Raw genomic sequence first — 115,343 nt, forward strand, 5'->3', positions numbered from 1 at the left:
GACGCAGGATTTTCATGAGCAGGCAGTGTGGATTGGTGCGGGTGAGCATGTGCTGACATTAGTAGATGAGGCAGGGCATCAGCAGGAGCAATTATTTACTGTGCTGAGTGAGGATGACGAGTGATTGTGAAACTAAAGCTATCGTCTTAAAGTGGTAAAAAATTAACTAAATCAAATAGGTAATGCACTAACTAGCTATGCTTTTATCAGGTTTTCCAATTTGGCACACACTGCGTGCCAAATTGCTTAAGTAGTATTGCGAGGTCTTTATTGAAGCAGGGTGAGTGACTTAGACATAAATCAGAACTCGTATCGGAATGTCTCTTCTTCCTGACCACGCATTACGCTAATCGATAACTGATCAGCACTAATAAAGTTATACAACGCCTGCTGCACCGTTGATGGATCATTTAGGCGTACGCCATTCAGCTCAGTCACCACATCACCAGGGCGGAATCCCACCTGATATAACAAGCGCAGGCGGTTAGTTAAATGCAGCCGGAAGCCCTTCACCTGTCCATCCATAATCAATGGCTCGGGCGCGGTAAACTGGGCCAGTAACGACACATCATTCATCACATCCTCACGCAGCTTTTGTAAATCCTGCTGGCCTAAATTCTGGCCACGCTTGCGAGGATCAGATGAGGCATTTGAATTAACCTGAAATGACGACTGACCCGCATTAATACTGGCCGATTCCGCTGAGGTTGATCGGGCCTCTTGGGCCATTTCAGTGGTTTCGCCATCCACTAAATAAATCTCTTGTCGAACGCCACGATTATCAATCACCACTTTATCCACAAAGATTTCCACAACGTTTACGCCGTCAGTAATCGAGTCGCCTTCGGAGTACATGCCTTGCTCGCCGCCAGTTTGTGAGATCACGGCAATGGCTTTGTTTTTGCTATCGCTAATGGGCGCAGAACTTTTAGCTAACAGCGCAATGGAGCGGTCGGGTGCTGGTTTTGCTTTTGGCTCTGGCTCAAATAATGATGAGGAGCCAAACAAAGCATCCAGATCGGAGCTGATTTTAGCCACGATGGTTTTTTCAATGGCTTTGGTGGTATCGACTAAAGTTGCTTTGTAGTTACTTTCAGCGGCCCCATCGGAGCGCTTTTTAGCCCACAAACCATGCAAACTTAAAGCCACGGGTGGCAATGCAGGTTTTGCCGGAGGAGGTGGTGCTTGGCGTACGACCGGTGCTGCAATGGCACGGCGCTTCACTTCACCAAATAAATGCGTGCTAGCAATCATTTGCCCAAAGTTTTGCGGTGCCTGAAATTGAGTTTGGCTCATGGCTTGCGGAATCGGGCTGGCAGCCACATCTTGCGGCGGCGCTAAACCCATCCAAAGCAACTTCGCTAAGGACGCCGACAATGCCATAACCAGCAACGGGGTAATAAAACCCGGTAGGCGCTGGATCAATGTAGGATTGTGGTTACTCATAGCGGTGGCAAACTCTGGAAAAATATTATTGTTATGATCATTCGACTAATTGTCGGGTATCTGCACAGATGCTATCAGCAGATTTAGCGAAGCGCCAAAATTTCCGACCTGTGCGATAGTATCTGCGACCAAACCAAGCTTTATAAATCGCCCCAGCGTTGTTGGAGCGAAGCCAGCCCTGCAATCACTGCCGTTTCAGCGCGTAAAATGCGCGGCCCAAACGTAATGGTTTGCACCGATTGCGCCTGCATTAACGCCACTTCATCATCATGAAAACCACCCTCTGGCCCCACTAATAATGATAGCGCTTGAGCATCTGGCATATCCAATCCCGCTAAGGACTGCGTGGCTTCCGGTAGCATGGCTAAGCGTAAAGTATCGTCTTCACTTTGCAGATAATCGGCAAAGCTTATCACTGGTAAGAGATCAGGTACTTTGGTGCGGCCCGACTGCTCACACGCACTATTAATCACGCCTTGCCAGTGCAGCATTTTCTTCTCAGCACGGCTGGCTTTGAGGTTTAGCACGCTGCGCATCGCTACTACCGGCTGAATCCGCGTAATCCCCATTTCCACCGCTTTTTGCACGGCAAAGTCGAATTTATCCGGCTTAATCAGCGCTAATACTAAAGTAATGGCCAGTGGCGATTCGCGATCAACCGGATCAAACGCCGTGATTTCAATGGTCGAGTCCCGCTTATTCACTTCAGTGAAGTGCGCATGGTATTCGCCCCCCTGACCATTAAAGACGATCAGTTGATCACTCACTTTACTGCGCAACACTTGCACGGCATGGCGATGTAGAGCATCCGGCAACGCCAGTGTTTGTGGCGCGTCTAAAGGCTGATCAAGGTAATAGCGTGGGATTCGCACAGCGGCATCTCCGGAGCGGTAATTCAGGGAGCTTTATAATAATGGGCTTAACCGCTGCGCGCTATTAAATCTCAGGGCTTTCGCAATAAGCTAATCAGCGATAAGGTCATGCGTGCCGTCGCGCCCCACAAAACATAACCGTTATACGGCTCAAAAAAGATCACCGGAAATCGCGACTCCCCAATCGTACGCTCCTGCACCCGATGATTCGCAGGGTCTGCCAGCCAACGCAGCGGAATGGTAAATGCCGCTGCGACTTCGGCGACTTCCAGCGTCAGCTGATACGGCCATGGCAGGGTGCCAACCACTGGAGTGATCTGGTAATTGCTAATGCTATGGTGATGGTTTAGCTCGCCCAGCACTTCCACATCATCCGGATTCACGCCAATTTCTTCGTGGGTTTCACGTAAGGCGGTCATTTCCAGGGAAGTATCGGTTTCTTCATAGCGGCCACCGGCAAATGCCACCTGACCACTGTGCCGATCGTTTTCACGTTCGCTGCGCTTAATAAATAATAAATGCCATTCATCCGCTTCCCGTACAAAGGGAACCAATACCGCCGCTTGCTTATTCGGGGCACTGCCGCCGGGTAGGTCATACGTGGTATTTAAAGGTCGTTGTAAACGCGCGCGAATGTCGTGTTCTGTAATCGTTGCAAGTTCGTTCAATGCACTGCCTCTTGTTGTTTTGTATAAGGGCCACATCCATAATCATAACCTGTTTAATTTTAGCAAACCAATGGGTATAACATGCATATTGATAATGCATCCGGGCCGCGCGCATACGGACAGGGTGACCACAGTTTTCAAACCGCCGGTGGTGAAGCAGGGATTCGCCATCTCGTGACTGAGTTCTACCATCAAATGGCGACCTTACCAGAGGCGCAGCATATCCGCAGTTTGCACCCCGAAGATCAGGAAGAGTCGATCGATAAGCTCGCCTGCTTTCTAACCGGCTGGATGGGCGGGCCGCCGCGCTACGATGAGAAGTACGGACGCATTAGCATTCCGGGGGCGCATTACCACATTGATATCGGGATTGCCGAGCGCGATGCTTGGCTGCTGTGTATGGAAAAGGCGTTGGAATTGGAAGCGGAATACCCACAAGATTTTCGGGAGTATTTAATGAAACAACTGAGTTTTCCCGCGAATTTGTGCCGTAATCGCGATTAAAATGGCTAAGTGGCTAAGTGGCTAAGTGGCTAAGTGGCTAAGTGGCTAAGTGGCTAAGTGGCTAAGTGGCTAAGTGGCTAAGTGGCTAAGTGGCTAAGTGGCTAAGTGGCTAAGTAGCTAAATGGCTAAATGGCTAAATGGCTAAATGGCTAAGTGGCTAAGTGGCTAAGTGGCTAAGTGGCTAAATGGCTAAGCGAGTGATGGGTTGGCAGTTTGAGTGTGACTGCCAACCCGCTATTCAAATTAATGCACCTTAACCGGCACCACCACCACTTTACGGCTGCGCAGTAAGGTATAAATACCGCCGCCAATAATAATGGCACTGCCCAATAAGGTCATAAAGTCTGGTCGCTCTGAAAACACCAAAGCACCCACAACCAAGGCAAACACTAAGCGCGTATAACGAAATGGCGTTACCACGGAGACTTCGCCAGTGCGCATCGCCACCGTCAGCGAATAATAAGCCAGCGTCCCAAATATCGTGGCACCGACAATCTGAGCGGCTGATAAGGCACTCGGAATCACGCCACCACCGGTATACAGCAGCATCACCAAGCCAGTCGGGACCATAATAAAGAAGCCATACACGCCCAGTTGCATATTAGATAATGCAGGCGGTGCTGCGCGGGTGGCCAGATCACGGCCAGCAAAGCCCAACATACCGATCAAGGCTAATAATGAGGAGGCTTCAAAGCCTTCCAAGCCGGGTCGAATAATCATTAACACGCCGATAAAGCCGATCATAATTGCCATCCAGCGACGCCAGCCGACTTTCTCACCGAAGAAAATTGCCGCACCCATGACTACTACTAAAGGTGTCGCTTGCAAAATTGCTGAGGCACTGGAGATGGGTGTTAGCGCAAGAGCCAGTGTAAAAAACACCCGTCCTGTCACTTCGCAAATCACGCGCAGTAAAATCGGTTTAGAGAGAATCGCCGGATGTATCACGCGCTCTTTACGTCGCCAAGTGAGCAGGATAAAAGCACACATACCGCCAAAGCCGAACAGGGCTAATATTTCCCCGACGGGTATTTGTGCTGCAGCGGATTTGATAAACATATCTTCCAGCGCAAACGCGGCCATCGCGATGACCATGTAGAGACTTCCCCGCGTATTATCCAAAGCCTGGCTCCTGTGTGATTGAGTGCCCAATTGAGCGCCGAGTGTAGCACGCGTTAAGGCTTTGACAACCTCACTAGAGCCTTTGAATCATTAAAGTTCGAGGCGCAGCTGGCTCTCAAAAAATTGTGGCTCGCCAGTGATTGGATCAGTAAACTCCAAGGTCTTAGCCAGCAGCTGCAAGGGCGCAGAATAATCCTCGCCTTTATTGGCTAATAATTCAGGATAAAACGGGTCATTTAATATCGGGCAGCCAAGCGCAGTCATGTGAATGCGCAGCTGATGTTGCTTGCCGGTGACTGGTTTTAGCCGATAGCGCGCTAAGTCGCCTTTGACTTCAACTCTATCCACCAGCGTTTCGGCATTTGGCTCACCGGGCGCTTCCTTTTGCAGGAAAAATGGCTCACTTGGCACAATATTGCTGCGATAAATAAAGGGATACTCTCGCTCAATATTCGGCGCAATCGCCTCGTAAGTTTTACGCACTTCCCGATTTTGAAACAGGTTTTGATAAGCACCACGAAAATCAGCATCGCAGCTAAATAACATCACGCCCGCCGTTTCGCGATCCAGCCGGTGAATCGGGCTAATGGCCTCAATCTGAAACCGGTGTTTCAAACGGCTAAGTAAGCTCTCTTTTACAAATCGACCAATCGGTGTGACCGGAATAAAGTGCGGCTTATCGACCACGATTAGATGGTCGTTTTTAAATAAAATGGTTTCCTGAAACGGAATGCGTGGCTCATCCGGAATTTCGCGGTAATAAAACAAAAAACTGGCTTCGGGATAAGGCGTGTCCGCTGCATATGGCGTGCCGTGTTGATCGACCATGCCCCCGAGCGCTAAACGTTCACGTAAAATGTCTTCAGGAATAAACGGAAAACGTTCCAACAGAAAATCCAGCACCGTATCCCAGTGGCCATAAAACTCGCCGGGCTGCTTTAAGCTGCCGCACTTTGGCAACCAAACCCGGCTGGAAGACACGCCATCGCGCATCGGTAGTGGCGAGGCTGGCTTTTGTTTAGATGGTTTTTTTTCGCGTTTGGTATTGATAGTCATGAACCGCTGAAGCTGAGTAAGGGATGAGTCAAGATCGAGGCGTGATTATAACGGGGCAGCGTGTGCGAAGGGAAAATATCCTTAGCGGGATTATTGGCCGCGTCATATTGAGTGTAAAATCCAAACGCCGCTCAGTAGATAAAGCGCGGCGTAATAAAACCCAACAGGATAATCAGTAGGGGACAAATACAGTGCGCTAAACGGCTGGCCTTACCCTGAAAACGCGTTATTATGGCCCGCTCTACTTAATTGATTACGGGGTTAATATGTCTGAACAAATCGTTTTTCTGGATGCATCCACCATTGGCCCCGGCGTTGTTGTTGGCCGACCGGCGTTTGACCACCAATGGCAGGAATACGAGCGTACCGAACCTGAGCAAGTGGTAGCGCGTTTAGCCGGTGCCAGCATCGCAATCAGCAATAAAGTCGCCATTACCCCGGCGATGTTAGAACAACTGCCAGACTTAAAACTGATCGCCGTGGCAGCCACTGGCTACAATATTGTCGACTTAGAGGCCTGCAACGCGCATGGCGTAACCGTCTGCAATATCCGTGGCTATGCGGTTAATACCGTACCGGAGCACACCTTTTCACTGATTCTGGCACTGCGCCGCAATCTGGTGGAATACCGCGAACAAGTGCTGGATGGCGAATGGGTGCGCTCTAATCAGTTCTGCTTTTTTAATCGTCCGATTCGTGATCTGGCTGGATCAAACCTCGGCATTATCGGCGCAGGCGCATTGGGGCAGTCGGTTGGGCGCATTGGCTTAGCCTTTGGCATGAACGTGATGTATCTCAATCAACACATTCGCACAGCGCCTGATCATGGCCAGCTGGTTTCGCTGGAAGAAATGCGTGCACAGGCTGATGTACTCACGCTGCACTGCCCGTTAACGGCTGAAACGCACAATATTATCGATGCTGAATTTTTGCAGGGTATGAAAGACTCTGCGATTGTGGTGAATACCGGTCGCGGCGGTTTGATTGATGAAACAGCACTGGCCGAAGCCTTGAAAGCAGGCGTGATTGCCGGTGCCGGTTTGGATGTGACTGAGGTCGAGCCCGCCGCGATGGATTCGGCCATGATGCAAGTGGCGGATTTACCCAATGTGATCGTTACCCCGCACGTGGCTTGGGCCAGTGTCGGCGGCATGCAAACGCTGGTCGATCAACTCATCGTCAACCTTGAAGCGTTTGCACGCGGCGAGCCTAAAAACGTATTAGGTCGGGATTAAAAAGATATGGTGAATACCCTTGGTGCTGGTCAAATTAATGGTCGCACTCACGGTATTGCCATTGTACTGAGCCTTTAGCTGATACTGGCCCGCCGGAATCCGGAATAAATAACTCTGGGTATTGGCGGCAGTATCAATCAGCTTGCCGCTCATATCCTGAATCAAAAAATCAGCCTTAATAGGGCGGCGTGTCTGCCGCTCGGAGGCTGAAATTCGCAAGCTACCAAACGCCTCGCCAACCGGCGGAGTGCTCGGAGTTGTTGGTGGCGTAGGTGTGGGCGTCGGAGTCGGTGTGCTACCGCCCGAACCTTCTTCTGGAATCAGGAAAATATGATGAATACCCTGCGTTGCGGTCAGCAGGATTTCATTACTCACACTATTGCTGCCAACAATCGCACTTACCTGATAAGGCGCAGCGGGAATGCGGAATAAATGCGAGCTGGTATTACCGGCGGTATCCACGATTTTACCCGCCAGATCCTGCACCAGAAAATCAGCATTCACCGGACGACGCGTTCGCTTATCCGAGGCTGATAAACGCAAACTACCCAAACCACCAACCGGCGGTGTAGGAGGCGTTGGTGGAGTCGGTGTACTGCCGCTGCCACTCGCCGAAATCAGAAAAATATGGTGAATGCCTTTAGTCTGCGTCAGCTCGATCGTATCTGTTTTGGTAGTTCCCGCAGCGGTGGCGCTTACCCGATAGGTACCGACCGGAATCGAGAATTGCTGGCTAGAGATATTATTCGCCGTGGCAATCGTTTCGCCACTTAAGCTCTGAATTTTAAAATTGGCTTTCAGTGGGCGTCGGCTTGGGGTTTCAGAAGCGGATAAACGCAAACTGCCCTTAACCGTCGTGCCACCACCGGGAGGCGGTGCTGTTCCGCCACCGCTACCGGAGCCGCCCGAACCACTGCCGCCTGATCCGCCACCTTGAGTCGGCGTACCATCTTTAAAATCAACCAACATGGCATCGTAATAAGGTACTGCCTGCAACTTTTGTGCTTTCACGTTTTTGATAAATGCATCAAAAATATCTTTTTTCACTGAGCCATTAAGCAACTCTTGGGTATGCACAAAAATGGTAGACGACAAGCCCGCGCTATTGCGCTCGCTGGTGTAATCAAAAGCGCGCTGCACCGAATTCATGACGACAACCGGTGTATCCAGTCGGTTGCCGGTGCTGGGAGACCAGGCGCTACCAATGCCGCGCGCATATTTGATTCCGGGATATGAAATGCCTGGCTCCGGCCCTGCGCCCGAGCCGTGATATGACAGGGTCAACGGCTTGCTCCCTGTCACATCCACAATGATTTGGCTGATGATATTGTAGACTTTCGTTTGTTCACTTTGGCTATTGCCAGAGGACAACGGATGCACCCCAAGCGTTACCAAATGGGGCGCTAATCCATAAATCAACGAGGCATTGGTGCGGTCAAATTCGTAGTTATTACTGGGGCTGGTGGCTTGCATAAACACCGTAACGGGAATGCCGTTATCCACCAAAAACTTCACCACTTCATACGTGCCGCTGATGGTATTGCTGCCCGCGTGAATGTGGTCGATGGTAAACGAAACGCGGTCGAGTACCGGAGGATTAGCCGAAGCCTGATACTGAGTTTGGATAGTCGACAGGGTATACGCCGCCATAATTCACCTCGATGTAAGCTGGTCTGTTACGAGTAAAGCAGGCCTTCGGGTGCGTCTTGGCACAGGCGCTACTGACACTTATTCGACAATCAACAGCGCTTAAGGGGGAAGCTATTGACTGATTCTGGTAGTCATTGTGCCTTAATTTTAGTGAGGAATCGCGCTAAATGCTGTGGTTTTTGATGAGTATTTTTTTATCTGGGGAATAAGTGGGCGCTTTTGAAAGGTTGGCTGGCACTAGGAAAATTAAGTGCTTTTACAAAGTGATATGATTTGTTGATCGGTCTTAGTGGGAGGTAATAGTGATGTCTAGTCTTGTGGTAAGAGATATTAGCGATGAAGTCGTACAGGCGCTGGAGGACCATGCTCGACGCTTGGGTGTTAGTGCGGAGGTTGCTCACAGGCAGATTCTGGAGCAGGCACTTACTTCGCCAAACAAGAAAAGCTTTATTGAGATATTAAAAGCTATGCCAGATGTTGGTGAAGACAGTGATTTTAGGCGAGTTTAGAAATGGTAGCATGAACTTCAAAATTCATTGTTAGTGCTATAAAAAAGATACCACTGTATCTATTTTTAGTTTTTGAGTGCTATATTAGATATAATAGTATCTATTTGGATGTGGTATGACATTGCTCTCCTTACATTCCTCTGCCGATGTTCAGCAATTACTTGCTGATGCCATTCACCGCAAACGCAAAAAACTAAAGCTGTCCCGCGATGCCTTGGCTGAGCGTAGTACGGTGCCTGCTTCCACCATCAAAAAGTTTGAAACTACGGGCCAGATTTCATTGCGTCAGTTTTTACTGTTATGGCAGTCGGTTGACCGTTTGGATAAATTGCTTGAATTGACCAAAGAGCCCGTTAAAACGCCGCTAACCATTGAGGATGTTTTAAAGTCATGAAAGCCTCATTTAAGCCAGTGCAAACCTTGCAGGTGTATCGCCGTTTGAGTGATGGGCAGCAGGCGCTGGTCGGGCGATTAGCGCAAGATCAGCAGGGTACTTATTTCCAGTATGATGAGGCTTACCTTAGCCGCTACCACAGCCTTTCTCCGTTTAATCTGTCATTCAACCATGAGCTGAGTTTAGCGCCCAAGCGACCCCATCAAGGCTTGCAGGGTGTATTTGGCGATTCCTTGCCGGATGGTTGGGGGTTGCTGCTAATGGATCGCCTGTTTCGCCAGCATGGTTTGTTATTAAACCAAGTCACAGCAATGGATCGCTTGGCTTTCACGGGAAGCCGTGCAATGGGGGCATTGGCGTATCAGCCTGCCGTCGAGCTTGGGGATGGCGAAGCGCACTCTGTATCGTTGTGTGAGTTAGGCGAGCAAGCGACACAGATTTTTGATGGTGAAGCCTCTGAGGTACTTGAGCTATTGGCAGCAGCCGGAAGTTCTGGCGGCGCACGGCCTAAGGCGCTGATTTATCGCGATGTAAAACAAGGCGATAGGGTTTCGACCGAAGCGCGTGAGGGGTTAGAGCCTTGGCTAATTAAGTTTACTTCAGAGCACCTAATGTTGGGCCATGAGGAAAGCGTGTGCGAGGCCGCCTATTTGGTCATGGCAAAGCAGGCAGGTTTGACCGTCCCTGATTGGGAGTTAATACAGGCACCTGAGCAGATGAAAGCGACTGCATGGTTAGCGATGCGCCGTTTTGATTGTACGGGAGATGACTATCAGGGGCGCTATCACATGCATTCTCTATGTGGTTTGTTAGATGCCGATTTTCGGCAACCATCGATGGATTACGAAGACCTGATTAAGGCGAGTCAGGTTTTATGCCAGAGTGCAGCGGTGGGTAAGGTGCAGTTTAAGCGAGCGATGTTTAATCTGTTTTCTTTAAATCAGGATGATCATACGAAGAACTGGGCATTTCTAATGGATGACTTTGGCCAGTGGTCGCCAACGCCTTTTTACGATGTGACATTCAGTCCAAACCCTCACAATCACCACATGACATCGTACGGTGGCTATGGAAGTCAGCCGCCATTGAAGACTATGCAGGCAATGGCTAATCAGGCAGCTTATAAGAACTGGAAGGAAGCGCAGAAAGATATAGAGCAAGTGGTAAGTGCGTTAGCCAATTGGGCAGAAGTTGCCAAGGGGTTAGCGATTAGTAAGGCCAATATTGATCTGATACAAAGCCAGTTAGATAGGGTTTATCAGGAGAATAAGGCATTGCTGAACACCTGAGTTTAGTGTGATAACTATTGTAGTTGATGTCAGTATTTTGAATATATACCCTTTAATTTATCCCGTTTCGAGGCAAATATTATGGCTAGTAGTGCCCAAGAGAGCAGCGCCAACCCGCATAACATCGAACTCAAACCCATCCTAGCCATGTGGTCTGGCCCGCGTAACCTATCGACCGCGATGATGAGAGCTTGGGAAAACCGCCCAGACACCGAAGTCTGGGATGAGCCTTTCTACGCCGCCTACCTACAGCGAACAGGCTTAGATCATCCCATGGGCGCAGAGATCATCGCGCACCACGAAGCAGATGTGGACAAGGTCATCGAGCTTTGCACAACGCCCGCTGCCAGTGGATTTTTCTACCAAAAACACATGACGCATCACATGTTGCCGGAGTATCCGCTGGATTGGTTGGCAGAGTTGTCGCATTGCTTTTTACTGCGCGATCCGCGTGAGGTGTTGTTGTCTTACTCGCAAAAGCGCGAAGACGTGACGTTGGATGATATCGGTGTGCCGCAGCAGTTACGCTTATACGAATGGGTGTTGGCTAACCTGGAACAAAAGCCGTTGGTGATTGATGCGCGTGATTTTTTGCAGCAGCCACAAGCGTATTTAGAAGCCTTGTGTGCGCATGTGGGCATTCCGTTTTATCCGGAAATGCTTAGCTGGCCAGCCGGTCGACGCGATAGTGATGGGGTCTGGTCAGAGCATTGGTATGACTCGGTCTGGAAGTCAACCGGCTTTGGAACGTGGCAAGCGCGGACTGGTGAGCTGGATGCGGCCTTATTGCCAATTTATCGCGAAGCGGATGAGATTTATCAGGCGATGCGGGAACAGCGTTTGCGTATTGATTAAGTGTTTGTTGCTTAATAAAAACAGCGCTATCGGAATGACGCGCTATTAATCGCGGCGCTCAATGCGCTAATGGTTTCCCGCCTGCTATTGAGAGCAAGCGGGAGCCAAAGTCTCAGCTTACGGCCTAGCCGGTCCTACATTTAAATCCTGTTCAATATCTTTAATCAGCATATCCATCGCGCTTTCAGTGGCTTGCTTGAGTAGTTCAGGCTGGCTAATCAGCAGTTGGGTCACGTTAATGCCGACCTGCCCACCAATATCAATATTCGCAGTCGCTTTATAGGCGCGCTTGTACGGTGCACTTTCTGGCGTGGCTTTCAGCAGGGTATTGGCGACTGCGGTGACATATTGGTGATTTGGCCCCAGCGTGTATTTGCTGGCAATGCTCAGTACTTTTGGCTCACGCAGTGGCGGTTTTGGGAAGGCATTGACCGGCATGGCTGTTGCATTCACGCGGATATCCGAATCAAAGCTTGGGCCTTGTAAGCCTTTTAATTTAGCAGCAAATATTTTTTTGGTATCGTAATTGCCTAGTGCCGTTAGGATCGGTGCAAAAGCAACGGTTCTTCTGGAGTTGATGGTGGCATCGACGCCCGCGCTAACCGCTAAGCCCAGCAATCCACCGGTTGCGCCAGCGGTGCGGCTGCTGTCATATATTTCGTGAGTTAGTTTATCGGTGGAGACTAAATCAACCACCGAGACTTTATTGGCTTTCAGCGTATCGCGATTGAGTGAGGCTGGGTTTGAGGAGCAGCCAGCAGCAAATAGCAGGGTAAAAATCAGTGCGAGTGAATACTTCATAGTGTGAAAAGCCCTTTGATTCTGTTTAATTATTAAGGGCTTAGTGTAGCAGTGAAGTGATTTCGTTTAATAATAGGCCTAAAAACTCACAGCTGAGCACATCACTAGTCCCACTCGACGTTAAAATGGGTGACCACATCTGAGATTTGCTCAGGCGTTAGCAAGTTGACGTCATAGCCTTTGAGTAGCATCGAGAGCTTGGCGGTTTCCTCCAGCTCTTCAATCGCATACACAGCGGCTTCAATGTCCTTTCCCGCGACTACTGGCCCATGAGCTGCCAGCATCACTGCGGAGCGCTTACCTGCCAAGCCACGCACCGCATCGCCCATTGCAGGGTCACCGGGGCGAAAGTAGGGCAGCAATTTCACTTTTCCCAAGCGCATAATCGAATAGGCCGTTAGCGGTGGCAAAAAGTTATCGGGGTCGACATCGGGCAATAAGGAGCGCGCAACCGAGTGACAGGAGTGCAGATGTACCACCGCGCCTGCCGTGGAGCGAGTCTCGTAAAAGGCGGAGTGTAAATTGATTTCTTTAGTGGGTGGCAGGCCTGAGAGCTGATTACCGTCGATATCAAAGCGACTCAAGGTGGCAGGGTCGAGCAGGCCAAAACAGGAGCCGGTTGGCGAGACTAGTAAGCCGCCATCCTCAGTACGCGCTGAAATATTGCCAGAGCTGCCGCCGGTTAGTCCACGATCAAACATGGATTTAGCCAGCAAGCACAGTTGTTCCCGAAGTCGGTTTTCTGCACTCATGCGGCACCTTGTTCCAGTTGGCTTATGGCTTTCTCAAAAAAGTCGGGCGCGCCGAAATTGCCTGATTTTAGGGCAATCACAAAGTCATCACCCGCCCGCATACACGGTACGCCGGGGTCAATTTCCGGGCCAATTTCAGTGGCGTTAATATCCAATGCTTCCACTACTGCGCCTGAGGTTTCGCCACCAGCAACGATCAAGCGATTAAAGCCATTGGCGCGTAGGCATTTTGCGGTTTCGGCAAACAGATTTTCAATGGCTGTTGCAGAGGCTTCGCGGCCAAATTGCTCCTGAATGTTTTTAACCGTTTGTGGGTTAGCAGAGCTATAAACCAGTGGCGTGTCGGGTTGGTTTTGCATCCATTGGCAAATGCTTTCAGCGGTGATCGTGCCATCCATAATGCCTTGAACATTCACTTCAAGCGTGGGGTGGTATTTCCCAAAAATTTCGAGTTGTTCGCGAGTGGCGCGCGAGCAGGAGCCAGAAATAATCGCGCAGCGGCCTTTTTCACCTTGCCAATGTCCGGCATTTTGGCCAATTAAACCTTGCTGGCGGAAGTTCTCTGGCAAGCCAAGCGCAACGCCCGAGCCACCAGTAATTAGTGGTAAGTCGGCAGCGGCTGCGCCAATCGTCATTAAGTCTTCATCGCGAATCGCATCCACCACAATCAAGCTGCGGCTGGTTTCACTTTGTTTGAGTAATGCCTCCTTAGTCGCCGGTGCGCCTTGTAACACAATCGATTCCGGTACATGGCCGACGCTGTGCTTAGTTTGTGGCGCGAGCCAGCGGCGAATGTCCGGATCGGTCATTGGCGTGAGTGGGTGGTTTTGCATGCCGCACTCATTGAGCAGGGTATCATTTACAAACAAATGCCCTTGATACAGCGTGCGCCCGGCACCGGGAAAGGCGGGGCAAACAATCACGCAATCGGTGCCGATGGCTTCGGCGAGTGCATCGATTACGGGGCCGATATTGCCTTCGGGTGTGGAGTCAAAGGTGGAGCAGTACTTGAAGAAAAACTGTCGGCAGCCTTGGGCTTTTAGCCAATCCAGTGCCGCCAGTGCTTGCTCTACCGCTTGTGCAACGGGGATAGATCGGGACTTTAGCGCAATTACGCCAGCTTCAACATCGGGCGTGGCATTGGTGCTTGGTACACCCGTGTATTGCACCGTGCGCATGCCTTGCTTCGCTAGCGTATTTGCCAGATCCGAAGAGCCTGTAAAGTCGTCTCCAATACATCCCAGTAACATGATTTCTCTCCGTTAGTTCAGCCCGCTGTTAACGGGCTATAATTGTGTAAGGTTATGTTTTTTCAGTATTTCAACCAGTAAATTACCGGCTTTTTCGCGATGAATACGGTGAATACGGCGTGCAGTATCCGCATCTTTATTCTCGATAGCTGCCACTACATTGGCATGATCTTCATTAGACTTTAGCGGCATTGGGCGCAGTGATAAGGTCATCATGCGTACCCGATGCGATTGATCAATGTAGCGGTCAACCAGTTGAATCAGTCGCGAGTTGCCACACATGGCGACCAACAAGCGGTGAAACTTTTCATCCGAATTGGCCCAGGCTTTTAAGTCTTTATCCGCCAGGGCTTGTTCCATTTGTTCCACACTTTCGCGAAGCTCAGCGATCACTTCGGGTGGGTGATCTAACTGCGCTGCTTGCCAGGCCGCCATGGATTCCAGCGCGGTGAGTACCGCGTAGATTTCCATCATGTCTTTTACGGAAATGCGTTTTACAATCATGCCGTGACGAGCGCGGATTTCGACCAGTCCTTCAGACTCCAGTCGCATCATCGCTTCACGGGCCGGGGTACGGCTAATGTCCAGCAACTCAGCCAGTTCGCTTTCCATAATTTGATAGCCCGGGGGGAGCTCGTTCTCCAAAATGCGGCGCTTTAGTTCAACGTAAGCTTTGTCGGTTAAGGACAGTTTGGTCTTCTTACGTGGGGTTTTTTTAGTTGCCGCGGTCATAGTTCTTTATCCTTTTAGGCGGTTATTCAATCTGGGGTCTGATACAGGCACTCGTTTTGTCGGACACATACGCTGCATCAGCGATCATTATATTAGCAATATAGTCGCTTGCGGTGTTCATCAGTTGTGCGCCGCTCACAAAATGTTCAACAACATGCTGTTGTAACCGATAAACGCAATCGCCACCAAAGTCTTGATCTTGCCACTTATAGGGGATTTTTTGTTCATCATTTTCACCGTGTCGGCGAAATGACAGCTCGGCATCGCCATTCAAAAACAGGCAGCCGTGCTCCCCTTCGATTTGCATTTCGCCCATCGTAAGCCGACGATTTTTAGCCTTGTGATCACTCAGACGATTACCGTCGAAAATACCACGCGCACCGTTTTCAAATTTGAAAATGATCAGACCGGCATCTTCTCCTTTGATGACGGGGTTAATACGTCGCAAGTCCGCATAAGTGGATTCAACTTCTCCGAATAAATATCGAAATACATCAATAAGATGGACTGCAGTCTCATTCACTAAGAAGCGCTCCATTTGCTGAAAGTAGGGCTGTCGCTCAAGGTACGCTTCCGGCCCTTGGCCATCGCCCGGGCGCAGTGCAAAGCGTATTTGATACAACTCACCCAGCAGTCCTTCGTTCAATACTTCGCGTATTTTGGTATACCACGGTTGGAAGCGAAAATTCTCATGAATAATCACCGTGGCATTACGCGCTTCAATCTGATCAACCAGCGCTTTGGCATCAGCTAATGAGGGCGTAAATGGCTTCTGGCAAATCACTGGAATATTACGTTCAATACAAGCCATCACATAAGCCACATGAGTGACGGGCGGCGTAATGATATCCACCAGATCAGGCTTCACCGTATCCAGCATCAACTCAAAGTCCTGAAAGGTATCAGCGACATCGTATTGCTCGGCCAGCTCCTTGGCACTTTGCGGGTCGCGATTGCAGATTGCCACCAACTCAACCTCTGGCAAGCGTGCCCAGGCCGCATATTGAAAGCGACTGAAATAGCCGGTGCCAACGGTGGCTAAGCGAATCGGCGCGTTCATGAGTTGGCCTCAGTTTGCTCAGTACTAAGGCGCTGCGGGCCAGCAAAATTCCAATGTGTTGGCGGGTGGCCGGCATACGGTGATTCAAATTGATAAATCGACTCATCCAGCAAACAGCCGAGATACGCGGTGCGTAAATCGTCACCGCCAAATGCCAAACTGGAGATGTTTTTCAGGTACTTACTTTTAGCATTATCCAAGTGCGGACGGCCCATAGTGTGCGCCTGAAACGCGTCTTCCACCCAGCTTAAATGCTCAGGATCGCAGTCTTCAATCATCATGGTTTGCTCGCCATCGGGCGCAATGCGAATCACGCGATTACTCACGATGGAGGTAATCCAAATACCGCCTTCAGTATCGAAGGTTAAGCCATCCGGATACGTGCCAAGCCCAAATTCAGCAACCGTGGTTTTGTTCGAGAGATTGCCATTTTCCTCAATATCAAAACTTACTAGCTTGCGGGCAAAAGTCTCATTTACATACAAGCGCTTACCATCCGGATGCACCACGCATTCATTGGTATAGCCTAAGTTATCAGCAACGATTCTGGCCTTGCCCTGATCGACTAATACAACAAAGCCATCCGCGATATTTGGGCGATAGGCATCGCTGCGGGGCGTGGTGCGTGTGCTTACTGTAATCCAAACCCGACCTTGCGCATCTAAATGCACATAATTGGTTGGCGGCAGTGGAATGCCTTCGACCTCAAGGCAAAAGGGCGTGGTTTGGCCATCTTCAGTAATGCGGTAAACGCCACCGTCTTCCGCACCCAAGTGAGTGACGAGTACCGAGCCATCGGGCATCAGGCAAATGCCGTTAGGCTTTAGCTCTAAATCATCCTGCTTGGCCAGTAAATACCACTGCGAACCATCCGGCTCGATAACGCCGATGCCACCGCGCCAATCGGCGGTGTACAGGCGGCCATTCGCCGTCGCCAGCACACACTCGGGGCGATTAAGTTGAGTACCTAGTTTACTGATTGTGTCGAGTTCGATCATGTCTGAGAGTCCAGATTAACTAAATGGTAGTCCAGTATTAGCGAAATGCTTCAACCAGTGTCATTGAGATTGCCGGAATATACGTTACCAACATCAGTGCAAAAATGGCGGCTAAGTACAGCGGAGCCATCGCTCGGGCAATCGTCAGCACGCCGACACCGGATATTCTGGAGGCCACATATAAAGTAGCGCCAACCGGTGGGGTGAATAATCCCACAGCCACGTTGCAGGTCATAATTATGCCTAAATGCACAGGGTCGACGCCGAAAGTCATCGCTGTCGGAATAAACAATGGTGCGGTTAGCAAAATGGCAGGAACCGGATCTAATACCAGTCCTAATAACAGTAATACCAAGTTTACTAATAGTAGAAATGTGAACGGGCTGCTGGAAATGCTGTTGATGAATTCGGCCAGTATTTGAGGCAACTGCTCTAACGTGATTAACCAGCCGAGTACCGTTGTCGCGCCGATCACCACCATAACAATGGCGCTGGTGACAAACGAATCAATAATCAGCTTTGGCATATCGCGCAATGAGAAATCACGGTACAGCACCACGGTCACAAAGAAGCCATACACCACGGCAACGGCCGCCGCTTCTGTTGGCGTAACAAAGCCACCGAAAATACCGCCCAAAATAATCACCGGCATTAATAATGCGGGGAATGAGCGAACAAAGGCACGCCATAAAGCTTTGCGGCTGGTGCGTCGACCACCGGGATCACAGCTGGTGGTTTTACCCACGTAATAACACACGGCCATAAATAACATGCCAAAAATCAGCCCTGGTACAACACCGGCTAAAAACAGATCAGCAACCGACACATTCCCTACAAAGCCATAAATCAGCAACGGAATGGAAGGCGGGATGATGATACCAATGGTGCCGGCTGCGGCGACTAAGCCACCGGCAAAGGCTTTGGAATAACCTTGCTTGGCCATATTTGGCACCATGACCGAACCAATCGCGGCCGAGTCAGCAATGGCAGAGCCTGAGATGCCACCAAATAACATGGATGCGCCAACGACCACAAAGCCTAATCCACCGGGTAAAAAGCCAAAAGCTTCCTTAGCAAATTCGATAATCCGTTGACCCACGCCGCCACGGCCCATCAGCTCACCGGCGAAGATAAATAGGGGAATCGCGATAAAATGGTTTGGCTCGACGCCACTTATAAAATTCAGGTAAACCGCTTGCAGCGAATAGCCTAAATCGAACACAAAAATAGGCAGGATTGCAGTGATGAGAATCGCCCACACCAGCGGAATACTCAGCATAATGGTGCACAGAAACACCAGACAAATAAACAGTAAAATCATTGCGCGACCTCCGTTGTCTGGGCGTCTGTAATTACACCGCGACGGATATCCAGCAACGCATTATAAGTGTGGAAAATTAAGGTGAGTAACATGCCCGTCGGCATTGCGGCATACAGCACGCCAACCGGCCAATAGAGCACAGTAGTTTTCTGCGCCCAAGTATGAAATGAGATGCCATAGCCGTAGTAAATCAGGCTACAGAGCAAGAGGGCGACCACCACATTGATGGCGATCTCCAGATAATACTGAGCGACTTTAGGGAGTGCGTGTTGCACGATTTCCAGTACGCGCATATTCGCACCACGTGCTGTGGCTGCCGCACAGCCTAAAAAGGTGAGCCACAATAGCAAAAAGGCAGTGGCCTCCAGCGACCAAGCCAGATCAAAACCGGCGGCTCCCCGCAGTACGGCATTTGAAAAGATCAGCAGTAACACACTGGTTCCACCGAGTACTAAAAAGGTGTCGATTGCCACACTGAGATACTTTAGCGGGCTTGGGTAATGACTTCGGTAATCCACAAAACGCTCCTTAAACCAACAACATGGGGTACCTGACACTCAGGCACCCCGACTGAGCTATTTATTTAGCTGGCATCTTTTCACGGATTGCAGCGGCGTCGGACAGCACTTTGTCGACTTCCTCAGCGCCATACACATCTTTAGCCTTGGCATAGACTGATTGCACTGCATCGCGGAACGGACCAATTTTTGGCGTGGTGACAGTGGCACCGGCTTTTTCCATGGCTTCGATTTGCTCGTTAACTGAGCTGCGTACCAGATCACGGCTAAAGCTTGCGGCTTCTTTGGCGGCTTCTAATACCGCGGCTTTATCGTCATCCGAAAAGGCCTGCCATGTTTTTTCCGAAATGGTTAGTGGCAGCGGGCTGTACACATGACGAGTCAGCGTAACGTAGGGTGCAACTTCATAAAAGCGCAGGGATTTTATGGTATCGACCGGATTTTCCTGACCGTTGACCACGCCTTGCTGGATTGACAAGTAAACGTCGGTAATTGGCATAACGACGGTTTGAAAGCCAATCGCTTCCATGGTCCAGCGGATCATGTCATTGGGGTAAACCCGCATTTTTTTGCCTTTAGCATCTTCCGGAGAGTTCAGCGGCATGTTAGTCGTGAAGCTACGGAAACCGGCTTCCCACGTGGATAACACACGAAAGCCTTTTTCTGGCAGTTTGGCGAATTCGCCTTTTAACCAGTCAGAGTTGTCGTAAAACTCCCAACCTTGCTCATAGGTATCCACCAAAAATGGCATGGCGGTGAGGTTGATGCTGGGTAGGTGGGTGGCGTAGCTGCCGGTGGCCGATACGGTGAAATCAACGCCACCTAACTGTAATTGTTCAATGGCTTTAGGGTCGTTAGCCAGCTGGCCAGAGGGGTAAATGCGGAGTTTGTAACGGCCTTCGGTATTTTTAGCGATGGCTTTGGCGAACACTTCAGCCGCGGCCTGACGGGAGCCACCAGGGTTATCGGTGTGACTAAAGCGAAGAATTTTTTCAGCATGTGCGCTGCTTGCGATGAGTAAGGTCGAGCCCAGCACCAGCGATGCCATTACGGACATGCGGCGTGCATTAGAAAAACAATTGAACATGATTTATCTCCTCAGATAGCTGCTTCGTGATCACTGTTTGCATCACTAGAAATCTAATAACGGCATGCATGTGATGTGTTATTTGATAGTGCAACAATATATACTTTATTGGATGTGTCAATGTATTTTTTAAAGTATACATTGACAGAGTGCCGAAATCGCTGCTTAATAAAAAGCAATTCGGGCCAATGCTAAAACGGCCTGAAGGGTGAGAGAGTGCGGTTAAATACTAAGAGGCAGGAAATTAAAGATGAGTGATTCGAGCTTTCAGATTGCTGTAATCAAAGGCGACGGAATTGGTATCGATGTGACAGAGGCAACCTTGGCAGTTATCGATTCTGCTCAACAGTCCATCGGTGGTTTTAGCTTGGCGCTAAACTATATCAGTGCTGGCGCAGGCTATTACCAAGAGACCGGAAACGATATCCAACCCGGTGGTGAAGAAGCGGCAGGGGAGGCCGATGCCATCTTGCTGGGAGCGATTGGTTTACCCTCGGTACGTTATACCGATGGCACCGAAATATCCCCCCATTTGCGCTTGCGGGACCGCTTCCAATTGTATGCGGGCATTCGTCCGGTGCGTGCTTATCCTAATGCGCCGCAACGCTTAGCCGACCCTCGTGCTAAAGATATCGACATGATCATTTTGCGCGAATCCACCGAAGGTTTGTTTTATACCGCAGCGGTACATAATCGCTGCCCGGTTGAAACTAATGATGAAGTGCAGGATGTGATGCGCATCACCCGTAAAACCACTGAAAAGCTGCATGACTTCGCCTTTAAGTTAGCTCAAAAACGTAAGCGCCGAGGCTTTGCAGGCAAAGTCACCTGCGTGGATAAAGCCAATGTTTTCAAATCGATGGCATTTTTCAGACAAATATTTGATGAGCGCTGCGTTAACTACCCCGATATCGAAAAAGGCTATAACTATGTCGATGCGCAGGCTTTAGATTTCATTCGTTACCCTTGGGCCTTTGATGTGCTGGTGATGGAGAATATCTTTGGGGATATTTTATCGGATTTAGCTGGTGGTTTAGTCGGCGGTATGGGCATGGCAGCCTGTGGTGAAATTGGTGATCATCATGGCTTATTTCAACCCGCACACGGCAGCGCTCCTGACATTATGGGGCAGGATAAAGCCAATCCTTTGGCGGCGATTTTAAGTGGCGCGTTAATGCTGGATTATCTGGCGGATAAGTCAGGTAATGAGGCGCTGGCCAATGCGGCAACGATGATTGAGGATGCGGTATATCAAGGCTTTGAAGCGAATGAAATTCGCCCAATGGAATTTGGTGGTGATATGGGAACCAAAGCCGTTACCCAAGCCGTGATTAATCGTATTCAAGCAATGAAAACAGCCTAAGCCTGCTGCCAGAGGAGAAAAATTATGTTTATGGTATTAGTTGATTTTGTGATTCAGCCGGATAAGGCGGATCAGTTTTATAAGGTAGTGTTAGAGCAGGCGAAAAACTCGCTGGATGAAGAGCCGGATTGCCATTTTTTCGAGGTGACTCGTTCACCCGGCAAGCCGGAATCGTTTGTTTTAAGCGAAGTGTATACCAGCTCAGAGGCCTTTGACCGCCACTTAAAAACGCAGCACTTTCTGACGTTTGATGCGCTGGTAAGTGACTGGGTGCAGGAGAAATCCGTCCGCACCCTTGCATAGCGTTTGTCCTGCTGCTTGACCTGGGGGTACTTATTGCACGGCTTAGGTCGTGCTTTTTTGTGCGGTTAAATCAGGCTAAACGCTTTTAATAAAAATAATCCCAGCGTAATGGCGACCACGGCAGCCAGTGAGGTACTGGCAATAATCGCTGCACCTAAATGATAATTACCACCGATTGCTCGCAGCATTGGATAGCCTGCCGCCGCACTGGGCGCTGAAGACATCAGATACAAAACGCCAAGTGACTCACCGCGTAGTCCCGCTAATATTCCACCGATCGTAATCAACGCCGGTACCGCAATGAGCTTGGCCAAGGTGGCCCAGTACAGATTGACGGATACCCGAAAATCCCGCCAGCGAATCGAAGCACCGATACAGAGTAAGGCCAGTGGCATACTCATGCGGCCAATGTAGCCGGTGGTATCCAGCACAAATTTAGGTGGGGTAATGGATAGCAGCGAGATCGAAACCGCAATCACAATCGCGATGATAATGGGGTTGCTGGCAATCCGGCGCAGCGTGAGGCCGAGTGATAAATTAGCGCCTTCTTTCACCTGATTGCGGGTGAGGGTGATCAGTGATAACACGTTATACAAGATGGTCACAAAGGCCAGATACACCGAGGCCACGGCAATCACGCCATCGCCAAAGGCATTGATACAAAAGGCGAGCCCGACAATCCCCATATTGCTGCGAAATGAGCCTTGTACAAAGGCGCTGCGGTCGACCTTATCCAGTCTCGGGGCAATCACATATTCCAAAATCAGGAAGGCTAGCAGGGTCAGTAATAAGCCGCATAACACCAGTGCAATCGGTGGGTGCTCAAAATTAACCTGCGCTAAGCTAACGAACAATAAGCAGGGTAGCGTGATTTTAAACACCAGATCAGAGCCGATTTGGGCAAACTCATTATTGATGACGCCAATGCGTTTTAGAAAAATACCGAGGCAAATAACTAAAAAAGTGGGTGCTGTAACTTCGAGGGCGAAGGCCAGATTGGAGAACATGTGGGGTCTCATTAGGTGCCCGAAGCAGTGGGTTTGCTTCGGGCTGGATGGGGATTATTGTGGGGCGATCAGTGGCTTAGCGTGAAGCCCAGATATTGATATCCATGTTTTTGGCATGTTGATCAATGCTGTTTAGCTCTTCCTGATTGAAGCTGAGATTGTTACGTGCGGCGACGCTGTCTTCCAGCTGTTTCACGCTGCTGGCACCGATCAGTGCAGAGGTGACGCGTTGATCACGCAGCACCCAAGCAATGGCCATTTGCGCTAGCGATTGGTCGCGTTGCTTCGCCATATCATTGAGTGCACGCACGTTTTTCAGCGTTTTATCATTGATGAAATCATCTTTAAAACTGCTGGCATGCGTCACGCGGGAGTGCTCTGGAATGCCGTTTAGGTATTTATTCGTCAGCAAGCCTTGGGCCAGTGGCGAGAAAGCGATACAGCCCATTTTCTCATCTTCAATGGCTTGCAGCAGGCCATCTTCAATCCAGCGGTTAAACATGGAATAAGATGGCTGATGAATCAGGCAAGGTGTACCTAAGTCGCGCAGAATTTTAGCCGCTTTGCGGGTTTGCTCTGGCGGGTAGGAGGAGATGCCGACATACAGCGCTTTGCCTTGTCTCACGGCGTGATCCAATGCACCCATAGTTTCTTCCAGTGGCGTGTTAGGGTCGTAGCGATGCGAGTAGAAGATGTCGACGTAATCTAAGCCCATGCGCTTGAGGCTTTGGTCCAAACTGGCGAGCAGGTATTTGCGTGAACCCCATTCGCCATACGGGCCGGGCCACATGTTATAGCCAGCTTTACTGGAGATGATCAGTTCATCGCGATAAGGAAGAAAATCCGCTTTTAGCAGCTTGCCGAAGTGCTCTTCAGAAGAGCCAGGCGGAGGGCCGTAGTTGTTGGCCAAATCAAAATGCGTAACTCCAAGGTCGAATGCCCGACGGAGGATTGCTTGTTGATTATCCAGTGAAAACGTAGCGCCGAAGTTGTGCCAAAGTCCCAGTGAGATCAGTGGGAGCTTTAGGCCACTCTTGCCACAGCGGCGGTATTGACCCTTTTCGTAACGGTCGTCAGCAGCTAAATAGGGCATCATTCTCTCCTTTTTGATTGATGCCCTGAATGGTGACACTTGCTTGGGGTTGCTGCAAGCTGGGAGTGTATGGCTCTTTCATAAAATCCGTATTTTACCTATAATCCATATTCTATGTATATCAGAGTGGAGACGGCCATGAAAACGATATCAAGTACTCAAGCCCAAAAGAGCTTTGGTGAGTTGGTCACCAGTGCGATTAAGGAGCCTATTTCGATTACCAAGCACACCAAGGAAGTGTTTGTCATTGTGCCCTCAGATGAGTATCACAAGATGAAAAGGGCTTATGAAAGCTTATCCAGTAAGCTATTTGTTTCTGAAGAGGGGATTGCGCAGTCCTATATTGGCTCAGTAAAAGGGGTATTTTCTTCATCGGCAGAAGTTGATCAGTTTATTGCTCAAGAGCGTGAAGCATGGGGCTGAGAGAGGCGATATCCGGTAAGCGTGTATACGTCGATACCAATATTCTGATCTATCTTTTTGAAGGGTTCGCAGAGTATTTACCGCTGATGCAGCAGTTAGCTCAATGTGTTGATAGCAAAGAGATAAGCTTGTTAACTGGCGAGATCACATTGGCCGAGTTGATGGTGATGCCATTTAAAAATAATGATACGAATGCTATTAATCTCTATACCAAGGCACTTAATGATAGAAAGTTTATAACGCTTATTCCCACCACGCAGAAAATTTACATTAAAACAGCCTTTTTACGCGCAACCTTGAGCGGAATGAAGACGCCAGATTCGATTCATGTAGCTTCGGCGGTAGAAGGCAAGGCGGATGTGTTTATCACTAACGATCAAGGGATAAAGACCCCGAAAGGGCTTGAGAAATTGATGTTAAGTGATTTTTTGTAGGGCTTAGTGAAGGCTGGGAGCGGAGGAAAAACAGTGGTGAAAATGAGTACCAAGTCAAACCTGATAGTTGCGTATTTAATTTCTGCAACTATCAGGTCAGATAGGTGTAACTAGGTTTTAGTAAACCGAAACAGTCACCTTAGCCGAGTTGGTACGGCCAATGATGTCGGTAATCACATACCAAAAACTATCCGTTCCTTTATAGCCAGCTCTTGGCGTGTAGGTTAATTGGTTATTCGCATTGCTTATGGTGCCGCCATTGACCGAATACTCATTCACATCTGAAACCCACAGCCCTGTGCCGGTATCATTCCCCATTGCGTTAAAGGTGACTGAGCTGCCCGCTGCGACGGAGACACTATCCGTATAAGCAACTGGGTAAGCGGATGTGCCGGTCACATTAATATTCACACTGCTGCTATTTACGCGGCCTAATGAATCCTGGAATACATACCAAAGCTTGTCTTCGCCTGAGAAGTCTTGCTTTGGCGTATATGAGATCCGATTATTGGAAATAGCGACTCTACCGCCTTTTAATGACCAAGGATTGGAGCTGGTTATTGTTAAACCTGAACCGGAGTCATTTGCCAGCACATCAATGGTTAGCGGGCTATTTAACGCGGTACTAACGGTGTCTGGGTTACCCACAGGATAAGCGCTGCCTGAAACAGTAATATTGACTACGCCGAAGTTACGACGCCCTTGTGAGTCGCGGAACACATACCAAAGTCGGTCATTACCAGTGAAGCCAGTCTTTGGTTGGTAGTTAATTTTATTGTTTGAGATGGTTACCGAACCACCGCTTTCTGACCAATCATTCGTGCTGCTAAGCACTAAGCCAGAGCCCGTATCATTGGCTAATACATCGATGCTAATGGCACTATTTAGCGTGGTCGATGCGAAATCCGGATTTCCTACGGGGTACGCGCTGCTACCATCAATCGTGGCGTTAAAGGCGATGATACCGTAGTCCTGCGAACCATCACCACGGTCGATCGCGTTGTAGCCAACCTGCCAGTAACGTGAAGGCTCATTCGCATCGCGGGCAATGATGCGGTAGAAGTAATTACCGGAAGCGTAGTTCCAAGGCACCGTCACACTGGTTCCTGAAATGCCGCTTTGGTTAAAGACGATTGAGTTCGACTCAAAACCAACCGAGGTTGAGATTTGGATATCGTAGTTAATGCTTTGGTTATACAGCGAATCCGAGCTGGACCAGCTGAACTTGTAGCTTTGGTCGGCATTGGCAACCGGGTCATAGAGCGAGAATGGCATTGGATCGGCAATATGCTCGATGAACTGGTTGTAGTTTTGCTCAACCTTATCCGCCAGACTGGAGAAAATATTGTTATAAGCTGCGATTTTCTCAGGGTTAGTACCACCTAAATACAGCTTGTCGATATCTGGACTGGCCGAGATCATCGGGAACACAAAGTTGTAATAAGAGTCCGCTTTTTGTTGAAGCTTCGCGCGGGTTAGATACTTATTTTTAACTTCCATTACGGCTTCTTTTAACAAATCCAGATTGCCGGGTTGTCTTAAGAATTGCTGATGTAATTCCTGTCCCCACCAGTTGGCATGCGACTGTGTCCAGCGTGGCAGGTCGGTGCGCGTGGTGTAATTAGTATCAAAGAGAGAGCCTAAAGACAGATCATAATCCCAAGGGACAAAGTAGAATTTCTCAGTGCCTTTTGGGTTGTAGAGATAGAAGTTATGGAAGTTGGTATCGTAATTGTCGGTTAGCAGATTAATGGCAAACCAAGTTAAATAATTGTCTTTATTAAAGTATTTATTAAAGACCTGCGAGTCAAAATCCAGCGATGGATTATTGACCGCTTGGATCATATTCACAAACTCACGATGATCATCGCCACGCTTGATTTCCATCAGCTTTTCAAAGGCGGCTTCATCAATCGGTTCGCCGGCTGCATCCAGTGCAAATCCCGGATCATCTTTGAAGAAAAAGTTCTCGGCTTTATATACACCGGAGTCATCATCCCAACCTCGACGGACTAAGTATTCCTTACCGAAATACTCAACATGCGTGTAGAGGCCATAGTCATCGACAGAGCCTTGGTCTTCAACGCTGAAATTCACAAACTGCGTGCGCATACTGGGCAAGTTTGGAATGTCGATAAACAAGTCATAGCTTAGTTTGTTACGAATACGGCTAAAGTCCCAAAAGCTTTTAACCAACTGAATACGGCGTTCCCCACGCCATAGCGCATCGCTGCTATCCAGTTTCACGCGGAAGGATTTTTGTGGCGCACCACGGCTGGTCGCGCCGCGTTGGCGTAATTCTGCGTTAGAAACTAAGCCATCATCTGGAAAGTCATCCGCTGTCATGTGGACTTTGATTTCTGGTTGGAAGTCATCGCTGCCATCAATGTCATTGAGCACGTCGTTGAGTGTACAGCCATCATTCACTCCTGGACCGCAAGCGCCTGAACCGATGACTGTCTTAACTCGCATATTCAGTAAAGAAGGGTAGGAGGTATCGTAGGTGTTAGCAGGCTCAATGAGGTCGCCGGTAGTGGTTGAAGACAGCACATCCGCCATGGCATGGGTGGCGGGGAATAAGCAGGCGGTGAGCAGTATCATTCGGAATGGGGTATGGCTTTTGAACATAGGGTCGTCTTCCTTGGCAAACGTTGGAGTACTAAGTACCTATAGTTCGTGCTGCGTAACAAATCTTGGGCCACAAGACTGGGGGGGAGGTTTTAGAGACTAACGGGGCGCTGAGGTGGAATCAGCCTATCCATTCGTCAAACGGTAGGAAAAACACTGAGCATTCGTGACAAACTATTAATAATCAGCCTTGAGGTATCTCCCCATGCTCTTGGCCATAATAAAAAGACGAGTGTTGCCATGAAATATTTCCCATTTAAACCCACCTATTTTTTAATCTGTTCAATGGTTGCTGTTGGCTTTTCCAGCGCTCAGGCAAAGACAGCGGCTTTGGCTGAGTTGGAAGAAACCGGCTTTTACGGGCGCGTTCATGCTTGGAATAATAAGCCAGCCACTGCCCATAAGCTGGCGTTGACCGTACCGAAAGATGCACCAATTATTATTTCCGATTACCACAGCCGAGTCGGCGCAAATGGGCTGCGGCGTACACTTCAGCATAACGGTGTGGATATTTTTCAGGAGATTGGTACGCCTATTATTGCAGCGGCATATGGCAAAGTCGTGAAAGCCAAGAACGATAAGTGCTGGGGGCCAACGGTGTTAATCAGCCATGGTCGTACGGCTGAAGGTAAACCGCTTTATGCACTTTATGGCCATATGAGAAACCTTAAAGTCGTACCCGGCCAGCTTGTAAAGCGGGGCGAGCAAATTGCTGAAATGGGTGAGGATATTATGAATGGCTGTGGCGCCGGCTTTCATCATCTGCATTTTCAAATATCTCATGTTCCTTACAAAATTCCGTTCGGGTGGGGCTGGGCTAACTTCGTGACTGATGGAAAAGAAGCGCCTAATCCTCACGAGTTTTGGGCAGATGGGCCGGGGAAAATTACTTGTTTCAACGAAGGTGAGCACTATAAACCATCTGCTTTGACTTACCCTTTGCCCTGCCGCACTAATGAACAAAAATCTTCACCCACAACGCTCGCACAACTTTGGTCTGAAGACGAGGCAGAGCCTCACTGATTAAGATAACTTCACAAAAGGTTGATTTTAATCAATTGAATTGCACAAATTCCCCCACATAGTTAATGACATATCAGAACCTATTTAGGGGAAACCTATGAGAATGGACAAATTAACCAGCAAATTTCAGCTGGCACTACAAGATGCGCAATCGCTCGCATTGCGCCATGATCATCAGCAAATGGAGCCGGTTCATGTCATGGTCGCATTGCTCGACCAAGATGGCGGCTCAGCACGTGGATTATTGAGTAAAGCAGGCGTTAACTTAAACGCATTACGGTCACAGTTGGGCGAAGAGGTGGATAATCTACCTGTCGTGACTGGTGGCGATGCGGGAGATGTACATGTCTCCAATGACTTAAATCGCTTATTGAATGTAACCGATAAGTTAGCTCAAAAACGTGATGATCAATATATTTCTACCGAGATTTTTATTCTGGCGGCCGCTGAAGAGAAGGGCAAGCTTGGAATAATCCTCAAAGCCAATGGCGCAACTAAAGCGATTCTTGAAAAAGCGATCGATGATGTGCGCGGTGGTCAGAATGTGAATGATCCCAATGCTGAAGATCAACGTGAAGCTTTAGAAAAATATACCACTGACTTAACCGAACGTGCCGAGCAGGGAAAAATTGACCCAATTATCGGCCGTGATGCGGAAATTCGCCGTGCGGTGCAGATTCTGCAGCGTCGTACTAAGAATAATCCGGTCATTATCGGTGAGCCAGGTGTGGGTAAAACCGCGATTGCTGAAGGCTTAGCACAGCGCATCGTGAATGGAGAAGTGCCAGAAGGCGTGAAGGGCAAGCGCTTGTTATCACTGGATTTGGCATCACTATTAGCTGGTGCAAAATTCCGCGGTGACTTTGAAGAGCGCTTAAAAGCAGTGTTGAATGACATCGCAAAATCCGACGGTAATGTGATTCTGTTTATTGATGAATTACACACACTAGTGGGTGCTGGTGCGGCCGAAGGCGCTATGGATGCGGGCAATATGTTAAAACCTGCGCTAGCGCGTGGTGAGCTGCATTGTATCGGTGCGACAACGCTGGATGAGTATCGCAAATACATTGAAAAAGATGCGGCACTTGAGCGACGCTTCCAGAAAATTCAGGTCAATGAGCCAACAGTAGAAGATACGGTTGCGATTCTGCGTGGACTGAAAGAGCGTTACGAAGTGCATCATGGTGTGGATATTACCGATCCGGCAATTGTCGCGGCGGCAACCCTATCGCACCGCTATATTACGGATCGCCAGCTGCCGGATAAGGCAATTGACTTGGTGGATGAGGCTGCATCGCGCATTCGTTTGGAAATTGACTCCAAGCCAGAGTCGATGGATAAACTTGATCGCAGACTGATCAAGCTGAAGATCGAGCGTGAGTCGTTAAAATCTGAAAACGATGATGCGTCTAAAAAACGTTTAGCGGACTTGGAAGAGCAAATCGAGCTATTAGAGCGTGAATACTCTGATTTAGAAGAAATCTGGAATGCTGAAAAAGCGGCTGTACAAGGCACGCAGCATATCAAAGAAGAGTTAGATCAGATTCGTATCGAGATGGAGACAGCGCGTCGTGCAGGTGATTTACAGCGCATGTCTGAGCTGCAGTATGGCCGCATTCCTGAGCTTGAAAAGCAGCTGATTGATGCCTCACAGGCTGAAGAGTCTGGCGAGCCAAACAAGCTGTTGCGTAATAAAGTTACAGAGAATGAAATTGCGGATGTGGTTTCTAGTTGGACGGGTATCCCGGTTTCCAAAATGATGGAAGGCGAGCGCGACAAGCTGATGCAGATGGAAGAGCTGCTGCGTAAGCGCGTGATTGGTCAGCGTGAAGCGATTACTGCGGTATCGAATGCGATTCGTCGTTCGCGGGCAGGCTTGTCTGATCCGAACCGTCCAATGGGCTCGTTTATGTTCCTCGGCCCAACTGGTGTCGGTAAGACTGAGTTGTCCAAAGCCTTGGCTGGATTCTTATTCGATGACGATGACGCGATGGTACGTATCGATATGTCTGAATTTATGGAAAAGCACGCGGTTTCACGACTGGTCGGTGCGCCTCCTGGATATGTTGGTTATGAAGAAGGTGGTTATCTGACCGAAGCGGTTCGCCGTAAGCCTTACTCGGTGATTTTGCTGGATGAGGTAGAGAAAGCGCATCCTGATGTCTTCAATATTCTGTTACAGGTATTGGATGATGGACGCTTGACGGATGGTCAGGGCCGCACGGTTGATTTCACCAATTCGGTGATTATCATGACCTCTAACCTTGGGTCCGATGTGATTCAAACGCTGAATGGTGAAGAGAATTACGACGCCATGAAAGAGGCGGTAATGGAGATTTTAGGGCAGCATTTCCGTCCTGAGTTTATTAACCGTGTTGATGATGCGGTGGTGTTTCATCCACTGGATCAGGCTGAGATCCGTCAGATTGCTGAGATTCAGTTGGGTACCTTGGTCAAGCGTTTGGCTGAGCGTGACATGACCATTAGCTTCTCTGATGAGGCGATGGATCTGATTGCGGAGGCTGGGTTTGACTCTGTGTACGGTGCGCGTCCATTGAAGCGTGCGATTCAACAGTCTGTTGAAAATCCGCTCGCGAATAAGATTTTGTCTGGTGCCTTTATGGGCGGGGATGAGATTAAGGTTCACGTGCTGGAAGATCAGCTAGTGTTTGATAAGTAATACTTGATGGCGCTTTGCTAGGCCATCCTAAACAAAAGCCGCCGCACTGATATTCAGTGTGGCGGCTTTTTTGTTAAAAGACCTTTGTATTTTAGCGTGAAACTTGTGAAAACAACCTTGTCTTTTAGCAAATTAAGGCAAAAGTAAGCCTGTGTATAGAGATCAATTTACTCCACCTTTGGCTCAGGTGACTTAATAGCCGCACTAATAGCCTTTTCCATTTTCTCAAAGACAGCCGCAAATTCCGACGCAACTAAATACCTTGGTGTTTCCATATCCGAAAGCGATTCACTCAGGCCTAAGCTACCCCACTCATGGAAAGACTGAGGCATGTAGAAGTTATTAAAGACCTTTCCATCTTCCTCAAGCCATACTTTATAAAGGTGTTTGGTGATCGCAGCCATGCCTTCCAGCTCAATAGCCTCTTTAAATAACGCAAGCTTTTCAGCCTTTAACTCAGGATGACGATCAAAGTATTTTTGTTGATCTCTACCCAAGTTTGTCAGTGCCAAATTATGACCACCCTCATAAGCAACTAATTGAATTCGCTCATCAATATCGTTGATTTCCTTGTTCTGGGCAATCAGTTCTTTTCTTACGGCTTCTACGCCTCTTGGGTTGTTAGGGTCTTTAATAACATCGATAACCGCTTGCGCCGTTTTAGCGTTAAGCACGCCCTTTGCTACGTCATGGCAAGGCCCAAATTTGTGAGGGCTTATCACCTTATCATCATGGTTTAGGTTGCCAAAACAGGCATAAAAATAGGCCGAGGTCGCAACGGCATCAATTCTTTTGATGGATTCAGTCTTGGCGGCATGGCTAAGCATGATCTTGGTTAAAACAGGGTTGTTTTGCTTGGTTGCCAAGGTGACGATGAGGTTTTTCTCATCCATCCCTGACTCAAGCCAGATCTTAGCAACACGGTCTAATCTGTCTACATAAGCCATCTGCGCCATAAACTTGTAGGCTCTATCCAGATTCTTTAATACGTAAACCTCTGAGTTCTTTTGGAAGTCAAAACCAAATCTTTCAGCAACTCGTTTATCCCAGCCTTTTTTAAACTCGGTGAATAAGTCTTTCTGAAGATCTCTGATTGCATCACCGGTGTAGTGATAAACCAGGTCAGGGCTGTGAAGCTCACTCTTATGCTCTTTAATATAGGTAAACCGATCAACAAAGACATCTTTAAAGTCCCCGTTTCTATCGTCTACCTGTATTTTCAACTTCCCTTTAGCCGCTCCTGTATAGCCTAACCAGTAAGCGCTCATATAAGGAATTTTTAAAGCAAGCTTGTCGAAGAAGTTACCTTTTTTGTATTGGATGTCAGCAATGAATTGGTTGTTGCCAGTGTATTCATTATCAACGAGCTTATTGCAGTTAAAATCTTCGATATCGATTGTGTAAAACTGGCTAAGCTTAGCCATAGTCGGCCCATGTGGGCGAAGTCTCAGTTGGCTATCTGAGGTAGCTTCGGGCTTAGTGAGTTCACCCATGCTAAGGCCTGTGTTCGTTAGCTTAAGCCCATCAACCAACGTGCTTAGATTTGAGCGACTCGCACACCATTTTAAATCCTCAAACTCGTCAGTGACTTCTTTTTTGAACTTGTAAAAGTAGTCTAAGTAACCCGCTCTCATATTGCGGTATGAGACCACTTCATCATCCGATGTTTTTAGGTAATCCTCGAAGCGATCAAAAAACTGAGAAACGTACTGTTCCTGCCGGTGATTAGCCAGTCCTATAAAGTATTTCTGGCTAGCAAATGCACCATTCCACACCTCATTACTAAGCTCTAAAAACACCTTAGAGTCTTTATTCAGTGACTCATTAAAGTAGTTAGCCATATCGGTGACGTAATACTCGGTCGCATTGTGAGGCACATTTATCCAAACATTGGACTGGGTAACATTGGCAAGCTCAACAATGACTTCATACGGTAAACCTCTCCATTTTTCTTCAGGTTTTATGTATGAGTTGCCCCAGAACTGATCGTGCAGTTTTGCCCGGTCGGTTGAGTTTCTGGCGTACTTCATCAAGCAGTTTCCGTAGTCCTCATTCGGATTTACATAGTTCCAGTTAAACTCCAGCGATTTTTTTCTTAAGCTAATGAGTTGTTCTTTTATCGGTGCTAGTGCTTTTTCACTTTCCCGGATGCGGTAATCAAACGTCATCAGGTTTAAATACTGATTGTCAGAGAGAAGGTCATGAATGATTGACTCAATCGACTCTATTTCTTGTTCAGTATAAAAAATCTCATTATCTTCATTTTTAAATTCTTTAAACGACTTGAGGATAGCGTCTGTATCAATCAGCTCAGCCCTGATTAACTCAGGTTCCAGCGCTTTTAACATGCCCAACAGTGTTATGTTGGTGGTATGCCTTAAATACGTTGCCTCTAGCGCTTCCTGGGGAAGAGAGTAAACATTTCTGGCTTTAACATAAGTGGTCACACACTCAAAAGGGGACTTAGGTGATGACAAGGTCATATTCATCACTCTGAGGGTGGAAAATGGTTTGATGTACTTTAAATAGTCAGGATTAAAGACGATCTTGCCTGCCAGCACGTCCTCATGGTTTACGGTCGGCAGTATTAAGTGAAAATTCTTTAAGTGGGTATCGCTGTTTGCGGTAAACGTGAGCTTGATGCCTTCCTTGGATGGTGCTTCTGGTATCGCAATATCCAAGCAGCTTTTAGCGGAGGCATACTTTTCCGGACACGATACGATTTCAGCGAAGCCCTCAACCTTAAGATCAACATCGCCATCAAAATACACAGGATAAATGCCTTCAGGCACATCGCCAACTTTGGCTGACTCCAAGCCCGTTGTGTAAACAAAGCTGCCACGCTTGAGAAGCACCGTTTTATCATTATTGACTGTGACGCCAAATTCACTAAAGCGGTTATACCTTGTTTGCGCGAAGCGATTAACCAAGCCTCTGATTTTAAAATTATCTAAGGTTTGATAATCCTTAGGATCAAACGACTCTCTTTCTGTTTGATCGTCTTCAAGTGCTCGGCTGATGGTATAAATATTGTCTGCTTGAGGGGTTGCGTATTCATCAATAAAAACGCTGTTGACGATGGGATCTTCAGAGTTGAAGTTAACGGATGCTACACCCTTGGTCTCTAAAGACTCTTGTACTCTCTCAAAGATGCTCTCATCAAAGGGCCTAAATGACTTGGCTAAGTCCCCCATGATTTGTGCATGCGTCACGATATCAACTTGTGACTGTGGCTCGTTGAGGTTAATTCCCATTGAAATGGGTATGTGTTTTTTGCTGGTACTCTCAGGCGGATTAGCACTAACAGACAACACCCCAAAAAAACTTAAGCTAATAATTGTTATAAAGCGCATTAAAATATCCTTGGGTTAAGTCTTATTGTTCGCGAGTATTTGAGGCAACTTGCATGTTCTAAGAGCATATCGGATTGTGCTTTAATTGCAACTGTCCATAAGAGAGGGGCATTAGCGGTACTTGAGTTTGGGGCATAAAAAAACGCCCTTTGCCGGGGGAAGCAAAGAGCGCTGGGGGGGGTGAGATTGTCGATGATCTTATTTTTATTATTAGTAGATCGATCTTCTCGGGGCTTGCTGGTAAATTTTATTATTCTGTTATAATTTTTGTTTTGTTGTTGATAAGTAATATGCAGATCGCGTGCCAACTCTGGTTAAAATTATTTAAGTAACTGATAAGTATTGAATTTTATTGTTTTCAAGTGTTTTGGAAATAAGCTTTGTCACTTTCAGAAAGTGTCAGCATACGACGCAATAGTTACATTTCTGTCACTTATCAACGATTACGACCCATCAAAACAAAAAAGCCGCCATCTGAATTAATTAGTGGCGGCTTTTTATTACGCTTAAATCAAAGACTAGGTGTTTAAGCGCTTCTGACGCATCCCATCCCGAATCAGCGCTTTGAGCAAACTAATGCCCATTAGTATCATAATGAATGAGAATGGAATCGCGCCGATAATCATGGCGGATTTAATCGCGCCTAAACCACCGGCTAATAACAAGGCCGCAATCACGGCGGTCAATGCCGATCCCCAGATTATGATGTGCTTAGGACCTGTTGCTTCTGTTTGCGCACCACCGGCATTAATGGTGTTAACTACTAGCACGGCAGAGTCGGCAGAAGTCACTAAGTAGGTTAACAGCAGTATAACGATCATCACCGACATAACGGTTGCCAGCGTGGGTGACAGCATAATGTTGATTACTTCATACAGTTGGTAAGTCAGGTTAGAGCCGAAAATCTTTCCCGCTGCCTCGCCACTGAGCTCTAAATCAACCGCGGTGCCTCCAACAAAGGTAAACCACATAAAGCACATCAGCGAAGGGGCTGCGATTGCGCCCAGAACAAACTCGCGAATGGTTCTATTTTTAGAGATGCGCGCCAGAAAGATACCAACGAAAGGTGCGAAGGCAATCCACCAAGCCCAATAGAATACCGTCCAGCCTGTTTGCCATGCACCGAGCTCTGTGGATGGCTTCCAAACAGTGAAGGTCATCGCAGGGAGGTGAACGATGTAGGAGAAGATGCCTTTACCCAGTAATTCGAATGCCAGCATGGTTGAGCCGAAGATCAGGAAGAATCCCAACAGTGAGAATGACAACACCATATTGATATTGCTCAGCCATTTAATGCCTTTACCCAACGCCTGACAATGCCGAGAGTGTGGATAGCAACATAACCACCACTAAACAGACTAGCAAGGCGGCGGTGGTAGGCTCTGGCGTGTCGCCAGTGGTCATTAACCAGCTTGCGCCAGTGATATTGTGCAGGCCAGAAGCAAAGGTGCTAAGCCCTAATCCAATAGTCTGAGCGACACCAAGAATCGTGGCAATTACTGCTGCAATATCAATGATATGGCCAAGAGGGCCTTCCAGTGAACGGCCAAATATTGGGGTTAGGCCTGAACGTATAGTTAGAGGCAAGCCGCGTGAGTAACTAAAGAATGCCAGCGAGATACCAATCAGCGCATAGCAAGCCCATGGGCCAAATCCCCAGTGTAGGAAAGTGTAGCGATAAACCGAATCCAAAGCCGCTTCCGACTTAGGCGCGATAATGCCATCAATCGCCGCCAAGCTGCCTGCTGCAACTTGATCGTTATACATGGCGAATACATCAGCGCCTTCTGGAACAGCAATATTACTACCGGCAAACGCCGCCATAATGGCTTGCTTGCTCATAATAATGTCGGGGTTGCTGCCTAAGTGCCAGATGGGCTCAGCGGCTGCGTAACCTAGCATGCCGATACCGATACCCGCCCCAAACATCATAGAAAACCATGAGAAATTCGAGAACTCCGGTACGCCATCTGCAGTGCCTAATTTGATCCGCCCAAAAGATGGAACAACTGCCAGTATCAGGCAAACGCTCATGAAAAAGGCGATGGTGTATAGGTAGTAGGTGTTGAGGTTTTGGAAGGACCAGTTTTGGATTTCTAGTAAGATTTTCCCGACTCGCTCCGGAGAGGCGACAGCCCAAATAACGATGAGTGCGACGATGAGTTTGGATATTAGCGCGATGGTTTGGTTAAAGCCTTTATAGAAACCGCTATCCTGCGTTTCTATATTCAGCTCCTTGACGGGCGGTGAAATGGACACATTGCTTCTCCTTTGTGATTGATCGGGTGTGGCGTAGGTGATGACTTTAAAACTGTCGGCACAGCGAGGCTGAGACCCAAAAATGCTCAGCACGGGGACTGCGTGTTTACTCGTTTAAGTGTTGGGGCGTGGTGGCTAAGAAAGCCGGTGGATTAGTACTCCACCACCAAGCTTTCAGTAACGACAGAGCAGCAAGAAAGGACATAGCCCATATCGATTTCCTGCTCTGAGATGCCCCCATTGTGGTCCATCTCGCAACTGCCGGACTTGATCTTCACACGGCAAGCGCCGCAAATACCGACTCCGCAGGCTTTGGGGATATTGATGCCGGCTTCGGTGGCCGCTTCATTGAGGTTGGTACCAATAGCAATATTGGCTGACTTACCGGAGTCGCTAAAGCTGACTTTCACTTCTTCTTTCGGTAGCTGCTCTTCAATTTCAGCGGCGTCAGCATGCTTTTTAGCAAGGGCTACATCTTTGACTGGCGTCGCGCCGAATGACTCTTCGTGGTAGCGCTGCATATCAAAGCCAGCATCTTCCAGCATGCTTTTCACCGCTGTCATATACGGCTGAGGACCGCAGCAAAAGATCTCACGTTCCTGAAAATCGGGTGCGATCAAGCTCATCATGCGCAGGTTTAAATAGCCACGATAACCATTCCAGCTTTGCCCCACCTCTTGGCGCTCGCAAATCATGTGAAACTGAAAGTTATCAATGCGGCTAGACATGTAGTCCAGCTCTTTGGCGTAGATAATATCTCTGGGGGTGCGGGCGCTGTGCGCAAAAATAACGTCCACCTCTTCCGAGTCAGTATCAAACCACCAGCGCGCCATCGACATGACCGGGGTAATACCCACGCCACCAGACAGTAACAAGACTTTCGGCGAGGGGAAGTCGATGCCGTTAAAGTTGCCCACTGGCCCGTGAACCGCTAACTGCATACCGGGCTTCATATTGTCGTGCAGCCAGTTTGAAACCAGACCACCGGGAATACGTTTGACGGTAATCGAGATGCTGTAGGGAATAGAAGGCGAGCTGGAGATGGTGTAGGAGCGCATGACGCGCTTGCCTTCGATTTCCAGTTCTAGGGTGACAAATTGGCCCGGTTTGAAAAAGAACAATACCGGTTGATTCATGCCGAAGCTAAACGTAGTGACGTCGTGTGTTTCGGCAATGACTCTGGCGCAGCGTAACAAATGGCGACCATTAGACCAGGTTTGGATGGTCAAAGGATTCATGAAATCGGAAGTATTAAAGTCGCTCATCGCGCTACCTATCCTCTGTTGCAGTTGACTCGCTATGGCTTAAATACTAGCGATAGCGAGGCTATTACCACAACCAACTTTTTTTTCACGAAAAGCATAACTCTAGGTTATTGGTAATTGTGAAGGATCGCTTGATTAGGTCACGGTCGCTGGCGAAGTGACTCGGGTGAGTTCCTGATCAATCTCATTTAAAAACCAGACTTTGAAGCAGGTAAACGCCTCATCATCCTGCTTGCTATCGGCAAAGGTGAGGTAGTGTAATTTCTCACGATACAGGGCTTCAGCATTCCCAACGCGTACCAGTAGGCCTTGTTTAATGAGCGGAGTAATCAACTGACTCCAACCCAGACTTACCCCCTGATGGTTTAGGGCCATTTGAATCAACATACTGTATTCATTGGAATTAAACAGGTGACGACTACTGTTACGGCGAAGCTCCATACCTTGGTGATTAAACCAAACGCCCCAATCCACATGCTCTGCAATCTGCGAGCGGCCATAGGCGCTGAGGTCTAATAGGTTGGTTTCACCTAAACCTTCCAGCGTTACCAGTTGTGGATTCTCTTTTAGGAATTTTGGCGAACACACCGGAAAAATCAGATCATAAAATAAGGGAATGGAATGATAGCCCCTGCGCGACTCGCAATGCTTGTTAATGAAAATATCCGGACGCACGCCAGGTTCCATATGCAAGAAGTTATGAGTCGTGAGTACATTGACATGAATGTGCGGATTGGCCGAGAAAAAGTCAGGTAAGCGCGGGGTTAACCACAGCGCGGAAAAGGCTGGCGAGCAGCAAATCGTTAACTCTTGCTTATCTTGGTCATTGTTTTGAATGCGTTGGGCGGCTTGCGCGATATTCACAAAAGAAAGGTGCGCCGCATCATAAAAAATAACGCCCGCTTCCGTAAGCTCAACTGAGCGACCCGCACGTTTAAACAAGGGAACGCCGAGAGAGGCTTCTAACTCCCTGATTTGACGACTAATTGCGGCCTGTGTTACGCAGAGCGATTCCGCTGCGCGCGTAAAATTCTGATATTTAGCCGCAGCCACAAATGACCTGACAGCCCGTAAAGAGGGCATGCGGAGCAGGATTTGATCGGAGTTCATGTGTTTAACCATAACATCAGGTATTCAATTCTCTTGAAAAAAAGTCGCTTTGCCATCGGTGAGGTGATCAATACACTCAAAGGTAGAGAAAGGCAGTCTGCTGATTGCAAGCGCGCCTCCCATCTAGTCTAGCATCAAGGAGTCACTGAATGACAAGCAAACAAACAATGCTGGAATTGATTCAGCAGCGAGTACCGAAACATGCGCTGACGCGGGACCTGTATCGGGATGATGAAGTCTACCGTCAGGATCTGGAGCATATTTGGCATAAGGAATGGATTTTCGCGGGCCATACCGTCGAGATTGAAAAGGCCGGTGAATACATCACCTTGCAAGTCGGTGACTATCCGGTCGTGATTATTCGGGGTGATGATGGCGAAGTCCGCGCCTTTCATAATGCCTGTCGCCATCGTGGCTCTCGGGTGTGCTCTCAGCCTAAAGGTAAAACCGCCAAGTTAGTCTGCCCTTATCACAGCTGGACCTTTGCATTAGATGGCAAGCTGTTATTTGCCGGCAATATGAACCCAGACTTTAAAACCGAAGATTATCCGCTGATGCCTGTGCATTGCGAAATCGTGAATACCTATATTTATGTGTGTGTGGCTAAAGAAGCGCCAGACTTTGAAGCCTTCCGTGCTGATTTAAGCCCTTTTGTGACGCCACATAATCTCGAAAACTGCAAAGTCGCCTTTGAGTCGAACTTGCTGGAGCGCGGCAACTGGAAGTTGGTCTTTGAGAATAACCGTGAGTGTTATCACTGCGAAGCTAATCACCCAGAGCTAATGAACTCCTTTGTTGATAATGCCTCAGTGGGTGGCCTTGGTGGCGATGATGACCCTGAGCTGATTGAGTACTGGGATAAGTGCGAAGCTGCTGGTTTGCCTAGCCGTCTAATTATGGATGAGCACGGTCAGTACCGTATCACCCGTATTCCATTATCCGATAACGCCATTAGCTACACCATGGATGGCAAGCCTGCGGTTAAAGCTCGCTTGGATGATACCGATGTGGAAGACATTGGCGTGCTGCTGTACTTCAACTACCCCTCGACCTGGAATCACTTTTTAGGTGATCACGCGCTGAGCTTCCGCGTATTGCCAGTGAGCTCTGGCCAAACATTGGTAACCACCAAATGGTTGGTGCCAAAGGATGCCGTTGAGGGTGTGGACTACGATTTAAAACACATGACTGAAGTGTGGACGGCGACCAATGAGCAAGATCGTCAATTGGTTGAAGAGACGTTCCGTGGCGTGAGTTCGCCATCTTACATACCGGGGCCATTCTCGGAGATTTCAGAAAGTGGTGTGTGTCAGTTTGTTGATTGGTATTGCGCAATCATGAAGAGAAAATTAAACAGCTCGGAGCCAGCATGAAATTTGAAGGAATCTACACGCCCGTTGTGACGCCGCACTTTGACGATCACAGCATCAATGAAAAGGAGCTGGAAGCCGTCATTGAGTTACTGATTAAAAGTGGCGTGAACGGCTTGATTGTATCCGGAACCACCGGTGAGTATTACGCGCAATCTCAAGCAGAACGCATGCACCTGATGCAGTTATTCAAAAGCATTATTGGTGATCGCGTACCACTGATTGTGGGGACTGGCGCTATTCGCACTGAAGAGTCGATTGAGTATGCAGAAGCCGCTGCCAAATTAGGCGCAGATGCGATTTTGGTGGCGACACCACCGTATGCGGTTCCAACGGATCGTGAAAATGCGTTACATGCGCTGGCGATTGACCGTGCAGCAAACTTACCGATCATGCTTTACAACTACCCCGGACGCATGGGCGTCACCATGGGTGAAGAGTATCTGGATCGCGTTGGGCGCTCACAAAATTTCTGCGCGATTAAAGAAAGCTCGGGTGATATTAACCGCCTGCACTTGCTGGCACGCAACTATCCACACATTCAACTGGGCTGTGGAATGGATGATCAGGCATTGGAATTCTTTGCTTGGGGAGCCTCCAGCTGGGTGTGTGCAGGATCTAACTTTGCACCAGAAGCCCATATTCAGTTGTATCAGGCTTGTCGGGTTGAAAATGACTTTGAAAAAGGCCGTCGCATTATGTCAGCAATGATGCCATTGATGGCGGTATTGGAGCAGGGCGGCAAGTTTATTCAGTGCATTAAACACGGTTTAAGCACGCGCGGCATTCAGGGCGGACCACCGCGTAAGCCTTTGCAGTCATTGAATAAAGATGAAAAGCGAACACTTGAACAAGTCATTCGGGTAATGAACACAACATTGGCAAAAATCGCGGAGGAATCATAATGTCTGAATTATTAAGCCATGAGGAATATCAGGCAATCGCCGCGGAAATCAACTTTCCAAATAGTGCCTTTATTGATGGCAAGTTTCGCCCTGCAGCCTCGGGTAATACCTTTGCAACGATCAATCCGGCAACGGGTGAGACGCTTACCCATATCGCGTCCTGCAATGCCGATGATGTGAACTTCGCCGTTGAAAAAGCGCGCGAAGCCTTTGAGCAAGGTCACTGGAGCAGGCTGCACCCGACTGAGCGCAAAGAAACATTAATCCAGCTGGCTAAGTTGATTAAGCGCAACAGTCATGAGCTTGCGGTGTTGGAGAGTCTGGATTCCGGTAAGCCAATCAGCGATTGTGCGGCGGTGGATATTCCAGAGACGATTCACACCTTGCTTTGGCACGCCGAAGCAATTGATAAAATTTATGACCAAACCGCACCCGCAGGTGAGGATGCGATTGCCATGATCGTGCGTGAGCCGGTCGGTGTTGTGGGCGCGGTATTACCGTGGAACTTCCCGCTACTGATGATGGCTTGGAAAATTGCACCGGCACTGGCAGCGGGTAACTCCGTCATCGTAAAACCGGCTGAGCAAACGAGCCTGACGGCTTTGCGACTGGCTGAGTTGGCGATGGATGCTGGTTTGCCACGTGGCGTGCTGAATGTATTGCCTGGTATGGGCCCCGATGTGGGTGAGCCGTTAGGGCTGCATCCGGATGTTGATATGGTGTCGTTTACCGGCTCCACTGAAACCGGCCGCCGTTTCTTGCGCTACTCCGCGGACTCTAATCTGAAAAAGATTGTATTGGAGTGTGGCGGTAAGAACCCTGCGGTTGTGTTGGACGATGCGGAAGAGCTGGATTTAGTGGCTGCACATATCGTCAATGCAGCTTTCTGGAATATGGGTGAGAACTGTTCAGCCAGCTCACGACTGATTGTGCAGGAAGGGATCAAGCCTGCACTGATGGAGAAGATTATCGATAATTTACGGGATTGGCGTACGGGTGATCCTTTAAATCCGGTGAATAATCTCGGTGCTTTAATTGATCAAAACCACTTCAACAAAGTGTGCAGCTATTTGAGTGCGGAAAGCCTTAGCGATGCGACAGTGTTAGTTGGTGGCGAGTCGCAAGATGGCTGTTATGTGTTGCCGACAATTGTTGATGGGGTCGCGGCTGACAGTAAGCTTGCTCAGGAGGAGATCTTCGGGCCAGTGCTGTCAGTAATTACAGTGAAGACGGTCGAGGAAGCCATTGCGGTGGCTAACGACACTCCTTATGGCCTTGCAGCTAGTCTGTTCAGTGCCAATGGCAAGCGAGCATTGCGGGCGGCTCGGGCAATTCGCGCGGGCACAGTGACGATTAACTGCTATGGCGAAGGCGATATTACCACGCCGTTTGGTGGTTATAAGCAGTCAGGCTTTGGCGGGCGTGATAACTCGATTCATGCACATGACCAATATACCGAGCTGAAAACAATCTGGATTGATTTATCCGATCGTTCCCAAGAAGAGGCTGTCGACTAACGTGATCAAGGTGCGCAAAATGCCTCCTGATGTGGGGGCGACTGGCTGGAATGCCATTTTACCCTCACGCGATGCGTATCCTTCACTGGAAGGCAAGCATGAGGCTGATTATCTAATCATTGGTGCAGGCTTTGCGGGTTTAGCGGCAGCGCGTCGTCTGACTCAGTTGGAGCCTACGGCGCGCATCATTGTGCTAGAGGGGCGTAAGCTGGCAGAAGGCCCAGCGGGCCGTAACTCAGGCTTTATGATTGATCTACCGCATGATTTATCCTCGGATGATTATGCGGGTAGCTCCTCCGATAATGATCGTCGGCATACTGCAATGAATCGCGCGGCCATTGAGTTTGCCAAGCAGGCGGCGCGTGATTATGACTTGCCCGCTGAGGCGGTGGCAGCTACTGGTAAAGTAAATGCCGCAGCCACTGAAAAAGGCCTAAAGCACAATGCCGACTATGCACAGCACTTAACCCAGCTGGGCGAGCGCTTTAGCATGCTGGATGCGCAGGAAATGAAGGCGCTAACCGGCACGGAGTATTACCAAGGCGGCTTATGGACGCCAGGAACCACCATGCTGCAACCAGCAATGTTTGTTCGCGGTGTGGCGGCGGGTTTACAGCGGCATGCCACCTTGAGTTTGTACGAACAATCACCCGTGGTGGCATTGGATAAACAGTCTGGCACTACGAGTTGGGTAGCTAAAACCCCAGAAGGCTCAGTGACTGCTGGAAAAGTGGTTCTGGCCGTGAATGGTTTGATCGAGCATTTTGGGTTTTACTCCGGACGCTTGATGCATTTACTGCTATTTGCCTCCATGACGCGGCCATTAACGTCACAAGAGAGCAAGCAATTAGGTGGCGAGTCGCGCTGGGGTTTAACACCAGCCGACCCACTTGGCACTACAGTCAGGCGTATTTCAGGCACCGGCGGCGATCGTATCGTCATTCGCAATCGTGCCAGTTATGACCCCGGTTTAATCGCCTCAGATCGCGAAATGGCGGCGGTAGCACGCACGCATCAGCAGTCGTTTTTAGAGCGCTTTCCAATGCTTAAGCAGGTAACAATGGAGCATTGTTGGAGTGGTCGTCTTTGTTTGAGCTTGAATAATGTGCAAGCTTGGGGCGAGCTTGATGAGGGTTTATTCTCAGCTTGTTGCCAGAATGGTTTGGGTGCAGCTAAAGGCACTGTTGCGGGGATTATTGCGGCGGAGCAGGCTGCAGGTGGCAAGCAGACGTTAATGCCGGATTATATCCCCGAGGTGCAGCCTAAGCGTTTACCACCACAACCATTGATGCGGGTGGGTGCGAATGCAGTATTACGCTGGAAAGAATATCGGGCAGGGCGGGAGTTTTAGGCTAATTGAACTGATTCAGGCTGTAACCGGCAATCGGTTACAGCCTGTTTAGTCTCAACAAATCATCAATGAGAATTCGATATCTTCAACGATTTGTTTACTACGTTCTTCCAAGTGATCGGCATTTACAAAGCGAATTGAAAAGCGTTGTTTACCGGCGCTCACTTCCGGGAAATGGCGGGCGTCATCTGGCAACTCTATCCGCAGCATCTGGAATTCACGATTGCCATTTAAGGTCGATTGATAGAAGCCATCACGCGCGACTTGATTCACGCTAGTACTACTTTGGCGAATCAACTCCAACACCATCTTTACCGCATCATAAGCAATGCGAAACGGCTCAACCCAGCTTTCCAAATCAGCCACGCGATCCGCTTCCGGACGTGTCATCCAGAAGTTAAATAAAGGCAAATCGAAACCATTAATGCCACCGGCAATCATGGTGCGCTGCTTCAGCATATTCAAAAAGCTATGGCTTTTCAGATGCTGGCCTAACTGACCACGAAACTCATGTAAGCGCTCGGCGCGTTCATCCAGCTTATTCAGCAGGTCTTGCAGCCGCTCCTTATCCACATCTTCCAGCTCGTTCATGCGCTGTAGTGCTTGAGTTTGCCAATCCAGCACATTAAGCGTGGCGCTTTTAACGTCAAGACGTGAGGAGAGGTTATACAGCTCAAGCAAAACCATCAACGCCGAATGACAATGTTCCGGTGCCGGGTTCTGAGTGTAGAAATTGAAACGATGAATTAAGAATTCGAGCCTGGAGAACAGGCGAATCTTCTCGTTTAGTGGATGTTCGTAAACAGCCATGTGGCGGTGCTTCCCTTTAAAAACTAGTCGGATTATACCAGAGATATCAACGTTTCATGCAGCTTATCAATCTGCATTTTTAACGATTCTAATGTGCCGCTATTGTCTAGCACATCGGTGGCGACAGCCAAGCGTTGTTCACGGCTGGCTTGGCTATTAATGATTGCTTTGATCTGCGCTTCGTTTAGGTGATCGCGCTCAAGGACTCTGGAAAGTTGCTGCTCTACGGGGCAATCAACAACGATCACGCGGTCAAAGTGATCTGGGTAGTGGCTTTCGACCAACAAAGGAATGTCGGCAACCACATAGGCCGTGTTGGTGGCTTCATTCACCCGCGATAATATCCGTTGGCGAATACGTGGATGAAGAATGCTTTCCAGCTGCTTTTTAGCCTTGGGGTCGGAGAAGATGACTTGCTTTAAAGCCGCACGATTTAGCGTGTCATCGTCATGCAGGATTTGCTCGCCAAAGGCCTCAACAATTTCTTGCAAGGCAACTTCGCCAGGCTCCACCACTTCGCGGGCAATCTGGTCGGCATCGACCACGGTAATGCCTTTAGCAATCAGTGATTTGGCAACCGTACTTTTACCGCTACCAATGCCGCCTGTCAGTCCGACTTTTAACATAGACACCTTTTTCTATCCGATCGGGCAAAACCTTAACGCTAGCATAAATAAAGGGGCGATGTTGAGTAATTGGGCAGATTAAAACAAGGCTTCTTTTGAAAAACGTTTTACCAGTAAATAACAGAAGGTGGCACGCAAGCGTGGGTCAGCATCCTTCATGATTTCGCAGGTCTTGTCGATGGCCTCATTGAGCGCATCATCATTCAGCTGAAGGCCAAGCTTTTTCTTTAAAAAATTCTCACGCAGCTGCATTCTGTCAAAGGGGTCGGTGCAGTCAATGTAGCGGGTATTGCGGTTGTATACGATAGCGCCAAGCTCACGAAAGATGCCGGTAATCAGTGATTCATCGGCATTCTCATCGTATTTTTTAATATCTTCAATTACCTGAATTACATCAGCCATTCCGTTGTCTCCAAGTATGCTAAGCGCAAAGTCAATTCCAACATTCGAGTGTACGGAATCGGAATTTTGGCGCTGCATGGATGAAGACGAACGGTTAACGGCTCGTTACAAAAGGTTAATGAGGGAATTCCCGAGGGTCATCGCGGTAGCCATTATCAAGGCCCTTAACCACAATCGCGACCGCATCATGTGGGTGCAGGCTTTCCATGTGGTTAACTCGTACCCAGAAGTCACTCAGGCTGTCATCTTTGTTAAGTTGCTGATGCAGGCGTCGGGCTGCATCTTCGCAGAACATCAGGTTTTGACCATTGAGGCGTGCAAACTCTTGCTCATCTTCGCGCTTTACAGCCGCTTGAACCGGTGTTTTCAAGGCATCTTCGATGCTATCAATTAAGCGGGAAACCGGCAGATCTTCAACTTCTGGTGACAGCTTTACACGCACCTGAGCAATACTGCGCTGGCTGTGAGGCGTGGCACTAATGCCTTCTTTGGTCCCCAGCCATTGGTGTACGTCTTTCATTGAAACCTGATCGGAGTCGCCAAACTCTGCCAGAAAGCCTTGTTGGATAATGTCACGCGCCAGTGCGGCAGAGCAGGGGCAAGTGGATGAGTAAGGGACTTCGATGCCAAGCTCGGTATTAATCTCGCCCGCTTTAATCGAAGTAATGGCACGCACCTTGTAGCCCTTCCAGCCGGTATTATTGCTGATCAGTGCTTTACGACGTTCCATAAACTCAAAGCGACATTCCAGATACGCGTTATCACTAATGCCATCGTGCGTTACCAGAAACTGTTTGACCACGGCATTGAGCAGAGCCGGTGTCATGATCTCATTACCCAGCATTTGATCAACCGTCAGGTACAAGCGAGACATGTGAATGCCCTTGCTCTCAGGGTCAGTCAGGTTGACATAGGCCTGAATGCGTCCCACCGTTTGCATCTGATCGCCATTGCCATTTAGGGTGCGAATTGGCATTTCAATTTCACTCATACCTACCCAGTTCAGGCGCCCATTGGGGCCGGTATGTGGCTCGTTTGCGATATCAGGGAGCGTGCTTGTGTTGTCTAGAGCGCGGTTCTGAGTGCTCATGGCGTCAGGCCTATTTCATTGGTTAAGAGGGCGATTATACAGAAAGCAGCTGATGGGGAAATAATTACCCCAGCCACTAAGCCGTCATATGGTCGACATTATTCGGGTCTTAGCATCAGGCATGCTAACATCGGCGCACAATATCGAGGCAATGCGTTCGGGTAGGTATATGAATATATTTTTAGTGGGCGGCGCTGTGCGAGACCGCTTTTTAGAGTTGCCAGTTAAGGATCGCGACTGGGTTGTGGTGGGTGCCAGTCCTAAGCAATTGACTGAGCTTGGCTATCGCTCTGTGGGGAAGGACTTTCCTGTCTTCCTGCACCCGGATTCTCATGAAGAATATGCACTGGCGCGCACCGAACGCAAAACCAGCGCAGGCTATCATGGCTTTGAATTTAATACCGCCTCCGATGTGACACTGGAACAGGATTTACTGCGCAGGGATTTAACCATCAACGCCATGGCAGAAGATGAGCACGGCAATCTGGTCGACCCATTAAACGGCCAACAGGATTTAAAGAACCGCGTACTGCGCCATGTGTCATCAGCCTTTGCCGAAGACCCTGTGCGTATTTTACGGGTGGCGCGTTTTCTGGCACGCTTCCATCGCTTTGGTTTTAGCATTGCCGATGAAACGCTGGCATTGATGCGCAATATGGTTAAAGCGGGTGAAGTCGATGCGCTGGTACCGGAGCGGGTCTGGCAGGAAATGGCCAAAGCGCTCACCGAGCCTAATCCTGAGCAGTTTATTCTGGCGCTACGGGAATGTGGCGCACTAAAGGTATTATTCCCTGAAATTGATGCCTTGTTTGGTGTGCCACAAGTCAAAGTTTATCATCCTGAAGTTGATACCGGTGTGCATGTGATGATGGTATTACAGCAATGCTGCTTACTAACGGATGACCCTGTTACACGCTTTGCGGCTTTAACTCATGACTTAGGCAAGGCGACTACTGAAGCGGATATTTTGCCGCATCATTACGGTCATGAAGATCGCGGTGTGGACTTGGTAAAAGGCTTGTGCGAGCGGCTAAAAATACCGAATGAATACCGTCAGCTAGGCATGTTGACCAGTGCTTACCACACGCATGTACACCGTGCCTTTGAGGTAAAGCCTAAAACTTTGCTGAAAGTATTAGCCGCAACAGATGCATTTCGTCGACCCGATCGTTTTGCGCAGTTTTTAATTGCCTGTAAAGCAGATAGCCGAGGTCGTCCCACATTTGAGAGTCGTGAGTATTTACAGGCAGATTTTTATGCTTTGCTATTGGATAAAACAAAAGGGATTGATGTTGCGCCGATTATCGAAGCAGGCTTTCGCGGAGAGCAAGTAAAAGAGCGGTTACGCAGGGTGCGTTTGAGGGTGATTGCTGAATTACGTCAAGAGGCGAAAAGTTGGGAGGGCAGAAATTAAAAAACCAGAGGGAGACAGATAACAAAGTGGCTTTCGTTACAAGTCTCCGACTGGTCGAGGAGGAGGAAATCATCTTACGGGTTAGATATTAACGACATTGCTGCATTGCAACAAGTTACATTTTCTTAACCCTCGGTTTAGTTAAGTCACATTTGATAGTATTAAACCGCCCATTTGGTGTGAAACGGGCGTTTAGATGAAACCAATCAGTTCGGATCTTCGTAGAAGATATAAGGCGTCGAGTAGTCACTGAATTCAAAATAGACTTTCTTTTCGCCAGCATCGACCTTGCCATTGAGGTTAGCGTCTAAGATGCCATAGCCAAAGCGGTAGGGCCGCGCGATATCGTCCGTGGTGCCGCCAGCGGTTGATAGTTTGTCGATTTTCATGAAGCGCTTGGCAAGTTTATCGCCAGCGTAGATCTCAAGAATACCGTTAGTACCCGTCCAGTTATTGATGGAGCGCCCAATGCGGTTTTGGGTTTCCTGTGTACAGGCTGTTAGTAATGTGCCCAATGCGGCGAGTAAAATGATTTTTTGTACCATATTTTTTTCCTTCTTATAGGCTTAGCAAATGAATCAGAACAATCCATTTACACTCTACTACGTTCATGACCCAATGTGCAGTTGGTGCTGGGCTTTTGTCCCAACCTGGCAAAATATCAAGCAAAAATTAGAAGGAAAGCTGCCCGTTCGGTACTTATTAGGTGGTTTAGCGCCAGACTCTGCCGAGGTTATGCCAAAGGCGATGCAGGATGCCATTAGTGGGTATTGGCACACGATTGAAGTGCGAGTGCCGGGTACTAAGTTTAATCATGACTTCTGGACGAAATGCCAACCAAGGCGTTCAACCTACCCATCTTGCCGGGCAGTGATTGCGGCGCGAGTTCAAAACCCAGAGACTGAAACGGCAATGATTCGGGCAATTCAGGAAGCATATTATCTGCAAGCGAAAAATCCATCAGATGATGAAACGCTGATTGCTTTGGCAGGTGAGTTGGGTCTGGATGAGGCGCAGTTTGCTATAGATTTGAATAGTGCTGAGACGCAGCGGGTATTCGAGCAGGAAATGCAGTTAGGCGGGGCGATGGGCGCACAGGGCTTCCCGAGTTTGATTCTGCAAAGTTCAGAGGGCTATCGCTATCTCCCTCTGGATTACAATCGGCCTGAAGTTATTTTAGATCAGCTAAAACAACTAAACGCAATTTAAGGCTTAGTACGGGCGCTCGCCAATGTAGTTGCCTGGTGGGTTGTAGTTGCAAACCCAGAGTTGTGACTTATCACTGCACTGTTGATAAGCGCAACCCACTTCTGTGGTTTCCCGCCAGACCAATTGCGTGTAATGACCGCATTGCTCGCCGGGCTGGCAGCTGTTGTTTCGATAGTTATAGAACGGCTTCTCATCAGCCCAGTCTTTGACAACGCGGCCAATGGTGATTTTCTGAACTTCGGTAATGCCATCTGACCAAATTCTGGGGCTGGCCCACCACAAGTTCTCACCATGCTGCTGTTTGAAGCGGCCTGACGTTGGGCGGTGGCGCATTTGGCAATTACTGGTACTGGCCAGATGATTAGCCCACTGCTGAGCATAAGCGGCCAAGCTATCGGACCAGATGAGAGGTTGCAGGTTATGAGCGCGGCGCACAATATTGTGCGCCTGCAAAGTGCCTGCAAAGCGGGCTGAATTACTGACTGGCCGCACATTGGCATTGCGCTGTTGTAACTCAGCCGCATCGTCGCTGACGATTATTCTTTCTTGTTTTACGGCACTGTTATTACTGCTACAAGCACTGAGCAGGGCAATGCTTGTCAGGCAGACTATGGTTAATGATTTCCAATCTAACATTCGTATAAGTATCTCTGTGCTGAGGAAATCCTTTCCATAATCTGCCCGTCGTTCCGTCTAAGGGCGAAAAATCAGGCAAGCTCACTCAGCAACAACGATTTACAATCCATACTGGCCGGTTGCTCCAGACCCATAAGCTGTAAGACAGTTGGTGCTAAATTGCCCAGACCACCACTTGAGTTCAGTGTCCAATAAGTTTGATCGATAATCAAGCAAGGAACAGGGTAGACCGTGTGCTGAGTATTCGGTTCCTTAGTGATTGGGTCGACATACTCGTCGCAGTTACCGTGATCGGCTGTCAGAATCACGGAATAGCTGTTCTCAGCGGCGGCATCTAATACGCGACCTACTTGAATATCCAGTGCTTCAACGGCTTTAACAATCGCCTCGCCAATAGCCGTGTGGCCAACCATATCGCCATTGGCAAAGTTAACCACGATAAAGCCGTGCTCCTGTTTATTCAGGGCATCAACAACGGTATCAGCGACTTCCGCGGCGCTCATTTCCGGGCATTCGTCGTAAGTTGTTACCTTCGGCGAGTTGATCATAATGCGATCTTCGCCCGGATATGCTTCTTCCTTACCACCATTGAAGAAGAAGGTGACGTGTGCGTATTTCTCCGTTTCAGCGCAGTGCAACTGCTTGACGCCAGCCTTGCTGATGACTTCTGACAAGCAGGTTTCAGGCTGCTGTGGTCCAAATACGATTGGGCCAGTCAGTGTGCTGTCATACTCGGTCATGGTGGTTAAAGTAACCGGCTCAAACTCGCCACGATCAAAGTGCTCGAAGTCTTTATGAGCAACAGCCGCCGCCATTTGACGAGGGCGGTCATTACGGAAGTTGAAGAACAAAGCAAAGTCACCACTTTGAATCGCTTCAGCGCCTTTAATTACGCAAGGTGTTACAAATTCATCGGTTTCGCCTTCGGCGTATGAAGCTTCCATGGCAGCAGCGGCGGTATCAAAGGTTGGGCCTTGCTGTTGGCACATGGCTTTCCAGGCTTTTTCAGTACGATCCCAGCGCTGATCACGATCCATGGCGTAGAAACGACCACTGATGCTAGCGATCTGGCCGCTGTTTTTATCCAGACAATCCTGCACGATTTGCAAGAAACGCTTGCCGGATTTTGGTGAGGTGTCGCGGCCATCGGTAAAGGCATGAATCATTGGCTCTACACCATTAGCGGTACACAGCTCGATCAGTGCGCACAGGTGCGTGACATGGCTATGGACGCCACCATCTGAGACCAAACCTAATAAGTGCAGCGGGCGATTAGCCGCTTTTGCATTGCTAATGGCCTCTAAAATAACGTCGTTTTGCGCAAAGCTGCCATCTTCAATTGCGTCATCTACACGCACCAAGCTTTGCTTGATAATCGTACCGCAGCCAATGGTCAGGTGTCCTACTTCGGAGTTCCCCATCTGGCCATCAGGTAAGCCAACCGGCTTGCCGGAGGCTTGCAGTGTCGTGTGTGTGTTAGAGCCGAAATAGCGATCTAGATTCGGTGTATTGGCTTCATAAACTGCATTGTTTTGCTTGCTTGGGTTTACGCCAAAGCCATCAAGAATAATTAACAATGTATTACGACGAGGGGCTGCAGATGCATTCACGAGGATAAACCTTTGTCTTCAGTTAGGAACGCCCATTTTATGCGATTTTGCAGTTTTCTGCACCTGATAAGGGAATACCCTCTTATCCGATGTTGCTATTGTGCATGAGGCGGTTTTGCTAGCATCTGAGGGATATTAATCACAATAACAATAAAATTATGAGTCTTGCGGTTGCATATACCCGAACCAATGATGGCATTAATGCGCCACAAGTGAGTGTCGAGGTGGATTTAAGCCATGGTTTACCGGGCTTTTCGATTGTTGGCTTGCCTGAGGCGGCGGTCAAAGAAAGTAAAGACCGCGTGCGCTCAGCGATTATTAATTCGGGCTTTGATTTTCCGACTAATCGCATCACCGTAAATTTGGCACCAGCTGACCGACCCAAGCAGGGTGGGCGTTTTGATTTGCCAATTGCGGTGGGTATTTTGGCGGCTTCTGGTCAAATTGAAAAAAACAGACTGGAAGATTACGAATTTATTGGTGAGTTGGCTTTAAGTGGCGAACTTCGGGCGGTGAGTGGCGTACTACCGACGGCATTTGCGGCGCATCATCGAGGTCGTGCCATTATATTGCCTGAAGGTAATGCGGCAGAGGCTGGCATCATTGAAAATTCACTCATTTTTCCCTCAGCTAGTTTGATGTCTGTTACCCGTCACTTGAATCATTTGGAGTGCATTGGCAGCTACTCACGGCAATTTGAGGCAAGTTCGCAAACCTATACGATTGATCTGTTAGATGTTAAAGGCCAGTTTCAGGCTAAGCGGGCTTTGGAGATTGCAGCTGCCGGTGGGCATCATCTATTAATGGTTGGGCCACCGGGTACCGGTAAGACGATGTTAGCTAGCCGTTTGCCAACGATTTTGCCACCGATGACCGAAGAGGAAGCCTTGGAATCTGCTTCGGTAGCTTCAGTAAGCCATCAAGGATTTGATCCAGATAATTGGTCGCGACGACCGTTTCGGGAGCCACACCATACCGCCTCTGCGGTTGCATTAGTGGGTGGTGGTGCAAAGGTTATGCCCGGTGAAATTTCATTAGCCCATCACGGCGTCTTGTTTCTGGATGAGTTGACGGAGTTTAATAGCAAGGTGTTGGAAGTGTTGCGTGAACCCTTGGAGACAGGGCGCATTGCACTCTCACGAGCGGCCAGACAAGCTAATTACCCTGCAAGATTCCAGCTGGTTGCGGCGATGAACCCTTGCCCGCAAGGTTTGGATTGCGATCTTAAATCAAACTGCCATTGTACTCAGGAACAACAACGGCGTTATCGCAAGCGTTTATCTGCGCCATTTTTGGACCGGATTGACCTGCAGATTGAAGTACCGCGTTTATCGCATTCCGATTTAAGTAGCCTTGAGGCGACCGAGTCGAGTGAAACAGTGAGAGCGCGTGTCTGTGATGCGCGAAACCGGCAACAACAGCGCCAGCAGTGCCCTAACTATGCCTTGGGCACGCAGCAGTTAGCGAAGTATTGCGTACTGAAACCTGCAGATGATGCCTTATTGGGGCAAGTCTTGGAGGCTTTTAAGCTATCGGCGAGAGCCTGTCATCGGATATTAAAAGTAGCCAGAACCATTGCGGACCTGGATCAATCTGAAAACATTGAGACGGCCCATTTAACCGAGGCCGTCTCGTATCGTTCTATGGATCGCTTACTGGCTGCGCAGTAAGCAAAGGTCCTGTTTTACAGCATTGGCATAACCGCTGAATGATTCAGGTGGTTAGCCAGTGCTTTAGGTGTCATGCCATCACTGGTTTTAGCGTTACGGCTCAAACCCTGACTAATCAGGTAAGCGGCTGTATCGGCGTGGCCAAAACGGGCTGCTTCGTGCAATGCGGTCCATCTTTTCACCGTGAGTGCGTTTTTATTGGCACCTTTTGCGATTAAGTACTGAACGACCGATAACTGACCCTTGGCAGCAGCTTCATGTAGAGGCGTTTCCTCAAACTTATCAACGGCTTCAATATTTGCACCACCTTCTACAAGTGACTTGACCACATCCAGCAAGCCTTGTGCGGCTGCTTTGTGCAGTAAAGTTTCACCGATACCATCCGATACATTGGTCGAGGCACCTGCTGCCGTCAGCAATGAAACGATTGGAGCACTTTTGGCACGGATTGCCATTTGGATTGGTGTACCTTGACGGCTACCTGTATTGGCATTAGCACCATACTTAAGTAATTGTTGAACGCTGCTAACTTGTCCACGTGCAATGGCTGCATGTAATACCTGACCGCCTGGCCCTGAAGAGTTAGGATCTGCTGAGTACTCCAGTAATTTTTGGACTAACGCCGTGTTACCAGATTCAATTGCTATGTATAGCGCACTGCCTTGTGGACCCTGATAGCTAGGATCAGCCCCATTTTTAAGCAGTAAGTCGATAGTTGGTTGATGGCTTTTGCTGATTGCCAGTTGCAGTGGCGTTAAGCCATTACCATTTTTAAGATTGGTATCTGCTCCGTATAAAATCAGTTGGTCGGCGATGTCATAATTGCCACGGCGAATGGCGGTATACAAGACAGGCTCACGATTGCCGCCGACATAATCGACGTCCGCGCCCATTTTGATGAAGCGCTCGGCTTCTTTCAGGTTGCCCGCATTTAAGTTATCTGCCAATGCTTTTGAAACAACAGGGCTACCGGTTGGGCGGCCCGGAACAGCGCGGCGTTGTAAATTACGTTTAACGAGTTTAGGTGCCGGAGCGGCTTCTGGCGCAGCAGTTGGCTCTGCCGAGCTGGTATTTTGGTTATTGTCTGTGTCATTTGCTGTTAATGCTGGAGTCGACGCTGGCGTTATTGTTGCTGATTCCCCACCACACCCCGATAGAAGAATTAGCATTGCCGGTAACGTGACCGCAGACATGAATCTTAAGAAAATCATGTGTTGACCCTTTCCGTAGTAGTCTTTTTTATTGGTTAAATGCCCTTGTACTGGAGAAAGTAAGATCAAGGTTCGTTGCAGCCGAATGGCCATGACGAGTTATCCGCTAAGAGCTCAGCAATCAATGGCTGAGACAATATAGCGCAGTTTGTTGGTATATGTCAGTTAATAGTTATGTTGAGCAGGGGTATATCGAGGGATTTAGAGCAAACTTTCTTGTCTTAGGTTGATCAAGGTATTCATCGCGGCTGCCACCAAAGTACTACCGCCCATCGTGCCAATCATTGTAATACAGGGCGTTCCGAGCTGCTCATGATGCTCCCAAAGGTAGTCTTTTGACTCCGCAGCACCAATGTAGCCACGTGGCATTGCGATGATCAATGCAGGCTTACCAATATTACCTTGCTCCATCAAATCCATTAGGCGCAGTAATGCGGTTGGCTCATTTCCGATTAACACAATGCTGCCTTCAGCATAGTGCTTCCAGTTTTCTACCGACACCATGGCGCGGGTTAGTTTTTTGGACTTGGCCTGGGAAATGACATTAGGTCGGTCGATCAGACAGATCGGCTCTTTGCGTAAATGCTCTGTTTTTAAGCCTTCTACCACCATGCCGGAGTCGCACAGAATATTGGCATTCTTTTTAAGCGCAAGCAGGCCTGCACTAATAGCATTCTCGCTTATCCGCGCTTGCTGCATGACATTGATATCGCCATAAGCATAAATCATTCTCACCAGCAGCTGCTGACGAGGGTCTTCCAGATTGTCTAGGTGTAGTGTTTCACGAATGGACTTAATAGAAGTCTGCTGGATGATCTTAGGATCGCGTTCATACTTAATCACAGGCCGGGACCTCGGGTAGGGGCTTTATTAAACCGACTGAGTCAGAGTTATGGGGTGATTCAGAGCTTACAGGATTCGGTACTGAGCGGCAAAGCTATTCAGAATGGGTCAGAGTGTGACAGAAACGTGTTTTCGCTGTTAGAAGCTGACAGCTCATTACTAAATTGTCACCTTATGACGGGAATAACCGTGTCAGGAGTATTTCTATATTAGCTAATAATATTTTATTTATCAGTGACTTACTGAGTTAAATAAAAAGTTGGCCTCGTTGTTGCAACTATCATTACATAACGAGACTTAAATAACATAGTAGTTAAAACAAGCCCCCGAGATGAAGAGTGGTTTAGTAAAACAAAAATAAAGCACCACCGATCTCAACCCCAGTGCCCCTAGCCTTCCCCAGCGAAGGGCACAATTATAACAAACAGTATTGATTGAGTAATCAGTACCTAATAACAAGATTTACCAGCAAGCCCCGAGATTAAGAGCGATCTAGCAATAATAAAAATAAAATCATCGCCGATCTCAATCCCCAGCGCTCTTTGCTTCCCCCGGCAAAGGGCGCTTTTTTTATTCAAGCGACGCTCAATCCCTGAGCATCTAATCTGCAATGGCAAAGCATCCTTACTCTGTCCAGTGCTCTAGTTCCTTAAGATGCGTGTATCTTAGGGAAGCAGGGCTTTGCAGACTATCGGTAGCAGACCACCTGAGCATTTAGCAGTATGAACTGCAGCTTAATATGGTCGACTACCGTTTATCGTTACTCAAGCGCCTTGCAAACTGGATAAATCGGCAACTTGCAGGAACAAACCGCGCAAGGAGGTGAGTAAAGCAATCCGATTGTTTTTCAGTGCTTCATCATCACTCATAATCATCACGCCATCAAAGAAGGCATCAACTTCAGGGCGAATAGCCGCCAATGAGCTGAGTGCTTCTGTGTAATCGTTGGCTGCCAGTAGTGGAGCCAGTTTTGCTTGCTGGGCAGTGATGGCTTCAAACAGTGCTGTTTCCGGAGCTTCAGCAAACAGTGATGTATCCAGCGCGATAGTGGCTTCACCATCCAACTTCTTCAGGATATTCGCAATTCGCTTATTGGCGGCAGCTAATGGCTCAGCTTCCGGCAATTGCTTAAATGCGCTAACGGCTTTTACCCGGTGCTCAAAGTCCAACGGGGAGGAAATATCCAGCTCCGCAACGGCTTCAACCACATCCAAGCTCACGCCTTGGTCCTGATAATAAGCGCGTAACCGTTCCATAATGTATTGGTAGGTCGGCGTTATTGCGGCTGTGGCATCGACTTTATCTTGTAAGCTAGTGGCTGCAAACTCCAGAAGATCGCGCAGGTCGAGTTTTAGCTCACCTTCGATAATAATCCGCAGTGCACCAAGCGCTGCACGACGCAGTGCAAACGGGTCTTTAGTGCCGGTAGGCTTCTGACCAATTGCGAAGATACCTAAAATCGTATCCAGCTTATCGGCCAATGACAGGATTTTTCCCGTCATATAATGCGGAATGCTGTCACCTGCAAAACCAGGCTTGTACTGCTCTTCAATCGCGTAAGCAACTGACTCTGGCTCGCCATCATTCAGCGCATAATAGCGCCCCATGATGCCTTGCAGTTCAGTGAACTCCAGTACCATATCGCTGACTAGGTCGCACTTACTTAGCTGTGCAGCACGCGATGCATGCTCTGCATTTTCACCAAGCTGTGTGGCAATACGGCCAGCTAGTTGGGAAACACGTTCTGTTTTTTCAAACAAGGTGCCAAGTTGCTGTTGGAAAACGATCTTTTGGGTCGCCTCACGACGTGATTCCAGCGGTGTTTTGCAATCCTGATCCCAGAAGAACGCAGCATCACTAAAGCGAGGTCGGATAACGCGCTCATTACCATCACGCACGACGCTGACATCACTGCTTTCGATATTACTGATCGTAATAAAGTACGGCATTAATTTGCCAGACTCATCAACGACCGGGAAATACTTCTGGTGATCTTGCATACTGGTGATCAGGCATTCCTGAGGCACTTTCAAGAACTCTTCACCAAAACAACCATCGACTGCGCTTGGCCATTCGACCAGGTTAGTCACTTCATCTAACAATGACTCATCAATTACTGCAACACCACCAATGCTTTTAGCGCTGGCTTCTGCTTGTTTGCGAATAGTTTCGCGTCGCTCATCCGTATTGGCTAAGACATAGGCTGAGCGCATGGCATCAGCATAGTCTGAAGGCGTATTCAGGCTAATTGCTTGTGGTGCATGGAAGCGATGGCCACGGCTTTCACGACCGGTTTTGATACCCAGAATTTCAGCATCGACCACCGTGTCTCCCAATAAAAACACAATCCAATGCACCGGACGTACAAACTCAGTGTCACGATCACCCCAGCGCATGCGCTTGGCAATAGGCAGTGCAGCTAATGCCGCATTTAACATGTCAACTAGTAAGTCACGAGTCGCTGCACCCTTAACCGTTTGCTTGAAATTTAGGTAGGTTCCTTTGTCGGTTTCAATCTGCTGCAACTGATCAAATGTCGTGCCACAAGAGCTGGCAAAACCCATTGCCGCACGGCTTGGATTACCTTCTTTGTCGTAAGCTGCTTTTAAGGCAGGGCCGCGTTTTTCAACATCCTGATCGGCCTGAAACTCGGCAACATCATTGATCAGAACTGCCAAACGGCGTGGGGAAGCAAATGATTTTACTTCGCCAAATGGAATGCCGGCGGTTGTCAGACTATCCACCAGGTGGCTAGTGAGTGCCGCTGATAGTTTGCCCAGCGTTTTCGGGGGTAATTCTTCGGTGCCGATTTCGATCAGCAAGTCCGCAGTCGTTGTCATTGCCAGATCTCCTTTATTCTGCTTTGTCCGATTTCAACATAGGGAAGCCTAAGGCTTCGCGCGAGTCGTAATACGCTTGTGCAATGCCGCGAGACAAAGTACGTACCCGAAGAATGTAGCGTTGACGCTCAGTCACCGAAATCGCGTGACGCGCATCCAACAAGTTAAACAGGTGTGAGGCTTTCAGCATCTGCTCGTAAGCAGGCAGTGGCAGGCCGGATTCGATCATCGCCACACTCACGCGCTCAGCTTCATCGAACTGATGGAACAGCTCTTCCACATTGGCTTTTTCGAAGTTGTAAGTAGACTGCTCAACTTCGTTTTGATGGTAAACATCGCCATAAGTGATAGTGCCTTGCGGGCCTTCAGTCCAGACTAAGTCGTAGACGTTTTCAACGTTTTGCACATACATGGCAATCCGTTCCAGACCATAAGTAATCTCGCCCGAAACGGGTTTGCAGTCGATACCGCCGACTTGCTGGAAGTAGGTAAACTGCGACACTTCCATGCCGTTTAGCCAGATTTCCCAGCCCAGTCCCCACGCACCCAGCGTTGGTGATTCCCAGTTATCTTCAACAAAGCGAATATCGTATTTCAGCGGGTCGATACCCATGGCTTTAAGTGAGCCAAGGTACAGTTCCTGAAAATCATCCGGAGATGGCTTAATAATTACCTGAAACTGGTAATAGTGTTGCAGGCGGTTAGGGTTTTCGCCATAGCGACCATCGGTTGGACGGCGTGATGGTTGTACGTAAGCCGCACGCCATGGCTCAGGGCCAACCGCTCGCAGGAATGTCGCAGGGTGAAAAGTACCCGCGCCCATTTCCATGTCGTAGGGTTGTAAAATGGCGCAGCCTTGTTTTGACCAGTAGTCCTGCAGGGCGAAGATCTGTCCCTGAAAGGTGGAGACGTTGTATTCAGACATGTGCAGTAAATTCAGCAGTTTCAGTAAACGGGGGATTATACGGCATTTTTGGAGGAGGGTGTTTCTGTGATTAGAAAAAGCCCGTAAAAAGACACCCAAGCACTAGACTTGGGTGCAAATGCAATCATCTACGATATTAAGAACAAACTTAGGAGGTACTACAAACCACTGAGCCAATGCAGCTGACGACATCACACTAGTTGGGCCGATTTAAATCGATCCGATCGAACTAAGCGCTAATTTGCGGGAAATCGCTAGTGAATAGTGTTGATATACTAATGTAAGGAGCCTCAATGATTAGCTCAGCTCATGCATTATACTGATTTTTTGTCTGTTCGCTAAACAAAAAGGGTTTTTTTAGTGTGCTGCGACTATTTTCAACAAATGGCGCTCGCCAACCAGTGAGGGCACTTTTAGCTCATGTTGTGATTCCAGAACGTAGCCGTCAGGCAGCTCCGCTAATTCACTTGCCGGAAATTGTCCCTTCATGGCATACAGTGCACCGTTTTCGGCTAGATGCATTGCGCTACCCTCTACGAAATCGACAATGGAGGCAAAAGCGCGGCTGATGATCGCATCAAATAGCTGCGGTGGTTTCCACTGCTCAATCCTGCTCTGCACTACGCTGGCATTCTTTAGACCCAGCTCGATAATCGCTTGTTGGATGAAGCGTGTTTTCTTGCCGTTGGTATCCAGCATGGTGAACTGGCGCTCTGGCTGTAAAATGGCCAAAGGAATGCCGGGCAAGCCTGCGCCGCTACCAACATCTAAGCAATTACTACCCTCAAGGTGAAGCGCAACGACTAGGCTGTCAAAAATATGCGCCGGAATCATCTCTAAAGGATCACGAACAGCTGTGAGGTTGTAGGTTTTATTCCAGCGCTGTAGCAAGCTCACGTAGAGTTTCAGCTTGGCAACTTGCTCATCACTTGCCCCACAGTCTAATGCTGCAAGGCCTGACTCCCATAATGACTCGCTCATGCGCTGGCCTTCAGTTGCAATTGTTGCTTTTTCAGGTGTACCAGCAAGATGGAGATAGCCGCTGGCGTAATGCCCGGAATGCGTGAAGCCTGTCCAATAGTCGCTGGGCGCTGCTCAACAAACTTTTGGCGCACTTCATTAGAGAGCCCAACCACTTCGCTGTAATCCAAAGTGTTCGGCAGCACCGTGCTTTCCTGACGCAGTTGCTTATTAATTTCCAGCTGCTGGCGCTCAATGTAGCCGGCGTATTTGATTTGTACTTCAACTTGCTCGGCAACGGCTTCATCGCTAACGGCAGGGCCGGCGATATCCAGTGAGGTCAGGCTTTTGTAGGTTATATTCGGGCGACGCAGTAGCTCGTCCATGTGGTATTCATGGCTTAATGGTCCGCCAAAAATAGTATTTGTTTGTTCTGGAGTCAGTTGTGCCGGACGAATGCAGGTATCACGCATGCGCTGCATCTCACGCTCAATTTGTTCGCGTTTTTCGCTAAAAGCACGCCAGCGATTTTCATCCACTAAACCAAGCTTGTGGCCGATTTCAGTCAAACGTAAGTCTGCATTATCTTCGCGCAACAGTAAGCGATGTTCTGCACGGCTGGTGAACATCCGATAAGGCTCTTGGGTACCACAGGTAATCAGATCATCAACCAACACGCCGATGTAAGCCTCATTACGCTTAGGGCTCCAAGACTCTTTGTCTTGAGCCAGCAATGCAGCATTCATACCCGCGAGTAAGCCTTGTGCGCCAGCTTCTTCGTAGCCGGTGGTGCCGTTAATTTGACCCGCAAAAAACAGGCCTGGCATAAACTTGGTTTCAAGGCTTGGTTTCAGGTCACGAGGATCGAAGAAATCATATTCAATGGCATAACCCGGACGCGTGATATGCGCATTCTCAAAGCCAACAATGGAGCGGACTAAACCGAGCTGTACATCAAATGGCAGGCTGGTTGAGATGCCGTTCGGGTAGATTTCATAAGTATCGAGACCTTCTGGTTCGATAAAAATCTGGTGTTGTTCTTTATCCGCAAAGCGCACAACTTTGTCTTCGATGGACGGGCAGTAGCGTGGGCCAGTCCCTTCAATCACACCCGAATACAGCGGTGAGCGATCTAGTGATGAGAGAATCAGATCATGCGTTTTCTTATTGGTGTAGGTGATGTGGCAAGCCACTTGCGCGGGATGCTCTGAGCGATTACCTAAGTATGAAAATACTGGGGTTGGGTCATCACCCGGCTGAGCGCTTAGCTGGCTGTAATCAATACTGCGCGCATCAATACGCGGCGGCGTCCCTGTTTTCAGGCGCTCTACTCGAAATGGTAATTCACGCAGGCGCTGAGCCAGTGCAATGGAGGGTGGATCACCAGCACGACCACCAGAGTGGTTTTCCATACCAATATGGATTTTTCCACCAAGGAAAGTGCCGACAGTTAATACCACGGCCTTCGCGCGGAAATTCAGGCCCATTTGAGTGCGCACGCCAACTACCCGATCATTTTCGACGATCAGATCATCCACAGCTTGCATAAACAGGTCTAGATTTTCTTGCCCCTGAACGATTTCCAGCACAGCGGCTTTGTAGCGTACGCGGTCAGCCTGAGCACGAGTCGCTCGTACCGCTGGCCCTTTACGTGCATTCAGAATTCGGAATTGGATACCGCCACGGTCGGCAGCATGCGCCATGGCACCGCCCAGTGCATCAATCTCTTTAACCAGATGGCCTTTGCCGATACCGCCAATTGCGGGGTTGCAGCTCATTTGGCCAATGGTTTCGATATTGTGGGTCAGTAGCAGTGTACGTTGTCCCATGCGTGCAGCCGCCAGTGCGGCTTCGGTGCCTGCATGGCCGCCACCAACAACAATTACATCATAATCTTTTGGGTATAACATGGGAGTGTGTCCGGCATTTTTCCTAGGTAATTCACTAGTATAGCAAATCTATCAGGGGGGCTGGCAAGGAGCTTTGATTATGAGTCAAGCTAAAAACCGGCTGCGGGAGCAATTCGGCTAAGTCTTCTTGGTTATTCATGGTCGCATCGCCACTGCTATCGCTGACTTGATTGAGCACAACGGCGAGTAAATCTAAGCCTCTTCGTTGCAGTGCTTCACAACATAAAAGCACCTGACTCATGCAGCCAAGGCGGTTATTAGCGACCAGTACCACCGGTAAACGCAGCGCACTGGCAAGGTCTGCATTGAGCGCATCTTCAGTTAATGGCGAGTAAAGTCCGCCAGCCCCTTCGACATACAGAAAGTCATCCTGCTTTAGATTTTCAGTGCATTGAGCGGCTAATTGACGCAGTGTTAGTGAGGTGCCTTCCATGCGAGCGGCTCGTACTGGTGATAATGCCGCTGCAAAACGGTTAGGGCAGATAGCATCTAACTGTTCGGTTTTACCGGCTGCCAGTGCCAGTCGCCAAGCATCAGTATGTTGAAAATCACCAGTAGGCCAGCCTGATTCGATGGGTTTTCGCGGGTGTACATCGATGCCACGATCAATAAGTTCACGGATGAGGTGAGTACCCACCCACGTCTTGCCGACATCGGTATCGGTGCCGGTTACAAAAATGCCGTTCATTGAATAGATTGTCCGATACGTTGATTTTGACCAAATACAATGGTGGTTGCTTTGCCGATGACATCCGCTTGATTAACCACGTCAAAAAAGCGGCTATCATTGCTATTATCCCGATTATCGCCCATCACAAACAAGCCCCGCTTCGGAACGACAATTTCTGGCATGAACCGGGAAATAGGTGATTTGACCAAAGCTTTGTCAAGATAGGGCTGTTCAATTTGTTTACCATTAACAAACACATTGAAGTTCTCAATGCGTACGCGATCTCCGGGGCGGCCAATCAAGCGTTTGATGTAATTAACGGACTTATCCTTTGGATACAAAAAGGTAATCACATCATTGATTTGCGGTTCGGCGTTGGTGTAAGCATTGGTTGAAACCAGTATGTAGTCACCGGGAATCAGTGTCGGTTTCATGGAATCACTGGGAATTCGAAATAACTCAAAGCCTAGTACCCGCCCCCGAAACGTATCGGAAGCAGTGTGGTAAGGGTTGATTCGGAATGTGATGGTTGCAGCAATAGCCAGTCCGACAATCAGTATTCCAAATAGCCAAAGGCGGCTGGTTGTTTTCATGGCAAAGACCAGAGGAGAGTTGTCAATTAACGAATGGGTGCGCCAAGTTGGCGTAGGGCTTCGCTAACATTGACTAGGCCATTTCCGAACTCGTCATCTCGTCCGCGTTGGCCAAGGTCGGTGCTGGTTCTGTTTAGTTGTGATGCCGTAAAGCGTCGGTCGTAAGACTTTAATAATGCCATCGCACCAGAGATATGTGCGGCGGCCATAGAGGTACCGGTTGATACCTGATATTTGCCCTGTGGGGCCGTGGTCAGAATATTAACGCCCGGTGCGGCGATATCAATAAAGCGGCCTTTATCGGCTTTGCTAAATAGACGGCGATTTTTATCAACTGCCGTTACCCCAACAACGCCATCGATCAGTGCAGGGTAAATAGTACTTCCGGTACGACCATTATTACCACCAGCGGCGACTACGACGATATTTTGTCGAATGGCTTCACGCACAATATTTTCTAAAAAGGTATCGCGGCTGCCGGTAAAGCTTAGATTGAGAATATCTACTTTGCGCTCAATACAATAAGCGATGGCGCTAACAATATCGGTTGAAGTGCCACGTAATGAACTTGGGTGACCGGGTACGGAAGAAAATGCACCAACGGATAACACCTTAGCTTCTGGTGCGATACCGATACGTGGGTTTTTACTGACTAAAATGCCCGCAATCGAGGTGCCGTGTGCTTTGCTTTCAACCGTATTAGGGTCAACAATATTGCGCTGCTCGATATTGGAGCTGCGCAAAGTGGGATGATTTAAGTCAACTGGCGTATCTACCAATCCTATCAACACTCCGCGGCCATTAGATACGCCATGCGCGATACCGATACCTGTTTGTGCTAATGGATAGTTTCCACGAGCAGAGGTATTGGTATTTGCAGCCAACATGAAGTAATTGTTGGTGCTGGCTTCAAAGTTCTTTTCAGCTTTGTTAATGGTATCGGATAAATCCAGTGGACTTTGGCCCAGCGTATCCGCGATTACCACACCTTTTCGGAGAGCGCCGATGGCCATGCCACCTTTGCGCTTGAGTTTGTACTTGTCGGTAATTGCTTTAACTTCGTCGACAGACAAGCCAAAGTCATAGACTAGTAATAATTCGTCTTTAACAAAGTCGCTGCGGGCAGGTTTGGGCTTAACTATCGGAACGACGGTTAGTGGTGGTGCTTTTTGATAGAAGGGAACAAAGCCGTAATAGTAGGGGTTATTACGGCGTTGCTTAGCTTGAGGACGAATCGGGCCAGGCTTATGAACGCCGGGCTGATATCCCGGTATTGCAATACCGGTGTCCGTTTGAGTTTGTTCAGCAAATAGGGAGGTCGAAACAAGGCAGCTGGCTACCACCCAAGTGGCGCCAGACAAGATCTGCTTAATTCGGGAACTGTTCCCCAACAAACCAGATTGATGCATGCTTCTTCGACAACTCATTCTCCAAACCCTCTAATTCTTCAGCAGTTAACTTCTTATTGAGGCGTACGCGGTAAAATCCTGCGTCATCTGGAAGAAGTTCGGCTTGTACATTCTCAACTGCGCTGAATAGTGACTCAATTCGTTCAAAATGAATATTCTCATCTAATCCAATTAGTAACACGGTGTGGTCAGCATCAGCTGGAGCTTTAACTACCTGAGTGCTTGGACTGCTTTCAGTGTAGCTGGCTAGGCCATATTCGCTGGTAATATTAGCAGAAGGCAGCACAAAGAACATCAAAAGCCCAAGCTGTACGACCGTTAGCACGGCGAAAACAGCATACGAAAAGCTATGAGAATTACCAGTGAGTAAATTGTCTACATAATCTTTGATGCGAGCAAACAATGTCGGTGCCTGTGGAGTGCTGGCCTTTGCCGGCTCAGCCACAACTTGCTCGCTTGGTGTTTCCAGCGCATCGATCTTTGCCAGAACACTATTTAGCCTTACTTGTGCGCTCTGTAGCGCAGACCCGTCCATCACTGTTTTATCAGCACGAGTCTGTTTAATCATTTCTGCTTCCAGCGCTAATTCATCTCGCAGGGCAGCATCTTCAAGCGTTGCTTTGTCAACAAGGGCTTTCTCAGTATCCGACAGCTTACCAAGGTGATACCAGGGTAGCAGCGTTCTTACTTGTTGTTTGGTATTGGTATCCATAATATTACGACCTAAAGAGAGCCTGCGTTCGTCAGGATTTCTTTCAAATGCTTTCTCGCATAAAACATGCGAGTCTTTACCGTCCCCTCAGATATTCCCAGAGCAGTGGCTACCTCACGTACGGATAGCTCTTTAAAATAAACCAGTTCAAGCACTTCTCGGTGCTTGTCACTCAGATACCCTAAGTGCCGTATCAGTGACTCATTAACCTGGCTTAACTCTAGTTCTTCATCGGGCCTTAAAGCAGTGTCTTCCATATTGACAGCGGCTGTGTCGTCTTCAAGGAGAATCTCCTTGTTCTTACGCAGATAGCCGATCAAACGAAAACGCATGATTGAATACATCCACGTTGATGGGAGCGACTTGCCCGCAAAGTTTCCGGCGGACTTCCATATTTCGATCATCGCTTCATCAACAATGTCCGCAGCTAATGCTACGTCATTTTGCAACACTCTGGTGCAATACTTTAGAAAACGTGGCTGATATTTCAAATATAAAGTTGAAAAAGCATCCTTGTCACCTTTTTGTATGAGCTGCAACAGCTGTGCGTCCTCCGAACGGTCATCTTCCCGTCGAGGTTGCTTAAGATTATCTTTCAACACTGCTTTCATTTGAGTAGTCGTTGTTGGTAATTATTAGGTTCATTTTGCCCACCTGCTTTGCTAACTAAAGTGAGTGATTGCTTTGAGCAGCGCAGATTACTGTTTTCTTTTAATGCACACAAATACTCTATCGGCACGTTGCATCACGTAATAACGAATTAATTTAACATATTTTTGAACCTAAGAATTGTTTACTGCTACTCAAGGGGTAGTTAAACGCAGATAACATGTCTGCAGCCGCTGTAAAATCAGCAGCACACTTAGAATTTTGTACTCTGGAGCCAAGTCTCCAAAGTGCAGCACCAACTCCCTCGCAACTTTAGGCAGACTTCGGTCTGCCTTTTTTTTTGCCGTTTTAGCGACTACAATCATCCTCCACATTAAATAGCGATGGATGTTCCTGTATGTCTAGTCAGCCGGTTAGTATCGGATTTGTAATGGATCCGATTGAGTCGATCAAACCCTATAAAGACAGTACGTTTGCCATGATGCTCGAAGCGCAACGCCGTGGTTGGGATGTTCATTATATACAGCAGTCAGATATTTTTACGGAAGCTGGGATTGTTTACTGCCATAGCCAAACGGTTAGTCTGCAGGATAATAATGATCACTGGTTTGATGTAACGGGCGAACAAACGCAGCCGATGTCAGCCATTGACTGTGTCATTATGCGTAAAGACCCTCCTTTCGATATGGAGTACATCTACAGTACTTACATGCTGGAACTGGCTGAGCAGCAAGGTTGTTTGGTGCTTAATCGTCCATCCAGTATTCGCAGCGCCAATGAGAAATTTTTCACAACCTGGTTTCACGAGTTTGCTCCGGAAACTCTGGTTACCCGAGATATGCAGCGCATTAAAGCCTTCCATGACAAACACGAACGCATTGTTGTGAAACCGCTGGATGGCATGGGTGGTTCAATGATTTTCCAGATTCAGGCAGGCGATCAAAACCGCAACGTTATTTTGGAAACCATTACCCATCAAGGGACAGTGACGGCGATGGCGCAACGTTTTCTCCCGGAGTTTAAAGATGGCGATAAGCGCATTTTGCTAGTCGATGGCGTGCCATTTGATTACGCTTTAGCAAGAATTCCGGCTAAAGGCGAAGGTCGTGCGAACCTTGCGGCTGGTGCGACGTCAAAGGGGGTCCCATTGACCGACCGCGACCGCGAAATCTGTGCGGCGGTTGGCCCAAGTCTTAAAGAAATGGGATTAACCTTTGTTGGTTTGGACGTGATTGGTGACTACATGACAGAAATCAATGTCACCAGTCCAACCTGTATTCGTGAGTTAGATACAATTTATTCGGCTAATATCGCAGGATTACTAATGGATGCCGTTGAGAAAAAACTGGAGCAAGCAGCATGAAAGCGCGAGTTAAATGGTTAGATCACATGAGCTTTGTTGGAGAGTCTGATAGTGGGCACTCTGTTGTAATGGATGGCGCACCGGCGGCTGGTGGTCGCAATCTGGGCGTACGCCCAATGGAGATGTTGCTGCTGGGTTTAGGCGGTTGCTCATCCTTTGATGTAGTGATGATTTTACAAAAGGCTCGACAGAATATTACCAACTGCGAAGTTGAGATTACCGCAGAGCGTGCAGACACAGAGCCGAAGGTGTTTACCAATATTCATCTGCACTTCATCGTCGAAGGTCATAATGTCAGCGAAGCACGGGTCGAACGTGCAGTCGCTTTGTCAGCAGAAAAGTATTGCTCTGCCGCAAAAATGTTAGAAAAAGTTGCCACCATTACACATGATTTTGAATTACGGGATTCCGCTCAGGCGGTCTGAGTGTCGCCACCCGGGGCAGTAGGGGCTACTGCCTTTTTCAATTAACCATCATGCTTAATGGTGTGAACTTTGGTTCACCACCTTCTGGGGATTTTCATGAAGTTAGTATTTCAACGCGGCACCATGCGTATGGTGTCGTGCCTGTTGCTTGTGGCTTTGTGGTCAGCACCACAGGCTGTATTGGCGCAGGATGACTTATTATTAAAGCAGGCTTATCAGTCTTTATTTGGAACCAACTGGCCGAAAGGTGTCAATAGTGAGGCACCAGCGAAAGCCGTTCAGCAAAAAACACAGCTTCGCCAGCGATTAACTCAGACGGCCCGCAAGCAATTGCGTATTCCCTACGTTTGGGGTGGTACTTCCCGACGAGGTTTTGATTGCAGCGGTCTCATTCAATATGTGTATAAGCAGTTGAATATGACCTTGCCGCGGACGGCCGCTCAGCAGTATCGGGAAAGTCGCCGAGTTAAAACGCATGAGTTGCAGCCGGGTGATTTGATTTTTTTCCACACGCGCCTTCGTAGCCGTTCACGAATCAATCATGTCGGCATGTACTTGGGAAACAACAGTTTTATACATGCGCCGCGCAAAGGTCGGACGGTATCAATCGACAAGCTGAATAGTTATTGGAAAAAACGTATGATTGGTGGAGGACGGCTTTTTTAGCGTCTATTAGTGCTACGCTTATTCTTTAGTCGATAAATGCTTTTCATTGGAGCTTTGGCTTCGGAGTTGTTATCGTAAAGAATGGCTATGCGACTGTTTTAAGGAGTATGGATAGTATGGATCTACTGACACAATCTGAGCACCACTCGAAATTACTGGAAACTTTGTATCCGGAAATCAAGCGCTTGGCTGCGATTCAGATGTCACGAGAGCGCTCTAATCACACGCTATGCCCCACTGCGCTAGTCAATGAAGCGTATCTGAAGATGAGCTCAGAAGAGAGCATGATCTTTAATGATAAGCAGCACTTTCTGGCCGTTTGTGGAAACTGCGTGCGGCAGATACTGGTGTCACATGCGCGTACCAAGAACGCTGCAAAGCGCGGCGGTGGCCAAGTCCCCGTTACATTGATCGAAGGCGTGGATGACTTTCAGGCTGAGCAGGATATGGACGTTATCCTGTTAGATGAGCTACTAATACGCCTTGAAGCATTGGATGCGATGCAGGTTAAAGTGGTCGAATTACGGTTTTTCTCAGGAATGAGTAATGAGGAGATTTCTGATGTCCTCGACATTTCTCTATCAACGGTTAAGCGCAAATGGACTATGGCTAAAGCATGGCTGTACAAGGAGATGAACCGGTAGAGTCTGGTTATTTCGCCGAAGTCGAAGATTTATTCTTCGATGCACTAGAGCTTCCCCCGGAGCAGCGCGACACCTGGCTACAGGAGCGCTGTGCAGGGCGGCAGGAAATCTTTACCGAAGTTCAGACATTATTAGAGGCACATTTGTCTTCCGAGGCATTTCTTTCAGAGTCTCCGGACTTGAAGGGAATTGCTGCGTGCCCGGACCTTTCTGGTCGTCGTTTGGGCAACTATCAAGTCGTCGAAGAAATTGCCCGTGGTGGTATGGGGCGAGTGTATTCAGCTGATCGGGTTGATGGGGAATACGAGCAGCGCGTTGCGATTAAAGTGGTTGAGCTGGGCAATGTCGAAGCGGATATGTTTCGTCGCGAGCGCCAAACCTTGGCCAATCTTGAGCACCCGAATATTGTCACCTTACTGGATGGTGGCACGCTAGAAGAGGGCTTCCCCTATCTGGTGATGGAGTTGGTTGAAGGCCAGGCCATTGATCTTTATAACATCAGCCACAAGCTGGACAGAAAAACACTGGTCAGCTTATTTTGCACCTTGTGTAATGTCGTTGACCAAGCACACCAGCAAAGCGTGATTCATTGCGACCTCAAACCTGCCAACATTCTGGTAACCGAAAACGGCATTCTTAAGCTGCTCGATTTTGGTATCTCACAGTCCTTAATTAAAACGCACGACGAATATACCGAAGAAATGGGCTCACAAGCACTGACTCCGGAATATTCCAGCCCTCAACGTCAACAGCATTTGCCTCCGCATATCACGGACGATGTTTACAGTTTAGGCGTGGTATTGGCTCAGTTGCTGATTGGTGGTGATTTGCCGCGAGTGGCGACTGAATTACTGGTCAAAAAGCGCTATAAGCAAATTAATCACGAGCAATTGCTTGGGCTGATCTCATCCCATGAACTGCGGATGATAGTTAAAAAAGCGATTAGTCCTATCCCTGAGCAGCGTTATGCCAGTGCAAAGCTAATGGGTGAAGACTTACGTAATTGGTTGGATGAAAAGCCAATCGATGCGATTAGTCATGGAAAATTTTGGCACTTTCACACAGTACATAAAAACATCAGTCGTAACCGACAGTTCTGGTTAATTGTGCTGGGGATTTTTGTTGCCGTTGGTGCTGGAGCGGCTTATCTGGATTATCAGCAAAAGCGCGAAGTGACCAAGTTAAACTTGCAGGCAGCGGTCTCGGCGCGTCGGGTTAGTAATGACCTGACTGCGGTAATCAGCCGTACTCAGCCCTCGCTGGCGGTGCAGTTAGAGCTTACTGAGCTGGCAATTAATAATATTGAAAAAAGCCTTGGCGAGGTGCCTGATAATATTCCGGCCCGATTCGTATTGGCCGAAAGCTTGACGCGTTACGGCAAGCTCAAAGGGCATCCAAACTATTTGAATGAAGGCGATACCACTACCGCCATTGATTTTCTAACGCAGGCAGAAGGTCATCTGGAAGATTTGCAGGAACTCATCAAGACTGTGGCTCCGGACATGCTGCTGGGTGATGAGAATGACGACAAAATTGATGCGGCAGCAATCCAGTTAGATTTGCTTCGGGTGCGGCGCTTATTGGCCGAGATTCGCATTTATACCGAGCCTCGGGAGCAGGGTTTGGCTAAACTTGCGGAAGTTGAAGCGGCGTTTGATGCAATTACTTATAACAGTGAGAGCCGCAAGCGAAGGACTGAATACGTTAACGATTTATTGTACTTTGCGCAGGCAAACCTACTGACTAAGCAATTCGACCAGTTTGAAAAGCATTTAGATCAGGCCGAGCAATTATTAAATAGCTTGGCGACGGTGCAGCGTGAGTCGGAAGTCGAATTATTAAAAGATGTGCGCTTTTTCCGCGCCTTTATCAAGGAGCTAAGAGGGCATTTTTGGTATCTTAAAGGCAACCCGCAACGTGCAGTGTCTTATTATCAGACGATTGTGGATAGTCAAACGGATATGCGGATGACGCCGTTACTGAATCGGGTGGCTGAAATACGTGCCTGTTTGGTCCTAGCGGATGGCCAAGCAGATTTAGCAAAGCGCTTGCGTGATGATATTCGTACTCGGCGTGGTGATTTAGCCCGTGAGCATCCGGACGCTCAGTACCTATTGCAACGAAAAGCACGCATTGATAGTGAAAGCTTATCCCTTGAGCAGCAGCTGCAATGTAGCAACCCTGAATTCATCCTGTTTCCATTTGAGCCGCTCGGGCCGGAAGCGGCTCAGCGAGTTAAAGAGAATAATTAATCGTCAGACTATGGCTCTGACCTATCGCAGTCGATGTTATCCAAGCGGGCCATTAATCGCATCGATACTACCGATAACCTAAGCTGGCTGTAATGCTGGAACACTTAGGGCCTCTAATCAAATACTTAATCCGGAAGAGAGAGATCAGCTATGAAAACTATTTTACCTATTGTTCTGTGCCTTGGGTTGTCTGCTTGCAATAGTAGCGACAAGGAATTGGAGTTTACTGATGTAAAGATTAATAGCGTGACGACATCAGGAGCTGGTTGCCCTTCTGACTCGGGTGCTTCAGTCACCCTCGCTCCTGATAAAACAGTGGTTTCAGTTATATTTAACGAGTATTTGGCTGAAGCGGGGTCCGGAACCGGCGTCACCGAGAGTCGGATTCCCTGTAATATTGCTATCTCTCTGGATATCCCATCGGGTTATCAAACGTTTTTAATTGATGCTGATTTTCGTGGTGCAGTATTTTTACCAGAGGATGGTTGGGCGGAGTTTACCCGCGAGTACTTTTTTTCGGGAGAGAGTAGTCCTACTTTGGTGGATCGCTGGGAAGGTGAGTTGGAGAATGATGGATTACAGATCTTTGACCGCTTGGAAGAATACGGTGGCAGGCTTTCTCACTGTGGATCGGATGTGATTCTGCGCAGCAATACCTCTTTATACATTTCTGTGCCCGAAGGTGCGGACACATCACTCATCACGTTAGATTCATTAGATTATACAAACAGAGCACAGTTCGACTATCAATTACGCTACGTTAAGTGTGATATCTGACCGTTTATCACTAAAGCAGTCAGTTTGTTAGAAAATGTTGAGCCGTTTTCTAATTAGATTACGCATTATAGAGTAGCAGCACTGGTAAAGACGATGCTCAGCCTCTCGAAGAAGGATCTTTGAAGGTGGAAGAAGAAGCTTCAGTGACTGTTGTCTCGGCGCACGCTAGGTGTCCGGGTCTAACTTAATAAAAACGTGTGGCGTATTGTCATAAAGCGGAGCTGGCGGGCTTTGCTTAGTTTGGTGGAGGCTATTCGCGTCCGCTTAAAAGGCATAGGAAGGCTCAAAATGAATATAAATAATTTAATGAAATCAGTAGTATTCTCGATGCTACTACTTAGTTTGTCCGGTTTAGCTATGGCGGATGGTGGCTTTCCTGCGCGTATTGCTGCACAAAAGACAGAGATCAGCAAGGCGCTCACAAATAAGGAAATTGATGGTGCCGAAGAAAAGATACTCAAACAAGAGATGCAAAGTATTAGTAAGCTTTTTGCTAAATATTATGCAGATAAAAAATTAACAGCAGCAGAAGCTGATGAATTGGATGCGAAACTGAAAAATGCTGAGGTGAACCTTTTTCGCCAAAAATATGACTAATATTTGGTCATGCTGAAGCATGTAAAAAGCTAATAATTCAGCAGGGGGGTATGTTTTGAGAGGTTTTTGGGTTTTGGCGATTGTGGGGACTTTCGCCGTATCGGGTGGGGCTAGTGCAATGAACTCCGATGTTCGTTTAACGAAGATAAAGTACCAAGGGAATGGTTGTCCGGCAGGCTCGGTATCGGTGAATATTTTGCCGAATAAGCGGGCCATTCGTGCGGTGTTTAATAATTATAATGCTCAGCTTTCTGGCCAACCAGGTCAATTAGTAAAGCGCTGTAAGCTGACGATGAGTCTTGAGTTGCCGAGAAATCGTCGTGTTAAATTACGTCAGATCCGGTTTCGTGGGTTTGTCGATCTACCCGCTAATGCACATGCCAGAATGTCACGTAACTATCGGTTTGATAATAGTACCGAGAAAGTGACCAACAACTGGCAAGGTAAGCGATATCAAGAAGTGGTTCTGCGTGAGCCGTTTAATGTCGGCTGGTCTGCCTGTGGTAGAGATATTAAACTAGAAATGGACTCTGTTCTGGAGGTAATTAGTAGAACAAAGTTGCCATCTGGCGTTGGAGTGGATTCTTTTAATCAGCTAAATGGACGGAACTATCGCGGTGAGCGTGGTGTAAAGTTTATGCTGGATTATACGCCTTGCTAGCTATTTTGCGTCTGGCTCGCTACTGAACAATCCTTTGAAAGTTTGTTTTATCGTATCGAATAATGATGCCTCAACAGGTGGCTCATCCAAAGTCAGTTGTGGTTGAATGTCTTCATCGTGAGCGATGCCATAAAACACTTTTTCATCAAGACTTTGGCCAATACAGTTGGATGCTTCGATGCTTGAGGCACTCGTCTGTATTGCGCTATTGCTAATCACAAGTCCTTGTAATCGTTCGGTGCAATACTGATCGGTTGGTAGTTTTTGATACTGCTTTTTCTGATCATCCCAATCGAGTGCGGTTCCGGCAATCAGCAGAGTATGAGTGATGTCGGCATCGGGATAAGGATAGTCAATTATCTCATCTGCTTCTGAGCGAACCCAATAGCAGGGGCTGCTCATATCTAGCGCAATACTAACTTCCTGATCGCCAACTTTGCTGTGAAGCATGCAGTTGGCTTCGCGGTTATCCAGTATAAAACCATAGTTACCGATCAGGTGAACGCTGGTTTCGGGGATAGTGTCGGTGCTAGACTCCGCTAAAGCGTTATGGGTGAACGCCATCAGCAATACGCCGAGGCTAGCACCCAAAATCACCTTTGGCGAGCAAGCGCCGCAATACATCTTAGTAAATATCCCAGAACCAAAGTTCTTTGAAGTCTGAGTTAAAGTAAGACGGGAAGCCGCCAACCAACGATTCGCCATCCCAGACATCAATATGATCTGTTGCACCCCAGCCATCCCTGAAAAATATGATACCAGTGCGCCCTAGTAGTTCTTCCTTGCTATGAACGATGTGACGGCTGCCGAAGGTATTAGGTTGGGACTTAATCCAGTTAGCCAGCTCCTGTGCGGCAAGCACGTGGCCTCTGACTTTGCCTTGGGCGTGATCTTTGTAAGCATTGTATTCAGTGGTGCAGCGTCTGAGTACTCTGCGGTCCGTTGATAGCTTGATTCCCGATAACTCCATTGCGGTACCCATACGAATGGCGCATTGATTGGTGAATACCGTGTCATCGCAAACATTGGTGCGTCCGGGGTGATTTTTCCACATGAGTTTCATCAGTGAAACGGTTACCGCGATACTACGATCTCCTTGTGGGTTATGCACTCGGATTGTTTGAATATCGTTATCGGATGTTGAGACCTGGTCAAAGCGTAATGTGAAACGGCCGCTATCAGGATCGATATCACTCACCACGCTAACTTTGCTGCTGGCGCTAAGGTCTAGCTTGCAGTCGGCATATTGACCGGCAGGTGAGGTAATGATTTGAAACGCTACATCGCTGGACAAAGGCACCCGAAGGTCTGCCGTTTCAATCGCTGAAATGGTGGCAGGACCTTGTTGTACTGGAGCAGGTGCAGCCGGTGGTGGTTCGGGAGTCGGCTCTGGTACAGGCTCCGGTGGTTGCACGGGCGCAGGAGGTATTGAATCTACAGGGTCAGGCTGCGGTGTTGGTCTCACCGAAGGAGGTGTTGGCACTGGTGCAGGAGTGACCGGTGGCTGTTGTTGAGACCCGCCACCAAATAAGTTACGTAACCATTGAAAAAAACTGCTCATCTTTATTCCTCCGTGAATATCAGTTGGAACTCGCCAAATGGCAATTACTGGGCTGGCTTGTCTTCGCTGGCTGGTGCTTCAGTCGTTTCAGCTTCAGGCTTTGCTGCCTTTTCTTCTTCTGCTGCAGTGTCAGCGTCTTCTTCTATTGTCGCATCAACATCGGTGGCCGGTTTGTCAGTTGCTTCAGTGCTGTCGACGTCCTTTGTGGTATCAACTGCTTCAACAGCAGGGGTAGCTTCGTCAGCCGTCTCGCTTTCTGTCGGTGTCTCTGTAACCGCTTCTGTTACTGCGGCCTCGTCCATTGGTGTGACCGGCTCAAGCTGGCTGGAAGTGGCTGGTGTAACACCAAGGCTCATCGCTGCAGGGAGTTCGTCAGGGCTTGGGCGCAGAATGAGGCCCGCAATGATTGCAGCTGACAAAATAACAATAACAACACCACCAAACTTTCCAAACATACTACCGTCTCCTAAAAACCTATCCATGTTTTTTGGCTAAATGCCGAGTGCAGCTCAGCTTATCACTTAAGTGAGCCGAATAAAAATACGCGTCTGTGCTCAGACAGTGTAAGTGGTTTTCTGGTTCCCGGTATTAATGTTGTCGTTGAATTGAGAACCAGGCTAATGCGGTTAATGCAGCTTTTTCGTCACTATCTGGCAAGCACTGTAGGCATTCAATGGCTTTGGCAGTTTCTTGCTCAGCAATGCTGCGAGCATAGTCCAAAGCGCCGGTGCTATTGATGACAGAAATAATATCGTCGATGCGATCAAGGCCACCTTGTTCAATAGCTTCACGAATCATTTGAGCATCATCGCTGGTACTGCGTTGCAGTGCAATAATCAGTGGTAGGGTTGGTTTACCTTCTGCTAAATCATCGCCCACGTTCTTGCCCATTTCATCGGCGGTCGCGCTGTAATCGAGAATATCATCGATTAACTGGAAGGCAGTCCCTAAGTGCATGCCATAGTCAGCCATGGCTTGTTCTTGGTCTTTCGGCAGGCCAGATAAAATGGCACCTAACTGCGAGGCGGCTTCAAAGAGTTTGGCTGTTTTAGAGTAGATAACTTCTAAGTAGCGAGCTTCGGTGGTATCGGCATCATTACAATTTAATAATTGTAGGACTTCACCTTCAGCGATGATATTGGTCGCCTGAGCCAGTACTTGCATAACGCGCATTTCGCCGACATCGACCATCATTTCAAAAGCACGGGAATATAAAAAATCACCGACCAGAACAGCCGCTTGGTTGCCCCAGATATTATTGGCGGTATCTTTGCCGCGGCGCAGGTCAGATTCATCAACGACATCGTCGTGAAGTAGGGTGGCAGTATGGATAAATTCCACAATTGCCGCCAGATCAATATGATGTTGCCCTTGGTATCCACAGGCGCGAGCCGTGAGCAAGGCAAGCATGGGGCGGAGTCGTTTACCGCCATTACCAATGATATAGTGGCTTAGTTGATTCACCAAAACGACATCTGATTGCAAACGTTGTTGAATTAAAGCATTTACCGCGCCCATATCATCGGCGATCAGTGCCTGAATTTCCTTAAATTCCATAATCTTGGCTGTGCTCGTGCGTGACGATTTAAAGGGCGAATGCTAGGTAGATGGTTGCAGACTGTCAAGCTTGCATTTAAACAGACTTTGTGTGAAGGAATAATTGACTATAGGGAAATAGGGAAGTATACTCCGGCGGTTTTCCGATAGACTCTATTCGCTTAGGTTAGGAGCAAGAACATGTACGCCATCTTTACTACTGGTGGAAAGCAATACCGCGTATCACAAGGTGATGTGATCGATATTGAAAAGTTAGACGTTGAAGAAGGCGCAAGCGTTAATTTCGACAATGTCCTTATGATTAATAATGACGACGCTGTTCAGATCGGCGCTCCTTATGTTGCTGGTGGCCAAGTCACTGCAACTGTAACGAAGCAAGGTCGCGGCAAGAAAGTTGAGATCGTCAAATTCAAACGACGTAAGCACCACGAAAAACGCACTGGTCATCGTCAATATTTAACAAAAGTTGAGATCACAGCGATCTCCGCTTAAGGTAGCGTCACTTTCCTACCTTGTAGAAAATAGAGGATTTAGTAATGGCACATAAGAAAGCGGCGGGTAGTACTCGCAACGGTCGCGATTCGGAGTCGAAACGTCTTGGCGTTAAGCGCTTCGGCGGACAAGCTGTAACAGCTGGTAGCATTTTAGTACGCCAGCGTGGAACTCGTTTCCACCCAGGTACTGATGTTGGCTGCGGCAAAGACCACACACTGTTTGCTAAGAAAGACGGTGTTGTTGTGTTTGAAGTTAAAGGCGACAAGAATCGCAAGTTCATCAGCATCCAAGCAACAGCTTAAATGCACTGACCGGTTACGGTCTGATGAATCTGAAAAGCCCCGTCATGTACGGGGCTTTTTTGTGGCTGCTATTTGAGTTTACTGCTGATGGGATTATTGTAAAACAAGCGGTACTTCAACAAAGTTGAGCTTACCTTTGTTAGAGACGGCTAGTCTCATGACAACATTTTTTGCATCGCTGGCTTCGGGTAGTGTTGGGAGTGTTTTCCAAATACGACGTGCTTCATCGCGCACGGCGGAAACTGCGGCACTTTCCAGATCATTGCTTAATAGTGATAAGGCGACATCATCAAGACGAGTTTCTGAAGTGACGGTGACTGGAATAGCTTGGCCAGGAACAGGTTGAGTTTCAAAGTTCACATGGAGCGTTAGACCAATACCTTCTATCTCACAGGCATTTTGCACTGGCTTACAGTCGCCCTTAGGAACGAGCTTGCGATACATCGAGCTCGGCTCTTGTTTGTTCTTTAAATACAAATCAGCGAGTCCGAATCCCCCTATCGCTAGGAATGGGGCCATTAGAATAGCAATAAATTTGTGTCTGTTCTGAAATAGGTTCTTCAAATTATCTTCGCGGCAATTGCCGCTTCCTCCCAATTGTGATTGTTTGATGCTTGCGCAAGAATATAAGTGCTTTTTATCATTCTTCCAAGCCGTAAGCTAAGTATTCCCTTCTATCAAAAGATTTACCCCATCTATCTCTCATCACTGCCAACAATAGCTAACTGTAATAATATCGGAAGCAGTATGAGCAATGGGCACTCAGGCAGTGAAACACATTGAGGCCTTATAGAATAAATTAAAATTGATAATTATTAAGAGCAACTCGTATGCCGCAGTATATTCTCGGAATTTCAGCATTTTATCACGACAGCGCCGCGGCGTTGATTGGTGATGGCGAGCTGTTAGCGGCAGCTCAGGAAGAGCGCTTTAGCCGTAAAAAGCACGATCCCGCTTTTCCGGCACAGGCTATTGCCTATTGTCTTGATGAAGCCGGTATTCGCTTGGCAGATGTACACTCTATTGTGTTTTACGATAAGCCATTACTTAAGTTTGAACGCTTACTAGAAACTTATCTTTCCTATGCGCCAAGGGGCTTCAAGTCGTTTATGACGGCGATTCCGGTTTGGATTAAAGAAAAACTGTTTCTAAAGAAAATGCTAAAACAAGAGTTGTCGACTGTTTCAGGCCTCGCAGAGTCAGAGCTACCGACACTGTTGTTTACCGAACATCATCAATCCCATGCGGCTTCTGCTTTTTACCCTAGCCCTTATGAAAGCGCGGCAGTTATGTGCTTGGATGGCGTGGGTGAGTGGGCGACTACCTCAGTTTGGGTCGGAGAGAAGAATCAATTAACACCACAGTGGGAGATCGATTTCCCACATTCATTGGGGTTGTTGTATTCCGCGTTTACCTACTACACCGGTTTTCGTGTTAATTCCGGCGAATACAAGTTGATGGGCTTGGCTCCTTATGGTGAGCCGGTTTATGTTGATTTGATTTTAGATAATCTGCTGGATTTAAAAGAGGACGGTACTTTCCGTCTTAATATGGAATATTTTGGTTATGCCACTGGCTTGACCATGACGAATAAGCGCTTTGCTAAACTGTTTGGTCAGCCTGCCAGAGAGCCTGAAGCTGAGTTGACCCAGAGGGAAATGGATATTGCGCGCTCAATCCAAGTGGTTACCGAAGAAATTGTGTTGCGTTTGGCCAGAACAGTCCACCAAGAAACGGGATTGGATAATCTTTGTTTGGCGGGTGGCGTTGCACTGAATTGTGTGGCAAACGGCCGTTTATTGCGTGAAGGGCCATTCAAGTCTATCTGGATTCAACCGGCTGCGGGCGATGCGGGTGGTGCAATTGGCGCAGCGTTATCTGCTTGTCATGAATATGAAGGGCAGCCGCGTCAGGTACAAGCAGGCGATGCGATGAAGGGCGCTTACCTTGGGCCTTCGTATGATGCGCAAGCAATTCGTGAGTACTTGGATAGTGTCGGTGCGGTGTATCAGGAATTGAAGGACGAGTCCTTGTTTAGTGCAGTGGCTGAGCAATTGGAACAAGAAAAAGTAATTGGCTGGTTTGCTGGACGTATGGAGTTTGGCCCTCGGGCATTGGGTGGACGCTCAATCATCGGTGACGCACGCAGTAAAAAAATGCAGTCGGTTATGAATCTCAAAATTAAGTATCGGGAATCATTCCGCCCCTTTGCGCCACTGATCAAGCATGACAAAGTGTCCGAGTGGTTTGATCACGAAGGACCTAGTCCTTACATGTTAATTGTCGCACCGGTCAAAGAGAGCAAGCGCACGTTGATGAGTGAGGAGCAAGCGAAGCTTTTTGGCATTGATAAGCTTAATGTGCCTCGCTCTGAGATTCCGGCAGTAACTCATGTGGATTACTCGGCACGGCTGCAAACAGTTCACCCGGAAACCAATCCCCGTTTTTATAATTTGTTAGATGCTTTTGAGCAGAAAACGGGTTGTCCTTTATTGGTTAATACCTCGTTTAATGTGCGTGGTGAGCCCATTGTGAATACGCCGGAAGATGCTTACCGCTGTTTTATGCGTACTGAGATGGACTTTTTAGTGCTTGAAAACTTTTTGATTGATAAAACACAGCAACCGAACTGGCAAGAGTCCGCCGATTGGAAGCAAGAATTCGAGTTGGATTGATTATCATGACTAGTAGCCATAACGCTCCTCCAGATACCCCAGAGTCGCTTCGTAGTTTCGGATTGATTATGGCAGGTATGCTGATCTTTATGTTTGCCTTAGTGCTGCCTTGGCTGTTTTCTTACAACATGCCGTATTGGCCGTTTATCACCGCTTTGGGTTTTGCTGTCGCCGGAATGCTACGTCCTATGCTGTTAGCGCCTGTAAACAGGATCTGGCTAAAGATTAGTGACGTATTAGGATGGATCAATACCCGAATTATTATGGGCATCATGTACTTTTTACTGATCGTTCCAATTGGGCTATTACTAAAATTATTGGGCAAAGACCCGTTGGCAGACATGTCGTCAGCCAATACAGACAGCTACCGTATCGTGACTAAAAAGCGTGACAAGAAACATTTAGAGAGACCATTTTAATGTTAGACCTGGTATCAGACCTTTGGTTATTCATGCGTGAGCGGAAAAAGTATTGGCTCGCACCGATTATTTTATTGATGTTACTGCTAGGCGGCTTGCTAGTGTTTGCCCAAGGTAGTGCCATTGCACCTTTTATATATACCTTATTCTAAAGATTGATTGAGCAGGTGGGCTAGAGATCACTATGGATGGTGATCACGGGACGGGGAGCTCCGCTTAGTACTTCACCAAGGATGATAGCTATGAAATTGAAAACCATTGTCGCAAACCTGAGTTTATTGTCGGTTAGCATACTGCTAGTGTTACTAGTTGCTGAGGCAGCAAGTCGTTACATGGTGCCAATTTCGCCAGGCCCTAAGCTTCAGTCACTCTCTGGTGAGCCGCTTAAGCATAGCTATATCAAGCCGGGTAGTGAATACCGGATCATCACGCCGGACTACGATGCACCAACGCGCATTACTGCTGATGCTTATCGCGCGCCAGAAGCCATTGGAAACCCTGATACCGTATTTCTGGGGGACTCCTTTACCTTTGGGCAAGGCGTTAAGGACGATGAGGCCTTTCCTGCCATTTACTGTAAAGCTAAAAGCCTGAGCTGCGCCAACCTTGCGGTGCCTGGCTCTAGTACTTTGTATGAACTTGACCGCTTAGAGTCTGTGTTAAAAAACAAAGGCTGGACGCCGAACAATGTGTTTTTGTTCTTTTTCACCGGTAATGATTTTTCCGATAATCTGGCAGCGGCTGAAAAGCGTGCACAGGGACTTTCTTATGAGCCACCAGAATTACGTCCGGATGTCGAAGCACAAAGAATTCAAAATCTCAGTTTGCTAAAAAGAGTCGTCAATCTAACCTTGCACTACTCAAACCTAATGCGGGTTTTGTACTATCAAGTGTTGCCTGAAGTGCGCCAGCAGCAAGACCCTGATGCCCACAAAAATAGTTTTAATAAGGCGCTTTCGGTTTCTGAACAAGCATTTAAGCGACTGGATCGTTTAAGTAATGAATATGCTTTTAACTATCGTATTTTTGTTCTGTACCCTGAGTCTGAAGTGCGTCAGAAAACATATTTCAATATCCGTAAAAGCCTGCAGTCGATCTCTCCGACTAAGCTAATTTCTTTGGGTGAGCTTTACGCTCAAGATGTTGAGGGGCAGTACTTTCCATCTGATGGTCACCTGACTGTGAAAGGTAATAAGACCTTAGCTGATTTCCTGATCGAGCAGCGGTAGTTATTTAGTCTATTTATTGGTATCAGGCTCTACTGATACTGCGCCATTCATCGATGGATGACACCTTGATTCATTGAGAATGGCAACTGCCTGACTTCCCACATCTGAAGCTCAATTTAGCTTGTGATAAGATGAAAGGACCTACTCTTTCAGGATACTGAAGTACCTATGCTTCAGGCTTATCAGCTATGCGTTTAATTGATAGTCACTGCCATATCGACCTAGAACCATTTGCCGATGACCGCCGTGAGGTGCTTGTCGAAGCCAAGCGGCAGAGTGTTAGCGATATCATTGTGCCAGCAGTTACAGCAGCGCGTTGGCGTGACTTGCAAGTATTGACCTCATCAGAGCCTGCCGAGCCATCTGACCAGCCTCTATTACATGCAGCTTATGGTCTACATCCTGTGTTCACCCCTGAACACCATCCGGATGACTTAATTGAACTAGAGCGCTTTTTGCAAACGGCTGATGTTGTTGCAGTGGGTGAGTGTGGTTTGGATTTTTTTATTCCGGACTATGATTCTGAGACTCAGATGCGCTACTTCACTGCGCAGCTTGATTTGGCGGTTCAATATCAACTTCCCGTTATTATTCATGCCCGTAAGGCTTTAGATCTTGTGCTACGAGAGTTGCGCAAGCGGCCTGGTTTGCGTGGCGTTATTCACAGTTTCTCCGGAAGTTTGCAGCAAGCGGAACAGTTGATTGATCTTGGTTTTAATTTGGGCTTTGGTGGGCCGGTTACTTATACGCGAGCTTTGAAGTTACGAATGCTGGTTGCTGAATTACCGCTGTCCGCTTTGCTCATTGAGACCGATGCGCCTGATCAGCCAGATGCCAGTCATCACGGAGAGCGCAATCAACCTGCTTGGCTGCCAGAGATTGCGAGTTGTATTGCTGGGTTACGAGGTATTACGGTGGAGTCTGTGGCCGAGGCCACTAGTGAAAATGCTAAGTTGCTGTTTAATTTGAGCTAGCGGAGACTGCGTGCCAGTGCCAGTGCCAGTGCCAGTGCCAGTGCCAGTGCCAGTGCCAGTGCCAGTGCCAGTGCCAGTGCCAGTATTCCTGGCGTGTGTAATAACTACGATTGAGCTTTACCTATTCAACGAATACAAAAACGCCCCGTAATTTACGAGGCGTTTTGTTTTGGCGTGTAACGTTTTTTAGTAGAGCAATCTTAAGGACAAGTAGCATTCACCGTAGTCGTTGCATACTTTTGGTTCTCTAAGAAGATAATGCCCACTGTGCTTGGCGTTGTGAACTGGAAGCGATTAGTACCACCGCTGACCGTAAATGCAGATGGTGCGCATTTCAGATCAATATTCACAGTACCTGAGCCTTCAAACGCAAACTGCAGATCAGTACCGTCACCGCTTAAAGACAGCAACTTACTGCGTGGTGGCATCTCGGTAATACGCGTAACGTTATTGGCTGGAGTACCCAAGTTGATTGTGTAGCTTCCACCATTTTCAGTTAAGAAAACTTGACCATCATCGTATGCGTACCAGTTATCCACTGAAGCAATAGTGTCTGTCTCAGGTACTTTCAAAGAGAACTGACCACTGTTACTCGCTGCGACCTTGGCAGAGATCGTACTGCCTTCCTTAGTCACTGATAAGCCAGCTGATTTGAATGCTTTAATCCGATTTGCAAAGTCTTGTCCTGTTGTAAATTCAGAACCATACTCTTTTGCTTTTTTGATTAAGCTATCAAACATGTCAAACGAGTAGCCAGCGTTATCAAAGTTGATCGGGCCATAGTCATGCCAAGGCCAGTGAACTAAAGCTTGTTTTGTGTGCTTAGTTAAGTCATCGAACTCAGTAAACCAAACCTGCTTAGCCTGTTCCGCCGTTTTGCCTTGGAATTCAACCAAGGTAAAGTCAAATGACATGTTAGGGCTCAGATAAACTTTGCCGATAGTTGGGTTAAGGAAGCCAAAGGCATTCGGGAAACCTGCGCCAACACTCGAGTAACCACCACTTAAATAATCAAGGTGCTTAATACTCTCCAGTGCGATCGCCAGATTTTCAGGAGCACCTGGTACCGCGCCACCGATATTAGAGATATTCAGGTTTTGCTCGATCACAGCTCTTGAGTCCGCATACTCAAAACTAAGCTGAGTGGGATTCAACGTATTAGTATCATGTGGATGAGTATAGGAGTGCGTTCCAATCTCATTATCCAGCGTCAGATACTGCTGATATAACGGAGCAGAATAGCCCCAGTTAGTCTCTTCCTGATTACTAGGGTTACCACCAACGTTAATGTAGTAAGAACCTACAAAGCCATACTCATCCTTCCAGGTTTGCAGAATTGGCAACAACTGACCATCAACCAGAGCGACTTCATCGCTGAACATGCTTTGGTCCATGTCGTTACGTGCAACAAATAGGGCTTTATTACGGCTCATGTGCAGGGCAACAGGTGCTTTCTCACCGTAAACACTCCACTGCAATACGGTCCAAAGGATATTGGTATCAGTCATTAGCTGTACCGTTCCAAAGTGAGCATGGCGTCCACCATTTTCAGTCGCGATCAATGCATTCTTGGTATCCGTACCATTCAGTGTTTGAGTGGCTAGGACAGTGCTTGGGTAAGTACCAATTGCAGTAAAGTAATCAGTGTAAGCGCTAGTGTAAGTCCGTAACACCTCATTAACATCGAACTCACCCGAAGTAATTGGGTGAACTGTATTAATAATCTTATATGACAGGCTGAAAGGCCCGCCGCCGGAGATTCTCGTAATACCCATCAGGCTTTTCATACGAGAATAAGCATCACCAGGCAGACTGCCACCAGTTTCAGCATTGGTCAGGAAGTTACCTGCTGTGACCAAGCCAACATTATAATCGTTGACCGCTAAGCCTAGGTTTTGCTCAATACCTGGAAGCAGGGACTCTTTAACATTTGCAAAATAAGGGAAAACCAGCGTTTTGTACTGTGTGATTTTATCCAGATCCAGCAAGTCATCTTCAGAGAGCAAGTCGAACGGCAGACCCGCCATAATGGCTTGCGACTGTACGCTCATAAATAACTGGGCATAGGCTTTGCTATCAAAGAACTGAGCTGCTGTTGTTGCTGAGTAGACAATAGCTAGTGGTGGCGTACTACCTTGACGACTCACAATATAGTTATTGGAGTTCGGGTAGTAGCTACGCGGTAAGTAACTGTTATTGTTAACATCAATCAACACGTTAACGCCATTGCCGCTCGGTGTACCAATCAGGCCTTCGGCGACTTCAAGCTCCATGATTGTGCCACTTGAACCATCGCTGGTCGTCGCATAATTCAATGGGCCGCTAACAAACGTTTGGCCAGCTGCATTTTGGTACAGGTATGGCTTACCATCCGTGTGGAAGTTGATATTGTATTCTGAACCGCCAGCATAGCCCCAGATTTGGTAGCCCGTTGCATAGTCTTGGTCGGTGTTCAGCCAGAGTGTCGTGCCAGCACCAATCGTACGATTATAATCATGGATTAGGAATTTGTAGTTGCCACTCTCGTAGCGGCCATACACTTCTGCACCGTCTACTGAATTGGCTTCACCGAGATCCATCCGATCATCAGAGTTCCAGTCAGACTTACTGCCGTCGATTTGAATGCCTGAGTTACTGAACACAGTCTGCTTGGCAATAATGTAATTGTTGCTATGTGGCCAGTAACTGACTGGTAAAAAGGTGGAGTTGTTAACATCAATCAATAAGTTGATGCCACTGCCGGCTGGGCTACCAATCGCAGACTCCGGAATTTCGAATTCCATATTCGAACCACTACCATCGGCAACAATGCTATGTGTTAGCGGTCCGGAAACCAAGGTTTGACCATCGGCATCTTGGTACAGGTAGGGTTTACCGTCTGCCGCAATATTGACGTTATATTCTGCACCGCCTGCGTATCCCCAGATTTTATAGCCAGTGTCTGAGTTTTGATCGGTATTCAACCAAAATGTGGTGCCGGTTGAGATTGGGCCATTCAGATTCCGCAACAATACTTTATAAGCACTGCCTTCATAGCGGCCTGAAAGTTCGTAACCTGAAACAGGTGTTTGTGGTGGGAGTTCCAAACGGTCTTGAGTGGTCCATTCGGAGATATTGCCATCGATAACAATATCAGCTGCTTGTGTCGAAACACTGAGCGCAGAGCCCGCGACTAGCATTAGGAGTGGGCTAAGCCACCGTGAAGATCCGGTTAATTTCATCTGAGCACCTGCTTGGGGGTAACATAATTTCGTTAAAATGGCCTGTGGCCTTGTTTTATCACCCCATTAGATGCTTTCAGCGTTGCAACATGAATGTAATGTATTCCAAGCGGTTAAGTTTGTCGGATAGAACGATCATGCCCGCGATGGTGCTTATAAATATGGCTAAAGCGAACCCATAGCCATAAAAAGCAGGCCCAAGCATGATGCTGAGCAAGCTAAAGATTAGATTTAACGAAAATAGCCCAAACGTCATCCAGAATGCGGGCTTCAGCAGATTAAAGTAGAAAAATACATTTAGCGTGGCGAGAAATAGCACCTGAATGGCAGTCGAGAGCAGGTCGATATAGTACAAATGCACATACAGTGGCGAAAGGTCCAGCCAGCTAATAATGTCCTCTGCCATCACGAAAAATAGTAAAACGGTCACGCCCTGAATTTTGATGATTTCCAGATAAGCGTGTCGAATGGTCTGGGTCATATTCATGCGTCGACTTTCGATTTCGCTGAGTGTCGCACCATCATTGACCGCAGAATAGTAATCCTGATAGGTCTCTACAAAGTCAGTTTCGATGCGCAGCAAAAAGCTAGCCATACCGGGAATGATTGATAAGTAAGCGAGAAAAATCGGTAAGTCGTAAATGACAGATGCTCGCAGCACTCCATTGACATCATCTGAGGTCGAGGGCGCGAACCAGAATATCCACTTATCAACCCACACACCCATATTGAAAAACAACCCGATAAAAATCAGAATCAGGTAAACATTTTTGCGCTTTAGAAAGTCAAAGCGAAGTAGGGTGTCGGCGCTGTATTCCTGAAAAATCATCACCAAGAGTGCGACCAGCAAAATACCGTGACCAATGGCTAACGCGGTTAGTAAGCCTGTCGTTCCAGCGCTTTTCAAGACAACAGACAAGAGAACAATACTGAGATAACTGACTAAAAATACCAGCAAAATAGTTTTGTAGCGACGCATGCCGGCCACAAAAATAATGGCTAACCAAACATTGCACAGCAATACAAAGTTCATCAGCATTAGGGTGCAATACAGAAAGCTTAGGTGTTTGAAAACCGTTAGCCAAAGTACAATACCAATGACGCCGCTGACAATGCTGGATAAGCCCATTGCTGCGATAAAGTTCGGTAAAATCAGGTGATCGTTTTTGAGGTAAATCTGATCTGCCATAAAACGGGTAAAGACCAGCTGCAATAAGCTACTGAGCACTAGTGAGAATGACATAAGCCAGGTCACTGAAACCAGAAACTCACTCAGCCAAACGCCTGCATCACCTTGGCTACTTAAGCTCATCAAGCCGACGAGCATGATGCCTAAAATGGATAATACCCACGGGCCGGAGCTTATCGCGCCAGCATAGGTGTAGGTTTTCAGCAGGCCAAACCAGCTGTCATCCTTGAGCATTTTCTTTAGCTCAAATCCGATTCCGGCCATGGCCTAATACCTTTTTATAAAGTTGTTGGTAGTTTTCCAGAAACGTTTGCTCGCCATAAAAGCGTTCTACTCTGGCAATGGCGGATTTTTGTGCCTGATACCATCGGGCTTCGTCTTTTAATAATTCGGCAGCGGCTTCGGCCAACGCTCTTGGATTGGCGATAGGCACAATGGAGCCAGCGGAGCCCAAAGCGCGATCTTCATCAGTGCGGCCTTCAACCAATTCGCGGCAAGAGCCAACATCGGTTGAAAGTACTGGCACGCCAGCGGCATAACCTTCCAGAATTACCAGCGGCTGACCTTCACTAATTGAGCTTAAGGTCATCAGGCTCATCTTCGGGAGAATGTCATTGATGTTCTGGAAGCCAAGGAACTTCATACGATCCTGCAAACCCAGTTGCTCAACGAGCGCATGGCACTCCGCAGCGTATTCTGGTTCTTCTTCTTCCGGTCCCACAATCCAGCCTTCAGCTTCTGGGATGGTTTCACAAAGGATTCCAACGGCGCGGATATAGGTTTTGATATCTTTTATCGGCACCACTCGACCCAGCAAGCACAATACCGGAGGAATACCTTCGGCACGCTGATCTCGTAATTCAACAAAGCGTTCAATTTTAACGCCATTGGGAATAACGATGGAGCGTTCTGGCGGTGCGCCAAGATCAATCTGTTTTTGGCGATTTTGGCCGTAAAGCGTCACAATCACAATGCAGCCACTGTAAGTCAGTCGGCCCAGTCCTTCAAAGAACTGCATCCATAATTGCCGGATATAACTAATTCGGTCATCGAGTCCTGCCGCTAAATCAGGATTGTTTTCTTTAATCCAGTCAACTTGGTAGAGGTCAATTTGTCGCTCTTTAGTGTAAATACCGTGCTCGGTTACCATCAGCGGTTTCTGTTTCATCAGGCGCAGGAATAAACCCAGCAGCCCGGCGTAACCCGTTGAAATGGTGTGATAGCAATCAGCTAGCGGTGCGGTTTGTGCAATCTTGAGTAATGCCAGAATCGGCGCATGCATCGCACGAATATTCCAGAAAAACTCATTAAACGGTAATTCAGGACAGTTACGGCGATAGCTATCCGTAATCATTTCCCAGACTTCAGGGCTATAGAAAAACTGATCGGCAGTGTATTGAGAGGCTTTGGAAAGCAGCTTACCCAGTCCAGCTAATTGCTGAAGTGAGGGCGCCTGACCGCCTTGGCCTAACAGTTTGTAGAGATCGGTAATGACCGAGACGGCTTCTGCATCTAGCTTATGTGGCTTGGGTGGGCCAAGATCAAGTGAGTCATTTAGGAAGTGGACTTCAAAGTGGCAAACATTGTCTGGAAACTCAAAATGCATTTGCGAGTAATGCTCGCTACTAGCGCCCACAAACACTAATGCAAACTGATACTCCGGATGCCCGATCATCAGCTGATGTACCCAGCTGGAAACACCACCTCGCACATAAGGATAGGTACCCTCAAGCAGCAGACAAATGTCGGCTTTTTCTGAAGGACCCAGTCGTGGAAATTCGGTATCAGGCACGTAATTAGAGTTTTGTTTATTATTAGTACTTCAGTCTAACGGCTGGCCAGAAAATGCCAGCTGAATAGAATTAGGCTGCTGCGTGTTGCAAATCATGGTTTTCGGTAATGCTGGCATCCAGTGCTAGTGCGCGATTTCGGGATTGTTGTGCCTGGCGTGGCTTGCCTTGCAATTCCAGAATAGTGGCTAGCGTATTAAACGCTGAAGCGGAGTCCTGACTGCGGCGAATCGACCGTGTGGTGTAAGTATAAGCTTGCTCCAGCAGAACGGTTTTACTGGTGGATTCGATTCCGACATCCAATAAATGCAAATAGTCTTGGGCGACTGCCAGTGCTAATTCTGCCTGATGCTTTTTGGAAGTTGTTTCTAAGGCATCCAGCTTGCTCTGTAAGTTTTCCTGCATACGCTCTTCCAGCTTGCCTTTCAGAGCGTAGGACATCAGACGCGCACTTTCAAAAGGACTCAATAGTGCTTCACTTAGCAGTGCGTAAGCTTCTTTATCCGGTAAGTGGCGCGAGGCGATTAATAAGCCAAGGTATGCCTCATCATCCAGAGATGAGAGTAAGTCGCGAGTTTTGCGCAAGCTACCTTTTTGATAGTGCTCCGGCGCCGAGAAGTAGTTTAATAAATCGCGGGCTACTGGCGTTTTGCTTTTGATGACACCAATGCCTGCTTGCATACCACGTTCGCGCAATGCGGCACGGTTGTCCAGTAAAGCGATTGTGATCGATCCGATGACAGGCAAAAAGAACATTGCACTAGCCACAAACAGCCAAATTTTTCCGGGCGTTAATGCTTGCTCCTGCCAGCGTACACTCAACCAGTAAGCAGTAATGACGCTAATGGCAATATGAGCGACCAGCGCTGCCAGCGTTAGCGATGGCACTTGAGGCCACAGCAGCGCAAAGCAGATCAGCTGTGCGAAAACTGGCAGTAAAGAACTAACGGATAAGTCGCGCATTGTCGAATTTCCCTAAGCTAACCAGATAGTTTTGCAGTGCGCTGCGCGGCATTTGGTGACGAATATGATTGAACGTCATGGTAATACCGGCTTCTGGTAACTCTTTACCAAAGCGCTTTTTGAAAGTGCTGCTTAAGCTGCTTTCAAACTGCTTATAGTCCTGACTATTGAACATGGGTAACAGCATGATCAGCGTGGCACTACCATTACGTTGCAAATTCCAGATGCGGTTAGCACCCCGAACCTTGTTCACAAAGTAGTCTTTATACTCATCGGTTTCTGCAGAGCTTTTCACTTCCATGGTAATCAATGTCGCTGTTTTAACTGTATTGAGTACCACATTTAAAGCGGTATACATTTCCTGAAGCAGTAACTTAGCACTCGTCGCTGGACGCTTGCTGTTATCCAGCAGGTTCGCAACATAGTTACACAGCAATGCCAGTAGGTTTAGGTTCTGCTGAGTTAGCGATGCCGGTGCCATTTTAGCAACTGCCATCACACCCCAAACGGTGCCCTTAGAATCCAATAATGGAATTGCTGCATGCAAATTAGTATTTAGCTGGCGATTTTGCATGAGCTGATCATGTTTGATGCTAACAGCTTGCTTACAGCGCAGTGCTTCTTTCACCAAAGGGTCCTGATGCATGCCAGGTTTCATGCTGCCAATGCTGCCGATATCTTTTGCATGCAGTTTGCCGCTACTGTCTACGCGGTAAAAGGCTGCTGCTTCAAGCCAAGAATATTGCTTCAGAATCTCCTGCATTTTTTGAACAGCAATTTTGATTGCGCGGCCAGAGTCAGTCCCTTCAGGTGTTTGTGCCTGATTAATGGATGTATCCAGCAAGCGTAAAGAGCTAGCCAGAGACTGATTAACCGACACTAAATCTTCTTCTAGCTGGCTGTAAGAAATGTGCAGTAACTGCAGTGCTTGCTCTGATTGGCTGGCACTTTGGCGGTACTTTTCAACTTCTTCAGCTTGTTGCGTGGTGCGCTTACCCCAGTATTGGATCATCTCACCAATCACTAATACCACCAGTAAACTACCGACTAAAATCTGGCTTACCGTCGTTAACAGAGCCGGTTGATATACCAATACATATAACAGACTCAGCGATGACATCACCAGCAGGCTCAGCAAACCATATCGCGAGCCATAGCGTGAAGCGGTGAGCGTCGGCACCAATAGCATCCAAGGGAAAGCCGTTTCTAAGAAAAACAGATCTTGCCTACCCATTAACCAGGCTACGAACGGCACTAATAATGGGAGTAGGACCACTTCAAGAATGGCCGCATCCGGAGTTGGACGAAGTTTCTCCAATACAACGGGGGGATTTTTACGAGGCAGGGCGAACTGGTCGATCGCCACATGCCCTTGCATGGATTTTCTTTTCATGATGTTTTCTTTTTTAATCCGTTACCGGAAAGTCCAGGAATTTGCGGTATTGCAAATTAATGCCTTTATCTTCACCGTTCCCGAGCGAGCCTTTGTCATAAAACACGCCGAGACTAAGTTCATCGTTTCCGATTAATGTTTTACCAATCGCCGCTTCTGCATGCGCTTTGGTTTCTCCAGTCGGCCAAACTTGGCCTAAAGCGACTGAGCCGCTGTACTGAAATTCTGATTTTTTATCCAAGCCTTGACCTGGTGTACCGTGGTTGAATCCGGCGATCAGCTCAACACTTTGAGTCGACTCCGGCAAAGCATCCTCGGTACTGATAAAGCTGGAGTTGTTGTTCTTCTGCAAGGTTCCTTGCACGCCGCCATACCATTGACCATTCAGGGTATTTTGACGATGAACAACAGCAGCTCGAACACCGACACCATCAGCCAACGATTGACCATCACTGGTCCGGTTAAACTCATGCTGCCAAGCAGTTAATTGTGCGGTCTGCTTGTCACCAATCTGGCCATTAAAATCGACCTTAATTCGATTGCGGCGACCGTACTGTCTGAGGTGTGAGTTTTCATCGGGGGTCTCCTGATAACCATATTCCAGACCCGCATTTAAGCGGTCGTTTAGTTGCTTTCTATAAGCGACGTTACCATAGGCTTTTGTGTCATCACCGTTGTCGTATACACCAAGTCTGGCATTCAGCTGATTAGTGGTATCAGTCCACTCAAAACCAACCGAAACATCCTTCTCATTGACGGCGCTACCGGGTAAATTATTATTGCTAAGCCGAGCCTTTTTCAGTTTGATGTCAAAGCCAATGGGTAAGCCATTTTTTCCAAGGCCTTGTTTATACTGTAAAACTTCTTCGGTTGTTCTAAGGCTGCCAACACTGCGTGAATTGTAAGCAGCCACAAACTCTGAGACTCTGCCATTAGCCAGTGATAGCGCAATTTTTCGGGCTGTCTCGCGTTCTTCCTGTGTTTTTGCAGTGCTAATAGCTTGTTTGGCGACATCAAATGCTTGTTGCTTTTTGTCCAGTGCAATCAGTACGCTGACGTGATCGCTAGTCGACAGCAGCTGTGGCTGCTTAAGTAGAGCCAACAATGCCGGTTTGTCTTTTAGCTTGAGTGCAATGGATAAGCGCATCCAGACAGGTTTAGTCATTCGTTGAACATCTGCACGTGCCAATAACTGCTTAAGCTGAGCCAGATTGTTTTTATCTAATGCCTGAGCCAGTGCAATCTCATTCATGCGGTCTTTGTCAGCTTTGCTGCGCGTTAAGCGATCCAGCTCAGCATAAGTTTTATTAAATTCCGCTTGAGAGCCGTCTTTTTGCAGCACACTTAAATACTGGAACAAGGCCTCTTTGCGCTCATCCGGCTTCAGCGATCCTGATGCCAGTTGCTGGCGTAGTTGAGTGATTGCAAAGTCACGCACTTGTTTGGCCTTAGTGGTTTGCTTCAGTTTATCCAGAGACTGCGCATAGCTAAGCAACATGGCATAGTTCTCAGGATGCTTAATGCTCGCCATTTCAAACCATTTCAGACTTTTGGTATCTTCGCCCATTGCTTGATACGCCAAGGCATAGTTTGGCCAAAGAACATCATTGCGTTCAGCAAATGCTTGCCACTTAGCTAAGGTTTGGCGCAAGAGAGGGTAGTTTTTCTGTTCCGTCAGGATCAGAATCGTGCCTTGTCTGGCAGGTACTGAGTCTGGCTTTAGTGCCAGTAAACGCTGATAGCCCTTAAGCGCGGAGGCATAATGCTTTTGCTGATAATTGAATTGGCTACTCAATAACCAATACTGTGGCAACTCTGCAAACTCATTGAGCTTTACATGAGAGGCATCCAGCAGCTTTTCCAATAGCGCATAGTCTTTCTTGTCGAAAGCGGTTTGCATTGCGGCCAACTGCTTTAAAGTAGACTGCTTACGAGCATCTGCCATCACTGTTCGGATCGCTTCCAAACCTGCTAAGGCATCTTTGGAGTTAGCATCTAGTGCCAGAACGCGCTGATAAAACGATGCGGCAGCATTGTAATCCTTCTGTTGATTGGCATAAGCCGCTTGCAACAACCAATAACGTGGCTCTTTTGCAAAGCGTGTTGACTGCTCTTTAGCCAGTGCTAACAGGGCAGTGAATCCACGACCATCTTTCATATCAAAGCTGGCTTGCAGGCCGCTTAATAATAGGTCGGTATCTGCCGTTTCCATAAAGCCACGTTTGAACGCAGCGACCGCTTGTGGATGCTGTCCGAGACGATCAAATAGCAGCGCAATACGGGTGTGATATAAAATACGCTCTTTCACATCGCGCTTATCTTGCTTGCTTAATAGTTGCTGGTAGTAGCCTAAAGCATCCTGATCATGTTTATAGGTCCAGGCCACTTCAGCCATAATGCCAAGTTGAGGCAAGCTAGCACTGGTTTGCCATGCTTGTTTGTGTTGACGCCATAAGCGGTAAGCACTGTCTTTTTGATCTAATGCCCAATGCAACTCAAAGCGAGTAAGACTATAAGTCGTGCGGTCGCCATATTGTTGAGTCAGTTGTTGCCAGACCTTCAAGGCTGCGGCATAACGCTTTTCGCCGCCATACCATTTTGCCAGTGTTTCTGATAACTCACGATCAGGACCGTGCCGCTTTAAGTAAGCGCTCAGGAATTCTTCAGCTGCTTGCTTTTCACCTTTTTTGCTTAGAAAAAAGAAAATATCATTAACGGCTTGAGTTGGCAGCGCTTGCTGGCGGGATAGTTTGACAAGAAAAGCTAAGCCTTCACCATCCAAATCCGCTTGCGCCAAGCGCACGACTTGGTTTTGATGCTTAGGATCACCACTTTGCTGGTAAATCCATTGCCACAAGCGCATGGCCAATGCTTCATTGCCTTGGGTTTCTTCCAAAAACGCCCAGCGTTCGCGTAGTTTCAGGTCTTTCGGTTTGATTTTGATGGCGCGCTTTACGTAGTCAATCGCCTGAGGATAATCCTCATCCAGCGTTTCAATATCAACTTGCGCAATAATGGCATCTATCTCATCTGGCTTTTGTTTCAGGTAGGCCTGATTCCAGTCACGAGCCAATGGTAGGTTCTTTTCCAGTAGCGCAATTTCGGTGCCTTTTTTCAGTAGTTCCAAGCTATCCGGATGTTGCTGGATCATCGGTGTAATAATGACTAAGGCTTTGTCTGGGTGCTTATCTTTTACATAGACTTCAATCTGGCGCTGATGAATCAACCAACGGTCATTTTCATTGGTGGCGCGCTGTTCGGCTTGCTGTAAATAGTAACTGGCATTGCGATAGGATTTGGTTTCTGCAGCCCAATGCGCCGCTTTTTCATACCAACGTTGTGCATTTTCAGGTGTGTCTCGCTTAGCAAGGTGAGCGAATAGATCGCTGGCACTTTCTGGTAAACCAGCCTGAAGACTGGCTTCCGCAAGCTTTTGCAGGTTTTTAGGTGATTCTGGCAGCTGATGCTGCGATTGAGTCAAAAAGGCTTTCACCTCATCCTGCTGTCCGGCTTTCGCAGCGGCACTTAGCCACGCATAAATATAGACATTGAAGCGTCCCTTATCGGTGGCAGCGTCACTGGCTGCTTTAAAGGCTTTTGCGGCACTGACCGGATCACCGGCATGACCGGCCCAACGTCCTGCCTCCGCCAACCATTCGGCTCGGCGCTCAGGATCAATTTCAGCTAAACGATAGTAAATTTTTACGGCTTGCGGCAATAAACCAAAGTCTGTGCTGGCCTTGGCTAGGGCTTTTAGCTCATTAGGCGCAAGATCTTGATAATCTTCTAAAAACTGTAAATGACGACGCACATCAATGCGTTGTTCTCTGATATCAGTTCCGCCAGCAGAAGCCGTGTAATAGGCATCCAAGTAGTTACGTAGCTGAATCGTTGCCAGCTGCTTCTGTTGCAAGTCACTTAGCGCATTAGTGTCAATTTTTTGGCTAAGTAGTTGCTCGGAAGATTCCCATAGCCCTTTACGGCTTAGCGATTGCGCCAGTGTGAGTACATCATTGGCTGGCGCATCCGGCTTATTCAGCATCTGATGCAGCTCAGCCTGCAAGCGGTTTGAGAATTGTTCTTTTAGCGCACCGGACTCCTGCTGTCCTAAATAATCCGCATCCTTCCATGGAAACAACAGCACCAAAAAGGCGATTAACACCGCTGCAATTAATAACAGCGCTGGGGCATTAAACAGTTTTTGCGAAGAGTCGGTACGATTCATAGCTTATTTTCCGGGTGGGATAGCGGCCTCAGAAGAGAGAGTCATAATGGCGACGCCTTCGCCTTGTTGGCGGCGTAACCAGTTCTGATAAATCTCGAATTGTTGATTAAACGGCTGCGCGGTGATAATGCCAAGGTAACGACCGATCAGGTGGCCGTTTGGCATGCCGGACTGAATATCGTGCACCCGAACCTTCAACCCATCGGACTTTAAGCTGCGCAACATCGGCTGATATTTTTCCAGCATCAGCGGTTTATAGGTTTCAGTTTTGCTGTCGGTTAGCAGCAAATAGGTGTTTAGCTCCGGCTCAAAGTCGGCAACGCCCACCATATCCAGTGCAGGAATCGACACCCACGGAATAAAGCCTTCATCCGTAATGCGTTTGGCAATAGCCTTAGCATCTTTGCGACGTTTTGGTTCCATATAATCAATAATGATAATGTCGACACCAAGCTCGCGTTTTGTCTCTTTCAGTTTGCCTAGCAGCCAGGACTGATCACTTGGGTTGGTTTCTTTGTAGGTTCGCAGGCCGTTATCCCAGCTGGCAAATAAGGATTCAGCGGCAACCGCTTCCAGCAAATGACCAATGGAGGGCAGGACTTCAAAGCCACGGTTGGCGATAAAACGCATCTCCGGATAACGCTCGTGGATTTTTTGCAGCAATGCGACGAGCGCTTTAGTTTGCTGTTGTTGCTGAGCGCTGTTGCTAGCAAATAGCTTAAAGCTGTCCATGGTATCGAGGAACAAGCCACGGTAACCTTCGTTCCATAACGGGTCGACAATGGTTTCCATAACGAATTGCTGCCAGCCAGGGGCGCTTAGGTCCATGACTTTACTGTCCCAAATGCGGTTATCACCCAGCACCCAAGCCGGTTGAATTTGATCAAACCACTTACGGGTAGGGGAGACTTCACCCACACTCAGGTAGGCAAATACATCGCCACCTTTGGCGCGTAAAGCTTGTAGCTCATGCTGTTTGACGTTGTCAGCTTCAACAATAATGCGGCTGTATTGGGCAAGAATATCCGTCGGAAGGTCCGGTCCATAATAGACGGCAGTACTTTTACGCGCTTCAATGCGTGCCGATTGGGCAGCACTGAAGGTCAGCAGTAACAATAAGGCCCACAGGCCCTGATATAACGCTCTGGTCACGGGGGTATCTCCATCGACAAAAATTATTTTAATTTGAATTTGGTTTGTGCCGCGAAGTATCCGCCTCTGAGGAATTACCGCACTTTAATACTGGCTTAACGAGGCGGTTTGTAGGATGAGATGCTGCATGTTGCGGTGGCAATTCAATAATTGTTTAAAGCCGCTACAGGGCAAGGCGACATGTGTTTAAGATGCCAGTGAATATCCTGAATAATATGCGATTAACGGAAGTTATAGACTATGACGAGCTGCCTGAATAATACGCCATTAAAGATTCGACAATTGAGCAAATCATTCGCACAACCAGAGGGTGCCGTCACGGTATTGGATGGGGTTGATTTCACCTTAAATCCGGGGCAGTCAGCCGCTTTGCGTGGTGATAGCGGAAGTGGCAAAAGTACCTTACTGCATTTGATCGCTGGCTTAGATAATGCGGACAGTGGTTCGATTGAATTTGCTGAGCAGGATGTGTGCCGTTTAAACGAATCAGCCCGTGCTAATTTACGGCGCGAAAAAATGAGTCTGGTGTTCCAGCAATTCCATCTGATCTCAACCTTGCCGGTGTTAGATAATATTCGCTTTCAGGCGGCGCTATGTAATCGTCAGGATGTCGACTTTGAGCAGCATCTGATTGAGTGTTTAGGTTTACAGTCACAACTTAAAAAATACCCGCATCAACTCTCCGGCGGCCAACAGCAGCGGGTTGCCATTGCCCGTGCCTTACTGCATAAGCCTGCGTTGGTGCTAGCCGATGAGCCAACCGGTAATTTGGATGAGCAAAGCAGTTTGCAAGTCATGGGGCTGTTCCGGGACTTAGTACAGCAGGCCGGTAGTTCTTTGCTCATGGTAACTCATAGCCGTGAGATGGCGAGTTATTTGGATCAGCAGTGGTGGCTACATGGCGGCCAGCTTTCTCAGCAAACCGAGAGTGCAGCATGAGGCAGTTATTCTGGACGCTAAAAGCACTATTGAGCCATTACTGGCGGCATCCTTGGCAGGCGCTATTTTTGTTAGCAGGCTTAGTAGCTGGAGTCGCGTTGTGGTCAGCGGTGCAGGTGATTAATGGCCATGCCAAAGCCAGTTACTCGCGTGCCAATAGCATGCTGGGCGCGCAAGTTGATTACAGTATTCGCGCTAAAGATGGCGCAGGTATTTCACAGGCAGACTATATCGCCTTGCGCCGTCAGGGTTGGCTGCAGCTGTATCCGGTGATTGAGTCAAGAGTCAGCATGGAGTCTGGCAAACTACTGGCGATTATTGCCACAGATTTGTTTGCGCTACCGAGTGGCTTAGGCGCGGAAAACCTAAGCTTTAGTGGGGATGGACGAGGTTGGTTGGATTTTGTGCAGCCGCCATATCAGGCTTGGTATCCGGAAGCGCTGGCTCAGGAGTTAGGGATTAGCGCTGGTCAGCAATTAACCTTAAGTAGTGGTCGAAACCTACCTCCCGCGCTGATTCGACAGGATGAATCCCAAGGTTGGCAATTGCTGATGGATATCGGGGCTGCACTGGATTTATTAGAGCGCAAAGATTTTAGTTACCTTGCGGTTGGCGAAATCTCCAGCGCGGATGCCCAGATACTAAAGCAACAACTCCCCGATAGCTTAATGCTGGAAAAAAACCAGCAGGCGCTCGATCTTGAACAGCTCACTCAAAGCCTGCATACCAATCTCAGCGCGATGAGTCTGCTATCGTTTGCGGTAGGGCTATTTATTGTCTTTAACGCCGTACGATTTTCCCTGTGGTATCGCCAGATGACTGTGCGCAACTTGCGCTTAATGGGTGTGAGCCTTAGCACTTTGGGAGTGGCTTTGCTGCTGGAGGCTTTATTGTGGAGCCTGATTGCCAGCGCTTTGGGTTTAGTGTTGGGCTATGTCTTAAGCTTGCAGTTACTTCCCGCACTTGGCGCGACGCTAGGTAGCTTGTATGGCGCAACCGTTGGCTCACAGATTTTACTGCAACTCCCCACCGTATTAGTTGCTTGGTCGATGACTTTAGGTGGCTTGCTTTTTGCGCTCACGTGGCCAATGTGGCGACTCTCCCGACAGGCCGTGATTCCGGGTAGTCAGCTCACTGCGCAATGGGTGAATGACACGAGCGCACGGCGAGTGCTGCTGATAGCAGGAACTGTGTTGGCCGTATTAGCCATGCTGCTTTATCCTTTTATAAACAGTATCTTCCTAGGCTTTACTTTGCTTGGTTTGATTTTGTTTTCAGCAGCATGGTGTTTGCCATGGATACTGGCACTTTGTCTAAAACAACTCTCCCGATTATTACCGCAAGAGCGGCCACTAATTCGCTGGATTGTGAGTGATGGCTGGGCGCAATTACCCACCTTGCGTACTGCAATGATGGCCTTGTTGCTCGCATTGACCTGCAATTTGGGCGTAGAAGCTCTGGTTGATAGCTTCCGCACCTCATTTTCCGGTTGGCTGGTTCAGCGGCTGACGGCTGATATTTATGTTGGCAAACAGCGCCCTGAAATCGAGACATTAATTCAATCGGGACTAACTAACGGATGGTTAAAGGATAGCCATCAACGCATTGGCATAGAAACCAAGTGGCAGCAACGCCCGACAGAAATTCGTGGCTTAGACGTTGATGCGCCAGACACGCTCGTACTGCCATTTGCGAAAGCCTTGCCCAATGCGCTCTCAGAGTGGAGCACGCAATCAGCTTCACAGCCGCTGATTCTGGCCAATGAACAAGTGCACTATTTAGCAGATGTAGCGCTGGGCGACATGGTCACGCTGAATACGCCGTCTGGCGAACGCCGTTTTATGGTAAACGGTTTTTTCTACGATTACGGCAATCCGAATTTTCAATTCTACTTACCGCAGAAACAAATGAGCGTGCTTTGGCCCGCAGCTCAGCAGCAAGGAGTGGCGTTGTGGCTGAATCCCGAAATGCCAGTCGAGACTGCATTGCAACAAGCGGAGCAGGATCTATTGAACGCTGGCTTTAAAGCCGGAGATTGGGTAACCCAGCAGCGGGTACGTGAAACCGCATTAGCCATATTCGAGCGTACCTTCGCTATCACTATGGCAATGAATACCTTGACGTTGTTGGTTGCAGGTTTGGCATTGCTAGCATCTTTACTCGCGATTTTGCAGGAGCGTTTACCGCAATTTGCACAGTGGTCAGCACTAGGTGTGCGGCTGCGTGAACATGTTTGGGTGATTAGTGTGCCTCTACTATTATTCGTTGGGATTACTTGGTTGTTGTCGATTCCGCTGGGTGCTTTATTGTCTTGGTTATTGATTAATAAGTTAAATGTCATGTCATTTGGGTGGAGTATGCCGATGCTGTGGAGTCTGCAACCTGCGCTTGTGTTAGCGGTGCTCTCATTGATCGTGGTTTTAATTACTTTGCTGATAACCGGGCTGCGCTTGCGGCGACGATTACCTCAGGCATTAGCGGAATTAGGGGGTGGCGTATGAGCCTATTTTCTACAAAACGCATTGTCGCTTGTCTGGGGATTTGGGGTTTATTAGCCGGTTCACCACTGGTGGCTAACGATGTATATCAGGTGCTGAAAACACCGGTCGAAGGTTACAAAAAAGTGGTTCCCGGTAAGCAGTTGGAATTCCCCAAAGATCATGGCATGCATCCCGAATATCGCATTGAGTGGTGGTACATCACCGCCAACTTGAAAGATGAGCAAGGCCGCGATTGGGGGCTGCAGTGGACCTTATTTCGCCAAGCGATGGATGCTAAGCCAGTGGTTAATGGTTGGGGAAGTAATCAGCTGTGGATGGCACATGCTGCAATTAGTGCGCCGGATAAGCATCGTTTTGCTGAGCGTTTTGCTCGCGGTGGTATTGGCCAAGCGGGTGTGACCGTTGTTGGTTCTCCAGATCAGTCGCAGCCTAATTTTGAGGTTTGGTTAGATGACTGGTCATGGAAAGCAGAGTCGGCTAATCCATTCCCATCCCAGTTACACTTCGGTGTTGATGATACAGAAGTCAATGTGCAGCTAAGCAGCGATGCATCGTGGGTTTTGCAAGGCGATCAGGGCTTTAGCCAGAAATCGGGGCAGGGGCAAGCTAGCTACTATTACAGCCAACCCAAGATACAAGTGCAGGGCGATATTGTTTACCAAGGGCAAACTCTGAAGGTGAATGGCAATGCATGGTTAGATCGGGAATGGAGCTCTCAGCCGCTGGCGGAGTCGCAACAAGGTTGGGATTGGTTTTCACTGCATTTAAACGATGGGCGCTCGTTAATGGTGTTTCAGTTGCGCCAAGATTCTGGCGATAATTGGCTAAGCGGCAGCTTGGTTGAAGTGGATGGCAGTAGCCAAAGTTTATCAGTCACCGATATTCAGCTGAAAGTGCTGGAACGCCGCACAATAATCTTACCGGAAGCAGGGGCTTCGCCAGCTACAAAGCAGGTTGAATTACCGTTGCGTTGGGAGATTAGTTTGCCAAAACTGGGGCAGCGCTGGGAGGTTGAAGCATTGCGCGATAATCAGTGGATGGGGACGCAGTTTCCCTACTGGGAAGGGGTGGTACGGGTCGATGGCGGTCGTGCGGGTATGGGCTATATGGAACTAACGGGCTATCCCTTGCTAAACTAATAATTCTTATAGAATTTTATGTTGACCCAATTATCTGAACGATTGGTAATTTTGCCCAAAATGTAGTTTAATAGCAACGTGGTCAGCATAAGGCGACTCAACGACGTTTTTTATGTTGGCTGTATCTGTTAACTGTTTAGATATCCGCATCCTAGACGTTACACATTTCATGGCAATCCCCTGCCAACCCAGTTGCCCGACCACCCTTATCCGGTGGTCGGGCAACGACCTAAAAATCAGTTAGCCACTAATGGTGTTCCGTCAAATTCAACACCAATCCAGCCGTTTTCCAAAAAGTTACGAATATTGCCGTGATCGCTGCCATCTGGGTGCTTAAGTACGTCATCGCGGTAGTAGCGGCCAAAACAAGCCAGAGTCTGGTCTGCGTCTAGTTGGTTTAATTGCGCAAATGACAGAATCTTGCAGGAACCATTATTTTCCCCCGCTGCATTGCTCACTGAGCCATTACGAAATGCGGTTGGTGCGAAGTTGTAATTGGCTTCAATAACGGCGATTGTGTCTTCAAAATCAATGGCTTCTGGTTCTTCACGCAAGCGCGTCAGGAAGTTATCTAAGCTCATATTGTTCACTCCTAAGGTCTATTGGCAGAGGAGCTTATCATAGTGAAATAGTTTTTTTCAGCATTGGAAATGAACCGTATATCCGCTATTGTTGTCTTAAGTATGCACATATGCAGTCTTGTGCTACCATTAGTGAATGAAAAAAATGCATTTTCCTATGGGGCAGGAGGTGTATAAAAATAATATATTGGGGCTAATAAATATAATGAATACTCATAAAATCCCCACTACCATAGTGACGGGCTTCCTCGGTAGTGGAAAAACAACGTTGTTATCAAGCGTTCTTAAACAGCCTGGCGGACGCCGCATTGCGGCAGTGGTCAGTGTTCCTGCAGAAAGTGGGATTGATTCAGAAATTCTTCGTGGTACCGACTTCAACACCGCTAGCCGAACCCAGCGCCTACCCTTAGGCAATCGTATCTATGAACTCAGCAATGGCTGTTTGTGTTGTGCGGTTCAGGACGATTTCGTACAGATGATGCATGAGCTGATCGCCCGTCGGGATGATATCGATCATGTCATTATCGAGACACCAGGCACTGAGCTGCCGATTTCCTTTTTGCGTCGCTTAAGCACCGATACACTGGCACAGCACTTTACAATTGATTCTGTGATGACAGTGGCCGATGGCCCTGCATTGATGGATGGTCGTCATACCAGCACGGGTCAATCAAAGAGTCGTACACCCGATCCAAGTCTGCAGTTTTTATATCAGGCACAGTTGGATATTGCGGACGTGGTACTGATCAGCAAAACGGATCTGGTGTTTCCAGTGATGCGCAAGAAGTTGCAAGGTAGTCTGGAGGCTTTGCTAAGCCATAAGCCAGATATTATTAGCATGCAGCACGGCATCGTTAGTCCAGACTTATTGTTTGGTCGCAATTGCGGTTCTGAGCAGCGCATGGAAGTCAGCAAGATTGAGCTGGATGAGCATCAAGGGCGCGATTGCTTTGATACGGTGATGGTAACGCTGGGCAGGGTAGACAGTGATTTACTGGTGAGCCGCTTGCAGATGCTCAATAGCGAGCAGACGATTTATCGCGCTAAAGGCTTTGCGGAATTACCGAATAAGATGATGCGTCAAGTAGTGCAGGGTGTTGGTTCGCGTATTGATCGCAGCTATGATCGCCGCTGGTGGCCTGATGAAGAGCGCAGTACTCGCTTGCAAATCACCGGTCGTCATTTGGATGCAGAGCGCTTGTTAGCGACGTTGAGAGTGGCCGAGGTCTGAGGTTAGACCCCGGCTAGCATCTAAGCTTATGCGGTCAGTGAATGCTGACCGGTAGCAGGGCAGTTAATCGCCTTGTCTGAGTGCGAGCCTTTAGGAAACTCCTGCGCCACAATCCAGACTTGAGAAACGACTTCGCTTAACTTTGGCAGTGCTTCAAGGGATGCCTTAGTGCGATCTTGGTCGAAGTAAGTGAATGGCTCATCCAAGAATATAAACTGCGTTAAATTATCAGTGTTTAGCGCAAGCTGTTCAGACATTGCAATCCGCACTGCCAGCAATATCTGGCGCTGAGTGCCGGATGACAATTCGTCAAAATCAATCCAATCCATTTTCTCATCAGAGTACACGTGCACCAGCAAATCTTTATTGATTCTGATTTGCTTGTAACGGTTGCCGGTAAAGCGCGGCATCGTCGTTTGAGAGCGTTCGGTGACTGAGGTGTTAAAGTCTGCAATCAGTGCGTCAGAGGCGCGTTTTAACAGATCTATCCCAATGGTTTGAGTGTCGATATGCTGTTGGTGAGTGTTCACCGCTTGACGCAATTCCATTAGGCCAGAGCGAATTACGCCAGCTTCATCAGAGCGGCGCTTTTCCTCGATAATTTGCAGCTGTAATGGCTCATGTAATTTAATGAGATCACGTTGCTGTTGGTCAAGTGTGTCACGCAAGCGCTGTGTTGTATTGGCGATTTCATTGCCGTCAGCTGTAAAGTTTTTGCACTGCTCAGCTAGTTTATCCAAACGTTGCTGATCATCTTGTGGGGGTGACGTCAATGCGGATTGTGGCTGCACCTTGCCCTGTAACGAGGTTCTCAAGCGAGCGGTCATCAGCGTATCCAACGAGCGCTGTGAATGCTGCTGTGCCTGATCTAGTGTCTGTGAGAGCTGGTATGCCTGATCCTGCTGGTACTCTGCCTTGTGTTCATTAAGCCATTTCAGCAGTAGAATAAAGCTGGCGAATAGCACTAATCCCATGGTTCCAACAAAGCCCCACTCCGAAACCCATTGGCTTACGGTTGGTAGATACTGACTCACCGTCGGAGATTGCTCCAAGGTATCAACTTGTTGAGGGAAGAAGTTGTAGAGAATCCAAACACCCCAAGCTACCAGCATTAGCGGTACGATAATCCAACTCAGTAGATTAAAGAAGCGCCAGTAGTTACGGGTGGTTTGATGTTGTTTTTGCTGGTGGTTATATAGGCTGCTAAATTCGGCTAGTTGTCCGTTGAAGGCCTGCTTTTGTGCACTTTCAGTTTCGACTACTTCGCGGGCGTCGACCAGCTCTGGCAACCAAGTCTCATCTAGGTTCAGGTCATCCAATGCTTTGCTGCTTTGGGTGATCTCTGGCGTTAGCTCATCAATGACTTGCTGGTGTTCGGTATTGTCTTGCTCCAGTTCATCACTGATCCTGGCATATTCACCAATGCCAGCCATTTGTTTGATGCTATTGCTATCCGGAGTCGGATTACTAAGGTCTTGTGCGGCTAAGTAAAAAGAGTCGGCAAAGGTGGCATAGTCATAGCCCAGCAGCTCAACGAGCTTGCGATTAACGTCTTCGCTACCTGCAGCAATCACATCTTCTTTGACTTGCTTGGAGAGTTTGGCTCTCAGCTTGCCATGCTGGTCGATATGACGCTCAATAATGTATTGCTGTTGCTCATTGTCGGTAAGAATCAACTCAACCGATGCGCTCTTGGTATCCCAGCGGATCAGTTTTTGCAGGTTCTCGCCGTCAAGGTTAAAGGTGCGTTCAAATAAAGCAAAGCAAATCACTTCACCGATACTACTCTTACCGGATTCATTCAGGCCACTCACAGTGATGACACCCTGTTGTGGTAAGTCAGTTAATTCAAGGCTTTCATATTTTCTGAAATTACTGGCGCTCAGGGAGTGTATTAGCATGCTTGGTCGCCTGTATTCTGCGATTCTTGAGTGCTGTCCAGTTTGTAGATAATGAGCTTCACAGCCTGTGTATAAGCCTGTGCATCAAACTGTTTGTTCTCGTCGCTTTGTTGTTTTATGTCGGCTTTGCAAAATTCAGCAAAGCGTCTGGTAGCCCCTTTTAATTGTGATGGCTTTAACCAGCGTAAATCCTTGTTGGCAGACATTGCACCCTATCCTTAGTTTTAGCTTATAATGACGGTAATAATCCAAATAAACGATAACATAAAAGGTACATCCACATGAAGAAACTCCCCGCTAAAATTGCCCTAATGAGCCTCTCCGCACTATTGATAAGCGCTTGTGTGGGGACACCTGCTTATGATTACCGCAAAGCACCGATTGTGACGGAAGTTGCCGTGCCACTAGGTAAGACGGTTGAGGCAGGCAAGACCGGCTTATCGGTGAGTTTTGATAACGTTGAGAGTGATTCACGTTGTCCGATTAATGCACGATGTGTGTGGTCTGGCGTTGCGATTGTGAATGTCACGGTGAAAAATGCCAAGGGTGAAAGCAAGCCTCTGAAACTGAGTACAGTGAATTTTGAAGCTTATAATCAGGTCGAAAAAGCGTTCGGTAAAGATTTTGAATTAGTGGATTTACTACCGCATAAAGGCGATACCGGACAGCTGGAAACACCACCACCTAAAGTACCAACCATCAAGCTTAAGATCGACTAAGTTTTCGGTCAGTTCAGATACAAAAAGCCTGCGGATGTTGGTCCGCAGGCTTTCTAAAGCAGAATGTCTTAAAGCGTTTTAGCGCTTCATTGAAGCAAAGAACTCTTCGTTGGTTGCGGTTGATTGCAAACGATCGAATAAGAACTCCATTGCTTCCACATCTTCCATTGGGTGCAGGAATTTGCGCAAGATCCAAAGAGCTTGCAGCTCTTCTTCGCTAACCAAGATTTCTTCGCGACGTGTACCAGAGCGATTGATATTGATTGCAGGGAAGACGCGCTTCTCCGCAATTTTACGGTCCAGATGGATTTCAGAGTTACCCGTACCCTTAAACTCTTCGTAGATAACCTCGTCCATTTTGGAGCCGGTATCGATCAGAGCTGTGGCTAAAATCGTCAGACTTCCACCTTCTTCGATGTTTCTGGCGGCACCAAAGAAACGCTTAGGGCGTTGCAATGCGTTAGCATCCACACCACCGGTCAATACTTTACCTGAGGAAGGAACAACCGTGTTGTAGGCACGAGCCAGACGGGTAATGGAATCCAGCAGGATAACAACATCCTTCTTATGCTCAACCATACGCTTGGCTTTTTCGATAACCATTTCAGCCACTTGTACGTGACGTGATGCGGGCTCATCAAAAGTCGAAGAGATAACTTCGCCATGAACCATGCGAGACATCTCGGTCACTTCCTCAGGGCGCTCATCAATCAGCAGAACGATCAGATAAGCTTCCGGATTATTCGTTGCGATACTTTGTGCAATGTTTTGCAGCATCATCGTCTTACCGGCTTTAGGAGGTGCGATGATCAGGCCACGCTGGCCTTTACCGATCGGGGCGACAATGTCGATAACCCGTGCGGTGATATCTTCTGTACTACCGTTACCACGCTCAATGCGCATGCGCTCTTTTGGGTGTAAAGGTGTCAGGTTTTCAAACAGAATCTTGTTGCGGGCATTTTCTGGCGACTCGAAGTTGATGGTATCAACTTTCAGCAGCGCAAAATAACGCTCATTGTCACGAGGAGTACGAATTTTTCCAGAGATCGTGTCACCGGTGCGCAGTCCAAAACGACGAATCTGACTTGGCGATACGTAAATGTCGTCTGCCGCTGCGATGTAGTTACTGTCAGCCGATCTCAGAAAACCAAAACCATCCTGAAGGATTTCCAGTACACCATCACCGTGAATGTCTTCCGAGTTTTTCGCTAAAGCTTTGAGTATAGCAAAGATGACATCTTGCTTGCGTGCGCGGGACATGCCGTCCACACCCAGCTCTTTGGCAATATCCAGAATTTCGGAGGGCGTTTTGTGCTTTAAGTCGGTAAGATTCATGAATAGTAGTGTTTTTAATATTGGGTAAGGTAAGGAAACCGATCAACCGTGTTCGTCAGCAGGTGACGTTGGAAGACTCGTAGTGACTCAGATAAACGATCGCAGGAGGTGCGACCTGAGAACCGGAGCCGCATCATGGCTCCAATTTAAGGGTAGGCTAGCATAGATGTAATTTTATGTCTAGTACTAAAATTAATCTTCCCTGCATCGTTTTTCGGGCAGATGCAGAGAAGAGATGACCAAAGATCAGATATTTTGATCAAGAAATGCAGTCAATTGTGATTTGCTGAGTGCGCCAACTTTCGTAGACTCCACTTCACCATTCTTAAAGAGCATCAATGTAGGGATACCACGAATGCCATATTTAGCAGGCGTATCGCGATTTTCATCAATGTTCAGTTTGGCCACTTTAATGCGATCGCCGTAGGCTTCTGCAACTTCTTCAAGCAGTGGGGCGATTGTCTTGCAAGGGCCGCACCACTCTGCCCAGTAATCAACCAATACTGGTTGGCTGCTGCTTAACACTTCACTTTCAAAGCTCTCGTCGCTCACTTCTACTATACTCACTGGGAAACCTCTATACTTTGTTTTGTGGGTCGATGTGACGGTTAAATCACGGTGGTTCCTGATGATTATCAGGTCTGTTGATAAAATATCAAGCCGAATTTATTTACACTCTATCGTACTGTCCGGTGCTTTAGGCACTTGTTTGGAACTTTGTCAGCCTCCCACAGGTCAGTTCTGGGGTCAATTAATGAGGTTTTATGATGTTGCGAAACAAAGCGTTTGTATTAAGTACGGCACTACTTTTACTCTTGAGTAATTCGGTAGCGATGGCACTTCCAAGTTCCATGACAGCAGTCTATAACGTCTACCGTGGTAGTATGTCTGTTGGTAACTTGGTTAGTTCACTTAAATACCAGGGAACACAATATCAATACCATAAATCGACTCAGGCAACCGGACTGGCAAAGCTGTTAACCGGTGCTCGCGTTGTTGAAAACTCTGACGGCACCTTTGCCGGAGACAAACTGACGCCAACGGCCTATTTATATGACGAAAAGACCCGCAGCAAGTCACGCATGGAGCGCACTAGGTTTGCCGGAAATCGTGCGACCGGTGTCTATAAAGACAAAAGCTACACCGTAACCACGCCACCGAATGTACTAGACCGTGCGTCACTAGAGCTGGCAGTTGCTCGTGACTTGCAAAACGGCGTCGCTCAGCTTTCATACCAAGTGTTTGAGCGTGGTGAAGTGAAAAATTACAGCTTTGTCCGTTTAGGTTCCGAACGCCTTAAGACCAATGCCGGTACCTTTAACACTGTTAAAGTGAAAGTAAAAAGAACCGACACCAGCCGTGAAACCATTTATTGGATGGCCGTTGAAATGGGCTACCTCCCGGCAAAAATGACACACCGGGAAGATGATGAGCTAATTACCAGTCAGGTCGCCCAATACAAAGCGATCCCTTAAATCAGCGCATTGTTACCAATTCTTCGGCACTAACAGGATGGATGGCGATCGTATCGTCGAAGTCCTGTTTAGTTGCGCCCATCCGGATGGCTACCGCAAAGCCTTGCATCATCTCATCGACGCCGGTACCAATCAGGTGGCAGCCGATAATCTTTTCTTCTTCGCCACGTACGATTAATTTCATATGTGTGCGAACTTGATGGCGTGTTAGCGAGTGATACATGGGGACGAAGTCCGTTGTGTATACTTTAACTTCATCGCCATACGCAGTACGGGCCGCTTCTTCAGTCATGCCCATGGTCGCAATCGGCGGATGAGTAAACATCACGGTCGCGATATGGTCGTAAGACATTTTGCGGTTCGGTTTGCCGCCGTATAAGCGATCACCCATACGACGACCTGCAGCAATGGCTACCGGCGTCAGCGGTGCTTTGCCGATAATGTCGCCCAGAGCGAAAATATGATTAACGTTGGTGCGTTCTTCGTCATCCACTGGAATCGTGCCATCATCATTCATGACGACGCTGGTGTTTTCCAGGCCAAGGTTTGCGGTATTTGGTTTACGTCCAACGGCCCAGATCAAGCTATCGACGTTACCAATGCTGCTGCCATCGTTATAGAACACGCTCAACTTGCCATTGTTGTGCTTTTCAACGCGTTCGATCATCGCATTGTCATTAATGAAAATGCCATCGGAATCCAGTTGACGACGCAATGCGCGACGAATCATGCTATCAAAGGTGCGCAACATGGTGCGGCCTTGATGTAATAAATGAACTTCAGAATCCAGCGAGTTCATCAGCATCGCTAGTTCCAGCGCGATATAACCACCACCAACAACCACTACTTTCTTAGGCTGACGCTCATCCAAATCGTTAAAGAATTCGTCTGAAGTGATGCCTAGCTCTGCGCCCGGCACGTGACTTGGAATCACCGGATGACCGCCTGTCGCAATCACGATGTGATCAGCAGTGTAAGTCTCGCCATCTACTTCAATAGTTTTATCATCAACAAACCGAGCAAAGCCGCGAATCAAGTCAATATTGCGTTCACTTAAGAAGCTGTCCTGATACCAGTCGTTGATATTGGCAATGTAGTTATCACGCTTAGCGACCAATTTAGTCCAGTCCAGCTTGCCGCGAGTCACTTCAAAGCCGTAGTCTTCGGCATCTTGCAGGGCATGCGCAAGACCTGCGCCATACCACATGATTTTCTTGGGTACGCAACCAACATTAACGCAGGTACCGCCTAGCTCTCCGGCTTCAATGACTGCTGTTTTTGCGCCGTATTCTGAAGCGCGCTCAACGACAGACAGGCCGCCGCTACCGGCACCAATGGCAATTAAGTCGTAATGTGTACTCATGAAATAACCCGTTTTATAATTTCAATTTATTAGATTTGCCAGTTTACCCACAAGCTGGCTGTAACAGAAGTCTCTGTTACAGCCGAGTGAGCTTTATTTATTGGCTAACCACTGTTCTAACTGTTCAGATCCACCGATCAATTGACCGTCGATAAATACCTGAGGCACGCTGCTGGCATTGGAGACTGCGCGCAATGTGCGGTCGGTGTAGTCACGGTTTAGTAGCAGTTCTTCATACTCATAACCCGCTTCTTGCAGCATTTTCTTTGCTTTTGAGCAGTATGCACAGCCTGGGCGTGTGAATACGCTAACGCTGGCAGGCACTGATTTATCCGGTGCGATGTATTCCAGCATAGTATCTGCATCAGATACTTCAAAAGGGTCGCCTGGCAGGTCTGGCTCGATGAACATTTTCTCAACGACGCCGTTGTTAACCAGCATCGAATAACGCCATGAGCGCTTTCCAAAACCGAGGTCTGCCTTGTCTACTAATAGACCCATGCCAGCGGTAAACTCGCCGTTGCCATCTGGTAAGAAAGTAATATTGTCAGCTTCCTGATCAGCACTCCATTCGTTCATTACGAACGTATCGTTAACTGAGACGCAAACAATTTCATCAATGCCGTTTTCACGGAAGGTGTTCGCCAGCTGGTTGTAACGTGGAACATGCGCTGAGGAGCACGTTGGGGTAAAGGCGCCCGGCAGAGAAAATACAATCACGCGACGGTTATCAAATACGTCGTGAGTTGTGATGTCTTGCCATTCGTTGTCCTGATAAACGCGGAATGTGACTTCTGGAATCGCTTGTCCTTCTTTGTTCTCAAACATGTTGGTACCTTATGTTGTGTGCAATTAATTGGCTCAATAATCAGCCTTATGCAGTGCATAGTAGTGATATGCGGGCAGAAGGTAAAATGGATTGTGTAAATTGAAACATCCTATAAAATGAAACGATGAATTTACCGACGATTAAGCAGTTGCGTTACTTTGTTGCACTTGAGGAAAATGAGCATTTTGGCAAGGCCGCCGAGTCTTGTTTTGTCTCGCAGTCCGCCTTTAGTGTCGCCATTAAAGAGCTGGAAACGCACCTTGGCGCGCAGCTAGTCGACCGCACGAATAAGAACGTAACCATTACCCGTGTCGGGCGTGAGGTGGCTAACCACGCACGTCATTGCTTGCGGGATATTGAATATCTGGCGGAAGTGGCACGCAGTAATGAGGAATGCTTATCTGGCCGCTTGAATATGGGTGTGATTCCAACCATTGCGCCGTTTATATTGCCTAGTTTGATGCCACGCTTACGGGAGTCCTATCCCGACCTGCAGCTCTATTTGCGTGAAGACACCACGCAGGCTATTTACACCCGGCTAATGGCTGGTGAGTTAGATGTGATCTTGCTGGCCTTGCCATATAAGCTCAGTAATATTGAAACTTGTAGCTTGTTCAAAGATCAGTTTTTACTGGCATGCCATAAAAGCACTCACTTTTTAGATCCTAAAAAATACGACTTCGACTCATTGCCGGATGAAAGCGTATTGCTGCTGGAAGATGGTCATTGTCTGCGTGATCATGCCTTGTCAGCCTGTAATTTGCGCAATCAGGAAACGGTTAGTCGGTTTGCTGCCAGTAGCTTGTACACGCTGGTTGAGATGGTGGATTCAGATATTGGCATTACCTACCTCACTGATATGGCAAAAGATTCCATGCTACTTAAACACACGGATATCAAAACCTATCCCATGGGAGAAAATAGCTATCGGGAAGTGGGTTTGGCATGGCGCAAGGGGAGTGCGCGCAGCGAAGAGTTTAAAATGTTGGGTGAGGCGATCATCAAAACACATCGTGAAGTGATTAAAAGTCGAGACAAGTAGTAAGTTTACTGTAGCCTGAGGTCTGCTTTTTTACAGCTGAACCCATTAAAATCGCCTCCTGTCTGCGAGGAATCGATTCTTATCCCCCTGAATGCCTATACTGGAAATAATGATAAAAATACTCGGTGTATAGCATGATTAAGCTTGCTCACATCTCCAGCGGTCTTCGGACGGGTGGAGCAGAAGTCCAATTGATGCGGATAATTGCGGCTCTGGATAAAACAAAATTTGAAATGATGGTTATTTCATTGGATCAGGAAACCTACCTTGCAGACCGCATTCGTGAGTTAGGCGTGCCGGTGCACTCTCTTTCACTCAAGCAAACCCCATTAGCGCTTTGGCGGGGTTTTCGTGTGCTGCGCGAATTCAATCCGGATGTCATTCACGGAACGATGTATGAGGGTGGTGTGTTTGGAACGATGTGTCGCCGCTTTTTACCAAAGCGTCCGCATGTGATTTGGACGGTGCATGAGCCGCTGGATCATTACGATCAGATGCCAATGCGTAAGCAGTTACAAGTAAAGCTGTGGGGTAAGCTGTCTGGCTCGCCAGAGTGCCTGATGTATGTGTCGCACCTGAATAAAGAGCAGCATGTTGATTGGGGGTTTAACAACTCTAAAGCCGTTGTTATTCCAAATGGTGTAGATACCACCCGTTTTGGCCCTGCCCGAGAGAAAGGCTTAGCGATTCGTCACTCTTTGGGGATTCCTGATGACTGCATCGTGATTGGGAAAACAGCTCGCTTTCATCAGCAAAAAAATCAACAAGGCTTCTTGCGCTCAGCAGCTATTTTAGCGGCTCAATACGACCATGTGCGATTTATGCTGGTTGGAAATAATGTGGACGAAAATAACGCTGAACTGACTGGCTTAATTGATGCGCTAGGGTTGAAAGGCAAAGTTTATATGCTGGGAAATCGGGAAGACATTCCCGAGATCGTCAACGCGTATGATATTGCTACGTTGACCTCATTAGGAGAAGCTTTCCCGCTGACACTGGGTGAGGCGATGGTATCGGGTGTACCTTGTGTGGCTACTGATGTGGGTGATGATGAGTATATTATTCAGGATACTGGTTTTGTAGTGCCGCCTAATGATGATCAGGCAATGGCAGAAGGCTGGGAAAAGATTGTGGTGATGAGTACTGAAGAGCGAATTGCGCTTGGGCAAAAAGCCCGTCAGCGCTGCTTGGATAACTTCACTCTTGAACAGCAGGTCGCGCAGCATGTTGAAATTTATGAAGCATTATACCGTGCGAATAGTCGCGCCGGTGGTGTGCTGACTGAAGCGGCTTCATAAGCCAGAATTGTTTTGTTGCCCTCCTGTATTGATCAGGAGGGCGAAGTAGTACTTATCTGGGCTTCCAGATAATGGCGTCCAACGCCCAGCCTTTCATGACATTCTCAGGCGGTAGTTCCGAACTAGGGCCATCCCATTTTCCTGCAAACAAATACAGCATATTCGTTGCGCCAAATGGCAAGCAAAGCACTTTGCCGCTTAGCTCTTCAGAGCCTGGCTGGCAGGTTGGCGGGGTTGGTTTGTCGCGAGTATAAATATCACTGAACAAGGTACCAATGCGGTGGTTCAGGCTATTGCTAATGATGTTATCTTCAACCATGACCGAGTAGATCGACTTTAGATCTGCCGTTGGGTTAATGGTGAATAATAAGTGTGCGCCTTTAGAAACGCTGATAACAGGGTAAGATTTGCCTTCCTGAAAGTTGAGCTGTTCAACAACACTGAATTCAGGAAAAGCCACCGTCACTTTATGCATATTAAATGGCATGGATGCATTCACCGGACCAATTCCTTGGTCGGTCACCATTAGGCGGTGCGGAGTTTGTTTAGACTCAACAGCAGTCTGTGCATTTGCGCTAGCGGTAGTGATTTCATCATCAGCATCACACCCCGCAAAGACCAATAAGGTCGCGGCTAGGGTAGTGCGTAAGAATAGTTGTTTACCGGACATACTGTTTTCCCCGTGCAGGTCCATTTCGCAGACTATTCTGTCACAGTCTTAAGGTCTAAACAATCAGTGATACTTTAAAAGCCGCTTATAAGCGCTTAATAATAATCAGATTATGCGACAGCTATTTGCTCAAAGCTTAGCTCTTCTTTGCGAAGTAAGCTTTCAAGACGGCGCTTGGTAATCGAGACAGAGAGTAAGTATTCGCCATTGTCGCCGGTTGTTTCATTGGTGACCGCATCTTCTTTGTACAAGCTTGCCCGTAACCGCGCGAGGCTTGCTGGAAGCTTTAAGTCGCCAACAAATACCTGATTACCAAATACCTTGCTAAGGACTTCCAGTAACAAGTCTGAGCCTTCACCTGACATGGCAGAGAGCCATACTCTTGCAGGTACACCATCATGCCCTTCATCCACTCTGGGTTCTTGTCCCAGTAGGTCGATTTTGTTCATGACTTCGATCTGAGGGATTGCTTCAGCACCCAGTGAGAAAATCACATCGTTAACCTGTGATTTGAACTCCTCACGCTGCTCGTCATGGCTATCCATCACATGCAAGATAAGATCGGCTTCAGTGGTTTCCTGAAGTGTTGCTCTAAATGCTGCAACCAAGTCATGCGGTAAGTCACGGATAAACCCAACCGTATCAGCCAGAATAATAGACTGCTGATTTTGCAGATCGATCCGCCGCAAAGTTGGGTCTAGCGTCGCGAATAACTGATCTGCTGCGTAAACTTCTGAAGTGGTCAGTTGATTAAACAGGGTCGATTTTCCGGCATTGGTGTAACCAACCAGTGAAACCGTTGGTATCTCTGCCTTTTTACGCGACTGGCGACCTTGCTCACGCTGTTTGTTTACTTTAGCCAAGCGCTTATTGATTTGCTTTATGCGAATCGAGATCAAGCGACGGTCAGTTTCAAGCTGGGTTTCACCCGGCCCACGCATACCGATACCACCTTTCTGACGCTCAAGGTGAGTCCAACCGCGAATCAGTCGAGTCGACATGTGCTTAAGCTGAGCCAGCTCAACCTGAAGTTTACCTTCGTGGGAGCGGGCACGTTGAGCAAATATATCCAGAATTAAACCCGTGCGATCCATCACCCGGCATTGCAAGGTTTTTTCCAGATTGCGCTCTTGAGCAGGGCTTAAGTCATGATCGAAAATAACGACATCGGGCTCGTGGATTTTGACAAGCTGCTGAATTTCTTCAGCTTTGCCACTACCAACAAAGTGCCTGGAGTCGGGGGATTTTCGATTGCTTTTAAGAAAAGCAAGCTCAGTAGCACCAGCAGAGCGAACGAGTTCTTTGAACTCGTGCTCATCTCGCTGCTCACCGAGTGCGCTGAAGTTAATTTGCACCAATACGGCGGTATCCAGTTTGGATTCGCCATGTTTAGGGATATCAAATAATTCCAATTGCTATTCGCTTCTAACGTGATGGC

105 protein-coding genes (1 of these 105 only partly in view) are annotated in these 115,343 nt (G+C 48.0%); 43 read left to right on the forward strand and 62 right to left on the reverse strand.

Annotated elements, in window-relative coordinates:
* Positions 1-124: the final stretch of a penicillin-binding protein 1C gene (gene pbpC / locus LEUMU_RS0118265; protein WP_022953746.1), read on the forward strand. 2,255 nt of this gene lie to the left of the window's left edge; 124 of the gene's 2,379 nt are visible here — the last part of the coding sequence; the start codon falls outside the window, past its left edge; its stop codon occupies positions 122-124.
* 176 nt (positions 125-300) lie between these two features.
* Here pbpC and LEUMU_RS0118270 read toward each other — a convergent pair whose 3' ends face one another.
* The 3 genes from LEUMU_RS0118270 to LEUMU_RS0118280 all read right to left on the reverse strand — a co-directional run bounded on the left by LEUMU_RS0118270 (position 301) and on the right by LEUMU_RS0118280 (position 2,986).
* A complete protein-coding gene (locus LEUMU_RS0118270; RefSeq protein ID WP_022953747.1) occupies positions 301-1,446 on the reverse strand; it encodes a type II secretion system protein N in 1,146 nt (381 codons plus the stop codon).
* A gap of 140 nt (positions 1,447-1,586) precedes the next feature.
* Positions 1,587-2,318: a 16S rRNA (uracil(1498)-N(3))-methyltransferase gene (locus LEUMU_RS0118275; protein WP_022953748.1), complete on the reverse strand. Its 732-nt coding sequence runs from the start codon at positions 2,316-2,318 to the stop codon at positions 1,587-1,589.
* A gap of 71 nt (positions 2,319-2,389) precedes the next feature.
* Positions 2,390-2,986, reverse strand: coding sequence for an NUDIX hydrolase (locus tag LEUMU_RS0118280; RefSeq protein ID WP_051156146.1), 597 nt, complete (start codon positions 2,984-2,986; stop codon positions 2,390-2,392).
* An 81-nt stretch (positions 2,987-3,067) separates the two neighbouring features.
* Here LEUMU_RS0118280 and LEUMU_RS0118285 point away from each other — a divergent pair, with 81 nt between their 5' ends.
* Complete coding sequence (locus tag LEUMU_RS0118285; protein ID WP_022953750.1) at positions 3,068-3,490, forward strand: group II truncated hemoglobin; 423 nt, start codon at positions 3,068-3,070, stop codon at positions 3,488-3,490.
* A 243-nt stretch (positions 3,491-3,733) separates the two neighbouring features.
* On the opposite strand, the gene LEUMU_RS0118290 is transcribed toward LEUMU_RS0118285, so the two are convergent.
* Positions 3,734-4,612, reverse strand: a complete 879-nt coding sequence (locus LEUMU_RS0118290) for a DMT family transporter (protein WP_026744910.1) — start codon at positions 4,610-4,612, stop codon at positions 3,734-3,736.
* 90 nt (positions 4,613-4,702) lie between these two features.
* Positions 4,703-5,668 (reverse strand): pseudouridine synthase, encoded by a 966-nt coding sequence (locus LEUMU_RS0118295; RefSeq protein ID WP_022953752.1) that lies wholly within the window; start codon positions 5,666-5,668, stop codon positions 4,703-4,705.
* A gap of 266 nt (positions 5,669-5,934) precedes the next feature.
* Here LEUMU_RS0118295 and LEUMU_RS0118300 point away from each other — a divergent pair, with 266 nt between their 5' ends.
* Positions 5,935-6,903 (forward strand): D-2-hydroxyacid dehydrogenase, encoded by a 969-nt coding sequence (locus LEUMU_RS0118300; RefSeq protein ID WP_022953753.1) that lies wholly within the window; start codon positions 5,935-5,937, stop codon positions 6,901-6,903.
* On the opposite strand, the gene LEUMU_RS0118305 is transcribed toward LEUMU_RS0118300, so the two are convergent.
* Entirely contained in the window at positions 6,889-8,553 is a 1,665-nt protein-coding gene (locus LEUMU_RS0118305; RefSeq protein ID WP_022953754.1) for a hypothetical protein, read from the reverse strand. The two genes, LEUMU_RS0118300 and LEUMU_RS0118305, sit on opposite strands and share 15 nt — an antisense overlap.
* Before the next feature lie 305 nt (positions 8,554-8,858).
* On the opposite strand from LEUMU_RS0118305, the gene LEUMU_RS0118310 reads away from it, so the two are divergent.
* The 4 genes from LEUMU_RS0118310 to LEUMU_RS0118325 all read left to right on the forward strand — a co-directional run bounded on the left by LEUMU_RS0118310 (position 8,859) and on the right by LEUMU_RS0118325 (position 11,600).
* Complete coding sequence (locus LEUMU_RS0118310) at positions 8,859-9,062, forward strand: FitA-like ribbon-helix-helix domain-containing protein (protein ID WP_022953755.1); 204 nt, start codon at positions 8,859-8,861, stop codon at positions 9,060-9,062.
* A gap of 115 nt (positions 9,063-9,177) precedes the next feature.
* On the forward strand, positions 9,178-9,456 hold the full coding sequence (locus tag LEUMU_RS0118315) for a helix-turn-helix domain-containing protein (protein ID WP_022953756.1): 279 nt from the start codon (positions 9,178-9,180) through the stop codon (positions 9,454-9,456).
* Positions 9,453-10,745: a type II toxin-antitoxin system HipA family toxin gene (locus LEUMU_RS0118320; RefSeq protein ID WP_022953757.1), complete on the forward strand. Its 1,293-nt coding sequence runs from the start codon at positions 9,453-9,455 to the stop codon at positions 10,743-10,745. Before LEUMU_RS0118315 ends, LEUMU_RS0118320 begins: the two co-directional genes overlap by 4 nt.
* Before the next feature lie 81 nt (positions 10,746-10,826).
* Entirely contained in the window at positions 10,827-11,600 is a 774-nt protein-coding gene (locus LEUMU_RS0118325) for a sulfotransferase-like domain-containing protein (protein WP_022953758.1), read from the forward strand.
* Between the two features lie 117 nt (positions 11,601-11,717).
* Here the strand turns inward: LEUMU_RS0118325 and LEUMU_RS0118330 are convergent, their stop codons facing one another.
* The 9 genes from LEUMU_RS0118330 to LEUMU_RS0118370 all read right to left on the reverse strand — a co-directional run bounded on the left by LEUMU_RS0118330 (position 11,718) and on the right by LEUMU_RS0118370 (position 20,119).
* A complete protein-coding gene (locus LEUMU_RS0118330) occupies positions 11,718-12,401 on the reverse strand; it encodes a hypothetical protein (RefSeq protein ID WP_022953759.1) in 684 nt (227 codons plus the stop codon).
* Positions 12,402-12,505: 104 nt separating this feature from the next.
* On the reverse strand, positions 12,506-13,153 hold the full coding sequence (gene otnC, locus LEUMU_RS0118335) for a 3-oxo-tetronate 4-phosphate decarboxylase (RefSeq protein WP_022953760.1): 648 nt from the start codon (positions 13,151-13,153) through the stop codon (positions 12,506-12,508).
* Entirely contained in the window at positions 13,150-14,403 is a 1,254-nt protein-coding gene (gene otnK / locus LEUMU_RS0118340) for a 3-oxo-tetronate kinase (protein WP_022953761.1), read from the reverse strand. The genes otnC and otnK overlap by 4 nt, the downstream gene beginning before the upstream one ends.
* A 36-nt stretch (positions 14,404-14,439) precedes the next feature.
* Positions 14,440-15,135: a GntR family transcriptional regulator gene (locus LEUMU_RS0118345; protein ID WP_022953762.1), complete on the reverse strand. Its 696-nt coding sequence runs from the start codon at positions 15,133-15,135 to the stop codon at positions 14,440-14,442.
* Between the two features lie 22 nt (positions 15,136-15,157).
* Positions 15,158-16,195: a Gfo/Idh/MocA family protein gene (locus tag LEUMU_RS0118350; protein ID WP_022953763.1), complete on the reverse strand. Its 1,038-nt coding sequence runs from the start codon at positions 16,193-16,195 to the stop codon at positions 15,158-15,160.
* A complete protein-coding gene (locus LEUMU_RS26760; RefSeq protein WP_022953764.1) occupies positions 16,192-17,193 on the reverse strand; it encodes an SMP-30/gluconolactonase/LRE family protein in 1,002 nt (333 codons plus the stop codon). The genes LEUMU_RS0118350 and LEUMU_RS26760 overlap by 4 nt, the downstream gene beginning before the upstream one ends.
* A 37-nt stretch (positions 17,194-17,230) precedes the next feature.
* Complete coding sequence (locus LEUMU_RS0118360) at positions 17,231-18,514, reverse strand: TRAP transporter large permease (protein ID WP_022953765.1); 1,284 nt, start codon at positions 18,512-18,514, stop codon at positions 17,231-17,233.
* A complete protein-coding gene (locus LEUMU_RS0118365) occupies positions 18,511-19,032 on the reverse strand; it encodes a TRAP transporter small permease (protein ID WP_022953766.1) in 522 nt (173 codons plus the stop codon). Before LEUMU_RS0118365 ends, LEUMU_RS0118360 begins: the two co-directional genes overlap by 4 nt.
* 61 nt (positions 19,033-19,093) lie before the next feature.
* Positions 19,094-20,119, reverse strand: a complete 1,026-nt coding sequence (locus LEUMU_RS0118370) for a TRAP transporter substrate-binding protein (RefSeq protein ID WP_022953767.1) — start codon at positions 20,117-20,119, stop codon at positions 19,094-19,096.
* 250 nt (positions 20,120-20,369) lie between these two features.
* On the opposite strand from LEUMU_RS0118370, the gene LEUMU_RS0118375 reads away from it, so the two are divergent.
* Both LEUMU_RS0118375 and LEUMU_RS0118380 read left to right on the forward strand, forming a co-directional pair.
* Complete coding sequence (locus LEUMU_RS0118375) at positions 20,370-21,482, forward strand: isocitrate/isopropylmalate dehydrogenase family protein (RefSeq protein WP_022953768.1); 1,113 nt, start codon at positions 20,370-20,372, stop codon at positions 21,480-21,482.
* A gap of 24 nt (positions 21,483-21,506) precedes the next feature.
* Positions 21,507-21,785, forward strand: coding sequence for a putative quinol monooxygenase (locus tag LEUMU_RS0118380; protein ID WP_022953769.1), 279 nt, complete (start codon positions 21,507-21,509; stop codon positions 21,783-21,785).
* A 65-nt stretch (positions 21,786-21,850) separates the two neighbouring features.
* Here the strand turns inward: LEUMU_RS0118380 and LEUMU_RS0118385 are convergent, their stop codons facing one another.
* A complete protein-coding gene (locus tag LEUMU_RS0118385) occupies positions 21,851-22,792 on the reverse strand; it encodes an AEC family transporter (RefSeq protein WP_022953770.1) in 942 nt (313 codons plus the stop codon).
* Positions 22,793-22,868: 76 nt separating this feature from the next.
* A complete protein-coding gene (gene mgrA, locus LEUMU_RS0118390) occupies positions 22,869-23,888 on the reverse strand; it encodes an L-glyceraldehyde 3-phosphate reductase (RefSeq protein ID WP_281169935.1) in 1,020 nt (339 codons plus the stop codon).
* A 135-nt stretch (positions 23,889-24,023) separates the two neighbouring features.
* On the opposite strand from mgrA, the gene LEUMU_RS26765 reads away from it, so the two are divergent.
* Both LEUMU_RS26765 and LEUMU_RS0118400 read left to right on the forward strand, forming a co-directional pair.
* A complete protein-coding gene (locus LEUMU_RS26765) occupies positions 24,024-24,308 on the forward strand; it encodes a type II toxin-antitoxin system Phd/YefM family antitoxin (RefSeq protein WP_022953772.1) in 285 nt (94 codons plus the stop codon).
* Positions 24,299-24,742 carry a type II toxin-antitoxin system VapC family toxin gene (locus LEUMU_RS0118400; RefSeq protein ID WP_022953773.1) on the forward strand — a complete coding sequence of 148 codons (444 nt, stop codon included), beginning with the start codon at positions 24,299-24,301 and terminating at the stop codon, positions 24,740-24,742. The genes LEUMU_RS26765 and LEUMU_RS0118400 overlap by 10 nt, the downstream gene beginning before the upstream one ends.
* Positions 24,743-24,859: 117 nt before the next feature.
* On the opposite strand, the gene LEUMU_RS0118405 is transcribed toward LEUMU_RS0118400, so the two are convergent.
* Positions 24,860-27,370 carry a CotH kinase family protein gene (locus LEUMU_RS0118405; protein ID WP_022953774.1) on the reverse strand — a complete coding sequence of 837 codons (2,511 nt, stop codon included), beginning with the start codon at positions 27,368-27,370 and terminating at the stop codon, positions 24,860-24,862.
* 240 nt (positions 27,371-27,610) lie between these two features.
* Between LEUMU_RS0118405 and LEUMU_RS28260 the strand changes: the two genes are divergently transcribed.
* Entirely contained in the window at positions 27,611-28,393 is a 783-nt protein-coding gene (locus LEUMU_RS28260) for a M23 family metallopeptidase (RefSeq protein WP_022953775.1), read from the forward strand.
* A 97-nt stretch (positions 28,394-28,490) separates the two neighbouring features.
* Complete coding sequence (gene clpB, locus LEUMU_RS0118415) at positions 28,491-31,073, forward strand: ATP-dependent chaperone ClpB (RefSeq protein ID WP_022953776.1); 2,583 nt, start codon at positions 28,491-28,493, stop codon at positions 31,071-31,073.
* A gap of 167 nt (positions 31,074-31,240) precedes the next feature.
* Here clpB and LEUMU_RS0118420 read toward each other — a convergent pair whose 3' ends face one another.
* From LEUMU_RS0118420 to LEUMU_RS0118435, 5 genes are all read right to left on the reverse strand, one after another.
* Positions 31,241-34,426: a hypothetical protein gene (locus LEUMU_RS0118420; RefSeq protein WP_022953777.1), complete on the reverse strand. Its 3,186-nt coding sequence runs from the start codon at positions 34,424-34,426 to the stop codon at positions 31,241-31,243.
* A gap of 518 nt (positions 34,427-34,944) precedes the next feature.
* Positions 34,945-35,733 (reverse strand): BCCT family transporter, encoded by a 789-nt coding sequence (locus LEUMU_RS29070; RefSeq protein WP_211223041.1) that lies wholly within the window; start codon positions 35,731-35,733, stop codon positions 34,945-34,947.
* Entirely contained in the window at positions 35,726-36,685 is a 960-nt protein-coding gene (locus LEUMU_RS29075; protein WP_211223042.1) for a BCCT family transporter, read from the reverse strand. Before LEUMU_RS29075 ends, LEUMU_RS29070 begins: the two co-directional genes overlap by 8 nt.
* A 152-nt stretch (positions 36,686-36,837) precedes the next feature.
* Positions 36,838-37,950: an FAD-binding oxidoreductase gene (locus LEUMU_RS0118430; RefSeq protein WP_022953778.1), complete on the reverse strand. Its 1,113-nt coding sequence runs from the start codon at positions 37,948-37,950 to the stop codon at positions 36,838-36,840.
* 135 nt (positions 37,951-38,085) lie between these two features.
* A complete protein-coding gene (locus LEUMU_RS0118435) occupies positions 38,086-39,060 on the reverse strand; it encodes a LysR family transcriptional regulator (RefSeq protein WP_022953779.1) in 975 nt (324 codons plus the stop codon).
* A gap of 149 nt (positions 39,061-39,209) precedes the next feature.
* On the opposite strand from LEUMU_RS0118435, the gene LEUMU_RS0118440 reads away from it, so the two are divergent.
* The 4 genes from LEUMU_RS0118440 to LEUMU_RS0118455 are packed head-to-tail and all read left to right on the forward strand — an operon-like array spanning position 39,210 to position 44,203.
* Entirely contained in the window at positions 39,210-40,433 is a 1,224-nt protein-coding gene (locus LEUMU_RS0118440) for an aromatic ring-hydroxylating oxygenase subunit alpha (protein WP_022953780.1), read from the forward strand.
* Positions 40,430-41,335 (forward strand): dihydrodipicolinate synthase family protein, encoded by a 906-nt coding sequence (locus LEUMU_RS0118445; RefSeq protein ID WP_022953781.1) that lies wholly within the window; start codon positions 40,430-40,432, stop codon positions 41,333-41,335. The genes LEUMU_RS0118440 and LEUMU_RS0118445 overlap by 4 nt, the downstream gene beginning before the upstream one ends.
* Positions 41,335-42,852 (forward strand): aldehyde dehydrogenase, encoded by a 1,518-nt coding sequence (locus LEUMU_RS0118450; RefSeq protein WP_022953782.1) that lies wholly within the window; start codon positions 41,335-41,337, stop codon positions 42,850-42,852. The genes LEUMU_RS0118445 and LEUMU_RS0118450 overlap by 1 nt, the downstream gene beginning before the upstream one ends.
* Before the next feature lie 19 nt (positions 42,853-42,871).
* Positions 42,872-44,203, forward strand: a complete 1,332-nt coding sequence (locus tag LEUMU_RS0118455; RefSeq protein WP_022953783.1) for an NAD(P)/FAD-dependent oxidoreductase — start codon at positions 42,872-42,874, stop codon at positions 44,201-44,203.
* 54 nt (positions 44,204-44,257) lie between these two features.
* Here LEUMU_RS0118455 and zapD read toward each other — a convergent pair whose 3' ends face one another.
* The 4 genes from zapD to folE2 form a co-directional block, all read right to left on the reverse strand.
* On the reverse strand, positions 44,258-45,013 hold the full coding sequence (gene zapD, locus LEUMU_RS0118460; RefSeq protein WP_022953784.1) for a cell division protein ZapD: 756 nt from the start codon (positions 45,011-45,013) through the stop codon (positions 44,258-44,260).
* 32 nt (positions 45,014-45,045) lie between these two features.
* Complete coding sequence (gene coaE, locus LEUMU_RS0118465) at positions 45,046-45,639, reverse strand: dephospho-CoA kinase (protein ID WP_026744918.1); 594 nt, start codon at positions 45,637-45,639, stop codon at positions 45,046-45,048.
* A 78-nt stretch (positions 45,640-45,717) separates the two neighbouring features.
* Positions 45,718-46,041: a DUF2853 family protein gene (locus LEUMU_RS0118470; RefSeq protein ID WP_022953786.1), complete on the reverse strand. Its 324-nt coding sequence runs from the start codon at positions 46,039-46,041 to the stop codon at positions 45,718-45,720.
* 115 nt (positions 46,042-46,156) lie between these two features.
* Positions 46,157-47,131 carry a GTP cyclohydrolase FolE2 gene (folE2, locus tag LEUMU_RS0118475; protein WP_022953787.1) on the reverse strand — a complete coding sequence of 325 codons (975 nt, stop codon included), beginning with the start codon at positions 47,129-47,131 and terminating at the stop codon, positions 46,157-46,159.
* 169 nt (positions 47,132-47,300) lie between these two features.
* Here folE2 and LEUMU_RS0118480 point away from each other — a divergent pair, with 169 nt between their 5' ends.
* Positions 47,301-48,545 carry a multifunctional CCA addition/repair protein gene (locus LEUMU_RS0118480; RefSeq protein ID WP_022953788.1) on the forward strand — a complete coding sequence of 415 codons (1,245 nt, stop codon included), beginning with the start codon at positions 47,301-47,303 and terminating at the stop codon, positions 48,543-48,545.
* Between the two features lie 206 nt (positions 48,546-48,751).
* On the opposite strand, the gene LEUMU_RS0118485 is transcribed toward LEUMU_RS0118480, so the two are convergent.
* Positions 48,752-49,090 carry a hypothetical protein gene (locus tag LEUMU_RS0118485; RefSeq protein WP_022953789.1) on the reverse strand — a complete coding sequence of 113 codons (339 nt, stop codon included), beginning with the start codon at positions 49,088-49,090 and terminating at the stop codon, positions 48,752-48,754.
* A 28-nt stretch (positions 49,091-49,118) separates the two neighbouring features.
* On the opposite strand from LEUMU_RS0118485, the gene LEUMU_RS0118490 reads away from it, so the two are divergent.
* Positions 49,119-49,754, forward strand: a complete 636-nt coding sequence (locus LEUMU_RS0118490) for a DsbA family protein (RefSeq protein ID WP_022953790.1) — start codon at positions 49,119-49,121, stop codon at positions 49,752-49,754.
* Positions 49,755-49,757: 3 nt separating this feature from the next.
* Here LEUMU_RS0118490 and LEUMU_RS28265 read toward each other — a convergent pair whose 3' ends face one another.
* Both LEUMU_RS28265 and gpmI read right to left on the reverse strand, forming a co-directional pair.
* Entirely contained in the window at positions 49,758-50,390 is a 633-nt protein-coding gene (locus tag LEUMU_RS28265) for a CAP domain-containing protein (RefSeq protein WP_022953791.1), read from the reverse strand.
* 71 nt (positions 50,391-50,461) lie between these two features.
* Complete coding sequence (gene gpmI, locus LEUMU_RS0118500; RefSeq protein WP_022953792.1) at positions 50,462-52,000, reverse strand: 2,3-bisphosphoglycerate-independent phosphoglycerate mutase; 1,539 nt, start codon at positions 51,998-52,000, stop codon at positions 50,462-50,464.
* A 158-nt stretch (positions 52,001-52,158) separates the two neighbouring features.
* Here gpmI and LEUMU_RS0118505 point away from each other — a divergent pair, with 158 nt between their 5' ends.
* Positions 52,159-53,670 carry a YifB family Mg chelatase-like AAA ATPase gene (locus LEUMU_RS0118505; protein ID WP_022953793.1) on the forward strand — a complete coding sequence of 504 codons (1,512 nt, stop codon included), beginning with the start codon at positions 52,159-52,161 and terminating at the stop codon, positions 53,668-53,670.
* Positions 53,671-53,684: 14 nt separating this feature from the next.
* Here LEUMU_RS0118505 and LEUMU_RS0118510 read toward each other — a convergent pair whose 3' ends face one another.
* The 11 genes from LEUMU_RS0118510 to LEUMU_RS0118560 form a co-directional block, all read right to left on the reverse strand.
* Positions 53,685-54,974 (reverse strand): ankyrin repeat domain-containing protein, encoded by a 1,290-nt coding sequence (locus tag LEUMU_RS0118510; RefSeq protein ID WP_022953794.1) that lies wholly within the window; start codon positions 54,972-54,974, stop codon positions 53,685-53,687.
* A gap of 108 nt (positions 54,975-55,082) precedes the next feature.
* The gene (locus LEUMU_RS26785) at positions 55,083-55,724 is read right to left on the reverse strand and encodes a precorrin-8X methylmutase (protein ID WP_022953795.1); all 642 of its coding nucleotides are present in this window, start codon (positions 55,722-55,724) and stop codon (positions 55,083-55,085) included.
* A gap of 764 nt (positions 55,725-56,488) precedes the next feature.
* Positions 56,489-58,564: a glycine--tRNA ligase subunit beta gene (gene glyS / locus LEUMU_RS0118520; protein WP_022953796.1), complete on the reverse strand. Its 2,076-nt coding sequence runs from the start codon at positions 58,562-58,564 to the stop codon at positions 56,489-56,491.
* Between the two features lie 13 nt (positions 58,565-58,577).
* The gene (gene glyQ / locus LEUMU_RS0118525; protein WP_022953797.1) at positions 58,578-59,489 is read right to left on the reverse strand and encodes a glycine--tRNA ligase subunit alpha; all 912 of its coding nucleotides are present in this window, start codon (positions 59,487-59,489) and stop codon (positions 58,578-58,580) included.
* A 357-nt stretch (positions 59,490-59,846) separates the two neighbouring features.
* Positions 59,847-60,470, reverse strand: a complete 624-nt coding sequence (gene rsmG / locus LEUMU_RS0118530; RefSeq protein ID WP_022953798.1) for a 16S rRNA (guanine(527)-N(7))-methyltransferase RsmG — start codon at positions 60,468-60,470, stop codon at positions 59,847-59,849.
* Entirely contained in the window at positions 60,467-62,359 is a 1,893-nt protein-coding gene (gene mnmG / locus LEUMU_RS0118535; RefSeq protein WP_022953799.1) for a tRNA uridine-5-carboxymethylaminomethyl(34) synthesis enzyme MnmG, read from the reverse strand. The genes rsmG and mnmG overlap by 4 nt, the downstream gene beginning before the upstream one ends.
* A 34-nt stretch (positions 62,360-62,393) precedes the next feature.
* A complete protein-coding gene (bioD, locus tag LEUMU_RS0118540) occupies positions 62,394-63,047 on the reverse strand; it encodes a dethiobiotin synthase (protein ID WP_022953800.1) in 654 nt (217 codons plus the stop codon).
* A complete protein-coding gene (gene lepB, locus LEUMU_RS0118545; RefSeq protein ID WP_022953801.1) occupies positions 63,044-63,622 on the reverse strand; it encodes a signal peptidase I in 579 nt (192 codons plus the stop codon). Before lepB ends, bioD begins: the two co-directional genes overlap by 4 nt.
* Positions 63,623-63,648: 26 nt before the next feature.
* Positions 63,649-65,049: a S8 family serine peptidase gene (locus tag LEUMU_RS26790; protein WP_084708133.1), complete on the reverse strand. Its 1,401-nt coding sequence runs from the start codon at positions 65,047-65,049 to the stop codon at positions 63,649-63,651.
* Entirely contained in the window at positions 64,991-65,743 is a 753-nt protein-coding gene (locus LEUMU_RS0118555) for a hypothetical protein (protein ID WP_022953803.1), read from the reverse strand. The genes LEUMU_RS26790 and LEUMU_RS0118555 overlap by 59 nt, the downstream gene beginning before the upstream one ends.
* Before the next feature lie 11 nt (positions 65,744-65,754).
* Positions 65,755-66,354 (reverse strand): sigma-70 family RNA polymerase sigma factor, encoded by a 600-nt coding sequence (locus LEUMU_RS0118560; RefSeq protein WP_022953804.1) that lies wholly within the window; start codon positions 66,352-66,354, stop codon positions 65,755-65,757.
* 395 nt (positions 66,355-66,749) lie between these two features.
* Here LEUMU_RS0118560 and gshB point away from each other — a divergent pair, with 395 nt between their 5' ends.
* The 8 genes from gshB (at position 66,750) to LEUMU_RS0118605 (ending at position 73,737) form a co-directional block, all read left to right on the forward strand.
* On the forward strand, positions 66,750-67,715 hold the full coding sequence (gshB, locus tag LEUMU_RS0118570; RefSeq protein WP_022953806.1) for a glutathione synthase: 966 nt from the start codon (positions 66,750-66,752) through the stop codon (positions 67,713-67,715).
* The gene (locus LEUMU_RS0118575; RefSeq protein WP_022953807.1) at positions 67,712-68,140 is read left to right on the forward strand and encodes an OsmC family protein; all 429 of its coding nucleotides are present in this window, start codon (positions 67,712-67,714) and stop codon (positions 68,138-68,140) included. Before gshB ends, LEUMU_RS0118575 begins: the two co-directional genes overlap by 4 nt.
* A gap of 96 nt (positions 68,141-68,236) precedes the next feature.
* Entirely contained in the window at positions 68,237-68,806 is a 570-nt protein-coding gene (locus tag LEUMU_RS28270; protein ID WP_022953808.1) for a C40 family peptidase, read from the forward strand.
* Positions 68,807-68,922: 116 nt separating this feature from the next.
* Positions 68,923-69,450 carry an ECF-type sigma factor gene (locus tag LEUMU_RS0118585; protein WP_022953809.1) on the forward strand — a complete coding sequence of 176 codons (528 nt, stop codon included), beginning with the start codon at positions 68,923-68,925 and terminating at the stop codon, positions 69,448-69,450.
* Positions 69,423-71,702, forward strand: a complete 2,280-nt coding sequence (locus LEUMU_RS0118590) for a serine/threonine protein kinase (RefSeq protein WP_084708134.1) — start codon at positions 69,423-69,425, stop codon at positions 71,700-71,702. Before LEUMU_RS0118585 ends, LEUMU_RS0118590 begins: the two co-directional genes overlap by 28 nt.
* Positions 71,703-71,852: 150 nt before the next feature.
* Positions 71,853-72,479, forward strand: a complete 627-nt coding sequence (locus tag LEUMU_RS0118595; RefSeq protein WP_022953811.1) for a DUF4360 domain-containing protein — start codon at positions 71,853-71,855, stop codon at positions 72,477-72,479.
* 288 nt (positions 72,480-72,767) lie between these two features.
* Entirely contained in the window at positions 72,768-73,076 is a 309-nt protein-coding gene (locus LEUMU_RS0118600) for a hypothetical protein (RefSeq protein WP_022953812.1), read from the forward strand.
* A gap of 55 nt (positions 73,077-73,131) precedes the next feature.
* Complete coding sequence (locus LEUMU_RS0118605) at positions 73,132-73,737, forward strand: DUF4360 domain-containing protein (protein WP_157474388.1); 606 nt, start codon at positions 73,132-73,134, stop codon at positions 73,735-73,737.
* Here LEUMU_RS0118605 and LEUMU_RS0118610 read toward each other — a convergent pair whose 3' ends face one another.
* The 4 genes from LEUMU_RS0118610 to ispB all read right to left on the reverse strand — a co-directional run bounded on the left by LEUMU_RS0118610 (position 73,738) and on the right by ispB (position 76,855).
* On the reverse strand, positions 73,738-74,469 hold the full coding sequence (locus LEUMU_RS0118610) for a hypothetical protein (protein WP_157474390.1): 732 nt from the start codon (positions 74,467-74,469) through the stop codon (positions 73,738-73,740).
* Entirely contained in the window at positions 74,363-75,298 is a 936-nt protein-coding gene (locus LEUMU_RS29080; RefSeq protein WP_022953815.1) for a T6SS effector amidase Tae4 family protein, read from the reverse strand. The genes LEUMU_RS0118610 and LEUMU_RS29080 overlap by 107 nt, the downstream gene beginning before the upstream one ends.
* Before the next feature lie 44 nt (positions 75,299-75,342).
* On the reverse strand, positions 75,343-75,753 hold the full coding sequence (locus LEUMU_RS0118620; protein WP_022953816.1) for a hypothetical protein: 411 nt from the start codon (positions 75,751-75,753) through the stop codon (positions 75,343-75,345).
* Positions 75,754-75,886: 133 nt separating this feature from the next.
* A complete protein-coding gene (gene ispB, locus LEUMU_RS0118625; protein ID WP_022953817.1) occupies positions 75,887-76,855 on the reverse strand; it encodes an octaprenyl diphosphate synthase in 969 nt (322 codons plus the stop codon).
* Positions 76,856-77,035: 180 nt separating this feature from the next.
* Between ispB and rplU the strand changes: the two genes are divergently transcribed.
* Positions 77,036-77,347 (forward strand): 50S ribosomal protein L21, encoded by a 312-nt coding sequence (gene rplU / locus LEUMU_RS0118630; RefSeq protein ID WP_022953818.1) that lies wholly within the window; start codon positions 77,036-77,038, stop codon positions 77,345-77,347.
* Between the two features lie 44 nt (positions 77,348-77,391).
* Positions 77,392-77,652: a 50S ribosomal protein L27 gene (rpmA, locus tag LEUMU_RS0118635; protein ID WP_022953819.1), complete on the forward strand. Its 261-nt coding sequence runs from the start codon at positions 77,392-77,394 to the stop codon at positions 77,650-77,652.
* A 93-nt stretch (positions 77,653-77,745) separates the two neighbouring features.
* Here the strand turns inward: rpmA and LEUMU_RS0118640 are convergent, their stop codons facing one another.
* Positions 77,746-78,096 (reverse strand): hypothetical protein, encoded by a 351-nt coding sequence (locus LEUMU_RS0118640; protein WP_022953820.1) that lies wholly within the window; start codon positions 78,094-78,096, stop codon positions 77,746-77,748.
* Between the two features lie 386 nt (positions 78,097-78,482).
* Here LEUMU_RS0118640 and LEUMU_RS0118645 point away from each other — a divergent pair, with 386 nt between their 5' ends.
* The 5 genes from LEUMU_RS0118645 (at position 78,483) to LEUMU_RS0118665 (ending at position 82,949) form a co-directional block, all read left to right on the forward strand.
* Complete coding sequence (locus tag LEUMU_RS0118645) at positions 78,483-80,327, forward strand: carbamoyltransferase family protein (RefSeq protein WP_022953821.1); 1,845 nt, start codon at positions 78,483-78,485, stop codon at positions 80,325-80,327.
* A 5-nt stretch (positions 80,328-80,332) separates the two neighbouring features.
* Positions 80,333-80,746, forward strand: coding sequence for an SxtJ family membrane protein (locus tag LEUMU_RS26800; RefSeq protein WP_022953822.1), 414 nt, complete (start codon positions 80,333-80,335; stop codon positions 80,744-80,746).
* Complete coding sequence (locus tag LEUMU_RS28985) at positions 80,746-80,898, forward strand: DUF5989 family protein (protein ID WP_022953823.1); 153 nt, start codon at positions 80,746-80,748, stop codon at positions 80,896-80,898. Before LEUMU_RS26800 ends, LEUMU_RS28985 begins: the two co-directional genes overlap by 1 nt.
* 90 nt (positions 80,899-80,988) lie before the next feature.
* Positions 80,989-81,975, forward strand: a complete 987-nt coding sequence (locus LEUMU_RS0118660; protein WP_022953824.1) for an SGNH/GDSL hydrolase family protein — start codon at positions 80,989-80,991, stop codon at positions 81,973-81,975.
* A gap of 188 nt (positions 81,976-82,163) precedes the next feature.
* Positions 82,164-82,949, forward strand: coding sequence for a TatD family hydrolase (locus tag LEUMU_RS0118665; RefSeq protein ID WP_022953825.1), 786 nt, complete (start codon positions 82,164-82,166; stop codon positions 82,947-82,949).
* Between the two features lie 200 nt (positions 82,950-83,149).
* Here LEUMU_RS0118665 and LEUMU_RS26805 read toward each other — a convergent pair whose 3' ends face one another.
* The 7 genes from LEUMU_RS26805 to LEUMU_RS0118700 all read right to left on the reverse strand — a co-directional run bounded on the left by LEUMU_RS26805 (position 83,150) and on the right by LEUMU_RS0118700 (position 96,882).
* Positions 83,150-86,170, reverse strand: a complete 3,021-nt coding sequence (locus LEUMU_RS26805) for a polysaccharide deacetylase family protein (protein ID WP_157474392.1) — start codon at positions 86,168-86,170, stop codon at positions 83,150-83,152.
* Positions 86,171-86,246: 76 nt separating this feature from the next.
* Entirely contained in the window at positions 86,247-87,623 is a 1,377-nt protein-coding gene (gene pelG / locus LEUMU_RS0118675) for an exopolysaccharide Pel transporter PelG (RefSeq protein ID WP_022953827.1), read from the reverse strand.
* The gene (gene pelF / locus LEUMU_RS0118680) at positions 87,604-89,151 is read right to left on the reverse strand and encodes a GT4 family glycosyltransferase PelF (protein ID WP_022953828.1); all 1,548 of its coding nucleotides are present in this window, start codon (positions 89,149-89,151) and stop codon (positions 87,604-87,606) included. The genes pelG and pelF overlap by 20 nt, the downstream gene beginning before the upstream one ends.
* A 70-nt stretch (positions 89,152-89,221) precedes the next feature.
* Positions 89,222-90,112, reverse strand: coding sequence for a hypothetical protein (locus tag LEUMU_RS0118685; protein ID WP_022953829.1), 891 nt, complete (start codon positions 90,110-90,112; stop codon positions 89,222-89,224).
* Positions 90,093-91,505, reverse strand: coding sequence for a PelD GGDEF domain-containing protein (locus LEUMU_RS0118690; protein WP_084708135.1), 1,413 nt, complete (start codon positions 91,503-91,505; stop codon positions 90,093-90,095). The genes LEUMU_RS0118685 and LEUMU_RS0118690 overlap by 20 nt, the downstream gene beginning before the upstream one ends.
* 13 nt (positions 91,506-91,518) lie before the next feature.
* A complete protein-coding gene (locus LEUMU_RS0118695) occupies positions 91,519-95,730 on the reverse strand; it encodes a tetratricopeptide repeat protein (protein ID WP_022953831.1) in 4,212 nt (1,403 codons plus the stop codon).
* Between the two features lie 3 nt (positions 95,731-95,733).
* Positions 95,734-96,882: an endo alpha-1,4 polygalactosaminidase gene (locus LEUMU_RS0118700; RefSeq protein WP_022953832.1), complete on the reverse strand. Its 1,149-nt coding sequence runs from the start codon at positions 96,880-96,882 to the stop codon at positions 95,734-95,736.
* 240 nt (positions 96,883-97,122) lie between these two features.
* Here LEUMU_RS0118700 and LEUMU_RS0118705 point away from each other — a divergent pair, with 240 nt between their 5' ends.
* The 3 genes from LEUMU_RS0118705 to LEUMU_RS0118715 are packed head-to-tail and all read left to right on the forward strand — an operon-like array spanning position 97,123 to position 101,461.
* Positions 97,123-97,821 (forward strand): ABC transporter ATP-binding protein, encoded by a 699-nt coding sequence (locus LEUMU_RS0118705; protein ID WP_022953833.1) that lies wholly within the window; start codon positions 97,123-97,125, stop codon positions 97,819-97,821.
* Positions 97,818-100,322: an FtsX-like permease family protein gene (locus tag LEUMU_RS0118710; protein ID WP_022953834.1), complete on the forward strand. Its 2,505-nt coding sequence runs from the start codon at positions 97,818-97,820 to the stop codon at positions 100,320-100,322. The genes LEUMU_RS0118705 and LEUMU_RS0118710 overlap by 4 nt, the downstream gene beginning before the upstream one ends.
* Entirely contained in the window at positions 100,319-101,461 is a 1,143-nt protein-coding gene (locus LEUMU_RS0118715) for a lipocalin-like domain-containing protein (protein ID WP_022953835.1), read from the forward strand. The genes LEUMU_RS0118710 and LEUMU_RS0118715 overlap by 4 nt, the downstream gene beginning before the upstream one ends.
* A gap of 236 nt (positions 101,462-101,697) precedes the next feature.
* Here LEUMU_RS0118715 and LEUMU_RS0118720 read toward each other — a convergent pair whose 3' ends face one another.
* A complete protein-coding gene (locus tag LEUMU_RS0118720) occupies positions 101,698-102,042 on the reverse strand; it encodes a HopJ type III effector protein (protein WP_022953836.1) in 345 nt (114 codons plus the stop codon).
* A 205-nt stretch (positions 102,043-102,247) separates the two neighbouring features.
* On the opposite strand from LEUMU_RS0118720, the gene LEUMU_RS0118725 reads away from it, so the two are divergent.
* Positions 102,248-103,273, forward strand: a complete 1,026-nt coding sequence (locus LEUMU_RS0118725) for a GTP-binding protein (RefSeq protein ID WP_022953837.1) — start codon at positions 102,248-102,250, stop codon at positions 103,271-103,273.
* 26 nt (positions 103,274-103,299) lie between these two features.
* Here LEUMU_RS0118725 and LEUMU_RS0118730 read toward each other — a convergent pair whose 3' ends face one another.
* A complete protein-coding gene (locus LEUMU_RS0118730; protein WP_022953838.1) occupies positions 103,300-105,174 on the reverse strand; it encodes an ATP-binding protein in 1,875 nt (624 codons plus the stop codon).
* Complete coding sequence (locus LEUMU_RS0118735; RefSeq protein ID WP_022953839.1) at positions 105,168-105,380, reverse strand: hypothetical protein; 213 nt, start codon at positions 105,378-105,380, stop codon at positions 105,168-105,170. Before LEUMU_RS0118735 ends, LEUMU_RS0118730 begins: the two co-directional genes overlap by 7 nt.
* A gap of 75 nt (positions 105,381-105,455) precedes the next feature.
* Here LEUMU_RS0118735 and LEUMU_RS0118740 point away from each other — a divergent pair, with 75 nt between their 5' ends.
* Positions 105,456-105,893 carry a hypothetical protein gene (locus LEUMU_RS0118740; protein WP_022953840.1) on the forward strand — a complete coding sequence of 146 codons (438 nt, stop codon included), beginning with the start codon at positions 105,456-105,458 and terminating at the stop codon, positions 105,891-105,893.
* A gap of 78 nt (positions 105,894-105,971) precedes the next feature.
* Here the strand turns inward: LEUMU_RS0118740 and rho are convergent, their stop codons facing one another.
* Together rho and trxA are read right to left on the reverse strand one after the other, a co-directional pair.
* Positions 105,972-107,228: a transcription termination factor Rho gene (gene rho, locus LEUMU_RS0118745; protein ID WP_022953841.1), complete on the reverse strand. Its 1,257-nt coding sequence runs from the start codon at positions 107,226-107,228 to the stop codon at positions 105,972-105,974.
* Positions 107,229-107,474: 246 nt separating this feature from the next.
* Positions 107,475-107,795: a thioredoxin TrxA gene (gene trxA, locus LEUMU_RS0118750; protein ID WP_026744928.1), complete on the reverse strand. Its 321-nt coding sequence runs from the start codon at positions 107,793-107,795 to the stop codon at positions 107,475-107,477.
* Positions 107,796-107,992: 197 nt separating this feature from the next.
* Here trxA and LEUMU_RS28280 point away from each other — a divergent pair, with 197 nt between their 5' ends.
* Positions 107,993-108,703 (forward strand): DUF3108 domain-containing protein, encoded by a 711-nt coding sequence (locus LEUMU_RS28280; protein ID WP_022953843.1) that lies wholly within the window; start codon positions 107,993-107,995, stop codon positions 108,701-108,703.
* Position 108,704: 1 nt separating this feature from the next.
* Here LEUMU_RS28280 and gorA read toward each other — a convergent pair whose 3' ends face one another.
* Together gorA and LEUMU_RS0118765 are read right to left on the reverse strand one after the other, a co-directional pair.
* Complete coding sequence (gene gorA, locus LEUMU_RS0118760) at positions 108,705-110,066, reverse strand: glutathione-disulfide reductase (RefSeq protein ID WP_022953844.1); 1,362 nt, start codon at positions 110,064-110,066, stop codon at positions 108,705-108,707.
* A 93-nt stretch (positions 110,067-110,159) separates the two neighbouring features.
* Positions 110,160-110,894, reverse strand: a complete 735-nt coding sequence (locus LEUMU_RS0118765) for a glutathione peroxidase (protein WP_022953845.1) — start codon at positions 110,892-110,894, stop codon at positions 110,160-110,162.
* 125 nt (positions 110,895-111,019) lie between these two features.
* Between LEUMU_RS0118765 and LEUMU_RS26815 the strand changes: the two genes are divergently transcribed.
* Complete coding sequence (locus LEUMU_RS26815) at positions 111,020-111,937, forward strand: hydrogen peroxide-inducible genes activator (protein WP_022953846.1); 918 nt, start codon at positions 111,020-111,022, stop codon at positions 111,935-111,937.
* Positions 111,938-112,071: 134 nt separating this feature from the next.
* The gene (locus LEUMU_RS26820) at positions 112,072-113,235 is read left to right on the forward strand and encodes a glycosyltransferase (protein WP_022953847.1); all 1,164 of its coding nucleotides are present in this window, start codon (positions 112,072-112,074) and stop codon (positions 113,233-113,235) included.
* A 52-nt stretch (positions 113,236-113,287) separates the two neighbouring features.
* On the opposite strand, the gene LEUMU_RS0118780 is transcribed toward LEUMU_RS26820, so the two are convergent.
* Together LEUMU_RS0118780 and hflX are read right to left on the reverse strand one after the other, a co-directional pair.
* Complete coding sequence (locus tag LEUMU_RS0118780) at positions 113,288-113,905, reverse strand: DUF1131 family protein (RefSeq protein WP_022953848.1); 618 nt, start codon at positions 113,903-113,905, stop codon at positions 113,288-113,290.
* A gap of 110 nt (positions 113,906-114,015) precedes the next feature.
* Complete coding sequence (gene hflX / locus LEUMU_RS0118785; protein WP_022953849.1) at positions 114,016-115,317, reverse strand: ribosome rescue GTPase HflX; 1,302 nt, start codon at positions 115,315-115,317, stop codon at positions 114,016-114,018.
* Positions 115,318-115,343: the final 26 nt, after the last annotated feature.

This window comes from Leucothrix mucor DSM 2157, from assembly GCF_000419525.1.
Classification (GTDB): Bacteria; Pseudomonadota; Gammaproteobacteria; order Thiotrichales; family Thiotrichaceae; genus Leucothrix; species Leucothrix mucor.

Excerpts from the sequence above, each read along its gene's own strand:
- LEUMU_RS0118640 (WP_022953820.1), bottom strand. The coding sequence starts at position 78,096 with ATGTATCGCAAGCTCGTTCCTAAGGGCGACTGTAAGCCAGTGCAAAAT.
- otnC (WP_022953760.1), bottom strand. The coding sequence starts at position 13,153 with ATGAGTGCAGAAAACCGACTTCGGGAACAACTGTGCTTGCTGGCTAAA.
- LEUMU_RS0118320 (WP_022953757.1), top strand. The coding sequence starts at position 9,453 with ATGAAAGCCTCATTTAAGCCAGTGCAAACCTTGCAGGTGTATCGCCGT.
- zapD (WP_022953784.1), bottom strand. The coding sequence starts at position 45,013 with ATGGCTGTTTACGAACATCCACTAAACGAGAAGATTCGCCTGTTCTCC.
- LEUMU_RS0118660 (WP_022953824.1), top strand. The coding sequence starts at position 80,989 with ATGAAATTGAAAACCATTGTCGCAAACCTGAGTTTATTGTCGGTTAGC.
- LEUMU_RS28270 (WP_022953808.1), top strand. The coding sequence starts at position 68,237 with ATGAAGTTAGTATTTCAACGCGGCACCATGCGTATGGTGTCGTGCCTG.
- mnmG (WP_022953799.1), bottom strand. The coding sequence starts at position 62,359 with ATGTTATACCCAAAAGATTATGATGTAATTGTTGTTGGTGGCGGCCAT.
- LEUMU_RS0118360 (WP_022953765.1), bottom strand. The coding sequence starts at position 18,514 with ATGATTTTACTGTTTATTTGTCTGGTGTTTCTGTGCACCATTATGCTG.
- LEUMU_RS0118765 (WP_022953845.1), bottom strand. The coding sequence starts at position 110,894 with ATGTTTGAGAACAAAGAAGGACAAGCGATTCCAGAAGTCACATTCCGC.
- LEUMU_RS0118490 (WP_022953790.1), top strand. The coding sequence starts at position 49,119 with ATGAATCAGAACAATCCATTTACACTCTACTACGTTCATGACCCAATG.
- LEUMU_RS0118620 (WP_022953816.1), bottom strand. The coding sequence starts at position 75,753 with ATGTTTGGAAAGTTTGGTGGTGTTGTTATTGTTATTTTGTCAGCTGCA.
- LEUMU_RS0118430 (WP_022953778.1), bottom strand. The coding sequence starts at position 37,950 with ATGAGCGACTTTAATACTTCCGATTTCATGAATCCTTTGACCATCCAA.
- LEUMU_RS26765 (WP_022953772.1), top strand. The coding sequence starts at position 24,024 with ATGAAAACGATATCAAGTACTCAAGCCCAAAAGAGCTTTGGTGAGTTG.
- LEUMU_RS0118270 (WP_022953747.1), bottom strand. The coding sequence starts at position 1,446 with ATGAGTAACCACAATCCTACATTGATCCAGCGCCTACCGGGTTTTATT.
- LEUMU_RS0118400 (WP_022953773.1), top strand. The coding sequence starts at position 24,299 with ATGGGGCTGAGAGAGGCGATATCCGGTAAGCGTGTATACGTCGATACC.
- pelG (WP_022953827.1), bottom strand. The coding sequence starts at position 87,623 with ATGGCCGGAATCGGATTTGAGCTAAAGAAAATGCTCAAGGATGACAGC.
- LEUMU_RS29080 (WP_022953815.1), bottom strand. The coding sequence starts at position 75,298 with ATGAGCAGTTTTTTTCAATGGTTACGTAACTTATTTGGTGGCGGGTCT.
- rho (WP_022953841.1), bottom strand. The coding sequence starts at position 107,228 with ATGAATCTTACCGACTTAAAGCACAAAACGCCCTCCGAAATTCTGGAT.
- LEUMU_RS0118505 (WP_022953793.1), top strand. The coding sequence starts at position 52,159 with ATGAGTCTTGCGGTTGCATATACCCGAACCAATGATGGCATTAATGCG.
- LEUMU_RS0118325 (WP_022953758.1), top strand. The coding sequence starts at position 10,827 with ATGGCTAGTAGTGCCCAAGAGAGCAGCGCCAACCCGCATAACATCGAA.
- gshB (WP_022953806.1), top strand. The coding sequence starts at position 66,750 with ATGTCTAGTCAGCCGGTTAGTATCGGATTTGTAATGGATCCGATTGAG.
- LEUMU_RS0118450 (WP_022953782.1), top strand. The coding sequence starts at position 41,335 with ATGTCTGAATTATTAAGCCATGAGGAATATCAGGCAATCGCCGCGGAA.
- LEUMU_RS0118575 (WP_022953807.1), top strand. The coding sequence starts at position 67,712 with ATGAAAGCGCGAGTTAAATGGTTAGATCACATGAGCTTTGTTGGAGAG.
- LEUMU_RS0118435 (WP_022953779.1), bottom strand. The coding sequence starts at position 39,060 with ATGAACTCCGATCAAATCCTGCTCCGCATGCCCTCTTTACGGGCTGTC.
- LEUMU_RS28280 (WP_022953843.1), top strand. The coding sequence starts at position 107,993 with ATGATGTTGCGAAACAAAGCGTTTGTATTAAGTACGGCACTACTTTTA.
- otnK (WP_022953761.1), bottom strand. The coding sequence starts at position 14,403 with ATGTTACTGGGATGTATTGGAGACGACTTTACAGGCTCTTCGGATCTG.
- LEUMU_RS0118645 (WP_022953821.1), top strand. The coding sequence starts at position 78,483 with ATGCCGCAGTATATTCTCGGAATTTCAGCATTTTATCACGACAGCGCC.
- gorA (WP_022953844.1), bottom strand. The coding sequence starts at position 110,066 with ATGAGTACACATTACGACTTAATTGCCATTGGTGCCGGTAGCGGCGGC.
- rpmA (WP_022953819.1), top strand. The coding sequence starts at position 77,392 with ATGGCACATAAGAAAGCGGCGGGTAGTACTCGCAACGGTCGCGATTCG.
- LEUMU_RS26760 (WP_022953764.1), bottom strand. The coding sequence starts at position 17,193 with ATGATCGAACTCGACACAATCAGTAAACTAGGTACTCAACTTAATCGC.
- clpB (WP_022953776.1), top strand. The coding sequence starts at position 28,491 with ATGAGAATGGACAAATTAACCAGCAAATTTCAGCTGGCACTACAAGAT.
- LEUMU_RS0118370 (WP_022953767.1), bottom strand. The coding sequence starts at position 20,119 with ATGTTCAATTGTTTTTCTAATGCACGCCGCATGTCCGTAATGGCATCG.
- LEUMU_RS0118735 (WP_022953839.1), bottom strand. The coding sequence starts at position 105,380 with ATGTCTGCCAACAAGGATTTACGCTGGTTAAAGCCATCACAATTAAAA.
- LEUMU_RS0118725 (WP_022953837.1), top strand. The coding sequence starts at position 102,248 with ATGAATACTCATAAAATCCCCACTACCATAGTGACGGGCTTCCTCGGT.
- LEUMU_RS0118695 (WP_022953831.1), bottom strand. The coding sequence starts at position 95,730 with ATGAATCGTACCGACTCTTCGCAAAAACTGTTTAATGCCCCAGCGCTG.
- LEUMU_RS26805 (WP_157474392.1), bottom strand. The coding sequence starts at position 86,170 with ATGAAATTAACCGGATCTTCACGGTGGCTTAGCCCACTCCTAATGCTA.
- LEUMU_RS0118375 (WP_022953768.1), top strand. The coding sequence starts at position 20,370 with ATGAGTGATTCGAGCTTTCAGATTGCTGTAATCAAAGGCGACGGAATT.
- LEUMU_RS0118315 (WP_022953756.1), top strand. The coding sequence starts at position 9,178 with ATGACATTGCTCTCCTTACATTCCTCTGCCGATGTTCAGCAATTACTT.
- LEUMU_RS0118600 (WP_022953812.1), top strand. The coding sequence starts at position 72,768 with ATGAATATAAATAATTTAATGAAATCAGTAGTATTCTCGATGCTACTA.
- LEUMU_RS0118385 (WP_022953770.1), bottom strand. The coding sequence starts at position 22,792 with ATGTTCTCCAATCTGGCCTTCGCCCTCGAAGTTACAGCACCCACTTTT.
- coaE (WP_026744918.1), bottom strand. The coding sequence starts at position 45,639 with ATGTTAAAAGTCGGACTGACAGGCGGCATTGGTAGCGGTAAAAGTACG.
- rplU (WP_022953818.1), top strand. The coding sequence starts at position 77,036 with ATGTACGCCATCTTTACTACTGGTGGAAAGCAATACCGCGTATCACAA.
- LEUMU_RS0118295 (WP_022953752.1), bottom strand. The coding sequence starts at position 5,668 with ATGACTATCAATACCAAACGCGAAAAAAAACCATCTAAACAAAAGCCA.
- LEUMU_RS0118440 (WP_022953780.1), top strand. The coding sequence starts at position 39,210 with ATGACAAGCAAACAAACAATGCTGGAATTGATTCAGCAGCGAGTACCG.
- ispB (WP_022953817.1), bottom strand. The coding sequence starts at position 76,855 with ATGGAATTTAAGGAAATTCAGGCACTGATCGCCGATGATATGGGCGCG.
- LEUMU_RS0118300 (WP_022953753.1), top strand. The coding sequence starts at position 5,935 with ATGTCTGAACAAATCGTTTTTCTGGATGCATCCACCATTGGCCCCGGC.
- LEUMU_RS0118585 (WP_022953809.1), top strand. The coding sequence starts at position 68,923 with ATGGATCTACTGACACAATCTGAGCACCACTCGAAATTACTGGAAACT.
- LEUMU_RS0118305 (WP_022953754.1), bottom strand. The coding sequence starts at position 8,553 with ATGGCGGCGTATACCCTGTCGACTATCCAAACTCAGTATCAGGCTTCG.
- LEUMU_RS26815 (WP_022953846.1), top strand. The coding sequence starts at position 111,020 with ATGAATTTACCGACGATTAAGCAGTTGCGTTACTTTGTTGCACTTGAG.
- LEUMU_RS0118705 (WP_022953833.1), top strand. The coding sequence starts at position 97,123 with ATGACGAGCTGCCTGAATAATACGCCATTAAAGATTCGACAATTGAGC.
- rsmG (WP_022953798.1), bottom strand. The coding sequence starts at position 60,470 with ATGAGCGAGTCATTATGGGAGTCAGGCCTTGCAGCATTAGACTGTGGG.
- LEUMU_RS0118480 (WP_022953788.1), top strand. The coding sequence starts at position 47,301 with ATGAATATATTTTTAGTGGGCGGCGCTGTGCGAGACCGCTTTTTAGAG.
- lepB (WP_022953801.1), bottom strand. The coding sequence starts at position 63,622 with ATGAAAACAACCAGCCGCCTTTGGCTATTTGGAATACTGATTGTCGGA.
- LEUMU_RS0118405 (WP_022953774.1), bottom strand. The coding sequence starts at position 27,370 with ATGTTCAAAAGCCATACCCCATTCCGAATGATACTGCTCACCGCCTGC.
- LEUMU_RS0118510 (WP_022953794.1), bottom strand. The coding sequence starts at position 54,974 with ATGGCCATTCGGCTGCAACGAACCTTGATCTTACTTTCTCCAGTACAA.
- LEUMU_RS0118665 (WP_022953825.1), top strand. The coding sequence starts at position 82,164 with ATGCGTTTAATTGATAGTCACTGCCATATCGACCTAGAACCATTTGCC.
- LEUMU_RS0118310 (WP_022953755.1), top strand. The coding sequence starts at position 8,859 with ATGTCTAGTCTTGTGGTAAGAGATATTAGCGATGAAGTCGTACAGGCG.
- glyS (WP_022953796.1), bottom strand. The coding sequence starts at position 58,564 with ATGACAACGACTGCGGACTTGCTGATCGAAATCGGCACCGAAGAATTA.
- glyQ (WP_022953797.1), bottom strand. The coding sequence starts at position 59,489 with ATGTCTGAATACAACGTCTCCACCTTTCAGGGACAGATCTTCGCCCTG.
- LEUMU_RS0118485 (WP_022953789.1), bottom strand. The coding sequence starts at position 49,090 with ATGGTACAAAAAATCATTTTACTCGCCGCATTGGGCACATTACTAACA.
- LEUMU_RS0118445 (WP_022953781.1), top strand. The coding sequence starts at position 40,430 with ATGAAATTTGAAGGAATCTACACGCCCGTTGTGACGCCGCACTTTGAC.
- LEUMU_RS0118555 (WP_022953803.1), bottom strand. The coding sequence starts at position 65,743 with ATGGATACCAATACCAAACAACAAGTAAGAACGCTGCTACCCTGGTAT.
- LEUMU_RS26800 (WP_022953822.1), top strand. The coding sequence starts at position 80,333 with ATGACTAGTAGCCATAACGCTCCTCCAGATACCCCAGAGTCGCTTCGT.
- LEUMU_RS0118730 (WP_022953838.1), bottom strand. The coding sequence starts at position 105,174 with ATGCTAATACACTCCCTGAGCGCCAGTAATTTCAGAAAATATGAAAGC.
- LEUMU_RS0118595 (WP_022953811.1), top strand. The coding sequence starts at position 71,853 with ATGAAAACTATTTTACCTATTGTTCTGTGCCTTGGGTTGTCTGCTTGC.
- LEUMU_RS26790 (WP_084708133.1), bottom strand. The coding sequence starts at position 65,049 with ATGAGTTGTCGAAGAAGCATGCATCAATCTGGTTTGTTGGGGAACAGT.
- LEUMU_RS0118380 (WP_022953769.1), top strand. The coding sequence starts at position 21,507 with ATGTTTATGGTATTAGTTGATTTTGTGATTCAGCCGGATAAGGCGGAT.
- LEUMU_RS0118330 (WP_022953759.1), bottom strand. The coding sequence starts at position 12,401 with ATGAAGTATTCACTCGCACTGATTTTTACCCTGCTATTTGCTGCTGGC.
- bioD (WP_022953800.1), bottom strand. The coding sequence starts at position 63,047 with ATGAACGGCATTTTTGTAACCGGCACCGATACCGATGTCGGCAAGACG.
- LEUMU_RS0118455 (WP_022953783.1), top strand. The coding sequence starts at position 42,872 with ATGCCTCCTGATGTGGGGGCGACTGGCTGGAATGCCATTTTACCCTCA.
- LEUMU_RS0118420 (WP_022953777.1), bottom strand. The coding sequence starts at position 34,426 with ATGCGCTTTATAACAATTATTAGCTTAAGTTTTTTTGGGGTGTTGTCT.
- LEUMU_RS0118715 (WP_022953835.1), top strand. The coding sequence starts at position 100,319 with ATGAGCCTATTTTCTACAAAACGCATTGTCGCTTGTCTGGGGATTTGG.
- LEUMU_RS0118780 (WP_022953848.1), bottom strand. The coding sequence starts at position 113,905 with ATGTCCGGTAAACAACTATTCTTACGCACTACCCTAGCCGCGACCTTA.
- LEUMU_RS0118710 (WP_022953834.1), top strand. The coding sequence starts at position 97,818 with ATGAGGCAGTTATTCTGGACGCTAAAAGCACTATTGAGCCATTACTGG.
- LEUMU_RS0118685 (WP_022953829.1), bottom strand. The coding sequence starts at position 90,112 with ATGCGCGACTTATCCGTTAGTTCTTTACTGCCAGTTTTCGCACAGCTG.
- LEUMU_RS0118350 (WP_022953763.1), bottom strand. The coding sequence starts at position 16,195 with ATGAACGCGCCGATTCGCTTAGCCACCGTTGGCACCGGCTATTTCAGT.
- LEUMU_RS0118740 (WP_022953840.1), top strand. The coding sequence starts at position 105,456 with ATGAAGAAACTCCCCGCTAAAATTGCCCTAATGAGCCTCTCCGCACTA.
- LEUMU_RS28265 (WP_022953791.1), bottom strand. The coding sequence starts at position 50,390 with ATGTTAGATTGGAAATCATTAACCATAGTCTGCCTGACAAGCATTGCC.
- folE2 (WP_022953787.1), bottom strand. The coding sequence starts at position 47,131 with ATGAGCACTCAGAACCGCGCTCTAGACAACACAAGCACGCTCCCTGAT.
- LEUMU_RS0118590 (WP_084708134.1), top strand. The coding sequence starts at position 69,423 with ATGGCTGTACAAGGAGATGAACCGGTAGAGTCTGGTTATTTCGCCGAA.
- LEUMU_RS0118285 (WP_022953750.1), top strand. The coding sequence starts at position 3,068 with ATGCATATTGATAATGCATCCGGGCCGCGCGCATACGGACAGGGTGAC.
- LEUMU_RS0118470 (WP_022953786.1), bottom strand. The coding sequence starts at position 46,041 with ATGGCTGATGTAATTCAGGTAATTGAAGATATTAAAAAATACGATGAG.
- LEUMU_RS28985 (WP_022953823.1), top strand. The coding sequence starts at position 80,746 with ATGTTAGACCTGGTATCAGACCTTTGGTTATTCATGCGTGAGCGGAAA.
- LEUMU_RS0118720 (WP_022953836.1), bottom strand. The coding sequence starts at position 102,042 with ATGAGCTTAGATAACTTCCTGACGCGCTTGCGTGAAGAACCAGAAGCC.
- LEUMU_RS0118690 (WP_084708135.1), bottom strand. The coding sequence starts at position 91,505 with ATGAAAAGAAAATCCATGCAAGGGCATGTGGCGATCGACCAGTTCGCC.
- LEUMU_RS0118560 (WP_022953804.1), bottom strand. The coding sequence starts at position 66,354 with ATGAAAGCAGTGTTGAAAGATAATCTTAAGCAACCTCGACGGGAAGAT.
- LEUMU_RS28260 (WP_022953775.1), top strand. The coding sequence starts at position 27,611 with ATGAAATATTTCCCATTTAAACCCACCTATTTTTTAATCTGTTCAATG.
- LEUMU_RS0118345 (WP_022953762.1), bottom strand. The coding sequence starts at position 15,135 with ATGACCGCGGCAACTAAAAAAACCCCACGTAAGAAGACCAAACTGTCC.
- LEUMU_RS26820 (WP_022953847.1), top strand. The coding sequence starts at position 112,072 with ATGATTAAGCTTGCTCACATCTCCAGCGGTCTTCGGACGGGTGGAGCA.
- mgrA (WP_281169935.1), bottom strand. The coding sequence starts at position 23,888 with ATGATGCCCTATTTAGCTGCTGACGACCGTTACGAAAAGGGTCAATAC.